Annotated in this window: 119 protein-coding genes, 5 tRNA genes, 1 rRNA gene, 1 other RNA gene and 1 pseudogene (2 of these 127 only partly in view); 56 read left to right on the top strand and 71 right to left on the bottom strand. The window is 41.8% G+C overall.

Annotation, left to right across the window (positions count from 1 at the left end; genetic code table 11):
• From GWK48_RS11435 to GWK48_RS04650, 3 genes are all read right to left on the bottom strand, one after another.
• Positions 1–377: the 5' portion of a zinc ribbon domain-containing protein gene (locus GWK48_RS11435; RefSeq protein ID WP_246263913.1), read on the bottom strand. Its footprint begins 70 nt before the window's first position; only the first 377 of its 447 coding nucleotides appear in the window; the start codon lies at positions 375–377; the stop codon falls past the left edge of the window.
• Between the two features lie 140 nt (positions 378–517).
• A complete protein-coding gene (locus GWK48_RS11430; RefSeq protein WP_246263912.1) occupies positions 518–991 on the bottom strand; it encodes a hypothetical protein in 474 nt (157 codons plus the stop codon).
• Positions 992–1400: 409 nt separating this feature from the next.
• Entirely contained in the window at positions 1401–2522 is a 1122-nt protein-coding gene (locus GWK48_RS04650; RefSeq protein WP_174630063.1) for an MFS transporter, read from the bottom strand.
• Positions 2523–2604: 82 nt separating this feature from the next.
• Here GWK48_RS04650 and GWK48_RS11815 point away from each other — a divergent pair.
• Positions 2605–2691: pseudogene (locus GWK48_RS11815) on the top strand (putative integrase); the annotation flags it as partial.
• A gap of 96 nt (positions 2692–2787) precedes the next feature.
• Positions 2788–2919, top strand: coding sequence for a hypothetical protein (locus GWK48_RS11665; RefSeq protein WP_281360000.1), 132 nt, complete (start codon positions 2788–2790; stop codon positions 2917–2919).
• A 778-nt stretch (positions 2920–3697) separates the two neighbouring features.
• Here the strand turns inward: GWK48_RS11665 and GWK48_RS04640 are convergent.
• The 4 genes from GWK48_RS04640 to GWK48_RS04620 all read right to left on the bottom strand — a co-directional run bounded on the left by GWK48_RS04640 (position 3698) and on the right by GWK48_RS04620 (position 7676).
• Entirely contained in the window at positions 3698–4816 is a 1119-nt protein-coding gene (locus GWK48_RS04640) for an MFS transporter (protein ID WP_174630061.1), read from the bottom strand.
• Positions 4800–5366: an SPASM domain-containing protein gene (locus tag GWK48_RS04635; RefSeq protein ID WP_246263911.1), complete on the bottom strand. Its 567-nt coding sequence runs from the start codon at positions 5364–5366 to the stop codon at positions 4800–4802. Before GWK48_RS04635 ends, GWK48_RS04640 begins: the two co-directional genes overlap by 17 nt.
• Positions 5367–5850: 484 nt before the next feature.
• Positions 5851–5926, bottom strand: a tRNA-Gly gene (locus tag GWK48_RS04625).
• Between the two features lie 430 nt (positions 5927–6356).
• Positions 6357–7676, bottom strand: coding sequence for an MFS transporter (locus GWK48_RS04620; protein WP_174630057.1), 1320 nt, complete (start codon positions 7674–7676; stop codon positions 6357–6359).
• A gap of 248 nt (positions 7677–7924) precedes the next feature.
• Here GWK48_RS04620 and alaXM point away from each other — a divergent pair, with 248 nt between their 5' ends.
• On the top strand, positions 7925–8629 hold the full coding sequence (alaXM, locus tag GWK48_RS04615) for an alanyl-tRNA editing protein AlaXM (protein WP_174630055.1): 705 nt from the start codon (positions 7925–7927) through the stop codon (positions 8627–8629).
• Between the two features lie 6 nt (positions 8630–8635).
• On the opposite strand, the gene GWK48_RS04610 is transcribed toward alaXM, so the two are convergent.
• The 5 genes from GWK48_RS04610 to GWK48_RS04590 form a co-directional block, all read right to left on the bottom strand.
• Positions 8636–9595, bottom strand: a complete 960-nt coding sequence (locus tag GWK48_RS04610) for an aminotransferase class I/II-fold pyridoxal phosphate-dependent enzyme (protein WP_174632545.1) — start codon at positions 9593–9595, stop codon at positions 8636–8638.
• Complete coding sequence (locus GWK48_RS04605; protein WP_174630053.1) at positions 9592–10173, bottom strand: helix-turn-helix domain-containing protein; 582 nt, start codon at positions 10171–10173, stop codon at positions 9592–9594. The genes GWK48_RS04610 and GWK48_RS04605 overlap by 4 nt, the downstream gene beginning before the upstream one ends.
• Positions 10174–10420: 247 nt before the next feature.
• Positions 10421–11035, bottom strand: a complete 615-nt coding sequence (locus GWK48_RS04600) for a protein-L-isoaspartate O-methyltransferase family protein (RefSeq protein WP_246263910.1) — start codon at positions 11033–11035, stop codon at positions 10421–10423.
• Positions 11001–12752: an ATP-binding protein gene (locus GWK48_RS04595; protein WP_174630050.1), complete on the bottom strand. Its 1752-nt coding sequence runs from the start codon at positions 12750–12752 to the stop codon at positions 11001–11003. The genes GWK48_RS04600 and GWK48_RS04595 overlap by 35 nt, the downstream gene beginning before the upstream one ends.
• Complete coding sequence (locus GWK48_RS04590; RefSeq protein ID WP_174630048.1) at positions 12734–13471, bottom strand: DNA double-strand break repair nuclease NurA; 738 nt, start codon at positions 13469–13471, stop codon at positions 12734–12736. The genes GWK48_RS04595 and GWK48_RS04590 overlap by 19 nt, the downstream gene beginning before the upstream one ends.
• Here GWK48_RS04590 and GWK48_RS04585 point away from each other — a divergent pair.
• The gene (locus GWK48_RS04585; RefSeq protein WP_174630046.1) at positions 13437–14345 is read left to right on the top strand and encodes a thiamine-phosphate synthase family protein; all 909 of its coding nucleotides are present in this window, start codon (positions 13437–13439) and stop codon (positions 14343–14345) included. The two genes, GWK48_RS04590 and GWK48_RS04585, sit on opposite strands and share 35 nt — an antisense overlap.
• Here the strand turns inward: GWK48_RS04585 and GWK48_RS04580 are convergent.
• A complete protein-coding gene (locus tag GWK48_RS04580) occupies positions 14326–16788 on the bottom strand; it encodes an MMPL family transporter (protein WP_174630044.1) in 2463 nt (820 codons plus the stop codon). The two genes, GWK48_RS04585 and GWK48_RS04580, sit on opposite strands and share 20 nt — an antisense overlap.
• A 95-nt stretch (positions 16789–16883) precedes the next feature.
• Between GWK48_RS04580 and GWK48_RS04575 the strand changes: the two genes are divergently transcribed.
• The 6 genes from GWK48_RS04575 (at position 16884) to GWK48_RS04550 (ending at position 20485) form a co-directional block, all read left to right on the top strand.
• Entirely contained in the window at positions 16884–17045 is a 162-nt protein-coding gene (locus GWK48_RS04575) for a hypothetical protein (protein ID WP_174630042.1), read from the top strand.
• A 17-nt stretch (positions 17046–17062) separates the two neighbouring features.
• Positions 17063–17659, top strand: a complete 597-nt coding sequence (locus tag GWK48_RS04570) for a hypothetical protein (RefSeq protein ID WP_174630040.1) — start codon at positions 17063–17065, stop codon at positions 17657–17659.
• A 24-nt stretch (positions 17660–17683) separates the two neighbouring features.
• A complete protein-coding gene (locus GWK48_RS04565) occupies positions 17684–18283 on the top strand; it encodes a zinc metalloprotease (RefSeq protein ID WP_174630038.1) in 600 nt (199 codons plus the stop codon).
• A gap of 28 nt (positions 18284–18311) precedes the next feature.
• Entirely contained in the window at positions 18312–18848 is a 537-nt protein-coding gene (locus GWK48_RS04560; protein ID WP_174630036.1) for a rhomboid family intramembrane serine protease, read from the top strand.
• 154 nt (positions 18849–19002) lie between these two features.
• A complete protein-coding gene (locus tag GWK48_RS04555) occupies positions 19003–19548 on the top strand; it encodes an adenylate kinase family protein (protein ID WP_174630028.1) in 546 nt (181 codons plus the stop codon).
• A gap of 25 nt (positions 19549–19573) precedes the next feature.
• The gene (locus GWK48_RS04550; RefSeq protein ID WP_174630026.1) at positions 19574–20485 is read left to right on the top strand and encodes an Mrp/NBP35 family ATP-binding protein; all 912 of its coding nucleotides are present in this window, start codon (positions 19574–19576) and stop codon (positions 20483–20485) included.
• On the opposite strand, the gene GWK48_RS04545 is transcribed toward GWK48_RS04550, so the two are convergent.
• Positions 20455–20667 (bottom strand): hypothetical protein, encoded by a 213-nt coding sequence (locus GWK48_RS04545; RefSeq protein ID WP_174630024.1) that lies wholly within the window; start codon positions 20665–20667, stop codon positions 20455–20457. The two genes, GWK48_RS04550 and GWK48_RS04545, sit on opposite strands and share 31 nt — an antisense overlap.
• 159 nt (positions 20668–20826) lie before the next feature.
• Here GWK48_RS04545 and GWK48_RS04540 point away from each other — a divergent pair, with 159 nt between their 5' ends.
• Positions 20827–21126: a helix-turn-helix domain-containing protein gene (locus GWK48_RS04540; protein ID WP_425487494.1), complete on the top strand. Its 300-nt coding sequence runs from the start codon at positions 20827–20829 to the stop codon at positions 21124–21126.
• On the opposite strand, the gene GWK48_RS04535 is transcribed toward GWK48_RS04540, so the two are convergent.
• A complete protein-coding gene (locus tag GWK48_RS04535) occupies positions 21110–21679 on the bottom strand; it encodes a LysE family transporter (protein ID WP_174630020.1) in 570 nt (189 codons plus the stop codon). The genes GWK48_RS04540 and GWK48_RS04535 overlap by 17 nt on opposite strands.
• Positions 21680–21991: 312 nt before the next feature.
• Between GWK48_RS04535 and cbp1 the strand changes: the two genes are divergently transcribed.
• Positions 21992–22411 carry a CRISPR DNA repeat-binding protein Cbp1 gene (gene cbp1, locus GWK48_RS04530; protein WP_246263909.1) on the top strand — a complete coding sequence of 140 codons (420 nt, stop codon included), beginning with the start codon at positions 21992–21994 and terminating at the stop codon, positions 22409–22411.
• Here cbp1 and GWK48_RS04525 read toward each other — a convergent pair whose 3' ends face one another.
• From GWK48_RS04525 to GWK48_RS04515, 3 genes are all read right to left on the bottom strand, one after another.
• Positions 22412–23560, bottom strand: a complete 1149-nt coding sequence (locus GWK48_RS04525; protein ID WP_174630018.1) for a tryptophan--tRNA ligase — start codon at positions 23558–23560, stop codon at positions 22412–22414.
• Positions 23561–23608: 48 nt separating this feature from the next.
• On the bottom strand, positions 23609–24244 hold the full coding sequence (gene cdvB1/B2, locus GWK48_RS04520; protein WP_174630016.1) for a cell division protein CdvB1/B2: 636 nt from the start codon (positions 24242–24244) through the stop codon (positions 23609–23611).
• A 255-nt stretch (positions 24245–24499) separates the two neighbouring features.
• Positions 24500–24632 (bottom strand) — tRNA-Trp (locus GWK48_RS04515).
• A gap of 144 nt (positions 24633–24776) precedes the next feature.
• On the opposite strand from GWK48_RS04515, the gene ffs reads away from it, so the two are divergent.
• Both ffs and lysS read left to right on the top strand, forming a co-directional pair.
• An RNA gene (gene ffs, locus GWK48_RS04510) (signal recognition particle sRNA) lies at positions 24777–25082 on the top strand.
• A 62-nt stretch (positions 25083–25144) separates the two neighbouring features.
• Complete coding sequence (gene lysS, locus GWK48_RS04505; protein ID WP_174630014.1) at positions 25145–26626, top strand: lysine--tRNA ligase; 1482 nt, start codon at positions 25145–25147, stop codon at positions 26624–26626.
• Here lysS and GWK48_RS04500 read toward each other — a convergent pair.
• A complete protein-coding gene (locus tag GWK48_RS04500; protein ID WP_174630012.1) occupies positions 26613–27674 on the bottom strand; it encodes a site-2 protease family protein in 1062 nt (353 codons plus the stop codon). The genes lysS and GWK48_RS04500 overlap by 14 nt on opposite strands.
• Positions 27675–27711: 37 nt before the next feature.
• Between GWK48_RS04500 and GWK48_RS04495 the strand changes: the two genes are divergently transcribed.
• From GWK48_RS04495 to GWK48_RS04485, 3 genes are all read left to right on the top strand, one after another.
• Positions 27712–28371, top strand: a complete 660-nt coding sequence (locus tag GWK48_RS04495; RefSeq protein ID WP_174630010.1) for a nucleotidyltransferase domain-containing protein — start codon at positions 27712–27714, stop codon at positions 28369–28371.
• Positions 28358–28882: a DUF1122 family protein gene (locus tag GWK48_RS04490; RefSeq protein WP_174630008.1), complete on the top strand. Its 525-nt coding sequence runs from the start codon at positions 28358–28360 to the stop codon at positions 28880–28882. The genes GWK48_RS04495 and GWK48_RS04490 overlap by 14 nt, the downstream gene beginning before the upstream one ends.
• 67 nt (positions 28883–28949) lie before the next feature.
• On the top strand, positions 28950–29894 hold the full coding sequence (locus GWK48_RS04485) for a radical SAM protein (RefSeq protein WP_174630006.1): 945 nt from the start codon (positions 28950–28952) through the stop codon (positions 29892–29894).
• On the opposite strand, the gene GWK48_RS04480 is transcribed toward GWK48_RS04485, so the two are convergent.
• Entirely contained in the window at positions 29862–30890 is a 1029-nt protein-coding gene (locus GWK48_RS04480; protein WP_174630004.1) for an mRNA surveillance protein pelota, read from the bottom strand. The genes GWK48_RS04485 and GWK48_RS04480 overlap by 33 nt on opposite strands.
• Before the next feature lie 19 nt (positions 30891–30909).
• Here GWK48_RS04480 and rimI point away from each other — a divergent pair, with 19 nt between their 5' ends.
• Both rimI and GWK48_RS04470 read left to right on the top strand, forming a co-directional pair.
• The gene (gene rimI / locus GWK48_RS04475) at positions 30910–31374 is read left to right on the top strand and encodes a ribosomal protein S18-alanine N-acetyltransferase (protein WP_174629996.1); all 465 of its coding nucleotides are present in this window, start codon (positions 30910–30912) and stop codon (positions 31372–31374) included.
• Between the two features lie 37 nt (positions 31375–31411).
• Positions 31412–33760 (top strand): DNA-directed DNA polymerase, encoded by a 2349-nt coding sequence (locus GWK48_RS04470; RefSeq protein ID WP_174629994.1) that lies wholly within the window; start codon positions 31412–31414, stop codon positions 33758–33760.
• On the opposite strand, the gene dnaG is transcribed toward GWK48_RS04470, so the two are convergent.
• The 4 genes from dnaG to GWK48_RS04450 are packed head-to-tail and all read right to left on the bottom strand — an operon-like array spanning position 33747 to position 36852.
• Positions 33747–34973: a DNA primase DnaG gene (dnaG, locus tag GWK48_RS04465; RefSeq protein WP_174629993.1), complete on the bottom strand. Its 1227-nt coding sequence runs from the start codon at positions 34971–34973 to the stop codon at positions 33747–33749. The two genes, GWK48_RS04470 and dnaG, sit on opposite strands and share 14 nt — an antisense overlap.
• A gap of 5 nt (positions 34974–34978) precedes the next feature.
• Positions 34979–36055, bottom strand: coding sequence for a tyrosine--tRNA ligase (locus tag GWK48_RS04460; RefSeq protein ID WP_174629991.1), 1077 nt, complete (start codon positions 36053–36055; stop codon positions 34979–34981).
• 35 nt (positions 36056–36090) lie between these two features.
• Positions 36091–36417 (bottom strand): hypothetical protein, encoded by a 327-nt coding sequence (locus GWK48_RS04455; RefSeq protein WP_246263908.1) that lies wholly within the window; start codon positions 36415–36417, stop codon positions 36091–36093.
• A gap of 30 nt (positions 36418–36447) precedes the next feature.
• Complete coding sequence (locus GWK48_RS04450) at positions 36448–36852, bottom strand: secondary thiamine-phosphate synthase enzyme YjbQ (protein WP_174629989.1); 405 nt, start codon at positions 36850–36852, stop codon at positions 36448–36450.
• A gap of 42 nt (positions 36853–36894) precedes the next feature.
• On the opposite strand from GWK48_RS04450, the gene GWK48_RS04445 reads away from it, so the two are divergent.
• From GWK48_RS04445 to GWK48_RS04370, 16 genes are read left to right on the top strand one after another with little or no spacing between them, the layout of a single operon-like run.
• Positions 36895–38175 carry an AIR synthase-related protein gene (locus tag GWK48_RS04445; protein ID WP_174629987.1) on the top strand — a complete coding sequence of 427 codons (1281 nt, stop codon included), beginning with the start codon at positions 36895–36897 and terminating at the stop codon, positions 38173–38175.
• A 17-nt stretch (positions 38176–38192) separates the two neighbouring features.
• Positions 38193–38681, top strand: a complete 489-nt coding sequence (locus GWK48_RS04440) for a 30S ribosomal protein S13 (protein ID WP_174629985.1) — start codon at positions 38193–38195, stop codon at positions 38679–38681.
• A gap of 9 nt (positions 38682–38690) precedes the next feature.
• Positions 38691–39233, top strand: coding sequence for a 30S ribosomal protein S4 (locus tag GWK48_RS04435; protein ID WP_174629983.1), 543 nt, complete (start codon positions 38691–38693; stop codon positions 39231–39233).
• Entirely contained in the window at positions 39211–39609 is a 399-nt protein-coding gene (locus tag GWK48_RS04430; protein ID WP_174629981.1) for a 30S ribosomal protein S11, read from the top strand. The genes GWK48_RS04435 and GWK48_RS04430 overlap by 23 nt, the downstream gene beginning before the upstream one ends.
• Position 39610: 1 nt before the next feature.
• Entirely contained in the window at positions 39611–40399 is a 789-nt protein-coding gene (locus tag GWK48_RS04425) for a DNA-directed RNA polymerase subunit D (RefSeq protein ID WP_174629979.1), read from the top strand.
• Positions 40396–40749 (top strand): 50S ribosomal protein L18e, encoded by a 354-nt coding sequence (locus GWK48_RS04420; protein ID WP_174629977.1) that lies wholly within the window; start codon positions 40396–40398, stop codon positions 40747–40749. Before GWK48_RS04425 ends, GWK48_RS04420 begins: the two co-directional genes overlap by 4 nt.
• Positions 40746–41189, top strand: coding sequence for a 50S ribosomal protein L13 (locus tag GWK48_RS04415; protein WP_174629975.1), 444 nt, complete (start codon positions 40746–40748; stop codon positions 41187–41189). Before GWK48_RS04420 ends, GWK48_RS04415 begins: the two co-directional genes overlap by 4 nt.
• Positions 41179–41592, top strand: a complete 414-nt coding sequence (locus tag GWK48_RS04410) for a 30S ribosomal protein S9 (RefSeq protein ID WP_174629973.1) — start codon at positions 41179–41181, stop codon at positions 41590–41592. The genes GWK48_RS04415 and GWK48_RS04410 overlap by 11 nt, the downstream gene beginning before the upstream one ends.
• Before the next feature lie 10 nt (positions 41593–41602).
• Positions 41603–41803, top strand: a complete 201-nt coding sequence (locus GWK48_RS04405) for a DNA-directed RNA polymerase subunit N (protein WP_174629971.1) — start codon at positions 41603–41605, stop codon at positions 41801–41803.
• Positions 41804–41812: 9 nt separating this feature from the next.
• Complete coding sequence (gene rpsB, locus GWK48_RS04400) at positions 41813–42490, top strand: 30S ribosomal protein S2 (RefSeq protein WP_174629969.1); 678 nt, start codon at positions 41813–41815, stop codon at positions 42488–42490.
• Positions 42487–43335 carry an AmmeMemoRadiSam system protein B gene (amrB, locus tag GWK48_RS04395; RefSeq protein WP_174629967.1) on the top strand — a complete coding sequence of 283 codons (849 nt, stop codon included), beginning with the start codon at positions 42487–42489 and terminating at the stop codon, positions 43333–43335. The genes rpsB and amrB overlap by 4 nt, the downstream gene beginning before the upstream one ends.
• Complete coding sequence (locus tag GWK48_RS04390) at positions 43313–43966, top strand: hypothetical protein (protein WP_174629965.1); 654 nt, start codon at positions 43313–43315, stop codon at positions 43964–43966. The genes amrB and GWK48_RS04390 overlap by 23 nt, the downstream gene beginning before the upstream one ends.
• Positions 43918–44610 carry an isopentenyl phosphate kinase gene (locus GWK48_RS04385; RefSeq protein WP_246263907.1) on the top strand — a complete coding sequence of 231 codons (693 nt, stop codon included), beginning with the start codon at positions 43918–43920 and terminating at the stop codon, positions 44608–44610. Before GWK48_RS04390 ends, GWK48_RS04385 begins: the two co-directional genes overlap by 49 nt.
• Positions 44607–45707, top strand: coding sequence for a type 2 isopentenyl-diphosphate Delta-isomerase (gene fni / locus GWK48_RS04380; protein WP_174629963.1), 1101 nt, complete (start codon positions 44607–44609; stop codon positions 45705–45707). The genes GWK48_RS04385 and fni overlap by 4 nt, the downstream gene beginning before the upstream one ends.
• On the top strand, positions 45707–46690 hold the full coding sequence (gds, locus tag GWK48_RS04375) for a geranylgeranyl diphosphate synthase (RefSeq protein ID WP_174629961.1): 984 nt from the start codon (positions 45707–45709) through the stop codon (positions 46688–46690). The genes fni and gds overlap by 1 nt, the downstream gene beginning before the upstream one ends.
• A 3-nt stretch (positions 46691–46693) precedes the next feature.
• Entirely contained in the window at positions 46694–47653 is a 960-nt protein-coding gene (locus tag GWK48_RS04370) for an MraY family glycosyltransferase (protein WP_174632537.1), read from the top strand.
• Positions 47654–48130: 477 nt separating this feature from the next.
• On the opposite strand, the gene GWK48_RS04365 is transcribed toward GWK48_RS04370, so the two are convergent.
• Positions 48131–48216 (bottom strand) — tRNA-Asn (locus tag GWK48_RS04365).
• Between the two features lie 299 nt (positions 48217–48515).
• Positions 48516–48591 (bottom strand) — tRNA-Pro (locus tag GWK48_RS04360).
• Between the two features lie 212 nt (positions 48592–48803).
• On the opposite strand from GWK48_RS04360, the gene GWK48_RS04355 reads away from it, so the two are divergent.
• Positions 48804–48890, top strand: a tRNA-Arg gene (locus tag GWK48_RS04355).
• A 151-nt stretch (positions 48891–49041) separates the two neighbouring features.
• On the opposite strand, the gene rpl7ae is transcribed toward GWK48_RS04355, so the two are convergent.
• From rpl7ae to map, 7 genes are all read right to left on the bottom strand, one after another.
• Positions 49042–49419 carry a 50S ribosomal protein L7Ae gene (rpl7ae, locus tag GWK48_RS04350; protein WP_174629960.1) on the bottom strand — a complete coding sequence of 126 codons (378 nt, stop codon included), beginning with the start codon at positions 49417–49419 and terminating at the stop codon, positions 49042–49044.
• 61 nt (positions 49420–49480) lie between these two features.
• Positions 49481–51196, bottom strand: a complete 1716-nt coding sequence (locus tag GWK48_RS04345) for a glutamate--tRNA ligase (RefSeq protein ID WP_425487486.1) — start codon at positions 51194–51196, stop codon at positions 49481–49483.
• Positions 51197–51865: a phosphoglycolate phosphatase gene (locus tag GWK48_RS04340; protein ID WP_174629956.1), complete on the bottom strand. Its 669-nt coding sequence runs from the start codon at positions 51863–51865 to the stop codon at positions 51197–51199.
• Positions 51862–53025 carry an HD domain-containing protein gene (locus GWK48_RS04335; RefSeq protein ID WP_174629954.1) on the bottom strand — a complete coding sequence of 388 codons (1164 nt, stop codon included), beginning with the start codon at positions 53023–53025 and terminating at the stop codon, positions 51862–51864. The genes GWK48_RS04340 and GWK48_RS04335 overlap by 4 nt, the downstream gene beginning before the upstream one ends.
• A 37-nt stretch (positions 53026–53062) precedes the next feature.
• Positions 53063–53170: ribosomal RNA gene (gene rrf, locus GWK48_RS04330) — 5S ribosomal RNA — on the bottom strand.
• Between the two features lie 238 nt (positions 53171–53408).
• A complete protein-coding gene (locus tag GWK48_RS04325; RefSeq protein ID WP_174629952.1) occupies positions 53409–54554 on the bottom strand; it encodes a DUF1512 domain-containing protein in 1146 nt (381 codons plus the stop codon).
• Between the two features lie 59 nt (positions 54555–54613).
• Positions 54614–55507, bottom strand: coding sequence for a type II methionyl aminopeptidase (gene map / locus GWK48_RS04320; protein ID WP_174629950.1), 894 nt, complete (start codon positions 55505–55507; stop codon positions 54614–54616).
• A gap of 53 nt (positions 55508–55560) precedes the next feature.
• Between map and GWK48_RS04315 the strand changes: the two genes are divergently transcribed.
• The 4 genes from GWK48_RS04315 to GWK48_RS04300 are packed head-to-tail and all read left to right on the top strand — an operon-like array spanning position 55561 to position 60031.
• The gene (locus tag GWK48_RS04315; RefSeq protein WP_174629949.1) at positions 55561–56241 is read left to right on the top strand and encodes a metal-dependent hydrolase; all 681 of its coding nucleotides are present in this window, start codon (positions 55561–55563) and stop codon (positions 56239–56241) included.
• A 4-nt stretch (positions 56242–56245) separates the two neighbouring features.
• The gene (gene pheS, locus GWK48_RS04310) at positions 56246–57643 is read left to right on the top strand and encodes a phenylalanine--tRNA ligase subunit alpha (RefSeq protein WP_174629947.1); all 1398 of its coding nucleotides are present in this window, start codon (positions 56246–56248) and stop codon (positions 57641–57643) included.
• A complete protein-coding gene (pheT, locus tag GWK48_RS04305) occupies positions 57643–59271 on the top strand; it encodes a phenylalanine--tRNA ligase subunit beta (RefSeq protein WP_174629945.1) in 1629 nt (542 codons plus the stop codon). Before pheS ends, pheT begins: the two co-directional genes overlap by 1 nt.
• A 1-nt stretch (position 59272) precedes the next feature.
• Positions 59273–60031 carry an alpha/beta fold hydrolase gene (locus GWK48_RS04300; RefSeq protein ID WP_174629943.1) on the top strand — a complete coding sequence of 253 codons (759 nt, stop codon included), beginning with the start codon at positions 59273–59275 and terminating at the stop codon, positions 60029–60031.
• 15 nt (positions 60032–60046) lie between these two features.
• Here the strand turns inward: GWK48_RS04300 and GWK48_RS04295 are convergent, their stop codons facing one another.
• The gene (locus GWK48_RS04295) at positions 60047–60826 is read right to left on the bottom strand and encodes a nicotinamide mononucleotide deamidase-related protein (RefSeq protein WP_425487493.1); all 780 of its coding nucleotides are present in this window, start codon (positions 60824–60826) and stop codon (positions 60047–60049) included.
• Between the two features lie 41 nt (positions 60827–60867).
• Here GWK48_RS04295 and GWK48_RS04290 point away from each other — a divergent pair, with 41 nt between their 5' ends.
• Complete coding sequence (locus tag GWK48_RS04290; protein WP_174629940.1) at positions 60868–62073, top strand: aminotransferase-like domain-containing protein; 1206 nt, start codon at positions 60868–60870, stop codon at positions 62071–62073.
• 3 nt (positions 62074–62076) lie between these two features.
• Here GWK48_RS04290 and GWK48_RS04285 read toward each other — a convergent pair whose 3' ends face one another.
• Positions 62077–62955: an MDR/zinc-dependent alcohol dehydrogenase-like family protein gene (locus tag GWK48_RS04285; RefSeq protein ID WP_174629938.1), complete on the bottom strand. Its 879-nt coding sequence runs from the start codon at positions 62953–62955 to the stop codon at positions 62077–62079.
• A 53-nt stretch (positions 62956–63008) separates the two neighbouring features.
• Here GWK48_RS04285 and GWK48_RS04280 point away from each other — a divergent pair, with 53 nt between their 5' ends.
• Positions 63009–63371, top strand: a complete 363-nt coding sequence (locus GWK48_RS04280; protein ID WP_174629936.1) for a hypothetical protein — start codon at positions 63009–63011, stop codon at positions 63369–63371.
• Here GWK48_RS04280 and GWK48_RS04275 read toward each other — a convergent pair.
• Positions 63342–63734, bottom strand: a complete 393-nt coding sequence (locus GWK48_RS04275; RefSeq protein WP_174629934.1) for a hypothetical protein — start codon at positions 63732–63734, stop codon at positions 63342–63344. The genes GWK48_RS04280 and GWK48_RS04275 overlap by 30 nt on opposite strands.
• 63 nt (positions 63735–63797) lie before the next feature.
• Here GWK48_RS04275 and GWK48_RS04270 point away from each other — a divergent pair, with 63 nt between their 5' ends.
• Positions 63798–64499 carry a DUF2192 domain-containing protein gene (locus tag GWK48_RS04270; protein WP_174632535.1) on the top strand — a complete coding sequence of 234 codons (702 nt, stop codon included), beginning with the start codon at positions 63798–63800 and terminating at the stop codon, positions 64497–64499.
• A 34-nt stretch (positions 64500–64533) separates the two neighbouring features.
• The gene (locus GWK48_RS04265; protein WP_174629932.1) at positions 64534–65436 is read left to right on the top strand and encodes a CBS domain-containing protein; all 903 of its coding nucleotides are present in this window, start codon (positions 64534–64536) and stop codon (positions 65434–65436) included.
• Between the two features lie 233 nt (positions 65437–65669).
• Here the strand turns inward: GWK48_RS04265 and GWK48_RS04260 are convergent, their stop codons facing one another.
• The 4 genes from GWK48_RS04260 to GWK48_RS04245 are packed head-to-tail and all read right to left on the bottom strand — an operon-like array spanning position 65670 to position 70936.
• Complete coding sequence (locus GWK48_RS04260) at positions 65670–68291, bottom strand: ATP-dependent helicase (RefSeq protein ID WP_425487492.1); 2622 nt, start codon at positions 68289–68291, stop codon at positions 65670–65672.
• A gap of 41 nt (positions 68292–68332) precedes the next feature.
• Positions 68333–69718, bottom strand: a complete 1386-nt coding sequence (locus GWK48_RS04255) for a glycosyltransferase family 2 protein (protein ID WP_174629922.1) — start codon at positions 69716–69718, stop codon at positions 68333–68335.
• Positions 69715–70221, bottom strand: coding sequence for a ParB N-terminal domain-containing protein (locus GWK48_RS04250; RefSeq protein WP_246263905.1), 507 nt, complete (start codon positions 70219–70221; stop codon positions 69715–69717). The genes GWK48_RS04255 and GWK48_RS04250 overlap by 4 nt, the downstream gene beginning before the upstream one ends.
• A 19-nt stretch (positions 70222–70240) precedes the next feature.
• Positions 70241–70936, bottom strand: a complete 696-nt coding sequence (locus GWK48_RS04245; protein WP_174629918.1) for an endonuclease III domain-containing protein — start codon at positions 70934–70936, stop codon at positions 70241–70243.
• A gap of 68 nt (positions 70937–71004) precedes the next feature.
• On the opposite strand from GWK48_RS04245, the gene GWK48_RS04240 reads away from it, so the two are divergent.
• Positions 71005–71268: an SSO5209 family protein gene (locus GWK48_RS04240; protein WP_174629917.1), complete on the top strand. Its 264-nt coding sequence runs from the start codon at positions 71005–71007 to the stop codon at positions 71266–71268.
• 116 nt (positions 71269–71384) lie between these two features.
• Here GWK48_RS04240 and GWK48_RS04235 read toward each other — a convergent pair whose 3' ends face one another.
• From GWK48_RS04235 to GWK48_RS04185, 11 genes are all read right to left on the bottom strand, one after another.
• Positions 71385–71936 carry a methyltransferase domain-containing protein gene (locus tag GWK48_RS04235; RefSeq protein ID WP_174629915.1) on the bottom strand — a complete coding sequence of 184 codons (552 nt, stop codon included), beginning with the start codon at positions 71934–71936 and terminating at the stop codon, positions 71385–71387.
• 2 nt (positions 71937–71938) lie between these two features.
• Complete coding sequence (upsB, locus tag GWK48_RS04230; protein ID WP_174629913.1) at positions 71939–72334, bottom strand: pilin subunit UpsB; 396 nt, start codon at positions 72332–72334, stop codon at positions 71939–71941.
• A gap of 2 nt (positions 72335–72336) precedes the next feature.
• Entirely contained in the window at positions 72337–72783 is a 447-nt protein-coding gene (upsA, locus tag GWK48_RS04225) for a pilin subunit UpsA (RefSeq protein WP_246263904.1), read from the bottom strand.
• The gene (gene upsF / locus GWK48_RS04220; RefSeq protein ID WP_174629911.1) at positions 72780–74351 is read right to left on the bottom strand and encodes a membrane pilin protein UpsF; all 1572 of its coding nucleotides are present in this window, start codon (positions 74349–74351) and stop codon (positions 72780–72782) included. The genes upsA and upsF overlap by 4 nt, the downstream gene beginning before the upstream one ends.
• Complete coding sequence (locus GWK48_RS04215; RefSeq protein ID WP_174629910.1) at positions 74332–75759, bottom strand: type II/IV secretion system ATPase subunit; 1428 nt, start codon at positions 75757–75759, stop codon at positions 74332–74334. Before GWK48_RS04215 ends, upsF begins: the two co-directional genes overlap by 20 nt.
• A gap of 27 nt (positions 75760–75786) precedes the next feature.
• Complete coding sequence (locus GWK48_RS04210) at positions 75787–77769, bottom strand: hypothetical protein (protein ID WP_174629908.1); 1983 nt, start codon at positions 77767–77769, stop codon at positions 75787–75789.
• Between the two features lie 17 nt (positions 77770–77786).
• Positions 77787–78428, bottom strand: coding sequence for an SAM-dependent methyltransferase (locus GWK48_RS04205; RefSeq protein ID WP_246263903.1), 642 nt, complete (start codon positions 78426–78428; stop codon positions 77787–77789).
• Positions 78394–79551, bottom strand: a complete 1158-nt coding sequence (gene cbiD, locus GWK48_RS04200; protein WP_246263902.1) for a cobalt-precorrin-5B (C(1))-methyltransferase CbiD — start codon at positions 79549–79551, stop codon at positions 78394–78396. Before cbiD ends, GWK48_RS04205 begins: the two co-directional genes overlap by 35 nt.
• Positions 79544–80593, bottom strand: coding sequence for an RsmB/NOP family class I SAM-dependent RNA methyltransferase (locus GWK48_RS04195; protein ID WP_246263901.1), 1050 nt, complete (start codon positions 80591–80593; stop codon positions 79544–79546). The genes cbiD and GWK48_RS04195 overlap by 8 nt, the downstream gene beginning before the upstream one ends.
• 31 nt (positions 80594–80624) lie before the next feature.
• Positions 80625–81152, bottom strand: coding sequence for a precorrin-8X methylmutase (locus GWK48_RS04190; RefSeq protein WP_246263900.1), 528 nt, complete (start codon positions 81150–81152; stop codon positions 80625–80627).
• Between the two features lie 240 nt (positions 81153–81392).
• Complete coding sequence (locus GWK48_RS04185) at positions 81393–82028, bottom strand: hypothetical protein (protein ID WP_174629898.1); 636 nt, start codon at positions 82026–82028, stop codon at positions 81393–81395.
• 38 nt (positions 82029–82066) lie between these two features.
• On the opposite strand from GWK48_RS04185, the gene GWK48_RS04180 reads away from it, so the two are divergent.
• Positions 82067–82957, top strand: a complete 891-nt coding sequence (locus tag GWK48_RS04180; protein ID WP_174629896.1) for an NAD(P)/FAD-dependent oxidoreductase — start codon at positions 82067–82069, stop codon at positions 82955–82957.
• A gap of 306 nt (positions 82958–83263) precedes the next feature.
• Here GWK48_RS04180 and GWK48_RS04175 read toward each other — a convergent pair whose 3' ends face one another.
• A complete protein-coding gene (locus tag GWK48_RS04175) occupies positions 83264–84169 on the bottom strand; it encodes a 4-hydroxybenzoate octaprenyltransferase (RefSeq protein WP_174629894.1) in 906 nt (301 codons plus the stop codon).
• Positions 84170–84174: 5 nt separating this feature from the next.
• Positions 84175–85743: a citramalate synthase gene (gene cimA / locus GWK48_RS04170; protein WP_174629892.1), complete on the bottom strand. Its 1569-nt coding sequence runs from the start codon at positions 85741–85743 to the stop codon at positions 84175–84177.
• 59 nt (positions 85744–85802) lie between these two features.
• Between cimA and GWK48_RS04165 the strand changes: the two genes are divergently transcribed.
• Entirely contained in the window at positions 85803–86315 is a 513-nt protein-coding gene (locus GWK48_RS04165; protein WP_174629890.1) for a hypothetical protein, read from the top strand.
• Here the strand turns inward: GWK48_RS04165 and GWK48_RS04160 are convergent.
• The 4 genes from GWK48_RS04160 to GWK48_RS04145 form a co-directional block, all read right to left on the bottom strand.
• Positions 86260–87075: an ABC transporter substrate-binding protein gene (locus GWK48_RS04160; RefSeq protein WP_246263899.1), complete on the bottom strand. Its 816-nt coding sequence runs from the start codon at positions 87073–87075 to the stop codon at positions 86260–86262. The genes GWK48_RS04165 and GWK48_RS04160 overlap by 56 nt on opposite strands.
• Before the next feature lie 32 nt (positions 87076–87107).
• Positions 87108–87758: an SAM-dependent methyltransferase gene (locus GWK48_RS04155; RefSeq protein ID WP_246263898.1), complete on the bottom strand. Its 651-nt coding sequence runs from the start codon at positions 87756–87758 to the stop codon at positions 87108–87110.
• Positions 87740–88663, bottom strand: a complete 924-nt coding sequence (locus GWK48_RS04150) for a cobalamin biosynthesis protein (RefSeq protein WP_174629886.1) — start codon at positions 88661–88663, stop codon at positions 87740–87742. The genes GWK48_RS04155 and GWK48_RS04150 overlap by 19 nt, the downstream gene beginning before the upstream one ends.
• Before the next feature lie 157 nt (positions 88664–88820).
• Positions 88821–89492, bottom strand: coding sequence for an A24 family peptidase C-terminal domain-containing protein (locus GWK48_RS04145; protein WP_174629884.1), 672 nt, complete (start codon positions 89490–89492; stop codon positions 88821–88823).
• A gap of 171 nt (positions 89493–89663) precedes the next feature.
• Between GWK48_RS04145 and GWK48_RS04140 the strand changes: the two genes are divergently transcribed.
• From GWK48_RS04140 to GWK48_RS04130, 3 genes are read left to right on the top strand one after another with little or no spacing between them, the layout of a single operon-like run.
• Positions 89664–93122 carry a cobaltochelatase subunit CobN gene (locus GWK48_RS04140; RefSeq protein WP_174632532.1) on the top strand — a complete coding sequence of 1153 codons (3459 nt, stop codon included), beginning with the start codon at positions 89664–89666 and terminating at the stop codon, positions 93120–93122.
• Positions 93119–94957, top strand: coding sequence for a VWA domain-containing protein (locus GWK48_RS04135; protein ID WP_246263897.1), 1839 nt, complete (start codon positions 93119–93121; stop codon positions 94955–94957). Before GWK48_RS04140 ends, GWK48_RS04135 begins: the two co-directional genes overlap by 4 nt.
• 44 nt (positions 94958–95001) lie before the next feature.
• On the top strand, positions 95002–96138 hold the full coding sequence (locus GWK48_RS04130) for an acyl-CoA dehydrogenase family protein (protein WP_174629882.1): 1137 nt from the start codon (positions 95002–95004) through the stop codon (positions 96136–96138).
• Here GWK48_RS04130 and GWK48_RS04125 read toward each other — a convergent pair.
• On the bottom strand, positions 96121–97338 hold the full coding sequence (locus GWK48_RS04125; RefSeq protein ID WP_174629880.1) for an ArsB/NhaD family transporter: 1218 nt from the start codon (positions 97336–97338) through the stop codon (positions 96121–96123). The two genes, GWK48_RS04130 and GWK48_RS04125, sit on opposite strands and share 18 nt — an antisense overlap.
• Positions 97339–97396: 58 nt before the next feature.
• Here GWK48_RS04125 and GWK48_RS04120 point away from each other — a divergent pair, with 58 nt between their 5' ends.
• Positions 97397–98509 (top strand): MFS transporter, encoded by a 1113-nt coding sequence (locus GWK48_RS04120; protein WP_174629878.1) that lies wholly within the window; start codon positions 97397–97399, stop codon positions 98507–98509.
• On the opposite strand, the gene GWK48_RS04115 is transcribed toward GWK48_RS04120, so the two are convergent.
• The 5 genes from GWK48_RS04115 to GWK48_RS04095 are packed head-to-tail and all read right to left on the bottom strand — an operon-like array spanning position 98477 to position 104057.
• Positions 98477–99424, bottom strand: a complete 948-nt coding sequence (locus GWK48_RS04115) for an acyl-CoA thioesterase (protein ID WP_246263896.1) — start codon at positions 99422–99424, stop codon at positions 98477–98479. The two genes, GWK48_RS04120 and GWK48_RS04115, sit on opposite strands and share 33 nt — an antisense overlap.
• Positions 99408–99806, bottom strand: coding sequence for a hypothetical protein (locus GWK48_RS04110; RefSeq protein ID WP_174629877.1), 399 nt, complete (start codon positions 99804–99806; stop codon positions 99408–99410). Before GWK48_RS04110 ends, GWK48_RS04115 begins: the two co-directional genes overlap by 17 nt.
• Before the next feature lie 9 nt (positions 99807–99815).
• The gene (locus tag GWK48_RS04105; protein WP_174629875.1) at positions 99816–101618 is read right to left on the bottom strand and encodes an ATP-binding protein; all 1803 of its coding nucleotides are present in this window, start codon (positions 101616–101618) and stop codon (positions 99816–99818) included.
• Positions 101615–102709 (bottom strand): DNA double-strand break repair nuclease NurA, encoded by a 1095-nt coding sequence (locus tag GWK48_RS04100; protein ID WP_174629873.1) that lies wholly within the window; start codon positions 102707–102709, stop codon positions 101615–101617. The genes GWK48_RS04105 and GWK48_RS04100 overlap by 4 nt, the downstream gene beginning before the upstream one ends.
• Before the next feature lie 46 nt (positions 102710–102755).
• A complete protein-coding gene (locus tag GWK48_RS04095; RefSeq protein WP_174629871.1) occupies positions 102756–104057 on the bottom strand; it encodes an FAD-dependent oxidoreductase in 1302 nt (433 codons plus the stop codon).
• A gap of 52 nt (positions 104058–104109) precedes the next feature.
• Here GWK48_RS04095 and GWK48_RS04090 point away from each other — a divergent pair, with 52 nt between their 5' ends.
• Together GWK48_RS04090 and cysS are read left to right on the top strand one after the other, a co-directional pair.
• A complete protein-coding gene (locus tag GWK48_RS04090; protein WP_174629869.1) occupies positions 104110–104547 on the top strand; it encodes a hypothetical protein in 438 nt (145 codons plus the stop codon).
• 100 nt (positions 104548–104647) lie between these two features.
• Positions 104648–106048, top strand: a complete 1401-nt coding sequence (gene cysS / locus GWK48_RS04085) for a cysteine--tRNA ligase (RefSeq protein ID WP_174632529.1) — start codon at positions 104648–104650, stop codon at positions 106046–106048.
• Here the strand turns inward: cysS and GWK48_RS04080 are convergent.
• Positions 106029–106454, bottom strand: coding sequence for an NUDIX hydrolase (locus tag GWK48_RS04080; RefSeq protein ID WP_174629867.1), 426 nt, complete (start codon positions 106452–106454; stop codon positions 106029–106031). The two genes, cysS and GWK48_RS04080, sit on opposite strands and share 20 nt — an antisense overlap.
• 58 nt (positions 106455–106512) lie before the next feature.
• Here GWK48_RS04080 and GWK48_RS04075 point away from each other — a divergent pair, with 58 nt between their 5' ends.
• Both GWK48_RS04075 and GWK48_RS04070 read left to right on the top strand, forming a co-directional pair.
• Positions 106513–107772, top strand: a complete 1260-nt coding sequence (locus GWK48_RS04075) for a hypothetical protein (RefSeq protein ID WP_174629865.1) — start codon at positions 106513–106515, stop codon at positions 107770–107772.
• A 70-nt stretch (positions 107773–107842) separates the two neighbouring features.
• Positions 107843–109108: a Glu/Leu/Phe/Val family dehydrogenase gene (locus GWK48_RS04070; protein WP_174629863.1), complete on the top strand. Its 1266-nt coding sequence runs from the start codon at positions 107843–107845 to the stop codon at positions 109106–109108.
• Here GWK48_RS04070 and GWK48_RS04065 read toward each other — a convergent pair.
• From GWK48_RS04065 to GWK48_RS04040, 6 genes are all read right to left on the bottom strand, one after another.
• Positions 109101–109373, bottom strand: coding sequence for a TIGR00304 family membrane protein (locus GWK48_RS04065; protein WP_174629861.1), 273 nt, complete (start codon positions 109371–109373; stop codon positions 109101–109103). The two genes, GWK48_RS04070 and GWK48_RS04065, sit on opposite strands and share 8 nt — an antisense overlap.
• Before the next feature lie 6 nt (positions 109374–109379).
• Positions 109380–110864 carry an ATP-dependent nuclease gene (locus GWK48_RS04060; RefSeq protein ID WP_174632528.1) on the bottom strand — a complete coding sequence of 495 codons (1485 nt, stop codon included), beginning with the start codon at positions 110862–110864 and terminating at the stop codon, positions 109380–109382.
• Between the two features lie 108 nt (positions 110865–110972).
• Entirely contained in the window at positions 110973–111752 is a 780-nt protein-coding gene (locus tag GWK48_RS04055; protein WP_174629860.1) for an SDR family oxidoreductase, read from the bottom strand.
• Positions 111730–112362 carry a type-4 uracil-DNA glycosylase gene (udg, locus tag GWK48_RS04050; protein ID WP_174629858.1) on the bottom strand — a complete coding sequence of 211 codons (633 nt, stop codon included), beginning with the start codon at positions 112360–112362 and terminating at the stop codon, positions 111730–111732. Before udg ends, GWK48_RS04055 begins: the two co-directional genes overlap by 23 nt.
• Positions 112340–113845 carry an MFS transporter gene (locus tag GWK48_RS04045; RefSeq protein ID WP_174629856.1) on the bottom strand — a complete coding sequence of 502 codons (1506 nt, stop codon included), beginning with the start codon at positions 113843–113845 and terminating at the stop codon, positions 112340–112342. Before GWK48_RS04045 ends, udg begins: the two co-directional genes overlap by 23 nt.
• 91 nt (positions 113846–113936) lie before the next feature.
• Positions 113937–114470: a Sec62 family protein translocation protein gene (locus GWK48_RS04040; RefSeq protein ID WP_174629854.1), complete on the bottom strand. Its 534-nt coding sequence runs from the start codon at positions 114468–114470 to the stop codon at positions 113937–113939.
• Positions 114471–114541: 71 nt separating this feature from the next.
• On the opposite strand from GWK48_RS04040, the gene GWK48_RS04035 reads away from it, so the two are divergent.
• Positions 114542–114853 (top strand): hypothetical protein, encoded by a 312-nt coding sequence (locus tag GWK48_RS04035; protein WP_174629853.1) that lies wholly within the window; start codon positions 114542–114544, stop codon positions 114851–114853.
• On the opposite strand, the gene GWK48_RS04030 is transcribed toward GWK48_RS04035, so the two are convergent.
• A protein-coding gene (locus GWK48_RS04030) for a sulfite exporter TauE/SafE family protein (protein WP_174629851.1) crosses the window boundary here: on the bottom strand, positions 114843–115343 show its 3' portion. 372 nt of this gene lie beyond the right edge of the window; 501 of the gene's 873 nt are visible here — the last part of the coding sequence; its start codon lies beyond the right edge, outside the window — the gene reads right to left on this strand; it ends in the stop codon at positions 114843–114845. The genes GWK48_RS04035 and GWK48_RS04030 overlap by 11 nt on opposite strands.

The following is a 115343-nucleotide window of genomic DNA, read 5'->3' as shown; positions in this document are numbered from 1 at the left end:
ATAATGTTGAGGGCACCGTTGAGGTCACTGTAGAGCCTGTGACCTAAAGGGCAGTTAACAACTCCCCTAAGACGTCTCCTCACTCCGACGTCGTGGAAATCACAGAGACGTGAAGTGTTATACTCAACAACGAGGAATACCTTTTTACCATACTCGTAGAGTTTGCCCCTGATTGCTTCAATTAACTTACGGTAAGACCAGATGTTTGTAGTGAAGTTGATACCCTTGTCCTGAGAGATGAAGTAAGGGTAACGGAGGTAGACTGTTGAGACCCCTAACCCCCACAGCGTCTTAGCGAGGTGAGAGGATAAAGTCCTGTAATAATGGAGGAGCCTGCGGCAGAGCATGGTGAAGACCCTTTCCCTTTCTCTTAGCACCTCTTCCCTAGCCTCAGTCTCTTGGACTTCCTCTGTCTAAGCCTTTAACTTGTCTAGTCCTGCTATCTTCTTTTAGAAGTAGAAGTACTCCCTCTTAACGAGGGAGCTACGGTAGAACAGCACGGTACCGTCGTCTATAGTTACTGAAGCCAACGTGTTAATGCCCAGTCTATTGGAGCTACCTTATCACCTCTCGGTGAAGCTAGCTGTACCTTATCCCTCTCGTCATGGACGATGGGAGAGTCCTTGATCGGTCTTTTGCTCTCCCTTGCGTTAACTCTACCTACGTTGACAGGGATGTGGGCGTAGAACCTGTTGCCGTGGATGTGTACCTCTAGCCTACCTTGAGTACCAGACCACTTAAGTCTTCCTGAGAAGGGTACCTCCATCTTCCAGTCCTTGAGGACTAGCACGTGCCTTTCCTCGTCGACTTCGTAGCGGTCTTGCCTAATGACAAGGGTTAACTTCCTCTTCCCCTTGTCTTTCCAGTACCCCGGTAGCAAGGTGTACTGGACGAAGAAAGGTAGGCTGTCTTTGTCCTTCAGTGACGAGAAAAAGGAAGACCACGCCTCATTGTTCTTCTGTAGTACTGCCTGTGAATTAACCCTAAGCACCTCCTTGTACTTCTCGTAGTACTTGTCCTAAGTCCCCTTGAAGTCTACTCTCTTGTCCTTGAAGAACTGTAGCCTCCTCTCGCAGTTGACCTCGTTGTATAGGCTCGCTTCTGTTGCGCTCCATTAGGGAAAAGTCTAACAGTGACAGTACGGACGCTCCCCTCCGGTATTGCGGGAGAAATCGGCCCCCGTTCCTCATTGTCTTTAAGTTGACCAGAAGGGAGCTCCATAGGAAAAGATGAGGAAAAGGAGTGTAAAAAACGTCCCCCCAAAGGACGAGGTTTGCCGTTATTTTTATCAGACGCCTCTTGGTCTTCTAGTTGCATATATTCATGTAAAACGCAGATTTAAACAAGCGATATTTTAAACGTTAATAATCTAGTTTTAACAGATATTATATAATATTTAATTAATTTTTTATTTTCAAAGAAATATAACCAATTGCTGAACCTATGACCAGGAGAGCTGAAAAAAGCCAAAGGACAAAGTAGTTAGAGTATCCCAAGATTATTGAAGCTAGCACAGGAGAGGAGATTCCACTACTCTGCCAAAACAAGTTGACGGTCCCGGCTACTGAGCCAGACTTATTTCCTCCCACCAAGGAGACAGCAGTTGAGTTGGCAGGAGTTATTACAAACCTGATAAACCCCATTAGGGAAGCTATGACAAATACTACTAAAGGCTCGTGTAAGAACGCTATTCCCACAATTAAGATACCATAAGCTAATTCAAAGACCATGAGTGTCCTTTTAACCCCAAGTCTGTTTATGAACCGACCCGAGATCAGGGTGGAAGGAATTCCGGTCAACGCTAGGAGGGAGTATGAAATACCAGCAAGATAAGGGTTATTGAAAATAAGCAAGAAATACTTGTATGAATACAGCGTTATTATCCAGTATGAAGAGAAAAATAGAAATCCTGAGAAGCTCAGGATAGTCACGTCTCTGTTAAACTTAATGATAAACCCGGATTTCCCTTTAAGGTTATTACTAGGGTAACTCACTGTCAGTGTTCCTATAGCCCCTACAATCCCCAAAGCTGCTAAGATATAGTATGGCCACCGCCACCCTAGGTTTATAGTCAAGTAGGGAATAGCTAATCCGGCTATCGTGATGGAAAGGGGCCACGCCAGGCTGTAGTAGCCCATGGCTATCGCGAGCTCCCTTCCCTTATAGGTCTCAGAGATGACTTTAAGTGTGGCTGGGTATATCCAACCGGCTGAAAGTCCCATAATCAGGCTAGCTATGTACTCTAGTTCAATGTTATTTGCCATACCAGATAGAAAGAGGGAGAGGGAGAGTGGAAGCAGAACTAAAGAAGTTATCAGCTTAGCTGACTTCATATCAGCAAGAATCCCAGCAGGTATTTGTACAATTACATAACCTAAGAAGAACAAAGTGAAAATTAAACTATCCTCCGCAACTGTAGGTCTTAGTGAGGAGTAGGGTGATGTTACGCTCCACGTTATCCTAGCCAGGTAACCCATGAAAAACGCTAGAGCCGAGAAAATTATGTTTCTACGTAATTTCATGGTGAAACAGAAGGAGATTTCTAAGTTAATAGTCTTCCACAAGAGTCCTTAATCAGTAGCAAAGAGTCTTACTGTATGCGGAAAGGTAAGGGAATCCTACGTTGAATCCTTTGTTAACGTGGTCGAGACTTACGTGAAATTAAGAAATAGAAGTGAGGGTGTAAGGTAGTTATTTTTATGTCAGGACATGCTATTCTAAGGTTCTATATTTACGCTCGATTTTCTGCATTTTTTATACAAGATAGACAATAAACTATACCAGCAAATGATTGATAAGATCAATAAGGTGAAGGAAAAGCTAGGAGACTTAGTAAAGCAAATGAAAAATGTGGACTTGTCAGAAATTATGAGAAAGTTTTCCGAAAAGAAGAAGGTTGACTACTTAATAGAGTACTAGGCACTCTTCTTTACAGGTTTAGGTTTTAAACCGTTGACTCCCGTAGAAAGCAACAGGCTAGACTACGGCCGCAGGCAGATATATTATATAATAATTTTTCTTATTTAGATAAGCGTATAGAAATGAAGTATCTAGTAATATCATTTCCACTCCGTTATTGCTTCAGCGAGTGAGTTCTCTTTTCTAGGTAGACAAGGGTACTTAATACTAAACTTTTCCCTTTCAACTTCTATTAAAGAACCAATAATATGCCCTATGGTTAACCCTATCGCACTGCCTAAAACTGTTTTAGCAAGTTCAGAGAGGATAGAAATAGCCTGTTGGGCCGGTTGTTGGTTTAGTTGCTGGACTTCATATGTACGTGACGTCAGTGGGACTAAATAATATCTTCGACTCCCAGATACTATAGCAAGGCACATATAAATTTGCTGGCTTCCTCTATGCCGACTAGTCTTATTACTTCTTCATCTATTCTGTTTGGTCTTCTTCAAAAATCCATACTCTCTAACCTATGTAAAAGGTTAGCTTCCTATACGTCCCCTATAAGCACTGATTATCCGGTTCCTTATAATTGAGTATCTAATGTAGTCAGAGTAGCTCCTGTAAACATGAATCAGGGTTCACTGACTACACACTGATACGTTTGAAGGCTAACGAGTTAACTGATAAGTTTCAAGAATAAGCGAAAAAATATTTTTACAAAAATTTTGTAAAATAGCTTTGATACAGAAATGGAGGAGAATAAACTAAGCGCATCTCCCTCAATTTTAAGGAAACGTTAGGAGCCTTTGTATAACGCAATTATGTACGCTAGCAACGAGAAGAGGATCAACAATACGTACGAGTAGAATAACAAGGTCGAACTAATCTGGTATAAGTAACCTGAAAATGCCAAGGTAATAGCTGTAGATGAACTTGATATGCCAGACAAAATCCCAAACTTTACTCCCCTTCCTCCAATTTTAGCCACTTCCCCAAAAAACGACACCTCCCAAGCTATTGCTGAAAACACCAAGAGGGTCATAGTCATAAAGCCAACATCTGTTGACCCCGTCACTGTGAGTAAGTAAAAAGAAATCCCCTCGAGAATATACGCTAATACCAAGATTTTCCGTGAAGCGATCCTCCCTATCAATGGAGGTACGACTGTATATAATAAGGTTTGGACTGAATAGAATATGCCTAATGTCGTTTTACCAAAGCCTAAGTGGTCAACGCTGTAGATTATCAGTATGTAACTGTCAGGTGAGGCTATAAGGGAAAACAGACCCAAGGAGATGGATAAAATCATTAATCTTTTTTGTTTAAGCTGCATGAGTGCCGAGATTATTCCGCGTTGGTCAATACTATTTCCTTTCACTTCAGAGACCTTTAACCTCAATGCCGCACTAACGACATTAATAAAAGAGGAGATAAGAAGGGACAAGCCATTACTGATCAGAAAAGAGCCTAGGAATGGTCCTATAATGCTTGGCGTTGAGGCTATAGATAAGAATAACCCATATGCCTGGGCTGGTCTCTTGGACTCAGCCAGTATTACTTTAGATGCTACCGAAATGAAAGGAGGGATTAAACCCAAATATAGGATTACACAAGCTAGTAAAAAATCCCTTAAATTGTAAGTTATTCCGAAGTACAAAATAAGGTTTAACAAGGAAGCTAAGGTGGTGAAGGAAAAGAGAACTAGCCTGGCGGAGTACTTGTCCACCAATATTCCTGAGACTGGAGACAAGATAATCCCCAGTATCGTTGCGATTGAGTATATGATTCCTTGCAGTGTCACGTCTACACCAATTTTCAGGAAGATTAATGGTAGATAGAAAATCCATAGAGAATTACCAAAGGTTGATAATGAAGTGGATATTGATAAGTAGAAGAAATTATCTTTTTTGATCAACCTTGTTCAACCTAGGGCATCCAGGTATAACTTCAAACAAATCTCTAGTTAACAGATACGTAATAAACCTTGACCCTCCCCTATATAATGTTGTTAGCTCACAAGTGGAGCGCTTTGCAGGATATTTAAACTCCCTAATCTTTCTTAATAAATCACTATTCTCCCAAATTTCTCTTAGTGTTGCTTTCTTTATATTACCTAGACTTAGCTCTAGAAAGAAAGAAGCCTCCTCTTCCACAAATACGTCCCCATTTGGCTCTACTATTAAACTATGCCCCCAAGTATTAGGAAAAGGTCTAAGTCCTTTCGCAATTTCATGATTAAAGTCAAATAAAATCTCTCCTTTGTATATATCACTTAATCTTTGTTTTATTCTTAACACCCTGTCTATGTCTTTTTCATCTGAAATATTTATAAGTTCATGATTAAAATATGCGTGATCCACTTTAAGTAATTGATGAATCTCCACAAACTCGAACCCTAGGTCTAATGCCTTTCTAACGATTTCCTCTACATAGTCTAAATGTGGTCTTATTATTAATTTCAGCAAGAATAAAATCACTTCTTTTTATATCTGTCCATACATGAGATGTTAGACTAATTCTAGCTATTTGTAAGCCACTTTCCCTAAGCTTTTTCGCTCTGACACTATCAATGGGAGTACCACTGGTTAATATATAAGGATAAAGTGGTTAATATATAAGGATAAAGATCCTGCTTAACAGCATAAGATAAGAGGTCTTCCAAATCCCTTCTGAGTAGTGGTTCTCCGCCTGTAAATCCAAAAAGATTGGGTTCGATATCTTTAACTTGTCTTATGGCATTATTCCATTCTTCGGTTTTAAGCTCATTTAAATATCTCTCACTTGTTTTGCGTATAAAAATATTATTATATATGTAAGGAATTTTAGTTACAGGGTTATGTCAATATAGACACGAGAAATTACATCTATACGTTAATTCTAAAAAAAGGTAGTATGGCTTATCGTAATTCATTTATGTTACCCTAGGGGGTGTGGGGATGTCCCCCACTATGCGACCGCCGGGATTTGAACCCGGGACCTCCTGCGTGGCAGGCAGGCGTCCTAATCCAGGCTAGACTACGGCCGCATGACTACCATAGACCTCATTTTTTAAAAGCCTTTCGGAGTTAACAACTATGTCTATTCAACGGTTTAGCCAATAGCACTTGGTCTATGGAACTTTCTGAGCCTCGAACCAAAACCATTTCCCTTTTTTATTTTATAGATAATTTAAATCTTGACTAAAAATTCTAGTATAAGCTTTCCAGTATAAGCTGATGAAACGTTCTTTATCTCTTAAAATTTTAGTCTCTCATATAGCCTAACATACTACATTTAGCTAAGGTGATGATAACAGTAGGGCAGATGAGTGAAGAGGGTCTTGAGTCCTGAATTCCCTTGTGCCACGGAGTGTCTGTTTCCATCTTGAAAAGTTAGTCCAAGCGAGAAGAATTAGCTTCGCTGCCTGGAGTCGTAAAAAGGAACCCACTTAGTTACCCATGCTTATCTATTACTGTTTATACATTTACGTCCCTTACTAGATCTAGATTCTTGGTCTCTTTCAGAGGTATAGTTGAGACTAGGGAAATTAGACCCCAGGCTCCTAGGAAAGTTGCAACTTCCCAAGATTTAATCAAGTATTCCGATGGGTTTCCAAGGAGGGCTATTAATAAAATTGGCATTAGACCACCCTCCAGGGCTGCAGCTAACTGTAGGCCGTAGCTGGATCCGGAATATCTAAATTTTACAGGGAAAATCTCAGGGTAAAACGCGGCCATGGAGGCGTATGGGGCATAGGCTGAAAAGCCTATAAGAAATTGACCTATAAGAAATTGAGCTAGTAACATCTCATTCAAGTTGCCTGAGAGGAACATGTACACGTAGGGTACTGACGTAATGGCAATTAGCAAGTTACCTAAGATCAGGGACTTCTTCCTTCCAACTCTGTCAGCTATCATTGCAAATAGTGGCATTGATACTATCCCTCCAATAGAATAAACGTAGATCAGTAAAGACCTCAGTGGTACAGCAGCCCCTAAAAGGGTTATTAACGATGGTATATGAGTCTCTTTCTGTACCTGGGTAAGGTAAAGGCTCGGCATAACAGTAGCAGGTATGTAGACACCTATGAACACTCCCCCCACAGCTAGTGTTAAGAGCAGTATCTCCTTCCAAAAGTTCTTGAACACCTCTACGGACGGAATCTTTGCTATTTCTCCCTTGGTCTTAATTTCGTTGAAAGGTAGGCTCTCAGTTGCTAGGTACCTAAGGAGCGCACCTAGAAGAGCCGCAATACCTCCGGCAATGAAGCCTACTCTCCACCCTATGGAAGAAAAGTTAGACGGAAAAATAAGAAGAACAGTTGCCGCTCCAATAAATCCCAAAGGAGACGCTATTTGGATGACGCTTGTAAACGTGGCTCTCCTTTTACTCAAGTGCTCGCTTACCCACGTGGAAACTCCTCCCCATTCCCCGCCGACTCCAAGCCCCTGTACGAATCTAATCGCAAATACCAGTAAAGGGGCAATAATCCCCAATACGGAGTAACCGGGGAGAACCCCAACAAAGATCATTGCTAGGCCTACTAAAATTAAGTCGAAGCTGAGAGCGTGCCTTCTTCCTATTCTGTCACCTAGGTGACCGAAAATTGCAGCTCCTAAAGGTCTTGCAAAGAACGCTATAGCATACGACGAAACCGAAGCCAGTAACGATATTAAGTACTCTTTCGAAGGAAAGAAAATCGACGGGAATGCCAAGAGTGCTGCATAAATAAACAAATAATAATCATACCACTCTATGGTAGTACCTATTAGTCCTAGGGCAATTACGCGCCTCATATACTGTGAAAAGTTAAAGTAATATATAAGTTATCAATGAGGAACTGTAATTTGAAAATATACCAGATCATGAATTCGTTTTAAGTAAATTATCTCCTCACTGATATTAAATTTAAAAATTCAATTGGAACTTCATGATAGAGCCAATAGGTGATGGTTAAACACAAGGGTCTCGTACCAAGGGTTTAGGAAATGATAGACATAGTTTTACATTTTTAAGTTGACAAATTATAATCTATGTTATGACTATGACCGATGAGATTTACGCTAAGGACGCCTATGTTAAGACCTTTAAGGGGAAGGTAACTTCGCTGGAAGGTAACGGTATAATTTTGGACAAGACGGCTTTTCATCCTAGGGGTGGAGGTCTCGAATCTGACACAGGCGAAATTATTTCTGAAGGGAATCATTATAGGGTTCTAGAAGTCAAGAGAGTTGACGGTAAAATTATCCACGTTCTGGACAGGATTGAAGGGTTAGCTATAAACGCTGAGGTAGAGGGGGTTATTGACTGGGAAAGAAGGTACAGGATGATGAGACTACACACGGCATCGCATATTATAGCCTCTATTGCCTATACAAAATACAACGCTTTGATCACAGGCGGAAACATAACTCCAGAGTATGCTAAGGACGATTTTGACCTGGAGAACAAGGATCTACTTCCAAAAATAGTTGAGGAGGCTAACCAGATAGCCAATAAGTCCATTCCAGTGAAGGTTTACTTCTTATCCAGGAGCGAGGCTATGAAAATTCCAGGAGTGGTAAAGCTAGCTGAGAAGATGCCACCCGATGTACAGGTCTGGAGGATAGTGGAGATAGAGGGAGTGGACTTACAAGCAGACGGAGGTCCTCACGTCGCAAACACAAAGGAAATTGGGACAATTGAAATAATTAAGGTAGAGAATAGGGGTAAAGGAAAGAAAAGGCTCTACTATACAGTAAAACCATGACTTAATTCAACCCACAAGTATTTCCTCAATTTGTTTTAGAAGCTCAATGAAATTGTTAGAGAGCGAAAATCTGAAGTGATTTGATCTTAAACCTACAAAATTAGAGCAGTCCCTTACATAATACCCCCTTCGTAGGAGTTCCCTGTTTAGATTCGCTGTAGGTATTGTTGCTTCGGCAAGAACAAATGGAGCATAGGATCGATAAAATTTCAATCTAGTTCCATATCTACTGATTTTATCCAGGTTTTCCTTGGTCTTCTCCTTGCTGTAATTGAAGAACCTCCTAACCTCCTTTGGATCTACGTTGGCAAAAATGTAGTACGCAATACTATTGACTCTCCAAGGTGGGGACGCCCTTTCAAGGAGCTTGCTCTTCTTACCAATCGTAAACCCTATCCTTAAGCCAGGGATGGAGAAACTCTTCGTAAATGAAGACACTACTAATAAACTGGGGAAGTCCCTGACTAATGGGATGAAGGAATCTACGGGGCTTATGTCAGCAAATGACTGATCTACTATTAGTTCCTTACCGGCCTCAAGGAAATTGACCACTTCCTCCTTACGTAAAGGAGAACCGGTGGGATTGTTCGGATGGCTCGCTATCACTGAACTTCCTTGTAATGGAAAGTAAAACTCCTCCGATCCCTCTGAGGCTAAGTAAATTGATCCCCTCGGGTACTCCTGATAATTTGGCTCTGGGACTGAGAGCGCTCTATCTAATCTAGAGATGGCCTCGCTAGCTCCATTGAACACGCCTACGAGGTCGTAATCTACGTCATAAATCTCTGCAATATTTCTCTTAAGAGTGAGATAGTCGTCTGGATAATAGAGATATACTTTCCTTCTCATGGATTCTTCTAATATCTCCTCCAAGAACTTGGGAACCCCTACAGGGTTTAAGTTGACGCTGAAGTCCTTGATTGGGGACGGTTTTCCGTTCCCCCAGCTCAGTCCTCCGTGCATTATAACCCCTTTTCGTTGAAGTAGTTAACAATAACGTTCTTTTCAGCCCTTCTTATTATCTCTGAGAGAGACGAAACGCTGAGTTCTAGCTTTTCAGCGAGGGCCCTTATGGTTATCCTCCTTGGGAATTCATAGTATCCAGCTTCCAGGGCAATCCTTAAGATTTGTTCTTGCCTAGCCGTTAGAATGTCCTCAGATTTGTATTTTGTCACCTTGATCACCTTTACGTCCACTAAAGCTTCGTGGAGCTCCTTGAGAAGTTTCTTTAATTCTTGATACCCGTTCAATATGACTGTCCACAATGTTGAGCTCTCGCTAACGACGCCGTTAACTATAAGATATTTTGAAAGTATGTTCTCCACGACCCCACTAACCTTGAGCGTCCCAAGATACTTTAGCTTTGAGACCTTTGTAAAATTTCCATGTAATTGTTGAATTAAGTTTTCGTCACCTTTAAATTCCACAAGCAGTCGTTGAACTTCTCCCTCTGCCTTTATGTCTAGAATAGTCAGCGTGTTATTGCTTAGTTTAAGCTCTATGGAAGGGTTAGTCTTTGTGATGAAGGTTACCCTAAGTATCACGTATAGATGTGGTAAGCCTCGATATTTAGCTTTTAAGTGATATGGGCCTAAAACTCCTAAATGGTTGATGTCTCCTCTTGTGTTAGATCGATTTGAGAGTGGAGTTTAATCCCTTCATTCATTATTAGTACTAGTGTCTTACTGTACCCTTCTCAAAGGTCAGCCTATTTTATCAAGGGTGAGTTTTCATGATCTTGAACGATTTTCAATTATCTAGTATGAGGAATAGCCTGTCTTTCTTGTGTACTCAGTCGTAGAACCCGCATAGACCTTGTGCCCGCATAAAAATTACGGTCTCCAATCTCTCCATTCTAGCCTGGTCTCCCTTAGTTATCCTGTAGAGGTTTTGGACCTTTTGGGTTCCTATAGGGACTATTAGAATACCTTCCCTTTCCAACTGTTCGTAAACTAGGCATGGCATAGTGGGCATGGCTGCCCAGATTATGGCCCTTTGGTAAGGCGCCTTTTTCGGAAAACCAATTGTGCCATCAGTAGTTTCGACTTTTATATTGTATTTACTGAGCCTCACCGAGGCGAAATTTGAAACCCAAGGGTCTACCTCTACGGTTGTAACATTTTCGCTACCAACCACCTCCGCAATAATTGCTGTGTAGTATCCGCTCCCAGTGCCCACTTCAAGAACCCTTTCCCCCCTTTTCAGGTTTAGATAGTCCAACATCTTGATTCCTAAAGATAGCGCCGTCATGTTTACTCTATCGTTGAGCGGTATGGGCTTGTCGATCCACTCAGGGTCGTAGGCAAACCTAGCGTTTTTTTCCGGCAGGAAATCTTCCCTATTAACGCTCATGTAGGCGCGCTTTAGTTCCTCATTTTGTATCATGGGGAGGATTAGTTGATCCACTTTTCTCAAGTTCGTTCCTTAATTCAGTTAAGTTATTCGGGGCATTAAAGAATACTGGAACATCGTGAGGTAATGATGCCTTGAAACTTACGAGCAACCATTGTCCCACTTCTAGATCTAGCGTTCTGTCCAGTAAGGTATCGTTGATTCCGAAGGTCTCTGAGATCAACTGTCTATCGTATGGTCTCGGTAGCACACTTATAAAGTATGTATGAAGTTGTTGAAGGGCATTGGTGTTCAAGTAGGCTAACCTCTGCGTGCTGATTAGTCCGTGAAGGTGATATTTTCTCCCGTGGCGTAACAGCTTCTCTACTGCGTTGCTTGAGAGCTCGCTCTTATCCTTTTGTCTAGTGTCAAAGGGTATGAACTCCTGAGCCTCATCTAGGACGAACAGTATGGGAGTGTTACTGAAAGACCTTTTTCTCCTATTCATTACCTCATCTATTAGGTAGGCAACTAGTTCTCTGGCCTCTTCTAGATTTGACATTTCAAGGATGAATAGCCTAGGAGAACTCTCCTCTCTATCAAGGATATCTATTGCCAATTTCTCCACATCATATTCCTCAGTCTCGACAGTTTCAGAGTTAACGTAAGACCTTAAGGTCGAGAGAAACGAAAATATGACAGCGTTGTCTTTCAAACCTGCAGTTTTTCCTTCACTTTCGATCTCCTCTATAATGGGAATAACATCGGCGTCAAGAAGGGCTTCCTTGCTTACTTTGTTTTCCCTCATAAACGCGTCAAGCTTTTTCAGCATCAGGCTAAATAGTGGCTTTTGCGAGAACGCGGTGTATTTATCCTCAATCTGATCCTTTACAAGTTTCAGAAGGTCACCATAGGTCATATTTATCACTCCCTGAGGAGGTACGTACAAAGTCTGAACTTTTCCCTCGCGGAGAAGCTCTTCGAAGGACTTAGTTAAGTCTTTTCTGATCTCTTCTAGGTCTTCAGGAATTACATGAGTTCTCATGAACTTCCTTGTTGAGAGGGATAGGTCTGGAGGATACTTGTCAGTGGTAAGTATCTTGGAATTTCGGGTCAATAGTTGGTCTAGGAGTAACACTGAGTACTCCATCGATACATCGAAGATTACAACTTTCGCGTTAGTGTAGCGTAATATTCTCCTTATGAGTGCAGCTGTCAAGTTGGACTTACCAGACCCGGTAAAGGCGAAAATCCCAATGTGGTATATGAGGGCTTTATTTAGGTTTATTGTGAGTGGAACGCCTTGTCCTATTACGGTCCCTATATCAACTCCATCCTTTGCGCAGACGAAGTTTTTAAAAGATTCTTTGTTCAAGATCCTAACCATTGAGCCTGGAAGTGGAGGAACGTATCCTTTCCTGAACCCTTCTGGGGTGGCTAGGTATCCTATTGGGTACGTGAAAACGTCTATCCACATCTCTGGATTTTCTTTCCTCTGCCAACTCCTCTCGACCTCTTCCATGACTTGGTCCCTGATTTCCTTGGGTATTGAGCCGTCCATGTTAATCATGCCGTAGTGAACAGGCACGTAGTCAGCTACCTCTAGGATAAGGTAAGTATCTGGTCTCATGGTCTCCACAGCTAGAAGAGACCCGATGCTAAGGTTCAACTCCTTTGTGAAAGGCATCTCTACAACGAAATTCCTGAAGGAGATGGAGCTTCTGCCATCTGCGGTAGGTCTGGTGATGACCCTGACTTCCCTTAGTCTTCCGGTTACTGGTTCGAACTCCATGAGTTTCTCCTTCCTTCAACTAAACTTCTAAAGCTTCTATATCTAATCAACTGCTTATTGGACAGGAAATCTAAGGCTCTCTTAGCCCGATCCCTATAAAATTTAGCCATTTTATCAACTAAATACAGGGGGTAGTTGTAGCCTAAAGCTTCTGGTATAGGCTCTCTAGATAGCAGGTAAAGTAGCGCAAGAATTTTCTCCTTGTCCCAACGGACGTTTGTCTCGAGCCTAAATACCCATCCTCCTTCCTTTAATTTTACATAGCCTTGTCTAATTTCTCCTTCATCGAGAATAAGCCAAGGCGCTTTAGGAATGTTGGTTAGTTTTCTTCTCTCAAGCTGATCGAAGTCCTTCACAATTGCAATTACAGAGTCTGGAACTTTCAACCCGAGCGAAACGTCCATGGTTAGTTTCCTATCCATAAATATTACTGAAGTATCAGAAATAGAGTTTGCCTCCTCATACTCGATTCTTCTCATGGCTTCCTCTCCCTTTCCGTTAACTATCATCTCCCTGACCTTAGAGCCCAGGTATCGAATTAGATTTCCCTTTAAATCAAAGAAAACCACGCAAGCGTTAACGTAGGAGCTGAGGCCCTCCTCAGTATAAAACTCGTGCAGGCTCCCATCAACAGCAGCTACTTTGTCAAAAATGTAATTATTCTCGTTTTCTAATCTCACTACTGTGTTAGATACTCCACTTTCGCTGATCACGGACATTCTTCTACCTAACGTTAGAGGTTTAGTGGCTAAAAGGCTTAGAGCTCAGGGAATGAGCCAAAACAAGATCTCCTATTTGGTAGGAGTGACCCAGCCAGCAGTTAAGCAATATCTTGACGAGGACGAGGAACAATACATCGACAAGATCGTGGAATTGGGACTAAAAAAGGATGAGATAGATTCACTTGTTAGTACCCTCGTTAGTCTGGTTTTGAATGGCAGAGGAGAAGAGGTGTCCTTGTATATTACCACGTTAGGTCTTCTCCTATTGAGCGAACTGAGGTTTTGTAATTTCCATAGATCGTTAAACTCATCGATACCACTAGACTGTAAGATATGTCAGGGTCTATATAAGGAGGAAGAGGAAAGTGAGCTTGGGTTAGCCATAACCGTACTCAAGAGCAAGGAGGTCTCAAAGCTAATTCCAGAAGTTCTTAGTAACATTGCCTTCTCCAAGAAGGATCCTAAAGACGTGTTAGACGTAATCGCAGTTCCTGGAAGGATTACGGTAATAGGGGATCTCCCTACTCCAGCTTCTAAGCCGATGTGGGGAGGTAGCAAACATCTGGCAACAGTTCTGCTCAAAATAAAGGATCGATGTAAGAAATGGCGATCCGTGATGAATGTAAAGTATGACGATAAAATAGAGAATATCCTAATTAACGAGGGATTTACCTATAAAAAAGTGGGTCCCTCAGACAGAAGAGATGACGACGCCATTGCCCAAATGATTGCCAAGGAGATGGGGGATTGTCCCGAGGTTGTCGTTCATTTGGGAGGGAATGGATTAGAGCCCAATGCCTACGTTTTCGGTCAAAACCCACTGGAGGTAGCAACTAAGGTTACAAGGATAGCTAGGCTCTATTCTTCCTAATTCCGGGCCACCAATTATACTTCCCTAAAATCGACATTATGGCCGGTACTATCAAAGGTCTCACAATGAAAGTGTCGAAGAGAATGGAAAATCCGACAGAGAACCCTATCTCCCTCAAGAACATCATATTAACAGCTACCAAAGAGAAGAAGGCTCCACTAAGGATAAGGCCCGCTGCAGTCACAACTAGTCCTGTTTTCTCTACCCCTTTTCTTACTCTCTCATCTTCCACCCCTGTTTCTTCCTTTATTCTAAGCACAATGAACATATCGTAATCTATACCTAGACTGAAAAGGAGGGCGAATACTATAAGTGGAGAAAGCCAGTACGTATTCCCAAACACCAAGAACATGACAGCTACCCCAACTAGGGAACTGAAGAGTAATGAAAGGACTAGCCTAACTGGCAGAGCTATTGACCTTAGAAGAAGTCCAAGGTATACCAAGATTAGAATAATTGTCATGGGCAAAGTGAAACTATAGTAAACGTGAACAGTATTAGACACTATGTCCACTCTCTGAGCGTTACTTCCACCTACTAAGAGGTTGGTTGAAATTATCCACTTTGTAAAATTGATAGCTCCATTACTAAACACGGGATAAGGTATTAGAAACTCAATTAGTGTGTACCCGTCTCTGTAGAAATAGTTTCCGAGAACGCTTGGAGAGCTAAAAACTTTGTCTCCAAACGACGCTGGACCGTATACCAGTGCCCCTCTGTCAATAGCCTCCTTTGAAATATTGAGTATGTAACCATAGGAAGAGTTGGGGTTTCCCCTTAGAATCCCGTAATCAGTGCTATAATTGAACATCTTGGAAATCTCCTGAAGACCAACGATGCTCTCAGCATTGGAGGGAACTATCTCGTTAGCGTTGACGTTGGTCTGGTGGGTCATAAATACCGCGATTGACAGTACTGATAAAACTACCATTGCAAGGACTACTAAGTATTTCTTGCTTATGGATAGATTAACCATGAAGCTCAAGTATTTTGATCTGGAATCTGATGGGTTCGGAACGTTCTTCCTAGGGAAGGCGAGAGTCTTAGTGGACATACCTAAGAGGGCTGAGTACGTGAAAAGTACAGAGGGAAGTAGGGAGGAAATGGAGCTTACGGTGAGAGCAACTCCGATGTTTTTAAGCAATGGTGAGGATGATATCAGAAAAGACAGAAACGCAAGGGTTATGGAGAGACCGCTAAATATTGCCCCTCTACCTGCTGTCCTGAATGCTTTTTTCAGGGGGTCTTTGGTACCTTCCCTAAGCTCCTCGAAATACCTGTATATGAAGAGAAGTGAATAGTCAATTGCTATCCCGAACACAATGGGTGGTATGACTAGACCTGAAATGTAGTATATATGATACCCGAAATTTCCAAGAAAGATGAGAATAGCGTATGCGACCTCTATTCCCACCACTGCGCTTCCCACGAGTATGAGGATAGGTGCCAAGGATCTCAGTAGAAGTACCAATAATATCCCCACAAGGGTTACGGTGACAAAGTCAATTATCCTAAGGTTTTGATCTGTGTACATCTCCGACTGAGCGTATATGGGAAGGTGCCCTGTAACTATACCGTTGACCTTCCCCATAAAGAGGTTCACGGCATTAAGACTCTCATTGCTAGGTACCTGGACAATGAACAGCCAGGAGTCATTTCTATGGAACTCCTGGAGGGATAAGTTAGGAGGAGGTATCTGTTCTTCGATTAGACTAAGAGAAAAGTTCCCCGGATCCTCCAGGGCATCCGTTGGTAGTTTCTGTCCAGTTAAAAGATATATTAATAATGAATAATTGGAAAAATTTTTCAGAAAACTTATCGCCAGGCTCTTGTTGGTATAGTTGTTAAACCCAAAGAAAATAACGTAAGGGTCTTTGAACGTAAGGTATCCTGCCAATCTCGAGGCATTTATTGTAGATTGGTTATTCAAGGCTAATAGGTAATAGGTCTTATACTCTTCGATCACCTGAGGAGGCGCATTCACGTTTTTGCCTAAAGGGATACCATAGGTGACGTTCAATTGGTAAAGAAATGTTGAAATATTCTTTAGTAAATCAGATCTTAGTTGCGTGAGGTTCAGAAATATCATGTGTGCGTAAGTCAATTTAGATTCGGTCTCATTTAGCAGGGGTTGGATTTCTTCAAGATACTTTTCATTATACTGTTTCAATATTTCATATGGTGTTAATATTCTAGCTCCAGGTAAATACTTCGTCACGTTCTCCAATGAGTCTAGGGAGTGATTATAGGTTCCATTGATAATGACGTAGATGTCGCTTTCAGAACTTACGTTAAAATAGGTTTTTACAATGTTTTCAGCCACCACGCTTTTGTACTGTGAGGACAAGAAAGGGGAATCGCTGTAAACGAAATAGTTTTGTGCTTGAAGTGCAATTGGAGCTAGCAACAGCATCAGCAGGATCCATGGTATAACGTATTTCATGTCTAATGACTATGGTATACCATGGTAAATATGGTTTGGGAAATACCAATTTTACGAATGTAACCTATTTATTCAATGCTAAGTTATCATTAAGCATGCAGTCTCTAAAAGACGCACTAGCTCTCTTGGAACAGGTGGAGAAGATATTGAACAACTATACACCAAAGAGCGAGGAGGATAGGAAACTACTCAACATGTTAATATCCAAAAACATGAAAATAGAAGCTGAAGCGTATGCAAAGTATATAAGGGTTTAGTCAAAATAATATTTTTCGTGGTATTTGAAGTCAGTGTAGATATGTTGTGTGAAGGTAGGAAGGGAGTGACCGCAGGAGGTCACTTCTTTTGTATATCTACCTTTTTGCACAAGGAGCTGGAGCAACTTAAAGTTCCAGACTCTGTCTTGGTTGAGGCTATCGTAGATTTCATGAACGATAACTCTGTAAGTTACTCTGTTTATTGGGGTTCCTCAGTATCGCCTGGCCACTCTAGGGTATTGGAGGTTTGGGTGAACACCTCCGAGAAAACCAGAAGAGTCTTCTTAGTCATCTCCAATTTAGATGGAATAAATGAAATAAGAGTCCTGGAACCTTTCTATTTCTCCGAAGTTGCTGAAAGAATCCTAAATTATGGTAAGAGACTAGATAGTTATAGAATGACCATGCCTTTCCTGTACAAATTTGTAGTTTTCGAATCGTTCAATGTATTCAGAAAATTGTCAAATATAGAATTCCAGGGAATAATTTCCAAGAATAATGAAAAATATATGGTTGCCATGGAAAATGAGAAGGCTCTCCTTTGGAAAGTAGAATCCACAGGAGTGGATCTCGTAAAGAAGGACAGTATTATGCTCATGCATTTAAACTCTTAGGTTACTCTCTAAACCGGATGAGTTTTGTCGTGGTTGAGAGAGTGGGAATGGAGGTTCAGCAGACTAGGCGAGGTTGAATCCTTCGCGCTCGCTATACTTTCCATAGCCGTTAAGGGTATTACCCTCTATCACGCTGGACTAGGAATAGCTATTGCAGTCTTAGCAGCTACCATAGCCATAGTACCACATGAATTGGCCCATAGGCAAACAGCTAGGCAATATGGGTGCTACTCAAGGTTTACCTTAAATTTTACAGGATTCCTATTCACGACTATTATCAACTTATTACCTTTCTTCGGTCTTGTATTTTTCTCCGGATATACCTTAATTTCATGCAGGTTCTTCTCAGCTGATAAAAGAATTGATGGAATTACAGCTGCAGCCGGTCCCATAACCAACTTGGTAATTTCTGCCCTATTCCTAGCTTTGGCTGCATTCACGCCTAACTTCCTGCTGTCATTTATCTTTCAAACTATTGCCGGCTTCAACGCTGTAGTTGGCTTCTTCAACCTGTTGCCATTCTGGATTTTAGACGGATTAAAAGTATTTAGGTGGAACGTGGTAGTATGGGTAATATTAATAGCAATGTCTCTAGTAATGATGTTCCTCACAGGGGAGATCTAAAATAAAGTTTAATGCCACACTTGTTCTGATGATATTCATTCTTATAGGATTTTTAATTGGTATAATAACTTATACATATTCTCCCTATTTGTTCTCACTGCTCATTCAAATAAACTACCTGGTTTTGAGAGGCAACTACACCGCGTTAGTTACGTCAATATTTGTCACAAACAGTTTCACTGATTTTATTTTTAATTTTTTCTCAATGGGAGTAATATACTATCTTTTTGGTTCCAAGGCTGGAAAGTATGAGTATCTGGTCTTCGTAATATCTGGAGTTGTGGGGAACATCTTGACCCTAGCGTTTTTCTCCCCATTTGTGGCGTCTGCTGGAGCTTCAGGTGGGATTTTTGGAATACTTTCGTTTTATATCGCCGATGACATGTTAGAGTTTAACAGGATAGATAGGAACGGTATTATTTTACTTATAATCGTTTTTGTCCTGAGCGATATCATACCCAACGTGAATTATGTAGCTCACATAGGTGGAATATTAGCTGGTGTGTTACTGGCTATTACGAGGAGACGCCTTTTATCTATTTTCAGGGAAAATAGGAATATATGAATACTATAGAGTTGATTATGTTAATTATTGGAACCTTAATGTTCCCCTATGGTGTATACGAGATACTGAAGTCTGACGGCACTGTTAAAGTTAAACTAACCTTAGTCGGAATATCAGTAACGTTATTTAGTTTGGAAACCCTCCTTGTTTTTAGATGATAGTTGTTATTTCAGGTTCTCCAGGTACTGGAAAGACGGCAGTAAGTTTGGCTCTCTCCAAACTAACCGGAATGGATTACCTTCACGTATCCAGTTTCGTTTTAGAAAAAGGACTTTACGTGAAATACGATGAAGCTAGATCCTCTTACGAGATAGATGACGAAACAGTTGCCCAGGAGCTGGAAAAGTTCCTAAAGGACAGGAAGAACATCGTTATCGAGACGGTCTATCCGTCCCTAATTAACAACGCCGATAGAGTCGTAGTCCTACGAAGGGATCCAAGAAGACTGTTTGAGGAATTAAGTCAAAGAGGATGGAGTAAACTTAAGATAGTTGAGAACGTAGAGGCAGAAATTTTGGGTTATGTGTCCACGGAGGCTAAAGAATGGTTCGGTAAGGTATGCGAGATAGATACTACTAATCTCTCAGTGGATCAGGTTGTGGGAAAAATAATGAATGAGACATGCGATCACGACATAGATTGGCTAGATAGGCAGGATATCCAAGAGTTGCTTTTCTACTTAGATAAGATTATTAATTAATCGCTAACATATGTTAATTGAGAATATGAGTTCCAATCCATTCAGATTGCAATCTCCTCAACCGGCTAAACAGCCTAGAGATTTAAGAAAGGCCCCAGCAGCTCCTCAGGTGCAGGGTGCTGACCTAAAGGTCCAATCCAGAATGAAGAACGTGAAATATAAGATTGCCATACTTAGCGGTAAGGGTGGTGTAGGGAAGTCATTCGTCTCGTCGAATCTAGCAATGGCCCTGGCAGCGGCAGGCAAAGGGGTAGGGATTATAGATGTAGATTTCCACGGTCCTTCAGTTCCTAAGATGCTGGGAGTAAGGGGTCAGATGCTTACCGCCGACGATAACGGTATAAACCCGGTAAATGGTCCCTTCGGGATAAAGGTTGTCTCAATTGACTTCCTGTTACCAAGAGATGACACTCCAGTAATATGGAGAGGATCCATAAAACACTCTGCAATAAGGCAATTTCTTGGGGACGTTAACTGGGGTCAATTGGATTACCTTCTAATTGACATGCCCCCTGGAACAGGGGATGAGGCTCTGTCCGTGGCTCAGCTAGTCCCCAACATAACTGGTTTCATCATTGTAACAATTCCATCAGAAGTGTCTACACTAGCTGTAAGGAGGTCCATTAACTTCGCTAAGACAGTCAACACCAAAATCCTAGGTGTTGTGGAGAACATGAGCTACTTCGTGTGCCCGTCGGAGTCTAAGAACTACTACATCTTTGGGCAAGACAAGGGTAAGAAAATGGCTGAGGAGTTGGGAGTCCCCCTACTAGGTCAAGTACCGTTGGATCCAAGGATAGCTGAGTCCAACGATTTAGGAGAACCGTTCTTCCTGAAATACCTCGATTCACCCGCATCTAAGGAGTTCCTTAGTATAGCTGACAAAGTAATAGAAATGGTAGAGAATCAGAAACTACCAGACCTCAACTTGAAGTAAAATTTCCTCCTTTCGTAATCAGGGGTTTTCTCTACTGTACCATCCCTAACCATTGAAGCTAAGGTCTCCCTGAATTCCAACGGGGAAAAACGAACCCCCTTTTCCATTAATTTGTCTCTAAGCTCCTCCGAGATCATGGGTCTATTTTTTAATAAATTGATTATCTCTTCCCTTAGGTTCATTATCTATCCTGCAAATAATTATATGGGAGCTTTGGGATTAAAAATTTAAGGCTTGAAAGTAGATAAAACTTTAAAAACAATAAAAACTAAATGTCAAACGGTGCAATTTAATTGATAAATGAGGTAGCTGAAAGAAATATCCTCCTAAAGCGTTTCCTAATGGTGGGTTACGGTCTGTCAGAGGCTGATGTAGAGGCTTTCGTTAAAATAATAAGAAGCAACAATGGTAAGGATGTTGACTCCATAGCGGAAGAGTTGGGAATCAGTAAGAGCAGGGCGAGCCTAATATTGAAAAGGTTGTCTGACGCTGGGTTAGTATCTAAGCAAAAAAGTTCTGGATCTAAAGGGGGAAGACCAAAGTATATCTACAATGTAGATAAGAGTGAAGTTATTGAGAAGATGAAGATAAGAGCCTCAGAGCTATGCTCAGACCTGTCTGGGATTATAAGTGGGCTATGAGAACTATGCCCTCTATGAGGACGTAAGAGCCGAAAGCCAATAAAATTAGGAATGATACTATTTTTATAAGATGCGAAATTCCTTTTCCATATCTATGCACAAATATTGGAAACACTGTGATCCAGATTACTATGCCTCCAAAGAAACCGGGGATAGCTAGAATCCCAATCTCTTGAACCATAAAGAGACCACTGGTAAGCCACCAAGCTATTTGAAATGGGTTGGTAAGTCCCATGAGGAGCCCCGTGATATAGTTCCCTCTGGTGGTCCTTGAGGACATGGAAGACTTTAGAACTTGAATGGAGAGCCATATCATGAAAATGCCTCCGACAATGTAGAAGACGTATCTAACCTCTATTGGAATGAAGTTTCCGAAAAAGAAAGTAAGGAGGAAAAAGGTAAAATCCGCTGTCATAGCCCCTAAACCCACGCTCATTCCGTGGAGCTTCGACCGTAAGGACTCGGAAGCAATAACTGAATTAACAGGTCCTGGAGGTGCAGCTAGAGACAAACCCAAAATAAGACCAGTAAGGGGTACTAGGAAACCTTCCACAACTCAATAAACCCTATACGGTTTAAGAGTTTTCATCTTCTTTCCATCAAAGAGGTTAAATCATGGAACTATGTAACTATTAAAAATCTAAACCAATTCCAGAAAGCTACGCTCATTCTTAAAGTTCTAAAAGTGTGTAGATATCGTCATAGGATCTGCTTTCAATAATTTCAGGAAATATTTTTATTGTACCAAAATATTAGAACGGCTATAATAAACGAAAAAGAACAACTCTCTACCTCTAAAAGTTATAAGTAGATTAAAAAAGATTTTGGGAAAAAATATAAAAAGATACACCCACTCCTTTCTATTATGCAAGAGGACATTACTGAAAAAGTAAAGGAAATGTACAATAGAGGGAGGTCAATAAGGGAGATCGCTAAGGAGCTCAGCATGAGCTACTCAAGAACTAGGAAAATACTCAAAGATAGTGGGGTTCAGTTCCGTGGAAAGACTCCCCCTCAACTAATTCAACAGGTGATTGAGTACGGAAAGCAGGGGTATAGCGCTAATAAAATTAGCAAACTTCTCAATATGAATTCCAACACTGTATTGAGAATACTCAAGAAGCACAACCTTGTAAAGACAAAGAGAAAACTAACTCAAGATAAAGTGCAGAGAATTGCTGAGATGTATAAAAGTGGAGCGTCCATTTATAAAATTGCCAAGGAACTTGACATATCCACAAACCTAGTAGTGTATTATCTAAAGAAGTTACATCTTAAAAATTAGTTATTCGTGAATTTTCTCCCACATGCTTCGTGCTAGCTTTCCTTCATATTTGAAGTCTTTGACCATTTCTTTGGCCTTCTCCCTCCTTTCCCTATGTTTTTCAAGGAATTGATTTAATTTTTCAGCAAGTATTTGCTTAATTTCCCCTGTCAACATTTTGCCCGTTCTGTAATCCTCCTCTATCTTCTTAATCCTCTCATCATCTTCCTCGAAAAAGTAGTATAGCCATTGGAACGGCACGTCTATGTCAATGTTTGCGCCAAGTTTTCTTTGTAATTCAATAGTGGGTTGACCCCCAGAAAAAGCATACTTCATGATCTTTCTTTCAACAGTCCTTGGATCATCTACAAGGTAAATTGCAGATTCAGGATTGGATGAGCTCATTTTTCCCTCAGGACCTGTAAGAGGAGGTAAGAATTTGCTGTGTATTTGAGCCGCTTTGTAATACCCAAGGCTCTCCGCAATATCCCTCTGAAGCCTCCAGTAGGGGTCTTGGTCTATCCCTGCAGGGATCAAACAGCGCTTTTTTTCGAACATAGTTGGGACTATCTGAAGGGCTGGATAGAAGATAATTCCAATATTGGAGGAAACGTCAAGGCCAAAAGTAGCTCTAACCTCTGAGAAAGTTAACTTCTTGGCTACCTTGATGGCCAGAGTATACATGTTCTTTATGTACTCCGTGTCCTGGAATATGAAAGTCTTATCTGGATCAAAACCTGCTGCTATTATATCCAGGATATTGTCGTAAGCCCACTGTCTAGTTTGTTCAAGCGTATAGTCTTGGTTCCGCATGAATTTCTCGTCATCTGTTATCTCTATGTAAACGTTAACTCCAAACTCACGTTGAAGCCAAGCTGTAAACAGGAAGGGTATCATATGTCCTATGTGCATTCCTAAGGATGGTGCCCTGCCTGTGTAAAGGAAGAACCCCTTTCCACTCTTGTAGTCGTTGAGGACCAGGTCTAGATCTCTATGGGAGAAAAACACATTCCTCCTCAACATCACGTGTAGTTTGTCGTTTATGGCAGACTCGATGCTCTTCCTAAGCTCGTCAGTTATCTTCTGGGTTCCAAATTGGACAATTAATTTGTCATAATCGACCTTTCCCTTAACTTCCCATGGGGTTACGGTAAAGTTATCCTCGGCCACAAGAAGAAGTGAAAACGGTAAATAAAATATCTTAAGTCCAGAGAGCCTTTACGCTCTCTGGGCCAGGGCGTTGACCGGCAAATCTGGGAACTTTTCCTTCATTCTCTGCTCTGCGATAGCGGAGGCCTCGTCCAATATCCTCCTTGCCTCTGGTGAGGCTGCACCGGTGTATGAGTACCCTCCAGTGAAGTCGCCAGCCTCGATTACTACACCTTGTAGGTCTTCTGCCAATCCAGAGAGCTCAATTGATATCTCGGGCATAACTCCTTTGAGCACTGATCTCAATTCGCTGATGACTCCAACGACTGGTATCAGATTTACAAATACTTCACCAAGCTCTCCGACGGTCTCCAATCTCAATTGGACTTGCTCAAGCGCTATTTGGGTAGTGATTAGTTGTTTGCTCATTTTCCTTATCTCAGCTACTTCGTTAGCGTACATCGCAGCCCTGTTAGTGTCCTTGGCCATTTGGGCACTGACTACTCTTTCGAAGAGTGTTCTGTCCCTCTCTTGGAGACGAGATATATAAACGTCAAGTCTGTTTATCATTGAACCTAATCTGTACCTGGCTTGAACGATCTTGTACTTTAAAGGTTCCTTACTCTTGAATGCACCTTTTAGTCCACCAAATGTATCCCTATCTTCAGATCCAGCCCAATACTTTTGGAAGTCTTTGCCAAGCATGTTATTATATATCTTCCTTGGGTATCCTTATAAGGTGGAACATATAGTATTATTTACTTCCTTAGTCATTTTTAATATTTCAGTACTATTAGAGAATATAATCGAAAATTAGTCTAACACTAAAACTTCTCTAATACTCTTCTGACAAAATTTCAGGGAAATCGAGAATACTGTTGTGGTTTATCTAACAAACTAAAGACAGAACATACAACATCCTCAATAAATGGAGTAAAGAGGTAACACATACAAATTTAATGGGCCCACGGGGATTCGGACCCCGGACCACTGGGTCTCTCCATTCCAGATATATTTCATCCCCTTTCGGGTCGACAGACCCAATGTTTCGTATCTGGAGCCCAGCACTCTAACCTGGCTGAGCTATGGGCCCATTACCGATCACGTAATTATCATTACGTCTATTAGGTAATTAAACTTGACTCTCGAAGAGAGTTTTTAGAAGACTATCCACATCATCCGGATGTAGCGAGATGACAATGGATAAACTAAAATAATTACTCTTGTTAAATAAGAATGGTCGGGTAGGGTGTAGGTCTCGCCAGCCTATACACCCGCGTGGCGTAATGCGGGCACCAGTAACCATTATGCGGTTCATATGCAGGTGAGGAAGTCCAGAGATTACGATGAAGACCGCCTAGCAGGGCTGGCGGATGTGGTCCTTTCCTTCGGAGGAAGGAGAGGAACCACATTAGCTGGGAGAATCGACGAGGCCCGGAAGGGAGCAGTCGTACCCGGACGTCGGCGCTTGCTAGTCTCCGGTCCGAGGAGGCTTTGGGTATAACTTCCCCATCTGTATAGGACCGCATAATGGAGCCGACCGTTAAGTGACTGGGACTGAACGATCAGCTTAAGTTTATATTTTGTAAACTGATGTGGTTCCTTATGAAGTGGGACGAAAGAAGGCTTAACCTCCTAAATGAAATGAAAAGTGAGGGAATTAACCCTTATCCTCAGAAGTACGATTTAACCCATACAATTACTCAGCTTAGAGAGATTGGAAAATCCAGGGAGGACAGACCAAAGGAGCCTTTCCTTACTGGAGTAAAAACGGCAGGCAGGGTAGCTAATGTAAGGAGACACGGTAAAGCGTCATTTGTAGATTTATTTGATGATGGTGAAAAATTGCAAATTTACCTGAGGATCAATGAACTTGGGGAAAAATATGAGAAGTTTTTCAAGTACGTGGATAGGGGAGACATTGTAGGAGTAACCGGAGATCTCTTCTTCACAGCTAAGGGAGAGCTCACCCTCCTTGTGAAGGATTTTGTCATGCTCTCTAAGTCATTGATAGAGCCGCCAGACTGGTCTGTGATGAGCCCAGAGTTTAGGTACTCCCACAGATATGTGGATTTTCTGTACAACGATAAGGCAAGGAAAAACATGGAAATTAGATTTAAAATTCTCAAAGAGATAAGAAATTTTCTAAATAGCGAGGGTTTCATGGAGGTCGAGACACCAATATTGCAACCTGTGTACGGTGGGGCGTTAGCTAGGCCCTTTAAGTCTCACATAAACTACCTTAACGAAGACTGGTACCTACGGATTTCTCTTGAACTTTACCTGAAAAGATTCATTGTCGGTGGATTTAACAAAATATTTGAGATAGGAAAGGTGTTCAGGAATGAGGACATTGACGTTACCCATAATCCTGAGTTCACTCTAATGGAGCTCTATTGGGCTTACGCAGACTACATCGACATCATGAATTTAACAGAAAGGCTGTTCAAACATCTAGCCGACAAGGTTCTCTCTGGGACTAAAATTTCGTATAAAATTGGGGAAAAGACCCACGAAATCGACCTGTCAAACTTTAGAAGGGTAAGCATGTACGACTCGCTCTCAGATCTACTTGGGAGGAATGTCGAGACTATATCTGATGAGGAATTGAAAGCTTATCTGGACAAATATGGGCTAACTCCTCGAGGATCCCTTTACGTGAGGGGCTTAATGATAGAGAAGCTCTTCGATAAGTTAGTTTCCCCCAACTTGATACAACCAACCTTCGTTATGGATTACCCGTTGGAGACCACCCCCCTTTGCAAACCGCATAGAACTAAGCCAGGTCTAGTTGAGAGGTTCGAGCTCTACATAGCCGGTGTTGAGTTTGCCAACGCTTACACGGAGCTAAACGACCCAATCATGCAGGACAAGTTGTTCAGGGAGGAGCAAGAGATGATGAAGAGAGGCGACCAGGAAGCGCATCCTTACGACAAGGACTTTATTACCGCATTAAGTTACGGTATGCCTCCAACAGGAGGTCTAGGGATAGGGATAGATCGGCTTGTGATGCTCTTCACGGATAATCAGAGCATAAAAGAGGTCATACCTTTCCCCATGATTAGCTCTAAGCTTACTGAGGAATAAATGAAAAGGATATAGCAATTATTAGTAAAAGGACAAGTAGCCCCTGGATTGCCATTGAAATGTTTTCATTTATATGTATTTTCTTAAGAATTTCAGTAAATATTTTACCACCATCTGTAATTATAAGTGGAGCGCCGTTTAAAAGAGCTAAGCTAAAGTTTACAATAAACATCCACACGAAGAAAGTGACGAATGGAGATACGTAAGAAGGAAGATAGTAAGTTATGTACACTCCCAAAAAGTGAGAGGGTGAAGTGAGGTTAAGATTTACTACACCGTTTGGAGTTAGGAGTTTCAGGTGATATTGGGTAGTACTATCCAATACGTTCTTAAGCTGGGTAGGCGTCGTGACCTTAATGCCATTAACCGACTCTATTACGTATCCAGGATGTATAGAGGAGTTGTAGGCTACCGTGTTGGGAACAGTTCCCTCTATTAAAATACCTTGAGATAGGATAGGCGGTAGGTATATCGCTAAAGGAAGGAAAATTCCTGCCAACACAAGGTTAATGGCTATCCCTGCTGAGATAACTTTCAATTTAGATGAAAGAGGGGACTCCTTAAATTGAGATTCCTCTGGCTCCACGAACGCTCCAGGAAAGAAGAACAGAAGAATGAACCCCCCACTTCTAACAGGAATTTTATTTGAGGTAGAAGATATGGCGTGCATTAGCTCGTGGAGCACCACAGAAATTCCAATGCTCAACAGAATATATGGGGCTTGGTCTATGTTAACTGTAACTCCTGGGATAATCGGCTCCAGCTTTACAGCTGAGGGCTTCGATGGAGTTAAAATTGACGTCAGCGCGGTCATGATGAGATATATCCCCCCAAACATTGAAACTATTGCCAATACTATTGCTAGAACCTCGAAAATTTTGAACGTTCTGGAATTGGCTACCCTTGGAAACCAGCTTGTTCTAGTTTCTTTTCTCCACATGAGAAGCAAAGGATACACTGTGAACCCCTTTTTGGCAAGGTAACTCCTGAATAGCAGCACGAGTGCCCAGAATACTAATAATCCCACAAAGAACTCTATAGCTGACATCGACTCGCTTAAATTGTACTGCGTTTAAAAAAATCTTGTGCAAATAGTCTACGATGAGGTTCGCTGGAAAACCTTAGGAAAATTAAGAGAGCGGGCAATAGGAATACTAAAGAGGTTAAATGAGCTCTCAATGGTAGGTTACGTTTACGGATCTGTAGCTAGGGGAGACGTAAATCCTACTAGCGATATTGACATCGTTGTACTGAATCCAAACGTGGTTTTGTTGGATCTAATCCACGTGGATCACAAATTCATAATCCAGGCAACTCCCACATCAACGCCTAAAGTTTATCTTGCTTTAGACAGAGATGAGAAAGAGGTCATTTCCTTCCCTTTGGTGAAGCTAAGGGGAATGGAGGAGGAATTTTACAAATTTGGGGGGATGATAGGAATGGAAGACTTAGAGAGAGGCTTAAGGGTTGTTGGCGTAAATAAAAACTTGGACCTTATAGTTCCCAATAAGGAGGGGCACGACCAAATACCCTTGAAGGGCAACGAGGACATAGCCATTAAGTACCTCAAAATATCACCCATGACTTTAGATCAGAGGGAAAAGTTACTGACAAGGAGGAGAGAACAGGGAAGGACAGGCACGTTTTTGAGGTATGAACTCTCCTCTGAGGAGAGCGTCCAAACAGCAGTAAGAGATTTGATGAAGGAGAACAAATTCTTCAAGAGGTCTATTGATAGAGGGTAATATAAGGGGTAAACGAATTCGCTCGGATAATATCAGTTCTACTCACATCAAGGAGCTCAAGGTTTTCGATCTCAAGCTAGATGATAGGCTTGTAGGTAAGTGTCACTACTTTACTGGAAGGGATTATTACCCGCCTTGGATAGAGCTTGACTATAACCCATGGCCTAGGGAAGAGGGTCTTGAAATAGATCTGTTTAGGGTAATTTATGAGAGACTGCCAGATGGAGGAAGGTTCTTCGTAACCTATTATAGAGACGAAGATACTTTAAGAGGTATAATGAACGGTCTGTCGGTAGCTGATACGCCCCTAGGCGTTTCGCTTTTGACCTCTGGCTTTACATGGTTTAAGAACTGGTACTTTCCGGAAGGTGGGAATGAGGGAGGAATGAAAGTTCAGGCAAATAAGACACTCTCTAGATCAGAAAGGCTGAGACAACTTGAAGAATTACTAGCAGAAGTTAAAACCCCCAATGGGAAGAAGATTGTAACTGATTTGATTGCTCAAGGGTAATCCAGACATAGGGCTGTATAATAGGGCTCTACCTAAGGGATGCGAGCTGTGTCGTTTGGGAGGTAAAATGGTAGTATTTGTTTCGGGAGAGTGCGGGGACTCTTGTTACTACTGTCCAGTGAGCGAGGGAAGGTTTGGTAAGGATAATCTATACGCCAACGAGTTCAAGGTCGAGAACCTATATGACTTCATCTATGAGTCCTATAGAATGAACGCAATGGGAGCGGGCATTACGGGAGGGGATCCAATTCTGCACTTGGACAGGGTCGTGGAATTAATACATCTTCTAAAGAAAGAATTTGGGAGCACATATCACATACACCTATACACCTCTGGACGATATGCGACTAGAGATTCCTTAACGGAGCTGATGAAGGCTGGACTGGATGAGATTAGATTTCATCCGGTGAAGACTGAATATCTCTCTGCAGTGGAATTAGCCGTGAAGTTAGGCATGAACGTCGGAATAGAGGTTCCGGCAATACCCGGCGAGGAAAGTTGGCTTTCCTCACTAATTAAGTGGGCTAAAGATAAGGGAGTGAATTTCGTCAACATAAACGAACTCGAGCTCACAGAAAGGAACTCTTTCAACCTTAACTCCAAAGGGTTCCGTGTTTCCCACGGCTTAGCTGGGGTTAAGGGTAGCTTTGATACGTCTTTAAGGGTTCTAAAGGAATTTTCAGAAACGGAAATCTCACTACATTACTGTAGCTCAGTTTATAAGGACTTGGTGGAGACCAGAACAAGGTTTATAAGAACCATGAGGGCTAGTGGAAAGCCCTTTGATGAGGTTACAGGCGAAGGTACTTTAGTGAGGGCTGTTGTTAAAACGTCTGAGGATCTAACCGACTACGGGGAGAGGAAGGGAGACATTTATCTTGTATCCCCTTCAATGGTAAATGAACTCCTGGGCATGAAGAGCATAGATGAAGTTTGGGTTATTGAAGAGTTACCCTACGGACAGAAAATTGCAGAAAATCTAGTTTATTCTAAACCTAAGAATGGCCAATAAGCCCGTGAGGTTCTGAAGTTGGTGAAATATGGGGGAGTCTTTGGGTACTATCATCACTTTCCCTCCTTTATTTTCAACCTCCTCCATTATCATCTCTATCTTTTTCCTTCTCTCTTCATCCTGCACCGAAAGCATTTCATCTGTAACCAAAAGAGTTTCGACAGCGCCAAAACTAGCCGCTTTTTCAACTTCTTCCTGCCCATATATTACTAGGGAGGAATTTTGGGCAAGCAAACCAAGAGCTTTTTCTAATTCCCTCGTGGCCAATGATATTTCGTAGTCCCTGATCACCTGGTCTATAATGTCCCTCTTCATTATTTCGGCTAGCCCTGATCTAGAAGCGGAGGAAACGCTGTCCAAATATATTTTAGATTTTGTCTTTAATTTACCCTTTAAAATCTCTTTGAAAGGACCTGGACCAGCAATGATAATCGCTTCTACGGGATATTGACTTAGGTATAACTCTATTTCTTTCGCTACTACACTAGCTAAATCCTCAAAGGAGCCGTCCTCCTTCGAAACTCCTGGAAGGTTCCTTTCTGCTAAAACCTTGATTCCTTGCTCCATGGGTAAGGCCACTAGAAATTCGTCCTGATCCGCCAGGACAATCATAACTTTCCTATTCTTTTCAGTATGTTTTTTAATTCTCTCCAAAATTGCCTTGGGCCAACTGGGCTTTATAATAACTATCTCATCCCCCAAATTGAGGTTAATTGTATGATGGGATCCCTTTATTCCGTATTTTTCTGGAGCGTCCCTTACAATTCCGTGTATTCGTAAGCGACTGGTGAACGGTTGAAATTCTGTGAACTCTACCTCTAGTTCGATTACCATAGGCACTCTCCTACTTTCATTACCCATGCTTACATCTCTAGTAGTTCTAGCCACTACCCTATCTCCCTTGGCTATTATCATATGTATTAACCATAGATCATCTTCGTTCTCTACATAAAGTTTAAGGGCACTAGTCCGCTCGTCATATTCTAATATCTTCATTATTCCTTACTTAAGTGTCATGTCATCAATAATTATTTCTGACGCAACGGCCCAGGATCTTCAACAAATATATGAAATTGAAGAGGAATCCTTTGAAAATCCTTACCCATTATCCCTACTAAGGGCCTACTTGTTCCTGGCGGACGGGTTATATCTTGTAGCTAGGGAGGATCAACACATCTTAGGCTATACCATTGGCATGAGGCAATTTCAAACCAGAGGCCACGTGGTGTCCATAGCTACCAGGGGTACGCAGAGAAGGCGAGGTGTAGGCTCCTCACTCTTGAAAATTTTAGAGAGTAGATTTGAGAAAATAGGATGCAAGTATGTCTATCTGGAAGTGAATGTAAAAAACCGCGATGCCATAAATTTTTACTTGAAACATGGGTACAGCATTGTAAGGACTAGAAAAAATTATTACGGCAGAGATAAACACGCGTTCGTTATGCTAAAACCTTTCTCGTCATCTACTTCCTTCGAATGATCAAAATAATAACAGGTTTTGACATATACAATAGACAATGATTGTGGACGTTTACGTTTTAGATCTGTCCTATGATGTAGATGAAAGTAGCCCAGAGATATACATTTGGGGAATAGACCGGGACGGAAGGAGAGTCGCTATCATTGAAAATAATTTTAGGCCATATTTCTATGTATTACCATCAGATGAAAATTATAGTGATCTAGCTGAGCAGATAAAGGCGTTAAGTAAACAAGAATCCCCAATAACTTCTGTTGAAATTAAAGAAATGAAATACTTCGGAAATCCAGTCAAGGTACTTCGCGTGGAGACCGTTATACCAGCCTATGTGAAAATATACAGAGAACAAATTGCTAAACTGAAAAAAGTAAAGGAGGTACTTGAGGCCGACATAAGGTTCTACATGAGGTATTCCATAGACACAGGGATAAGTCCTTTCCGGTGGATTAGGGCTGAGGTTGAACCCCTAGACGCAGGGAATTTGAGGGTTAAGCAACTCTATGAGTTGAAGAAAATAGAAAATATTTATCAAGACAACCCACCGAAACTCAAGTTTGTAGCCTTTGATATAGAAGTCCTAAATAAGTACGGTTCTCCGAATCCTAGAAGAGATCAGATCATCGTAATAGGAGTATGGACAGATGATGGACCTAAGCAGTTCGTGAACACCGAAGGTGACGATCTAAAAATAATCAGGGAATTTTCTAAGTTCATGGTGGAATATGATCCAGACGTTATATTAGGGTATAACTCCAATGGTTTCGATTGGCCCTACCTTTTGGAAAGAGCTTCAGCTAGGAACTATAAATTGGATGTTGGCAGGAAGGCCAATTCCGTGCCCAATCAAGGAACTTACGGGCATTACTCCGTTATAGGTAGGTTGAACGTGGATCTTTACGGTTTCGCCCAGAGTGTAGAAGAGGTCAAGGTAAAGAGCCTAGATAACATAGCCGATTATCTAGGAGTTCTACCAAAGAACAAAAGGGTCAACCTGGAGTGGTATCAGATAGCGGAATTTTGGAGTAATCCAGAAAAAAGAGACTTAGTGCTCAAGTATAATCTAGACGATGTGAAAACTACTTACCTGCTAAAGGACGTATTTTTCCCATTTGGTGAACAACTAACAGAGATATCTGGCCTCCCTCTAGATCAACTGTCCATGGCAAGCGTAGGTTATAGGGTCGAGTGGCTCCTGATGAGGGAATCAAAGAAGTATAACGAGTTGATACCGAACAGGGTTAACAAGGAATACGAAAGTTACAAGGGAGGATTAGTCATAGAGCCAAAACCTGGGATTCACGAGAACGTGGCCGTGTTGGACTTCTCTTCAATGTACCCTTCAATAATGATAAAGTATAACATAGGCCCGGACACCCTGGTCAAAGGAGACTGTAGCGACTGCTGGGTAGCTCCAGAGGTCGGTTTTAAGTTCAGAAAGGACGTAGACGGATTCTATAAGACAATATTGAAGACCCTTTTGGAAGAAAGGGCTAAGGTAAAGGAACAGCTTAAGATGGCTAAGGATGAATATGAAAGAAGAAGACTAGAAGAGAGGCAGAAAGCTCTTAAAGTCATGGCCAATGCCATGTATGGATATATGGGCTGGCTGAATGCCAGATGGTACAGCAAGGAGGGAGCAGAAGCGGTAACTTCATGGGGAAGACAGACAATAACTGAGGCTGCTAATATAGCTTCCAGACTCGGTTTCGATGTGATTTATGGGGACACAGACTCCATTTTTGTGAGAGGAGATCGTAGTTTGTTAAACACGTTGGTCGAAAGAATAACGAAGGAACTTGGTTTAGAAATAAAAATCGATAAGAAATATAAAAAAGTGTTCTTTACTGAAAATAAGAAAAGATATGCGGGGCTAACAGAGGATGGAAAAATTGACATAGTTGGGTTTGAGGCAATAAGAGGGGATTGGTGCGAACTCGCTAAGGATACCCAAAGACTAGTTATAGAGAAAATACTGCTATTCAATCTGGACGAGGCAATTCGTGCAGTGAAGGAGGTAATAATGAAGGTAAAGAGAAGGGAATTCAGAATTGAGGATTTTGTGATTTGGAAATCCTTGGATAAGAGCTTGGAGGAATATGAGGTTGACGCTCCTCACGTATCCGCAGCAAAAAAAGCCTTGAGTGCCGGATTTACCATCTTTAAGGGCGGTAAAATAGGATATGTAATAGTGAAGGGACAAGGAAAAATATCGGACAGAGCCGAGCCATACTTTAATATCAAGGATAAGAACAGATTAGACATTGATTACTACGTCGATAGACAGATCATTCCAGCAGTAATGAGGATATTAGAACCATTTGGGGTAAAAGAAAACAGTTTGAGGACTGGAGGAATAGATATAATGAGCTACTTTAGGGACCAATAACGTCTGCTAGGGTTAGTATTTTAACGTTCTCTGGTTTCTTATTTATCCCTCCAATCCTCACACCTACAACTAACTTCACGTTTTTTGATGCAGCTAGCTCTAGGAGCCTTTGGGTGATTACGCCGTCGAAAATTATGAAGGAGGCATTTCCGTTGGTTATAGTCTCCAGCTTTGAAATAATATCCCGTACTTGAACTCTTTCCACTGGATTCCACGTTTCGTCAAATATTATCCCTTCAAGGGTTCCAGGCAACTTCTTTATCTCCTCCATGACAGTGCTCGGTATTTTAATCTCAATTTCCTTCCTTGGTTGTTCTATAACTTGAACAGCCTGCTGCTCCTTTGCTTCAGTTATTACACTTTCAACACGTGGTTGGACTGAGATTGTAGACTCTTGCTGTTTTTTAAGATATTGTGAGAAGGGAACCATGTTTGATAACGATTTAGCTATCTCCTTCCCTGTGAGCTCTTCCACTTCCCTCCCTACAGGAGCCCGAGCAACGAAATCGATCTTGACGTTAGCATTTATCAAATCCTTGAGTATCATATCACCGCCGTGATCTCCATCGAGGAATGCTATGACGGTCTTTTTACTCTTTGAGAGCTCTACCACTGAATGTGGGATTTTCCCGCTGGCTCCCTCCACAGCCACCGTGTTCTTATAACCATATCTTAGCAAGTTTATTATGTCAGCTCTTCCCTCTACTATAATTAGGTTAGGATCACTATATACATCGGGCCCAGCAGGAAGTCTCTCGGGTCCAAACTCTATTATTTCACCAGTTTTTACAGCACCGCTTATTTCATTGATTACCTCTTTAATATCAAGGTTCTTCTCCTTAGTCCAGGTTGTAAGTATCTCCTTTGCCCTATCTATAATCTTCTTTAACTTTTCAGCTCTTACGTCTTCTATCTCCTTAAGTTCGAACTTGGCGTTATAAGGCCCTACTTTCTCTACACTCTCTACCATGGATGCAATCAAAACCGTTTCTACTCTGTCTAGGTTCGATGGGATTTCTATGTAACCTTCTATCTTACCTCCTTTGTTCTTAATGTCTACAATTATCCTCCCTAATCTTCCTTTATCTTGTAACTCCCTCAGGTCGAACTCTTGACCGAAGAGGTTCTCAGTTTGCCCGAATATAGCTCCTATTACATCGGGCTTATCAACCGAGCCATCTACCTCAAAGTTTAGCTTTACAATATATTTCAACGTTGTCACCTACTGACGCTTTTCGTTATTTCTTTTACTAGTTTATCATATTCGGGTTTAGACTTAATAGCATTTCTCAAAGGTTCAATTACCCTATTGAGCTTCCTTGCCGTGGCCGCCTTCAGATCCTTTGGGTGCAACTTACCCTCAGCGAAAGCCTTCTCAAGTTCATCGTAGGTCTGGAATTGGATGTCCCCGCCGAACTTCGCCTCTCTCTCAACTTTTAGCCCTGAATTGTCTGAGGGAAACAGTATGAATTTATTTATTTGTAATATAGGGTTATTTTCAATTACGCCTCTGGGGCAATAGGCCATCATTATTTTGGCGTCAACCTCCTCTGCCTCATCATTTATGAATATTGCAGTCTCAGGTTTAGACTTACTCATCTTTATGTCCGCCATTATCTCGTCCTCGTCTGCCCCAACGTTCATCCTTTGCCCCCCTTGAAGCCCAACCAAAAGCGGAGTGTGGATAGCTACGACTTTCTTTTTACCCAATTTATCCGCGACGTCTCTTGCTAACATATGTGCCTTTCTCTGGTCAGTCCCACCAAGTGCTATGTCCAAGTCCATGTAAAAGATGTCGCTCACTTGCATTGCTGGATAGATGAGCTTGGAAGAATCCAATTCTGCCTCGTCAGATTTCCTCCCCATTATAGTTAAGGCCCTCTTCATTCTGGCAAGACTGGTGTTCTTGGCCACCTTGATGACAAGGGACCAATAATCCTTATCCTTTACCATTTCTTCCGCATCGACAACGTTTATGGCGCTTCTGCTAATCCCGAAAGCTTCTAGAACGCTTATAGCGTACTCTCCAGCAAGTTTTATCTTGTCTAGGTCTCCTCCCAACTTGTCGTTTATCCATGCGTGCCAGGTAGCCACAAGGATGTTCATCTCAACACCTGCTTGTAGAAGATCCTTCACTTTCTGAGCCCAAATCAGCCAACCTATATGGAAAAGACCGCTAGGCTCAAAGCCGAGGTAACCTTTCAACTTAGTCCCCTCATCCAGTTTTTGTTTTAATTCCTCGTAAGTTACAACTTCAGCTGTATTTCTGGTTATCAGCGAGAGCTTACTCTCCATGTAATTATCCCCTGCATAAAAAGGAGAAATGAAGACTAAAAAGTCCATTCGTTCATAAATTGCTTTAAGAAAAGAACTACAGGATGGTTGTTGCCGAGTCTACTTTTAAGATCCTCAATAATGATGGATGGATCAATTTCAGCTTCTGAAATTCTATGCAGTAGGGCTTCCGTGAACAGGTAAGAGTTTGCCACCATCTTTTCATCCGTTGCCATGTATTCCTCTCTGAATAGTGAAAAATTTCCTCTGCCCGAAGCGAAAAGTTTTAGATATTCATCAACCACTTTCTGGATACACTCCCTTGTGTCGCAGTAACTTAATTTTTCTAGTGGAGAAAGAGTGATTGGAGGCAATATAATCAAGTTAATAACGACATACTAGAATAAAAGTTATTATTCACCGATTACCTTCACCTGAACTTTTCTAACTCTGGGTCCGTCAAACTCCAGCAGTATTACTCTCTGCCAAGTTCCGAGGTCTAGCTTTCCCCCAGCAACTGGAATAACCCTAGAATTACCTATGAGCATGGCAGATATGTGAGCATGACCATTATTGTCAATAATGTTATGCTTAAATTCACCATCAGGCGGTACGATTTTTCTCATCCAGTTCAAGTAGTCTTCCATGAGTCCGCTTTCGGGCTCATTAACGATTATGGAACAAGTGGTATGCTTTACGAATATGTATGCTACCCCCTCTTTGACTGAACCTATCTCAGCTTCAACTAAATCTGTTATATCCATACTCTGAAACTTTGATGTCGTTCTGACTTCTATCTCTTTGGTGACAACTTTCATGACTGGTCTAATCTTATCAGTTGGCTCACCATATTTAGGATTATGGATCTTGAGGGTTTAGCTAGAAAAATGTTGGAGAAAGGTATAGAACGTAATATTGTGAGACAAAGGTTAATCGAGTGGCTGGAGTTCTATAAGGGGAAGAGGAATCTCAACTCGTCGGTAGCAGAGCACGTGATAAAGGAAGTAGAGAACTCCATGATGTTCTCAAATTTGGGGTTCTCCAAGGTTGGACTAAGTGCCGGGGATGGAGGCTTGGGCTCTAGAGGGCTGGGAGATAATATCATTCATCTGAAGCTGTTCGAACTCAGCAAAAGGGCAATTGAAAGTTTTGATGACGCCGGTGTTTCCGGAGACATTATAGTGTCGGTTGATGGTATTCATTCTCGGCTGTCTTTTTTCCCTTATTTAGCCGGTTTTCATGCCACTAAGGCCACTTTGAGAGATATTATGGTTAAGGGAGCCGATCCCATTGGTCTAATGGTCGACATTCACCTTTCTGATGATAGTGACATATCTATGCTCTTTGATTTCGAGGCAGGTGTTTCCACCGTGGCGGAAGCTATAGGTGTACCAATCTTGGCTGGGAGTACTCTCAGGATCGGTGGGGACCTTGTTCTTGGTGAAAGAATAAGTGGGGGAATAGCGTCGGTTGGAAAACTTCGGGGTCAGGTTCTCTCTAGGTCTAGGATAAGTAAAGGGAACAAGATAATAATGACCGAGGGAAATGGAGGTGGTACCATATCAGCTATGGGAATTTTCCATGGAATTGACGGGATAGTGGAGGAAACTCTCAAGATCAAGGATCTTGAAGCCTGCATGGCTGTGAAGGATTTAGAAAAGTATATCGTATCGATGACAGACGTGACCAACGGTGGAATAAGGGCTGATGCCCTAGAGATAGCCGAGGTAACCAATTTGAGCCTAGTTATAGATGAGGAGGCCTTTCTTAGCTTAATTAACCCTAAGGTTAGGTCTGCTCTGGAAGAACTGGGCTTGGATCCTTTTGGTTTATCTGTGGACTCAATTTTGATATTCACGAATGAACCGGACAAGATTTTAGAAGCCTTGAAAAACCATGGAATAAAGGCTGATGTTATAGGAGAAGTTCAATCTGGGAAGAGTTATCCTATTGTCACTAAAGCCGGTAAGGAGATGAGACCTTCCTTTAGGGAAAGCCCATATACTCCAGTTAAATCTATTATAGGTAACACGTCCCCATTCTCCCTAGATCAAATAAGGGAGAAGGTACAGGAAGCCTTCCTACAGGCCCAAAAAAAGAAAGAGAAGGTATTGAAAAACTTAAAAACGGGGACTGGTTAGTGCATTAGACGATATTAATGTCTGAATATCAGTTCAGGTACATAGTTAGGCTGTTCGGGCAAGATGTAGATGGTACCATGAAAGCCCCTTATGGACTCGCCATGGTAAAGGGAATAGGTTACAACACAGCGAGGCTCATATTGATGAGGTTAGGCATAGATAAGGACAGGAGGTTAGGTGAGTTGACAGACAGTGAGCTGAAGAAGGTGGAGGAGATGCTTTCCAATAAGTCAATAGAGTCTCTCCCCACATGGGTTTATAATAGGAGGAAAGATGTGGAGAGCGGATTGGACTTGCACTATGTAACATCAGATTTGGTCTTTGCAGTGAGAAACGATATTGAAAGGGAAAAGAAGCTTAAGAGTTGGCGTGGAGTTAGACACTCTTTGGGTCTAAAAGTTAGAGGTCAGAGAACTAGAACCACCGGAAGAACCGGGACTACAATAGGTGTTAAGAGATCAAAGGGTGCTCAACCTGCTGGAGGTCAGCAGGCTCAGAAGAAGTGAGGTGATTAAATGGGAGATCCTAAGAAAAGCAGGAGGAAATGGGAAGGTCCAGGAATGCCATGGCTTTCCCCAACCCTCAAGTCTGAACAGGAAATTATAGGGAGATACGGTCTTAGAAACAAGAGGGAGATCTGGCTAGCTAGAACAATTGTAACGGGCTATAGACATATGGCTAGGTCTCTTTTAGCCCTACCTCCAGCCGAGAGGGCCCTTAGGGAGAAGCAGTTATTGAGCAAGTTATACAGGATTGGGCTTCTCAAATCAGAGCAATCCTCAGTAGATGATATTCTAGGGCTGAAGGAAGAGGACTTGCTTGAAAGAAGGCTACAAACTATAGTTCACAGGAAAGGTCTGGCCAGAACGATATATCAAGCTAGGCAACTAATTGTTCATGGACACATTGCGATAGGTGGTAAGAGAGTTACGTCCCCTGGTTATATTGTAAGAAGAGATGAGGAGGATTCAATAGACTTTTATCCCATATCGCCATTTAAGACTCATCCTCCAACAAATGTTGAAGGTGAAATGAATGTCGAGCAAAAGGGAAATTAGATGGGGTCTTGCTAGGATCTACGCCTCCCAGAATAACACTATAATCACTATTACTGATATTACTGGGGCTGAAATAATATCCAGGGCATCTGGTGGAATGATGGTGAAGGCCGATAGGGAGAAACCATCTCCTTATGCGGCCATGTTAGCTGCCGGAAAGGCAGCCGGAGAGGCTTTAGATAAGGGTCTCATGGCCATTCACATAAAAGTTAGAGCACCTGGTGGAGCCGGACCGAAGACCCCAGGTCCGGGTGCTCAGCCTGCAATCAGATCTTTAGCTAGATCCGGCTTCATTATAGGAAGAATTGAGGATGTAACGCCTATACCTCACGATACTATACGAAGGCCTGGTGGAAGGAGAGGAAGGAGAGTTTGAAATGTCCATAGAAGTTATAAATAAGACAGACAATTTTATCTCTATATTAACAAAAAATTATCCCTTGGATTTCGTTAACGCAGTCAGGAGAGCATCGATGCTTTATGTCCCCGTTATGGCTGTTGATGAGATTTACGTCGTTGAAAATAATAGTCCCCTTTATGATGAAGTTTTAGCCCATAGGCTAGGAATGATTCCCTTTGATAGCAGGGATGCCCTAGATTATTACAGACGTCCTGAAGAGTGTATTAATTGTGTAGATAACTGTGATAGATGTTTCAGTAAAGCTTACATTGACGTTAGTTCTGAGGAGGCCCAGAAAATGGTGTATTCCAGGGAAATTAGGACAGAAGACCCTCACGTAGTACCAATTAGTAAAGATATTCCCATAGTGCTTCTCGGGAAGAATCAACGGGTCTCACTAGAGATGAAAATGAGGCTAGGTTACGGTAAGGAACACTCTAAATTTAACCCTGTTTCCACTTCAGTGGTTAGGTACAAGCCTAAAGTTGAGGTTAGGGAGGATTGCGCCAAAGCAGTTGAAGTTTGCCCTGAGCATGTTTTTAGCTTTGAAGGTAACAAATTAAAGGTCATTAATGAACTAGCTTGTACCCTATGTGAGGAGTGTATGAAGCACTGCGAGGGGGTAAAGGTAAGCCCTGTAGAGAATGAGTACATACTGGAATTAGAGTCTGTAGGTACTCTCGACACGAGGAGAATTTTAATAGAGGCAACTAAAAGTATACTCAGCAAGTTTGAGGAGTTGAGAGAGAAGGTGAAGTCTCTGTGAAGAGGACCGGAAGTACTAACGTGGAAGTGAGGAAGTTAATTAGGGCCTTGCATAAGCAAGGGAGACCAATATGGAGAGCAGTTGCGGAGGAGCTAGAAGCTCCGTCGAGGAAAAGGAGTTACATCAACTTATATAAAATAAATAAGTATACGAAGGAAGGCGACTTTGTGGTAGTGCCAGGTAAGGTGCTGGGTATTGGTAACATCAATCACAAAGTCACAGTTGTCGCATTAGATTTTTCGCAATCAGCTTTAAAGAAAATCCTCAATAGTGGGGGTAAAGCTCTTTCTCTTGTTGAAGGACTCAAGGAGTTGGAAGGCAAGAAAAATGTGAGGTTGATGAAAGGATGAGTGAAGTTGTAATCATTGACGGGGAAAATCAGATACTAGGTCGTCTTGCTTCCAAAGTGGTCAGATATATAAAGGAGGGAAAGAAGGTGGTCATAATTAATGGGGAAAAGATTGTAATAAGTGGGCCTAAGGCAAGAGTGGTGCAGGGTTATAGCTTACTTTTTGGCATTGGCACTCTTTTCAATCCTTACAAGTTAGGAATGAGGAGGCCAAGAAGCCCTATAAATATAGTCAAGAGAACCATAAGGGGCATGCTTCCTAAGAGTAATAAGGGTAGGACTATGCTTAAGGCGGTTAAAGTTTACGTTGGTGTTCCAGATGAGTTTAAGGGTAAGCAAGCTATAAAGTTCCACGATGCAAGCGTGGAAAGGTTAAACGGGAAATACGTAACAGTGGGTGAGTTATCCAAAGTTCTGGGGTGGAAAGGAAATGTCAAGTGAGAGCAAGGTTATAATTTCAGTTGCAAGAAGAAAAATGGCTAGAGCCAAATGTTATCTATATCCTGGCAAGGGAAGAATATTTGTAAATAATGTGCCTGTGGAGCTTATTCCTATAGAGGTAGTTAGGATGAAGATTATGGAGCCATTAATACTAGCAGGTGATGGAGTCCTATCAAAAATAGATGCTAAGGTTTTCACTTCAGGTGGAGGAATTTTAGGTCAGGCAGACGCAGCAAGAATGGCTTTGGCTAGGGCCTTGGTAAGGTTCACGGGTAGTGTGGAGTTAAAGGAATTGTACAAACATTATGACAGGACTATGATTGCAGGGGATCCAAGACAAACAGAGGCTGAGAAGTGGATGAGATACAGCGCTAGGAGATGGAGACAGAAATCGTACAGATGAGGTGGAGTTAATGATTATCCCTGTTAGGTGTTTCACTTGTGGTTCTCTTATAGCAGATAAGTGGGAAATATTCAGCACGAGAGTAAATGCAGGAGAAGATCCAGGAAAGGTTTTGGATGACCTGAATGTTAGGAAACTGTGTTGCAGAAGAAGCTTACTTACACACGTAGACATTATAAAGGAAGTAGTTAACTATACTAGACCGATTTAGGTGGTTTTGATGAGCGAGAACGAAAGGGGTACTCAATTAACCGAGGAAGAAAAAGAAGAGATGCAGAGAGGTGAAAGAGGAGCAACAATAGAGCTTCTTGTCCATTTAGATAACTATCTCTCTGCAGGTGTCCACATAGGGACCCATACTTGTACAAGGTATATGGAGAGGTTCATCTACAGAGTAAGGCCAGAAGGTCTTTATGTCTTGGACGTAAGGAAAATAGACGAGCGATTAAGGGTCGCTGCGAAGTTTTTGGCAAGGTTCCAGCCTCAGTCAATACTCGCAGTAGCGTCCCGTCCTTATGCCTTTACTCCAGTCCAGAAATTCGCCGAGGTAATAGGCGGAAGATCTGTAGTAGGTAGGATGGTTCCTGGTATGCTTACGAATCCCTATCTAGAAGACTATATTGAACCTGAGGTTCTGTTAGTTTCGGATCCCAGAACCGACCTTCAGGCGATAAAGGAGGCAGCAGATGTGGGAATACCGGTAGTGGCGTTTTCAGATACTGATGCTAAAATAGACTACGTTGATCTGGTAATACCATCCAATAACAAGGGTAGGAAATCTCTAGCTCTGTTATACTGGATATTGGCTAGGCAAATACTTAGGGAGAGGAAGGAGATCCCATTAGATGGAGACATACCTGTAAAGGTTGAAGAATTCGAGGTGAAATTATCTCAGTGATTAGGAGGCCTGCTGTCGCTGGATCTTTTTATGAAGACGATCCCCTAAAGCTGAGAGAGAGAATAAAATGGTCCTTTTTGCATCCTGTGGGTCCAGGAAAGATCCCACAACTAGGCTCCAGATCCGGTCCTAGAGAGAACCCGATATTTATCGTACCTCACGCAGGCTACATTTATAGTGGACCCGTGGCAGCTCATTCTTACTACTACCTTGTCTCTGAGGGAAAGCCAGACCTTGTTATAATATTAGGTCCAAACCATACGGGTTACGGTTCTGAGGTTTCAATATGGCCTGAAGGAGATTGGGAAACTCCTCTGGGCTCAGCCAGGGTACAACGGTCTTTAGTCAAGGAATTGGTCTCCCTTTCGGAAGTAGTGGATATTGACGAGAAAGCTCACCTTTATGAACACTCCATAGAAGTCCAGCTACCGTTTATGCAATATTTCTTTGACTTGAATATCCTTCCAATTACCATCCTGATGCAAACTCCTGAGATAGCTAGTTTCGTAGCAGAAGGCATATGGAGATTTATCAAAGCACATCCTGATATGGATATAGTAGTGTTGGCGAGTTCGGATTTAAATCATTACGACCCTCACGAGCAGACCTTAGAGAAGGACCAGTTGGTGATAAATCAGATCGTTGACCTGAACTACAAGGAGCTCTATAGGGTTGTGGAAGAGGACGATGTTACTGTCTGCGGGTACGCTCCCATAATGGCATCTTTAATTCTATCCAAGAAGATGGGAAAGAAACCTCATATCCTAAAGCACGCGACTTCTGGGGATACTTCTGGTGATAAGTCCTCTGTGGTAGGTTATCTTGCGGTCAGATTTGGAGATTGAAGCGCCACTTCTTCTTTCAGGGTTAGGTATACAGGGTATAAATAACCCTTTCCTGATTGTGAAATCAAAATTCATTTCAGAAAGAGTGGAGAAACCTAGTTGGTGGGAAAGGTTCAGAGACACGTTTAAGGAGGCTACGGGTTTCTCCCCGCTTGAGGTAAAGCTCCCCCAGATTCCCATGCTCTCCCAATATGTTTACGGATCCCTCATTGCAATGGAAGACCTAGCCAACAAGATCTCATTGGCTAAGAACGAGATCTGGGATGTCCTTGACTTGATCGACCAGGCATTATTTGACTTGGGCGTCCTGAGAGGAATGAGAAAAGTGCAGAGAGAATCGACGTCAATTTTATACAGAGAGGGTGAGGATCCCATCGAAGTAAGGATTAAACTCCCCCGCGTTAAGTTCTTGTTCAAGTACCCATTACCCGAGGCACTCTCCTTAGATAACGCTCTCACTCACTTTGCGGGCTTGATCACAGTGAAAATGAGTGAGGGGTTGAGTGATGATCTGATCAGATCAGAGAACGGCTTATGGCACGTAATTTATGGTCTACCTACCCCATACTTTGGAAAATGGAAATGGATATGGGATTCTATATGGGCGTGCCTCGTAGAGTTCTTAAGTTAGGAGGAAGCGTTTTAACGTGTAAATCTGTTCCATACTGCTTAGATGTTGCTGTGACGAGGCAGTGTCTAAGTGAGCTAAGGGACTTCTCACAAGGTCTAGTTTTAGTTCACGGCGGAGGTAGTTTCGGTCACTATGAAGCGTCTAAGAGAGCCCCAACTAGGATACAGCTTACTGCAGTCTCGATGCAAGAACTTAACGCATACATCATGAGGGAAATCTCGGTTCTAGGGATAAGAGCTTTCCCAATACCTGGTAGATATTTTAACATGGAACACTTGGAGCGAGTGATTGAACTGGGGTACATGCCAGTCATTTACGGCGATGTCAGGGAAAACGGGGAAATAGTTTCAGGGGACGACCTAACCATAGCTATTGCAAAAAAGTACTCCTTGACAGCCCTCTTCGCTACCGACGTTGACGGTGTAATTGTAAACGGGAAAGTCGTGTATGAGCTTGATAGGTTGGAGGACTTTGTAGGCTTAGAACACGACTCCTACGACGTTACAGGAGGGATGGCAGAAAAATTGAGGAAGATATTTACCGCTAACGTGAATTCCTTAGTATTTAACGGAAAGAGGAAGGGAAATATTTTTAACGCATTGAAGGGAGAGAGGATAGGCACACTTATCAAGGTGAGGGAATGAGCTTAATAAATAGGAAACTAGAGCACGTTGAGATATGTCTTTATGAGGACGTCGAGGAAATTGTTTCAACTCTTCTGGAAGACGTCGTCTTAATTCATCAAGCTATCCCAGGGATAAGCGTAAAGGATATCGACACGAGAACGAGCTTTCTGAAAAAGCAAATCTCAATGCCTTTGATGGTCACAGGGATGACTGGGGGACACCAGGAGTTGGGTAAAATAAACTCCACAATAGCAGAGGTAGTTGAGGAAATGGGATTAGCTATGGGAGTAGGGAGCCAGAGGGTAGGGATAGAAAAACCAGAGACTGCAGAGAGCTTCAGAGTTACCAGGAAAATGGCGCCAACTGCCCCGCTGGTAGCCAATCTAGGACTTCCCCAGGTTGTCAAAGGGTACGGTATAAAGCATTTTAAGGATGCGGTCCAGATGATCGAAGCAGATGCCATTGCAGTACACCTTAACCCGGCTCAAGAGCTGTTTCAACCTGAGGGAGAACCGGATTACCCAGTATCAGCCCTAGGTACCTTAAGGGATATTTCCAAGGAGTTGGGGGTCCCTGTCATAATTAAGGAATCTGGGACCGGAATCTCGATGGAAACAGCTAAGATTCTTTTCGATTATGGCTTCTCCATAATAGATGTATCCGGTCAAGGTGGCACGAGCTGGATCGCAGTGGAAGCTGTCAGAAATAGAAGGAAAGGAAACTGGAAGTATAACAGCTCCAAACTCTTCTCGGGTTGGGGAATACCCACAGGTGCATCCTTAATTGAAACTCGCTATGCAGTTCCAGATGCCTTCTTGATAGCTAGTGGTGGAATTAGGACCGGGTTGGACGTAGCTAAGTCCATAGCTTTAGGGGCAAATATAGCTGGGATGGCAAACCCAGTACTCCATAGGGCAACTCAAGGCAAGGCCCAACTAAGAAAGTTCTTTGAAGAGGTTCATTTTGAACTCAAGTCAGCAATGTTTCTCACAGGGTCTAAAGATATTTCAGCCTTGCGGCGAGCCCCCTTAGTCATATGGGGAAGGCTAAGGGAATGGGTTGAGAGCAGAGGATTAACCTTATCTACATATGAAAATATAAGAAAGAGAGCGTAATGGGATTAAAGGAATATTTTGAGGACATAGCGACAAAAGTTAATAGTGTAATGTTATCTTTTCTGCAAGGGAATATCCAAGAGCTTTATGGGGCCTCCAGGTATCTAATCGAAGCTGGAGGGAAAAGGCTTAGGCCTATAATGGTAGTTCTAGCAGCCGACATCTTAGGGGGCGACCAGACCAGAGCCCTGCTAGCAGGTGCAGCGGTGGAAGTTTTACATAACTTCACCCTGATTCACGATGATATTATGGACCAGGACGCCCTAAGGAGAGGCTTGCCCACCGTTCACGTGAAGTGGGGTGTACCCACAGCCATATTAGCTGGAGACCTCCTCCACGCTAAGGCCTTTGAGATTTTAACTGAGTCCGTAAAGGGACTGGATTCGGACAGAATCTACAAAGCTTTCAGCTGTTTCTCGAAATCAGTAATAATAGTTTCGGAGGGGCAAGCTATGGACATGGATTTTGAAAAGAGGTGGGACGTCAAGGAGGAGGAATACATAGAGATGATAAGGAAGAAGACAGCACAACTTTTCGCATGTTCAGCCTATCTGGGAGGGCTGGTGGCAGGTGGATCTGAGGAGAACTTGAGGAATTTATATGAGTATGGAGAAAATATAGGTATAGCATTTCAAATTGTCGATGATATTTTAGGCCTGACTGCTGACGAAAAGGAGCTTGGGAAACCAGTGTTCAGTGATATAAGGGAAGGTAAGAAAACGATCTTAGTTATAAGGGCACTGGAAGTAGCTAACAAGAAGGAGAGGGAGGTAATACTAGAAGGACTCGGTTCCAACGATCCAGTAAAGATAAAGGAGACAGCACAGGTACTTTCATCCATATCCTTAACCTATGCTCAATCTCTAGCTTCTCACTATTATAATAAGGCTTTGAGTGCACTAAATAGTGTAGAAGCTAAGAACACGAAGGCTCTGGAAGGTCTAAAGGAGATAGCAGACTTGGTAATAAAAAGGCGAAAATAATTGATGGATGTAATAATACCAGTCGTAGTGGCAATAGTGGTCACCTTTTTATCAACCAAGTGGGTAATCAAGGCCTCTGCAAATAGAGGATTAGTAGGTAAGGACGTAAACAAACCGGATAAACCGGAAGTCCCGATTCTGGGCGGAGTGGGTATTCTATCTGGCTTCATTGCAGGTAACTTCGCGCTTTTAGTGTTGGATCAAGAGTTCGCAGGAATAATAACTTCAGTTCTGTTGTCGTCTCTCATAATAGGATTTTTAGGTCTATTAGATGACATCCTTAACCTTAAGCAGTCAGCCCGTGCGGTAATGCCGATTTTCGCTTCAGTTCCCTTGGCAATATATAGCGTAGGACACTCAGTCATTTCCATTCCTTTTGTTGGATTAGTGAATTTTGGTCTTCTCTACTACGTTCTAATAATTCCCATGTCTCTTACTATCTCATCTAACGCATTTAACATGTTGGAAGGACTTAACGGTCTAGGTACAGGAATGGGTCTCATAATGGCTTCTACACTGGCTGTAATAGGTTTAACTAGAGCAGGTGTAACAGCAGAAGCTGGCGAGATCGCGCTTATATTAGCAGTTGTACTAGCGGTATTCCTTTACTTTAACAAGTATCCTGCTAAGGCATTTTTAGGGAATATTGGTACTTATCTTATAGGGGCCGCTATTGGCTCTATTGGAATATCGGGCTACATGTATACAGCCTTAGCTGTGCTATATCTTCCGTACGTCGCTGAGTTTATATTAAAGGCCAGGACGAAATTTAAGGGCGTATCATTCGGTAAGGTAGGGAGTGACGGAGCACTATATTGGGACACTATCCCAAACTCTTTGACTCATGTTGTAATGAAAATGGGGAAATTTAGGGAGTACCAAATAGTTGTAGTTCTATGGAGCGTCGAGATAATCTTTGCCGTATTAGCTTACGTATTACAGACAGTAGTTATTAGGATCTGAGTCACTTTATTTGTTTTATTAAGTTATTGGATGATTTCAAGACTTTTTCTAATTTATCACCCTTTACGTTAGTCTCACACATTGCTCAAGAAGTACCTCACCGGTAATACCGTTAAATCCTATACACCCCTCAGTAGTCCCATGGATGCTGAAGTGTTTTAGTTGAACCATCATACCTTACATTGAATTTAGGAGTAACTATTCATCAACCTCCTCATGATACCTTGTGGTTATGGTTCAGTCTTCCATGGTAGTAGCCCTTTTCCTCTCTTGATTTTCCCTTCTCGAAATGTAACTGACCTCCTCCCCGCCCTAAAGGGAGAGGCTTGTCGTTCTCCTTATCGAGGATATAAAAACACTTTTACTGAAATCTTTTGGAACGCAGTTAAACCGTAGCTTTCAATGTTTTATAAAAATTAAAAGGTCTATGAACTTGACGTTAAAACGTTGCATTAAAAATGTGGGGAAACCCCACAACGCCGCGGGACGGACTCGAACCGTCGACCGCCCGGTGTCTGCATTTAGTTAACAGCCGGGCGCTCTGCCGACTGAGCTACCGCGGCATAGGCAATTATCATAACTACAAATCCCATTTAAAACTTTCCCCACAGATGCGAGAAATCTGACCATCTCGAGAAGCATCTAAGTTGATCACACCCTAAAAATCAATCCTACCTTTTCTTTAAATTTTGGGCTAGAAGGCAATTTATATTGTATTAATAACTTTAATTAGAAACATAACTCATTAATCATATGTCTTAAAAGATCATAAGTGCTCTTGAATATTGATAGGAATTCATGGAATATCAATTCCTGATTCGATAATAAGGACGTTCTTCCCTTTCCATGGAGCTCCTAAGAATGGGGCCGAGGGGATTTGAACCCCCGATTACCAGGGCCCAAGCCTGGCGTCCTGGCCCAGACTAGACGACGGCCCCTTATTGTAAGACTACATAGCCTCTCGCATTATAAACTTATTCCCTTGAAAATGGAGGAGTCCAAGTACAGAGATTAGGTCAATCCTTTTCCCTGAGTACATCTAAGGGTCGCGTCAAGGGGCAAGCAATCAAGTTATATTTAGATTCCCGCGTTGGGCTATAGCCAAAATAAAAGAGTAAATCTTTTTTGATAGACCCGTAGTTATATGCATGGACCCGTAGCTCAGCCAGGATAGAGCGCCGGCCTTCTATGGGCCGAAGTGAGCCGAGGGTCGGGGGTCCGAATCCCCCCGGGTCCGCATAATATGTATCCGATCCGACTTCTGGTCTTAAGTATTATAGTCTAGTAAATTTTATGTTATTGTAATTTTCTAGCTAAAGAAGACGATTCAACTATAAAAAATTATACAGTGCCTTAGAATTCTAGAGGAGTTATAATATTCTAAAAAATCAAGATTTTCCTACTATTTCTGAAACTCTTCTTAGTACTTCATCCAATACATCCTTTCCTTGCCCGGGATCAACTATGGCGGCTGCTGAGGCTCCAACCTGGAGTCCGCAGGCTTCACCAATTCCCTTCTTGGAGGGGACGTAGATGTATGGTATTTTCTTTTCCTCGCACAGAGGGGGTAGATGTGCTACTATCTCCTCCGGTTGAACGTCTTCGGCTATCAGTACTAGTTTAGCTTGCCCCCTTTCTATTGCTTTGGTAGCTTCGTTAGTTCCTTTCCTAATTTTCCCGGTTTCCTTTGCCTTTTTCAACGCTTCAAGCGCTTTCTCCGCCAACTCGGGCGGTACCTCAAATTTTACATAAGATGGTTTGGACATTGCGTTCATCCTCCTTCTTGTGTCGTCACGCTAGGTGGATTAATAGTATGGAGTTAAAAAGTTACTCATGTGAGAATATCATCTCATACTTATCTTGATCAGCTTTGTCAACCCGAGCGAAGCCGTATCTAATTAGTTGTACTATATCCCCATCTTTAAGCCTCCTGAAATAACCCTCACCGTATCCTTCCTTAACTTCAGTATTGGAATTAGGCTCAGCTCTCAAAAGTCTGACTTTGACACTCTCGCTTACCTTAACCCATTGCACAATATTGGCTCCCAACTTCTTGGCCGAGTCTAAGTCTTGGCTGACGTATTCCAATGAGTTACCCATTATTTTGACATTACACAAATCCATCAATCTGACAATCTTTCCTTCTCCTTCTTTGAGATCCCTCTCATCTAAGTAAATTTCATCTCCAGGATTTACAGTAATCTCTCTGACTTCCTGTTTTGATGGGGTTAACGGTATAACTGCCCTCATGGGTTGGGGTATGTTCAATTTAAGTGAGTTAGACGGAACTACAAACATCACCCTCTTGGCAACTGGGTCTAAAAGCTTCCTGTTTAGGGAGGCAACATTCATGAAGCTAATCGTTGCGTCTGTAACCTTAAGCCCCACTTGAATAATCAGTTCTCTGATCGTCTCAGGAATGATGCCCCTTCTTCTAAGTCCCGCAATGGTAGGAAGTCTTGGATCGTCCCTCTGGCTTCCAGTCTCCATCATACCCCTTATCTTCGACTTGCTCATCATAAATCCCTCTAGCTTCAATCTGCCGAACTGGAGGATCTCTGGGACGTTCCATCCCAAGTATTTATAGACCCACTTCTGTTTCTCGGTATTTGACATGTGCTCTTTCGCCCTCAATATGTGGGAAATCTCGTAATCATGATCGTCCACTGCTGTTGCGAAATTGTAAGTTGGCCACACTACATATTTATCTCCAGTTATGGGATGTGGGTTCTTCTTTGTGTTTATCACTCGAAGCATAACCCAATCTATTTGTGAGGGATCTGGATCATTGGGATCGGTCTTTATTCTTACTACAGCTTCCCCTTCCTGGAAGGCCCCTTTCAGCATCTTCTCCCATAATTCCAAGTTCTCCTCTACAGAGTTATTTCTAGGCTTGTATGGGTCCCCTTTTTTCGCCAAATTATCTCTCCACTTCTTAAAGTCCTTGTCACTTCCAGTGTCAATGTAGGCGTGACCTTTCTCAATTAGCATCTTAGCTACTTCATAGTATCTATCCATTCTACTGGAGGCAGAGAACTTGTAATCCCACTTTATTCCCAACCATGCAAGATCCTCCTCTATCCAGTTGTAGGCTTCCTTTAATGGTTTCTTTATTTTAGGGTCGGTGTCATCGAACCTCAATATGAATTTGCCCTTATACATTTTAGCATATTCGAAGGAGAGGACTGCAGCCCTTGCGTTCCCTAAGTGAATTGGGCCATCAGGATTTGGGGCAAACCTAGTAACGACCGTCCCCTTAACGTTGGGAAGTTCTGGAAGGGTCTTTTTCTCCTCGACTCTTCTCTCCTCCAAAAGTTCAGGATATTTCTTTTCTAGCTCCCTTCTTTGGTCCTCAGGAACCATGGAGTTGACTTGTTGGACTATTTTGTTAGCAAGCTGAACAATTTCTTTCGCTCTCGACTTAAGCTCAGGATGCTCTGCAAAAACTTTGCTGACAACAGGTCCTACCTGGGCCTTCCCTTCATGTTTTACAGCATTGGCTAGAGCGTACTTATATATAGTTTCTTCTAGATCCATTTCCACTCATCCCAAAATCATTTCAATGAATTCCGTAAAGCCGGCCCCGCTTTTTAATTTGAGCTTTACGTTAGCTTCTTTAACAAGATCTGGATCAGCGTTGCCTACCGCAGCTTTTACTTTGGCATACGTAAACATCTCTATGTCGGTCCTTGAGTCCCCAATTGCACCAACTTTCTCACTTTGTACTCCTACTAACTCTAGGAGCCTTTTCACACCAGCTCCCTTTCCTCCAGGTTTTCCCGCTAAATGTAGGGCATACCCGCTACTTTGAACAACAAGGCCTCTCTCATCAGCCCAGGCCTTAATCTCCGGGGTTATTTGAGCTGGAGTGAAACCGAAGTCTGACTTCCTGAACTCGTTCTGCCAACTTTCCCTTAAATTGAATTTATTGCGAAAATCCTCCACTACACTCCTGGGAATTGTTTCGCACACCCTTTCAGTCTGAAAGTTATAATACACGAAACACCCATTCTCGGCTACTATCCCTCCTGTTATTCCTAAATAGTTGTAGAGCCCCCTTAGAACTGGGTATGAGTTTCCGCTTACCAATGCGACCCTTATTCCAGCTCTCTCAGCCCTTCTAAGGGCCTCAATCGCTCTCGTGTCCAACAAGTACGTGCCCCTATCCATGGTTAAGGTTCCGTCTAGATCTGTTAGAATTAGCTCTATCACATGAATTCCCTAGCTCTATCTACAAATCTTCTATCCACATAAATCCTTCTGATTACTAGCTTTTCTGGAATAGACTGCAAGAGAGTAGGGTATCTATCAACTGTCACCTCAACTTCCTTAGAGATAATTGAGATCCTACTCTTGTCAAAGATAGTTATTGACTCCTCATACGGATAAAGGAAATCCTCTGGAATTACTCTGTTTAGTGTTTCTGTAGCCTCCCTAAATTTACTGTCATCCTTTTCGTTATAGGATATTTCATCGAATACTACTTTTGGGCCCCTCCTGTCTAAGAAGTCCTTTATCCTCTCTGCGAAATCGCTGTTGGGGTTCTCTCTATAGCATTTGTAAAGTGATCCAAAGACCCATTCGTCATCCCAATAGGGAAACGTCTGATTGGAAATGGTTTCTCTCACGTCTTTGACTTCTATGCTTTCGCACTCCTCCAACAACCTAGAGTAGAGGTTCGTCAGAAATAATTCGTAACCAAGTATAGTTTTATGATAATAAACGGCTTGGTACATATGTAACCTTGACAGGTAAAAATTTTCAAGACTTATTATCCCTTTATCTCTCACCGAGATCCCTTTTTCCTTATACATGATGGTGAAAATCAGTCTGTCTAGATCTATCCTTCCCAGCTGTATTCCTGTGTGAGTGGAATCTCTAACTAAATAATCCATTCTATCGACGTCTACGTCTCCATCTATGATGGATGTCAATAAACTCGATCCGGAAAAAATGTCAGATATTTCTCTTGGATCAAATCCATAATTTGAAAGTGAGTCACCAAACGACCCACGTAGTAGCAGGTCCCTAACTTCCTTATTTCCCAAACCTTGCTTCAAGTAGTAGGCCTCTATGGCATGACTAAAGGGAAACTGACCTATATCGTGGATTAGGGAGGCAACTTTCACTACGTTTAATTCGTCCTGGTTTATTATCCCCTCATGCACTAGTCTTTGTCCTATTTTGTTGGTTAAATAATAGGTCCCCAAAGAGTGGCTAAATCGGGTGTGAGTAGCCCCAGGGTATACTATATAAGCAAGGCTAGTCTGCCTTATTCTTCTCAGTCTCTGGAACTCTGGCAAATCTATTAGGTTTACCGAGGCATCGTCAAGCTCAATAGTTCCATAAACCTCATCAAAAATCCTTTTCATGTACCGAAAATCTAAACACAAAATAATAAGTCCATCCCAGTTTGGAGTAGCTACGGGCCCTTTCGGATCCCACAGCACCTCCAACGCGGAGGACTTAACTTCCGGGTTCGAGATGAGACCGGGTGTTGCTCCCCCGCTATGACCGGGTGGACAATTATATATTGGGCTACCTTCTTAAAAAATTATTTCTTAGGTGTTACGGACTCAGCATATATTCCTGCTATGTACAACGGTCCATTATCCTTGGGGCAATTCCCAACCAGTTTTAACACAAAGTCCCCTACCTGAAACTCCCTTTCTTGAGTATAGTCGCACTGAGTACACTTTATCACTGTTTTTACCTTGAGGGTTTGTTTGGAATCAACACTAATTGCCATAAAATATCACTGGGCTATCCCGGCAGTATTTCCAACGCCGACCAACACTACTGTGCTACCTGGTTTGGTTCTCTCAAGTATTATCCTCTTTACGAACTCTATTGCTTTGTCCGCTGCCTGGTAAACTTCTTTCCTCATTTCAGTGATTGCCTCTTCCATACTCATCTTGACTATAACTGCATCTATAGGTATTCCGTACTTTACTGCTACTCTCTCTATGGCTATCTTTTCGGGTCCAGGGTCGCCCATCGCAACACCCATACCCTCCGCAACGCTTCCCGTCTCCTCCCCTTCTAATTTTAGTGCAGCGTCCACTGTGATAATCCTCGATATCCTGCCATTCTCCCTCTCAATGACGTTCTGAACACCCTCCCCGGGCGTTCCAACGGTAGCCATAGGTCCCTCGGCTTTAACTATGATTAACTTTCTTCCCTCGAATTCTAGGGTTCCAGCAACTGTGTCTTTGCTTACTGTAAACTTTTGATCAGCCTTCATCAAAAATCTAGAAGCCACTAGTGGACCTAAGCCGTCTCCTATAGGTATGCCTTGGAGGAATACCTTCTGTGCCTTAGCATATGCCTCGGCATACTTAACGTAAATTGGGGCAACCATCTGTAACTGATACATTATCATTATACTGTTTAGCTTCTTAGCCATTATTAGATAATGCCTTATGACTTTGTAAATTAAGTTTAGAGCGTTCACAACTTCAGCCGAGATCTCAATCTGACTTCTCGTCATTGGATCGATATTAGGGGAAACTGTAGTTATCATCTCTCTAACAGCGTCCTCGTTACTTCTCATTAGAAGTTTCATTCGATTTATTATGTCAGTTGGCTCCACGCTTACTGGGTCTATAACAAATCTATCTATAACTCTATCAATGAAAGCCTTAGGATCTGAAAATCCTTTATCCTTCAATAACTTCTCTGTTAAACCCCTCGAATCCTTAAGGAAACCCTCTATCATTTGTAGCTTTTGTTCCACATCTCTGCTCAAAAACATTATTTGAGTCTTCTGCTGTACTCCAGGGAAGAAAGATATTGCTAATAAAGCAATGAAAAATATGTAGAATATGTATGAGAACGCCAAGGCAGCGCCGCTCTGGCCTTGACTGCTAGTTTGCGCGAGAGCAATTATCAGACTGTTCATAATCTTCGTATAGAGTCGCGATTGTGAGAAATTAAACTTTTATCAAAGTATCCAAAAGCTCATGTTAAAACCGTGGTTTCCTTTTCGCTAACGTAGACAGTATGCTCAAACTGAGATACCATTCCCTTTTTAACCTCCATTAGGACAGGATATGAATGAAGAACTCCTCTTTTGCTAAGTGTCTTAAGGGTTACTTCCACTTCCTCCTTGCTCCCTAGATCTTTTAGCCATCTTTCTGAGAAGGGAAGGGTTTTAAAACGTTTATCTATTTCTTCTATGAACTTTTTTTCGATCTCAGTAAGGCCTTTCGACGTCCTTGATCTGAGGGCATATATGGTAACATCTTTGCCTTCCACCACTTCTCCGCCACCGTCGGTTGCAAAAGGTTCAATGGCATAGGTGTAACCACTAGTTATTTTCCCAGGAATTCTTTCGTAAACGTTGGGGACGAAAATTCCCGCATGAAGCTCATATCTTCGGACCAAATGTCCACCCAGATTCCTTACAGGTTTGAATCCGTACATCTTTATCGTCTTTTCTATTACCTTACCTATCTCTGAGAGCTGTACCCCTGATCTGAAATTTGCAATAGCAGCAGTTAGAGCGTCCTTGGCCGCCATCGCTAGTTTTTCCATCTTTTCGTCTAAGTAAACCGTAACTGCAGTATCTGTAATGTAACCATCTATGTGAGCTCCTATATCAAGTTTCACAACGGCGTTCTCTGGGATGACCTTCTCGTCTCCTATAACTGGGCTATAATGTGCTGCCTCATTGTTAATGGATAGATTACAAGGGAACGCAGGTTTAGCTCCCTCATCAATGATGATTTTCTCTACGGTCTCACAGACATTTATGACCTTTTCAGAGGGTCTTATCATCTTGGCTCCAGCATCTCTTGCTTTAGCAGCTATCTGTCCGGCCCTTATTATCAGTTTAAGTTCTTCCTCAGTCATATGGAGAATATGATTGACGAAATTTTTATTTTTAGTCTCATTACATCTTAAACATGCCTCAATTAAGATGGCTAGGCCATGCGGCTGTGGAAATTACTTTAATGGGGAAAAGGATTGTGATAGATCCCCTCATTAAGAACAACCCGTTATCTCCAGTAAAGCTTGGTTATTTCCAAGGAGTTAATATCGTCGGTGTAACCCATGACCATTATGATCACCTAGGGGACACAGTGGAGATTCTTAACATGAACAAAAACGCTGTCTTATACACAACCTTTGACTTGGCAATGTATGTTGCAAACCAGTTTAAAATTCCAGAAAGTCAAATAATTCCAGCTAACATAGGTGGGTATGTAGAACACGAGGGTATACGCTTAGCTTTAACTAAGGCTGTACATTCAAGCGAGCATAGTGACCCATCAGGTATTATAGTTTCTGATGGAAATAGAACAATATATCACGCAGGAGATACAGGACTGTTTAAGGATATGGAGCTAATTGGGGAAACTTTCAGACCCGATTACGTACTTTTACCTATTGGAGGGAGGTTTACAATGGATCCTGTCCAGGCCATTAAATCTGTTGAGATGCTAAAGCCCAAGAAAGCGGCAATTCCCATTCACTTCAACACCTGGGATATGATAAAGGTAGATCCACAAATTTTCATAAAAGGAGTTAAAGAGAGGGGTTATGAGGCAATCCTTCTTCAACCAGGCCAGTCCATAGAGTTGTAGAGTAATGTTAAGCGATTCAGAGCTAAAGATTATTTCTTTCTTAAAGTCAAAAAAGGTCGCCACATCTGATGAAATATCTAAAGAGACTGGATTACCCCTAAGCACGGTTTTTAGTAATCTGGCACTACTGGAGTCCAAAGGCATTGTTAAAGTAATTTCTGATAAAAAAATACAGTATATATCCCTAACATCTGAGGGGGAGAGCAGGCTAAGGGACGGAATGCCTGAGGACAAATTGTTAAGGCTCTTGAACGGGAATGTGGGAAACTTACAAGAGTTAAGGTCTAAGATGGGTTCGGACTTCGAGATCGCTCTGGGCTGGGCTAAGAGAAAGGGGTTGGTTGAGCTTAACGGAGAAGAAATCAAGCCTCTTGTTAAGGATTATTCGTCGCCTGAGAATACGTTGCTCTTAAAACTCAGAAATGGAGACTCACTGAACGAAAATGAAATTCAAACGCTAATGAAAAGGAAATTAGTTGAACGCAAAGAGCGTCGACTAGTTGAGGTCGAGCTTACCCAAGATGCAGTATCGAAACCACAAGAGCTGTATCTTACCCATGAGATGCTTGTAAGTGGATCATGGAGAGGTAAGGAGTTTAAACCGTATAACGTTGAGGCATTGCCACCTTTCTATCCTATAGGAAAATCCCATTATTTTAGAGATTTTATTGAAAAAGTGAAAGATCTTATGATAAGTCTAGGATTTAAGGAAGTGGTCAGCGATTACGTGGAAATGGAGTTCTACAATTTTGACATGCTATTCCAGCCACAAGATCACCCAGCAAGGGAAATACATGACTCGTTTATTGTTAATGGACACGGAAGCCTTCCCAATGAAGAGTTAGTGAGGCGAGTCAAAGATACGCATGAAAAGTGGTGGAAATACTCTTGGAGTGAAGAGAATGCCAAGAGGTTGGTGCTAAGGAGTCAGACCACTGCAGTTACAGCTAGAGTTCTCTCTAAATCCCCAAAGAACGCGAGGGTATTCACAATCGGTAAGGTATTTAGGCCAGACTCTATTGACGCTACTCACCTGGTTGAGTTTCATCAGATGGATGGCCTAGTTATAGAAGATGAGTTTACCTTCAGGGACTTGCTTAGCACCTTACGTGATATTTTTTCAGGACTTGGAGTAAAGCAGATTAAGTTTAAGCCAGCTTACTTCCCATTCACAGAGCCCAGCGTAGAGGTATACGGTTTTGTAGACCCGTTGGGTTGGGTAGAAATGGCCGGAGCAGGTCTTCTTAGGGAAGAGGTGACCAATCCTTCAGGGGTCTATGCGCCAGCTGGTGCGTGGGGTATTGGAATAGACAGGTTAGCTATGCTTTTCCTTGGAGTTAAAGACATTAGGGATCTCTACTCGACAAATATTGAGTATCTGAGATCTAGGAGGGTAGTCTAATGCCAACTGTGAACCTCAATAAGTGGATCCTTCAGTCCATGACAGGATTGAGTAAAGAGGAAATATCCGATTATCTGTTTAAGCTTAAATCTGAGGTTAATGAGATAGACCAGGACACAATTTCTGTAGAAGTCAACGCAGATAGACTTGATATGTTAGGTCTAGGAGGGATAGTTAGGGCCCTGAAGGGAATAAGCGGAAAGGAGAAGGGAGAGAGAAAATACTCGGTAAATGAGACCGAATATGTATTAGAGGTCGGTGATGTACCTTCAAGACCCTTCGCTTTGGCTTGCGTGATCTATAACGTCAGACTTAACCCAGAATTTTATCTCAAAGAATTGATACAATTCCAAGAAAAGCTTCACGATACTATAGGTAGAAGAAGGAAAAAGGTTGCCATAGGTATACACGACTTGAAGAAAGTGAAGGGGAAAATTATAAAGTACATTAACCTTCCACTGTCATCCACTTTCGTACCGCTGAATCAGAGTAGAGAAATGAGTGTGGCTGAGGTTCTTAAAGAGACAGAACAAGGAAGGATATATGGGAATATCTCTGTGAGAAATGGAATGACACCGGCAATAGTTGACGTGGAGGGGGTACTAAGTATCCCTCCTGTTATAAATTCAGAAAGAACAAGGATCAGTGGAGAAACTACCTCACTACTGATTGACGTCACTGGAACCAATTTTGATGCGGTTTATCAAACCTTGGATCTTCTATCCACAAATCTTGCCGAATTGGGAGCGGAGATAGGATCAGTAGTGGTCAAGGGAACCAAGGAGTTTAAGTCTCCTTTATTAAATCACGTCAACGTGTCAGCAAATGTATCCAATATTAATCGCCGATTGGGTACTGACCTTGATGGAGGAGAAATTGTTAGGTTAATTCAGAAAATGAGGATGGACGCAAGTTTAGACGGAGACGAAATAAGAGTAATAGTTCCACCATACAGGGTCGATATTATGACTTATGCCGACTTGGCTGAGGACGTGGCAATGGCAGTAGGGTACGATAACTTTTCTCTTACCCAGGGTAGCAGTCAAGGGTTAGGGACGCTTTCGGAGAGAAGCTCATTCTACAGGAAATTGAGGTCGTTACTGATAGGTGCCCAATTTCAGGAGATCTACACCTTAGTTTTGATGAAATCCTCATATCAGCTTGCAGGGGACTACGTTAAAGTTGAGAATCCCATATCAGTGGATTATGATTCTGTTAGAAACTCCCTCATGTGGAATGTTCTGCTTTTCCTAGCTAATAATCAACACTCAAGGTTTCCAATTAGAGTGTTTGAGATTGGTGAGACGGTGAAGGCTAAGGCTGAGAGTGACACCTCTTATTTGAACGAACTTAGGGTTTCCTTAGGAATAATGGATAGTAAGGTTAGCTATGAAGGCTTACAAGCTCCTTTACATGAGGTTATCTCTAACCTTACTGGGAGAACTCCAAGTTATCAAGCAGTTGAAGATAAACTCTTTATAAAGGGTAGGTGTGCAAACATATACATGGAAGGTCAGCAAATTGGAATTCTAGGAGAGGTTAGCCCAGAGATCTTGTCGAATTATGGAGTTCTCTATCCCGTGGTTCTTGCCGAGCTTTACTTAGATAAAATAATGGGGATGGTCTAAATTGCCTATTCTAGAGCTTAAAGACGTAGACATTTACTATGAAGTTGAAGGGAGCGGGTCTCCTGTTGTACTTATCCACCATTTAGCTGGATCTACCAAGAGCTGGAAGTACGTTAAGCCTCTACTAGCCTCACGATATACTGTGATTTCCTTCGATCTGAGGGGGCACGGCAGGTCTTCTGTTCCAAACTATGGTTACACGATAGAGGATATTGCAGTTGACCTTGTGAGCTTACTTGAGTACCTCAATGTGAGGGATGAAACGCTAGTAGGGCATTCGTTGGGTTCCCTGGTAGCTCTTGAGACCAGCCTAAGAAGGGGATCGGATTCTCTAGTCCTCGTGGGCGCCCTTTACAAGGCACCCGACCCTATACCCTACCAGTCATATATGGATGTCGCGTTAAGATATGGTATGGAGGGATTGGCATATTACAGAAAGATTAGGGGAGAGTTTTCTGAGTTACTTTCGACCAACTACTATATGTGGAGAGATTTAGTCGAACTCTATAAGGAGACCAGCGTTTTAGGATACGTGAATGCAGTGAAAGGTCTATTATCGGCTAAAAATTACGAGTCCTTAATACCTCAGTTAGATAAGGTAACTCTCGTCTACGGAAGTGAGGACAGATTAAAGGGCAACAGTGAGGTTTTTTCTAAAGCAAAGAGGTATATATACAAAGAACTGGAAGGTATTGGTCACTTCGTAAACTTGGAGTCTCCGGTTGATCTAGCATCTATCATAAACCTTCAAGCCAAGTGAACCTCGAAACGTCTTTTAGACAACGACTCCTCCCATAGACTTTACCTTATTTTTAATTTCCTCTATCGCACTTTTGACCTTGTAAACTGCCTCGTCCTTTGTTTTTCCGTTTGCGCTCACTTGAATTTCCAAGCTAGGACTAAGTGTCTCGTGACCTTTGGGATGAGTTTTGATGTAAATGTTGGTTTCCTTAACTAACCTTTTGATAAAAGGGGCAAGTTCAGACTCCATTACCCCCTTAACTGTGAAGAACTCCTCGTAGTAATATATGTCGGGTTTGAATCTGAGATACTCCTTTAGGTATTTCTCCAAGATACTCTCCATTTCCCTAGGAACACCTGGAGTGAGTAGTATATCTGTGCCAGGTAAGGAGATCAAAACTCCAGGGGCTATTCCAACTTCATTTCTAATTGCAATAGCACCGACTGGTAACATTGCCATTTTTAACCTTTCTTCTGTCAACTGTAGTCCTCTACTCCTATACTTTTCCAAAATCTCTGAATAGGCTTCCTTATTCAGTTCTATTTTCAGGTTTAACGCGTTCGCAACACCTTCCACTGTCATATCGTCATATGTAGGGCCCAATCCTCCACTGGTAACTAGGAGCATTGGGTTCCTGCTTAAAATTTCCTTTACCGCGTCATGAATGTCCTTCAAGTTGTCTCCCACTGTGGTTATCCTCCTGACTGTGAATCCCAACAGTGTTAACTTAGATGCTATGTGGGTAGCATTAGTGTTGACTGTCCTTCCATTTAATAGCTCATTTCCTATTGTGAGGATCTCGGCGTTATACATCTTACACATAATAATAAAAACTAAGTTGTAATATAGCTATCATGGGTAAATGGGAAAGTTTCTTCTCAAAAGATACTCAGTTACTAAAGTCGTCGGAAATAAGGGATTTGCTTAAGCTCACTGAGGGAAGAAACGTAATAAGTTTTGCCGGAGGACTGCCAGATCCTTCCACTTTTCCTGTTGAAGATATAAAGAAAATAACCAACGAAATCCTTGAGTCAAAGTCCTCGCAAGCCCTTCAGTATACTGCGACGGCAGGAGTATCTGAACTCAGAGAACAACTAGTTTCCTTCTCAAATCTCCGAGGGATATCAAATATCACCCAGAATAACATTTTCGTTAGCGTAGGTAGCCAAGAGGCTCTTTATATTCTTTTCAATGTTCTTGTAAACCCAGGAGATCATGTCTTTGTAGAGAAACCCACATATTTGACTGCCCTTAACGTGCTCAGAACCAGGAGGCCTGAGTTCCATGGCGTTCCTATTAGCGAGAGGGGTCCAGATCTTCACGAAATGGAAAGGCAGTTGAAGAATCTTCAAAGTGAGGGTAAGAAAGTCAAGCTTCTGTACATAATTCCTACAGCTCAGAATCCCGCAGGTACAACAATGTATATGGAAGACCGAAAATATGTCATGGAATTGGCTTCCAAGTACGATTTTCTAGTGGTTGAGGATGACGCCTATGGATTTCTGGTTTTCGATGGTGATAATCCCCCACCACTTAAAGCTCTGGATAAGGAGGGTAGAGTGATATATCTGGGAACTTTTAGCAAGATACTCTCCCCAGGTCTAAGGTTGGGGTGGATCGTTGCAGATGAAGAGATAATCAGGGAGGTTGAACTGTTCAAACAGAACGTAGATCTTCATACACCATCCTTTAATCAATTCATAGCAGCCGAAGCCATTAGGAAGGGCGTAATACAAAACAATTTACCTAAAGTAAAGTCATTGTATAAGGAGAAAAGAAATCAGATGTTAAGTGCAATGGATGTATACTTCCCCTCCAATGTAAAAAGAACGAGACCAGTGGGAGGAATGTTCGTGTTTGTATGGCTTCCAGGTAACTTAAACACCACGCAATTACTCCAACAAGCAATGATGCAGGGTGTAGCCTACGTCCCTGGAAATAGCTTCTACTACGATTATTCTGGCACTAATACCATGAGAATAAACTACAGCTTCCCATCGAAAGAAGAAATAAACAAGGGAATAGAGATACTGGGCAATCTAATCAAATCTAAGATATAGAATTTATTCTATAATTGCAGAGATATTTATTTTATCCCATACCTTCTTTACATCCACGATTATTCCAGGCTTTGTGGTAGGAATCGATGACAGTGCGTCCTCCGAATACCCTAAGTAGGTCTTTATAACATGTTCTACTTCTTTGCTGTTGAGGTATTCTAGCAGTTCGCTTCTATACCTAGGTCTAACGAGGAACGACCTTTGCGGTATAAAAGATGGCCACGAATTTACGAACTTAGGAATAAATATATGTCCGCTGGGCTTCACTAATCTTTGAGCTAAATGCCTAGCCCAACCCCTCATGGTGGATATTACAATGTTATCCCATTGCTTATCGATGTTAACGACTTTGTTGTTATTGGATAATCTAAAACTCCCATCGTCATACATGATATTTATGTCCATATCTCTACCAAAAATATGTATAAGGACTGCAGTAAGACCTGATCCAATTATGAGAGTTGACCCATCACCTATTTTCTCCATTATATCCAAGGCTACTGATAAATGTGGGAGAATCAGGTACCTATCATCAATATTTTCTGAAAATGTAATTACTGAATCGACAGGAACCACCGCTCTCTCGCAAAGGAGACCATTAACTTCAGTTCCTATTCCACCTATGGCTTCAGATAATGGGAAGACCAAGGACCTCTTCCCTATCATTGATTGAGGTAAGTCGACCCCAACGTCCCTTATTTTCCCTATCCCTATAGATCCTAGTATTGTACCTGGCTTTACCCATAATAGACCTAAAAATATGGAGTTTTCAATTCCATCAACGAGGACTTTTTCAGGTAATATCTCGACACTTTTAGATCCTATGGGGGTCTCTGGCTGTTCAGAAACGATAATACCTTGGTTAAAAACTATCGACTTCATTTAGGATTAAAGTAGTAGAGAAGTTAATAGATTTTGGGTATATATTCTATATAATGAGGGCGGTACACAATCTCAGCAAAGAGAGTAGAGAAAAGATAGTTTTGACCCTTCTAGAAAGGAGAAACAAATCTGAGCTAGCTAGAGATCTAGGAGTATCCGCTGCCTCCATAGTGAAGTTCTATAAGGGGAAAACTCACCCAAGCGATGAAACCATAGTAAGGGCCATAAAAATAGCAGATGAGAAAGAAAAGGAGGAGATTGCGCAAATTATGGTAGAGGATCTTATTGACAGTTTATTAGAAATATTTGAGAACTATCCCAATATCGACACCAAGAAACTAGATTTGCTTAGAAAGGTCCTAGAAGAAAGGGATAAGAGAAAGATATTAACTTCTCTTGGCCTTAGCTTCGTATAGCGGACACGCGATACAGAAATTGGGAAACTTATCCACAATTACATGTTTTGAACTGTTACTATCCACTTCTATGACTTCGCTCGGCAATCCCAGTTTCTCGGGTTCATTCACGTTCCACGCGTTGCACTTCCCGTTATCTGAGTACCTACAAGTCTTCGATTTCCATATTCCCTGAACTTGAGCTATCTTCAGCCATTCCACAAAGTTCCAGAGCCTTTGCACGTCTTCCTTAAGTTTTAATATCTTGTCATCACTATCATTATGAATAATTTTCAGTTCTTCCTCTATTTTTTTAATATCAGACTCTATATCGGAAGGAGATATCAATAAAATGCTTGGTTTGAGGTTTTCTTCTACGCTCATGTTTCTTAGCTTATTGTGTATCCTTTTTAAGGCTGAATGCATATTAAATCTCCGTGGCATAGGATGGTTAAGGAGCTCTATAGAGAGAGAATGAAAGTGCTTACGGATCTCTGGGGAAAGGTTTTGGATATGTGGGAGAGCCTTGACAGAAACAGCTTACTTTCTATGGTTCAGCAAGCGTATGAGGAAAGGGAGATCAGACCGTTTAGAGGGTTTAAATCCACCAATCTCTACGAGAAGGAACTGATCAGTTTGTTCGTAGTTGGGAAGGAGGGACTTGGGTTATATGAAGAGCATAAGCAAGTATTTGATAAATTATTACCTCAAGAAGAAAAATTTCACGAGATAGCCTCCACAATAATAGAGAAAGGACCAGACGAGGCGTACAATTTATCTAATAACGACAAGGACATTTTAGCCAGGGCTTTACGTTTAATATTCACTGAGGTCGTCTTCTCGTTTTCATCGGAGTCTAAGCTTATTCAGGCTCTAAGAACATTGGAGAGCTCTCCCAACGACGCAGTAAAACATACAGCACGGAGCTTCTCCCGTTTCTACACTGCCTTTAAGCTGGCCGAAAGTCTAGCTGAAGGATTAATTAGGGATAAAATGAACTATATAGCGATGAAAAAAGCTATTTCTATTAGTATTGGAATAGAATATCCTTTGCCTAAATCCAGTTATGTAGCATTAATTTCAAAAGAAGTTTTCAACGTTAGTCCAAAGATTATACGAAAAGTCCTTGAGGTCTCAGTGCAACCATAGATATTTTTAAACACTGATTAAATGATAATTTAGTATGCAGAATTTATCATCTACACAAAGAGAGATCCTCCTAGCTCTCATAGAACTTTACAACAGAGAGAAGAAAATGATAAAGAGTAAAGAAGTAGCCGACATGATAAGTAAGGATGAAGGAACGGTAAGGAACATTATACTGAGCCTCAAGGTCTTAGGCTTAGTGGATTCAAAACCAGGACCTAATGGCGGATATCTACCGACATTGAAGGCTTACGAGTTCGTCAAGAATCCTACAATTCTCCCTTTACTTGATAAGTTGAGCCTTTATAGGGGAAACATAGAGACTGACGTGAAAGTTGAAAATATTGAACTTCTGGATATAACTAATCCCTCAGGTAATAGAGTAATCCTAAAAATTTCTGGTGATCCAAAGAAAATAAGGCCTGGAGACTCCGTAAGGCTAGGTCCGACTCCTTACAGCAGATTGGTAATAGAAGGCGTTGTTTTGAACACTGAGGAAGAAAGGCGGGAAATTATCATAGACGTCAAGAGGATGATAAGCATACCCAAGGAACGCGTTAAGAATATAATTAGTAAGAGACTTATATCGCTCAAAACTATCATGACAGTTAGGGAAGCTGCTAGAACTCTATATAAGGAGGGTATTAGGGGTGCACCGGTTCTGGATGATGCAGGAAATGTTGCTGGAATAATTACTACGGCTGATCTAATGAGGGCCTTTTATGAGGGCAACTTTGACGCTAAAGTAACTGAATATATGAAGAAGGAAGTGATCACTATAAGGGAGGACGACGATATAATGGAGGCAGTAAAGAAAATGGTTACCTATAACGTGGGAAGACTTTTAGTAATGGATCCAGTGAATAGGGTTAGCGGTATGGTAACCAGAACTGACATCCTGAAGTCGATAGCAGGTTTAGAGGGACTCTGGTCCACTTGAGGGAGAGATGCGCACTTATTGTTAACGGAGAGGTAGTGGAGATAACTAACATCGCAGAGGAAGATAGCGAGTTTGTAATGGAACCTGAAGAGTTATTGAAGTATATAGACGAAATTGAGGCAATAGTGCACACTCATGAGAGCACTTGCGCACCTAGTTATAAAGATGTACTTGGAATGAAAATTTGGAGAGTCCCTTGGATAATTCTTTCAGGAAATTGCATTAGAGGGTTTTCATTCGTTGACTCTCGTGTAACTGAGATCAAGATTGATCCCCTTCTCCTTAAGAAACTGAAGGACTTTTTCGTGCATCTTCATTAAGAACTCCCTTTTATCGCTAGCCAACACTATGTCGCTGTATTCTCTAGCCAGGAGTTGATGGGCAAACGGGCTGGGAACCTTAGTAGGTCCTATAACCGTAAGCTTAATCTTGTCCGTTCTGATATCCCTTAAGATTTCAGTTGCACTAAAGATATCCATGTAGTCTTCTAGGATTTCCCTAACTGTCTCCTTAAGGATAGGGAATCCTGGAATTTCTCTTATGACATTCATGAGAACTTCCGAGTTTAACTGCCTCCTATCGACGTTAGTTTCCCTTCCCTTGTATCTTTTCAGTAGCATAAATGATCTCTCCGCTGTATGTCTGAAGCGCCGCTTAACCATTTCAGTATGTAATATAATGTCGGAAAGGAGGGAATAGACTTCATCTGGGTCGATATCTTTTACGGCCCTTGTCACATCATAATTGACTGCGTTCTCCACCGTGAGGATAAATCCATTGTCACTTATTGAGGTTCTTACGTCCATGTTCAGATCTTTTCCTAATTTCCACGCTATTACTCTGGATAAGGCGTCAAGAGCCCTTCTTCCAAAAAGGGCGTGGAAAATGAAGTTTCTCCTTCCCTCTTCATCATCGTATATTTCAACTAGAATCTCTCTGTCACTTGGAACTAACCCGTCTGTAAAGTAGTATTGCTCTCTGATGTATTCAAAAAGGGATCTAGCTGCTGTCTTTGATATATCAAAGTATTCCTTTATGAAGTCCACAATTTCCTCAGCTTTATTACCTCTTCTAATCATCTCAGCTATTACACCTCTAAATTCAGATATTCTTCTAGCAGACTCTATGGATAACGGTAACATTTCTGAGAACCAGCTAGGAACGGTAGGCCTTTGACCCTCAGCTGGCCTAACTAAGATCCTATTCCCTCTTGATGTTAGGTATTCGAAGGTCTTCCCGCCTAGGATGAAAATATCCCCAGGCGATAGGATCTCCACGAACTCCTCCTCTAAGTTTCCAACATATTGATTACTCTCCGTAAATACAGGGATTAAAGGCTCGTCTGGTATAGTCCCACTGTTCATGTAAAATATCATTCGACTCCCTTTTTTTGGCTTCAGCCCTTTCTCACCTTCTCTTAACTTGGGATAGACATTGCGAGAATCAAGACCATATTTCCCCAGTAAATAATTGAGGACTGAATCGAAGTCCTCTCTCCTTAGGTTTGAGAAGGAATAAGATCTTCTAACGGTCTCATAAAGAAGGTCTGGTTGCGGCTCTCCCATAAGTGCCGAAGCTAAAATCAATTGAGTTAAAACGTCCAAAGGTGACTTCGGGATGTGAACGTTGTCTATCTTCCTATCCTTGGCTAACTTGGTAAGCATTGAACATTCCAGAAGATCGTCCCTATCAACAACAATGACCCTCCCTTTGCTTATCTGTCGTATGTGATGTCCTGCTCGCCCAATTCGTTGAAGCATTCTTGAGACACTCTTAGGACTGCTTAACAGGATTACAACGTCAATATAGCCTATGTCTATTCCCAGCTCTAGGCTAGTTGACGATACTACGACCTTTAACTCCCCATTTTTCAGTTTATTTTCAATTTCCAGTCTGACATCTCTACTCAGACTGCTGTGATGGGCCCCCACCAAATCCGCATCAAATAGTTTTTCTTGTTCTACAATTTTTCTGAGCTTGTATGAAACCCTTTCAGCTGCACTTCTAGTGTTGGTAAAGATGAGGGTAGTCCTATGCTTCTTTATTTCTTCTACGAGAGTCCTGTAAATCCCATTACTGACCTCGTCCTCGGTTGAGTGAATTAGATCCCTCACAGGAGATATAACCTTGAGATCTACACTTTTCATAAAACGAGCGTCGATTATTTTACAGTCTCTCTTCTCGCCCACTAGAAACTTAGCCACTTCGTCCAGTGGGGATATGGTAGCGCTTAGCCCAATTCTAACAGGACTTTTCTTTGAAAGGAATGAGTCGTACAGCTCTAGGAATCCAGACAGAAACGCTCCCCTTTTGCTTCCGGCTAATTCATGGATCTCGTCCACTACCAGCCATTCCACCTCCTTCAAGTTTTGGCTGAATTTGGGCGAAACTATCGAAATTGCAAAGGATTCAGGAGTTGTGATGAGGATATGTGGAGGGGTTTTCAGCATTTTCTGCTTTTCGTAAGAAGTTGTGTCGCTAGTTCTTATTCCTACACGTACTTCCTTTGGTAATTTAACCCTTGCCCTAATCTCCTCCAAAGGTAAAAACAGATTCTTGTACATATCGTTATTTAGCGCCCTCAAAGGAGAGATGTAAATGGCGTAAACCTTATCCTCAAGGTTTCCGGTCTCGGCGTAATGGAGAAGAGTGTCTAAAATACCTATGAATGCGGCCATAGTCTTTCCGCTTCCAGTGGGGCTAGAAATAAGGACATTATGACCATCCTTTATGGCAGGTATTGATGCACGTTGAGGGGGAGTGAACGAACCATATTTTTCCTTAAACCAATCTGCTACGTAAGGTCTTAAGAGCTCGTAGATCTCGTTGTCTGAAAATTGTTTGGCCTCTGTAATCATTGGAGATGAGTGAAATCCGCTTAAAAAAAGCTTGAGTTCTAAAGTTCTCTTTTGAATGTGAAGAACGTGAAGAGGAAACCCATAGAATAGTACAGGAGCCATAGGGATGTTATGTAGGAGTGGTGTAGGAAGTATATTAGTGAGGACGAGATAAAAGCTAAGCCAAAGAATAGAATAGGATATTGTATCCAGGTGGTAACCTTAACCCCCTTTGGAGTAACCACGTATTTCCTAGTTCTTCTTAACCCTGACAATAGGCCAATAAGGATAAATGGAGATATGGCAACGGTATAGGAGGATATCTTACCGAGAGCCCTGAAAGCTTCCACTGTTTTTAATCCCAAATCCTTTGCTTGTTTGATGAAATTGTAACCATACAGGCTAAGGGCTGTGATCCAGACCAATATTAAGGGAGATTCCAAGTAGTCATACCATTTTCCTATGACCAAAGGAGTGATGACTAATCCTGCCGCGGCCACGAATGTTAAGGCTATAGGTATATACTGTAAAAGGAAAAGAAGGATATCAATTTTCTGCCTTACGGAAAGATTTTTGCTCATTATTTCTTTAAAACGCCTTGTAAGAACCTCTATACTTCCCATAGCCCATCTAGTCTGTTGGACGTAGAACGCTACCAGGTTATCCGGCACTTCTACGTAAACAGACGACGAGGAAGAGCAAACCCTCTTACCTTTGCTCAAAAGTCTAGCCCCAATTTCTAAATCGTCCTGAATCATTCTTGGATCCCAGGGACCTACCTCCTCGATTGCCCTTCTGGAGAACATAGTTCCACAACCTACTGGAAATATTTTTAGTCCAATAGCGTCTCTACCCCTAAGTAACGACTTATCCGCTATCGACGTTGATATGGCTAGGCCCTTGGCTAGTGTCGAATGTTTATTGTTAGTGTATCCTACCCAATTCATTGTAACTGCGTCGCAGCCGAACGCCCTCATATGATTGTAGGCTTTTACCAAAGAATCCTTGTCTAGCCTAGCGTCAACGTCAAGGGTTATCACCAGTTCCCCCTTGGAAATAGAGAACGCGTGAGCTAAAGCTCCACTCTTATAACCTACGTTCCTCTCTCTTCTTACAATTTTCACGTTTAAGTTAGGAGGTATTTGAAGATTTTTAGTAATATAAAGGAACTGTTCTGGGGAATCATCTGAAACAATTACCACTTCTAATCTATCCTTATCCCATTGTACTGAGCTCAAGTTGTTCAGCAAACCCTGTATTACCTCTACTTTTTCTCCTCGTGTAGGGACTAATACTGAAAGAGTAGGAAGTTGGCTGTCGTAAATAGGAAAGAGGCTATCCTTCCTTCTGACCCCCTGTTTGAAAAGAACATATTGATACATCAAGACGGCGCTGGGTACTAGCAAAATGGCAATTTGAAAGAGTGCAGCGATAAACGAAATCATTGTAGTTTTACTCTTTCCTTAGGGATAATAAAATCATACGTATGTCTGCTCGTTTTGGGCGGCAGCCTTAGCCCCTTCTTTGCGATATCAAGTATTACATCCTTATCTAGATGAGGTGGCGAAAATCCCTCGCTCGGATTTCTTTCCATTGCCGACCCAAAGAGCTTCAATTTTTGTTCAAGCCATTGTAATTTCCAGTACGCTGAGTACACACTTTCAGAGCATATCTTGAATTCCGAAATCGAGAAACATATCTTTCCTTCACTTTTCAATGAGTTTAGGAATAAACGTGAAACAGGGTTAAGCTCAACTTTTCTATACCACACATCCACTGTAATGCTACTGTCTTGATAGTCAACAGCATAAACAGGTATCCTCTTGAACCCTAGCTGCATCATAGCTTCCCTTCGATGATGTCCATCTATAACCAATAAGGACTTCTCATCTATCAATATCGGGATGACTGATCTGGTCTCCTTTACTGCTATAAGCGTATTGTTCATTTTACGCCTCAATACATCCTCATGAGGAAGTAGATCCGACGGATCCATGTAATCTAGCGTAATATTTGCAGCATCCATTAATGACACATATGTTACAAAGCGGCTTATTGGCTTTACATGTTTTCCTCCCGTGAGTAATAAGGAGAAGATGGCTCAGCATGTTTTTCTTGTTTGAGACTTTTAGCCAGAACTTACTCACCTTGTCGTAATTACCTACAATACCAAGTCTTTCGGAGATCCTGAAGATATGGGTGTCTACAGGGAAAACCTCATAGTTCTTACAGGTCAATAAAACAACGTCAGCAGTTTTTTTCCCTATTCCGGGTACAGAGGTCAAAGATTTACGAGCTTCTTCCACACCTAGGTTCAAGATCTCTTCTATATTTCCACGGTATTTTTCTTGGATAAAGGAAGATATTGCCTTTATGGTTTTGGACTTGCTGTTATAAAGCCCTATTTCCTTCAAGCATTCTTTAATAGACTCTAAGGAGGCGCTGGACAGTTTAAGAGGTGTAACTCCTATGGTATTTTCCAATTTTTCATAGGCCCTCTTAGCTCCCTTGTCAGAAGTGTTCTGGGTCAGGATAGTAGCAATTAGAACCTTGAAGGGATCAGATGTCTTCAGCCACACCTCTAGAGACAGAAAGTCCTCAGGGACTACCTTGTAAGCTTGATCTAACTTCGATATTATATCTGAAGGATCACAAGATTCCATGCCTTTGTTGACCCTACTAGTCTAAGAGCCATGGGGCTTAAAAGCGCTTTAAATAAAATCTAAAACTGATGTACGAGCTAAAACTGGTTCTTGAGGCTATATCTGAAGGTGCGCTAAACCCAGGGGAGGTAGTGGTTAAGACACGATTGCCTAGATATGAGGTCTTAGCTATATTTCATGTTTTGGAAGGATTGGGTCTCGTGGAGACGATTTACTCAAAAGGATCTCACAAAGTATATAAACTGACGGAGAGAGGAAAGCAGGTTCTGGATGGACTCGAAAGGGGAGAGGTTCTGGAAGTAAGAACCAGAACCGAGCCTGTTACGGCTTAACGGATAATTCTAAAATTATCCTAAAACTTAGAAACTAGACTATTCAATTGCAGAATTAAAACAAAGGCTGTGACATGTCTGCTGAGTTTGCTCTTATTTTACAAGTTTGTTTTAAATTAAGTCTTTGTCGTATAGAAAATGAAAATTGGATTCCTCGCTATCATAAGGGTGCTATCTCCTCTTCTCTCTCCGACGGAAATTTGAACTTGCAACACGTTGTAACTTCCGAAATATTTTTGGATGACATGCCCTATATTTCCTATGCTTTCAATAGTAAATGCGTTTACTACAAGGCGCCCTTCTATAGTTAGTAGATCTCTAGAAAGTCTTACACTTTGCTCTAGATGCTTGGTTCCTCCAATGAATACAGAGTTGAACTGAGATTGCCTACAATTAAAATACTCGGATGAAGCCTGAATGTAATCAGAGTAAGATGTGATTCTTCTGCCTGGTGCTCGTTCTATGTAATCCTCTATATCGATACTTACAACGTAGCAACCTAATCTCTCAATCTCTGCAGTCAGGGAGCCCGTCCCAGTTCCGATCTCTAAAATTTTACATCCAGGGAATATCCTCATCTTGGACAACACGATGGCTCTAATTTCCTGTTTGGTTGGTCCAGGAATCTCATGGCTTTCGAAGATCCTATCATCTAGGAGAGGGAACATTTCTAACCAAGGTAGTATAGATTGTTTACCTTTAATATTATTGTACTATTAACTGTTATATTTCCAACGAAATTCGATAGCCTTACGATATTTCCTGGATATAATGGTCTGTCGACACTAAAGGTTTTATTTCCTATTATAATTTCTTGGATATTATCTTTCTGTTGTCCATAATTATAAAGAAAAATATAGAAAGAATTATTATTTATTTTAATCACCTTTATATCTATTTCTGTTAAAGCTAAATATGAGTTTACTTCGTAACTTACTGTCCCCCTTTGCTGAGTCTCTGTGCTATAAACGTAGTATAATAGGGGACCCGTGAGAGAGAGAACGATTAGGGTAACTAGGAGTGCAGAAAAAATTTCTGAAATGCCTTTTACATACCAACTCCTCATGATTAACTCGCCGCCAAAACTGAAGAGATGGTATCATAGATTTGCCCGTTTTGTAAAATAGCGTAAACAATCACTGTGTAGTAGTTACCTGAGACTAAAGTTCCTGGAATCCACGTAACGTTCTGAATCTGCTGGCCTGGCTGGAGAGTCTCATTTATATTGATCTTGTAAGGTTTGGGAAGATTTGAACCATTTAAAACAATATATTCCAGGTGAAGCGCTACATTACCATCATCTTTCAAAGAGTATAGCAAGTAACTTCCAGCTGGAGTCACCTGTAACTGGAAATTAGTTGTTAAGTCTTCATTGGTGCTTAGGTTACCGAAGAGACCCTTGCTGTAACCGTACAGTAATCCCCCCAGAGCTAGCGTTATTGAAATAATAAGAATTGTTCCCAGTATGGATGAAACCGCCTTTTTTGACCTCATTTTCCTCAAATAATATCTCAAAATATCAAGGAAGGGGGGACTATTGAAAGTATTAATGATAAGGCTATCACAACCATATATAGAATAGGGTTTAATAATGTGAATTTATATATCCTTGAATAAATAGTGGAAATAGCTAAACTATATCCTAAATTCACAAGGTTAAGATATTCACTATGAACCCCTGAAATTGAAGATATAGACGTTGTTGCAAACCAGAATAGTACAGGTGAAATTAGAGCTAAAACAGTAAACGTTCTTAGTTCACTGATCAGTTTTTGTCTGCTTGTTATAATATTATTTATTACAAGCGTAAGGTCATGAATTACATTAGCTCCCTCAACACCTTTCTTATCCAGTATGTTCAAAATTTCGAAAAATGAATTTAGCAGATTTAATCTAGCGATATTTGAAGGAATTTCTAGTCCGAGCTGTATAGAAACTCTGATCTTGTCGAATACTCTAATAGTTTGTTTATGTATTCCTATGCTATTAAAGTCAATTTTCTGAATGGCAGTCCTTACCCCGTAACCTAACTTACTATAATCAGCGATCTCGGATAAGACCTTAGGTATATCGTTCAATATGATCTCCTGATCTCTAATTTCTAAATAGGACGGGATGAGACAAGCTAGGCCCCATAAAAGTAGTATGGCTAGCTTCTCTTCCATGTTTATTGGGACAATCAGCAAAGGTAACGACGCTAAAATTCCTATTGCTTGGTACTTGCTCATATGTATCCGAATTCCCATATTAGGTTGAGATGTTGACACCCAGAGAATCATGAGTGGAGTTAGTAGCAAAGGGGCAATAAGAATGGAGTAGTTATTATTCTTCTCTAAAATCTGGAAGCTTATGGCTACCAAAGGGAACAAGAGGAAAATTGAAAAGGTCACCTCTACTATTTCAGAAGACTTATTAACAAAGTTTTGATATTCCTCTTTTATAGAGGACAGTATATTGTTAATTAACTCATGTGATCTCTGAGCTAGGGAAACCCCAAGGTACTGTGCAGAAATCGTGCCTGAATATACTTTGGCTAAAGGATGGTTCCCTAGGGATTTAAATCTCCCTTGAACGCCTTCCATGAAGCTATGTCCTTTGAAGATACCACTTCTTTGAATAATCTCGTACTCTTTTCTTATTTTATTGAAAAAATTACTATTTGCCACATCATCAAAAGCCTCTTTAAGCCCCCTTCCCAAAGTGGCGTTAAGGTACACTAGAATAGAGAAAGGCACATATTCGTTTTTTAACTCGTTAATATACTCTTGTTTTCTGAGCTCAGTAACAAAAAGTGGATAAAGATAGATGGCTACCGGTATTATGGCTAGAGACGAGAAGTACAAGTTTCTGATAGTTAGAAAAATTGCGAACGCTCCTGATATTATAAGGAAAATCCACATTCTTCTAGAGTAGTTTTCTAAATAGAGTGGATTTTCTCCTATGAATTCATGAACACTCTTTATTCTAGAGTAAAATAAAGAATAAGGAGAAATCTTTGTTAAAATAGCTAAACTACCAAATCTATCTAAAAATTTTAAAATTGAATGATATAGTTTACTATACCTAGATACTCGTTTGTACATGAATATCACCTTTCCTATAAAAATCTCCAATAAACTTTTGTATAGACTGATTATCTACGATATTATTTAGTAATAGATTTTTTAAAAAATTGACTCTTAATTCTAAATTATTTATTATATCTTTGATATCTATTTCATAAAGTTGCGATAAATATCTTATTTTTATAGAATTCTTAATGATAAAGGATATATCAACAGGTTCATATCTTTTCTGCCTATTAGACCACCATATGACTTTTTTGAATTTCGTTCTATTATCCACTCTTACAGTCTCATATATTGAACTCACAGCCTTCACTACCCTTCCACTATCGTCGACTCTTCTTCCGACCATGATAAAACCCCAGATGTTATTTAAGAACATTAGGGCTTGCTCCTTAGGTAAAAGGCTTATAATTCTGGTCACAACGTCTGAGGGCCTCCCACCATGGAAAGTACTCAAAGACGCATGGCCTGAAGCAGAGGCGTGAATTAAAGTTTCAATTTCCTTGCCTCTAACTTCTCCGATTATTAAGTAGTCTGGTCTATATCTTAGAGCCAACCTGGATAAATCATTTAGAGTGACGTCGTATGAATTAGTCCCTGTAGATCTCGTGAAAAACCTTATCCAATTTTTCCCAGCCAAGTTTAATTCTGGAGTGTCCTCTATACTTAAGATCTTTGAATCTGGGTTGGTAAAATTTAGTAATGCGTTTAAGAACGTGGTCTTGCCAGACCCAGTGGAGCCCACTACAAGAAAGAAAGGTCTATAATCCAACAAGAACCATAGATATGAGGCTGCTTCAACACTTATGGATCCTGACATGATTAATTTTACTAGGGATATGGGAGATAAGGGGAACTTCCTTATGTCGAAGGTTGAACCGGGGCTCGAGATTTCGTTGGATATGGTTGCCGCAACCCTGTGACCTTCAGGGAGGGAGAACTCCATGTAAGGTCTCGCAATGTTTACAGATTTATTACTTTTTATAGCTAATTTCTCAATAATTTTAATGATGTCCTCTTCTTTTCCTAATATAATGTTTGTATAAAGCCTTAGATATTTTGAGTGTTTCCGATGAATAACAGTAAGCGGAAAGTTCGGTCCAGTGCACTCTATTTCTTCGACGTCAGGATCGAGGAGGGGGATAGTAATTTGTTCAAAAAATAGTCTCTTTTTTAAAATATTTTCAATCTTTTCAGCTGTATCTTGATTAATATTTCGTTTCTTAATAATTTCGTGAAATTTGTTTTCTATATCTCCTGCAGCATTAGAAGATAGGAATACCTCATCTAGAACTCTGTTAATAATATCTCTTTCCTCATCTAGGACTTTAGGCTCTTCAATTATGTATAACCCTCTTCCATCATCGTCTATAATAGATACCTTGTTTCCCAGTATATAGTACTCTTCTACAACAGTTCTCATTAATTTGGATCCTAGTTATAAAAGATCTCAGAGTACGCCAACACTTTCGGTCACTTCCTTGATTTTCATTGAAGAGGCATTTGCGATAATGAAACCTAGATTTAAGGAGTCTATTCTGTACCTTTCTTCAATTTCGGTATTACCAACGAAAACCCTGATCACAATTAAATCGTATATTGGATCAAAAGGAAAGAGGACACGTATTGGTAGCCCGAAGTAAGCCGAAGTCCCATAAAATATTTGAACAGGAACGGATAAGGAAATGTTTGGGTCTACATTGAGATAATTTCCCTCTATCCATATTTTAGGATTTCTTATTAATTTATATAAAAACATCCTCATGACAACAGTATTATTGGAATATTTGTAATCGAATCTGACCCTGCTTTTCTTTGAATTATCTAGTACACTGTTAACTATTATTTCAACCGGTTGCTTATATTTTGGATGCACCTTTACCGTGTCAAAAATAAAGTTTTTATCCTCTGATCGTAAAATTTCAAGAAATATGTGACCCTTATCAATAAAGAGTTTTTTAGTTTCCTTTGGTTTTTCAATTTTGACAACTGGCACTAACGCTTGTAAACTGCTTATCTCCATATCATTGACAAATAGGCTAAAGCGTATCTCCTTATGGCTTTTCTCCCATGCAGGGACACGTAAACTCTCGTTGAATACAAATCTCTTGTCGGAAAACTTAGCCTTTATTTCTTTATGCAGTGAATCGAGAGAAATTCTTAAAACAGCCTCTGATCTTATGTTTCTGTTTATTAAAAGTTCCCCGCTAAGTATTGCGTTACCATTGTTGTCCTTAGTTCGTCCGAAACTATCTGCTACTAAAAGATTCCCCTTAAATCGTAAAATGATGGGCTCCTCGTTTAATGAGATAGGTATTTCAGAAGAAATGAATTCAGAAAGCAGGTTAAAACTCATTCGAGGGTAATTCCCTAAATATTCAAATTGTTCCACAACATATCCATTTACCTTACGACTGCTTACTTTAGGTAAAAATTTATCGGTCTCAATAACGTAGCCTTCAGGAACTCTTATTGAGATAATGTTCTCGGGTCGGTTTTCTTCTATCTTGACCTCTAACAGATCGCTGAGATCTATAATTGATACGGTCTTTTTCCTGTATATAACAACCTTTCTTCTCCCAACTCCTACCGTAGCGGGCTTAAGCTCATATAATAGTTTAAAGTTGTTGTCAAAAATTTCCGTTTTCCCTTCTGAGACTAGAGCCACGTAGTTTTCGCTACCGTCACTTTTTGTTGGATATATTCCAGTTCTGACTGATCTCCATCCATCCCAGAAATACTGCCGAACCAAATTCCCACAAGAGATTAAATACCAACCATGGCCTCCAGCTATAACATCTGCGTTCTCCTTGCAAGTGCCTATGGTTCGATCATTAATAACTAATTTATCCTCTGGATCCTTGAAGATAATATCATTAATATTATGATACAGAATAATTCCCTCTATCTTAAACTTTTGAACTGAATTGTCCCAGCCCAATAGCGTTGTTTCCCCCTCTCTTATCAACGATAAGCCAGCCCTTGAGGTGCCTATCAATTTTAGATCCTCGAAGTCAAATATCTTTCCATTTTTGAAAATAATCCCTTTCCCTTTATTCATGAGGCAGGTTGTACCGAAATATGAAATTAGGGTCTCATACTCGTCATTTTTGAAGACGTATTTATTGTTCAAAAAGTAGATCCGTTCAATCTCACTTCCAACTTTCACATAATGCACGCCCCAAGCCTTATTGCACTGATTTGTGTCACATTTAATTACCCTATGAGTATCGCCCTCAATTTCCATAAGGGAGCTTCCTATTTGAAAAAGCCAGTAATCTCCAATTACGTCAACCTTAGGATATACCCTTATTTTAGGTTGAATCAGGGCGGAAGTTAAAAGTTCAAAATGATCTGTAGTTTTCCTAAATGTAGCTTCGAGACCGTCTGGAATATCAATCTTTGAAGAATATTCTAATCTAGGGACTTTCACGTGATAAGGAGAACTGATTAAGACGGAGAGGGTTCCACGAAAATTACCTTTAGACCATTATCGTCAAGGTTCATGAAATCTTCGACAGAGCCAACGTAAACTCTCTCTGTATCCAAAGAGACGTCAATGCATATGTGAAGTCTCAGTTTGTATCCAACATTTGAGGCAATCTTTTTTACAACCTCTGAGACAGTAAGTTCAGGCTCTGGCAGAAGGTACACGTTCAATCCTAAAGCTATTAAATGCGAAATTTTACCATAGTTGTTCTTATATCTCGATGAAATAATAGCTGAGTCATTTATGGGCTTGTGAATCAATGAGGCGCATTTCTGTATTGAACTTATACCAGGCTCTATCTCTGACTCGGGAAAGAATTTTCCTAGACCTGAGACCATAGGATCCCCTGTAGATAAAACGTAAGTACGTTCCTTACTTTTGATAGTATTAAGGAACTCGTAAAGCTCTCCTCCCTTAGGCAGTTCTATCAGTTCTGCATCCGTAGCACTAATTTTCTTGATCTCTTGGAGAATTCTAGACGACGCCACTACCGTCTCTGCGTCCTTCAAACTACTTAAAAGGATCGTTGTAAAGTACTTGGAACTGCCCGGACCTGCACCCAGTACCTTAGGCCAGAAATTTCTTTGCACCTTCTGACTCACCAACAATTTCCCCCTCCATATTAATTAAAATACAATATATGTCGGATTTATTGCTTATTAATTCGCGAGAGTTTTTTACAATCCTATTAGCTATATCATTAAAAATTGAGAAATAGTCATATTTACTTAAAATTTGTATTGCATCGTCAGTAGTTTTAGCGCTGAATATTTTTTGCAGATCCTGAGGATCTATTCCATGCTTGGCAGCATATGCGGTGATGGTCTCTAATCTCCCGTCCCCATATTTATAATGGGTATTCCATATTCCAATCGCACTCTTTATGAGTTTTCCTACGTGACCATACAAAAGAATTTCCTTAAATCCTCTCTTAGCCGACGCCTTCAACATTCCACCAGTGAATATAGCCATTTGGACAATTGATCTCTTATCCACAGCTAGCTTTTTCCTTGCACTCGTCTCGCCTATATTTCCTGGAACCAAAACTACATAGTCAAGTCCGTAACTTTTCACGATATCTAGTTGTTCTACCATAGAGGCGTACCAGGAAACTAAGCTCATTGGCTTCACTATTCCGCTTGTCCCTAGGACTGAAACTCCTCCTTCAATTCCAAGTTTAGGGTTAAACGTTCTTTTGGAGATCTTTTCGCCTTCCGGTATAATGATCTCGAGCTCTGCACCGAACTCATTTCCTAAAACTTCCTTTAGATTATCTATTAATTGTTTTCTAGGAACTGGGTTAATGGCAGGTTCCCCTTTTGATACCGGGAGACCGTGATTGGTCGCAACCCCCATACCCTTCCCTGCTTTTAAAGTCAAGAAACCAATATCATTATTGAGCTTCATCCTAACAATGATCTCCATCCCATTCGTATCATCTGGATCGTCTCCTCCATACTTGGTAATTGACGCTTCACACCACTCTCCAATCCTCTTGACGTAATTCAAAGGTACTTCTATTCTCAATCCTATGGGTGTAGAGACAACCACAGAGCTAATAGTACCTCGCTTGAACGTGATGGCACAAGCTTTAGCAGCTGCTGCCACGGCAGTACCTGTAGTGAAGCCCATTTTCATTATTTTTCGGCGAGCCGATTTTGCGTTGGAGAGGGATGGGGAGGAGGGCTGGTAAGTCAAGGGAATTCTTACGCTCAACTCACTCATTTCCCTTTAGTTTTCCTATAAAAAAGTCTTCTGTCTTATGCACGAAATTAAAATATCTTACCCCCAATCTACCTGACTCAAAACTAGTGTACCCTTTGGATCCAGGTATGTCGGTGGGGAGAAGCATATCTTTAAGTTTATCCAAAAGCATTTCAGCTTCCTCAGGGAAAATAGAGCAAACGGAGTACACTGCCCTCTTAAATTTAATGGAGAACAAATCCTCTAAAAGTGATTGTTGAACTCTTGAATATTGTTTTACTTTCGACTTATTTCTAAGGGATAGCAAAATACTTGGGTCAATTGATATAACTCCTGAAGTTGAGCAAGGAGCATCGATCAATACAGCGTCAGCGTATCTTATGCTACCGTATCTTGAGTCCTGGTTAACGAAGTGAACGTTCTTAAAGTCGACACCAAATTTTTTCAAAAGGTCTACTTCTTTATCAAGTCTACGCCTGTCGATCTCCGCAAGGAACAGCTCTACTTTTCCTTCAGTCTTCTCGTATATTAACTGAGATTTGAGCCCAGGGGAGGATGCCATCTCATATATCTTCTCATACTCTTTCGGTTTTAACGCCTCTACGACGGCAACACTCGCTTTGTCCTGGATTATTATCTTAAAATTTTGAAATTCTTCTGTTTTACTTACATCTTTAGAAAGAGATCTGTATATATAAGGGAAATCTGGATCCCTCGCGAATTCTAGACCCTTCATCTCGAGACTCTTTAGGATCTTATCTTCGTCAGCTAAAATTCGATTTACCCGGAACCACTGCGCCTTTCCATTCACTAGACTCTTTTTATACTTCTCGATGTCGATCAGAGTATTAAGTTCCCTCTCCATCCATGCTGGAAGTCCAACGTTTACCCCATCCATGCTCAAAAATTCCTTCACCTTTTTCCTTCTAGTCTTTCCATTTAAACTAAAGTAGCTTAGAACCAGTTTCCTTGAGATTTCATACAGATCGTCATAATTAGATTTTACTCTCTTAGTAGACTTGGCTTTTGAGAACGCTACAGGGAGAGGATATCCATCTTCCACGTAAAACAATACCGTAGAAAGAAAATCAATCTCATTCAATTTCCATCAAAGCCTTTACTAAGCTTACTCCTAGGGAAACTCCGCCTTTAACGCTTATGTTTGTGATATACTCCACCGAATTATTTTTTGATAGCATATATTTTAATCTTAAAGCATTAACAAATCCCACAGGTACACCTATTACAAGTCCTGGCCGAAACCCCTCGTTGATCAGTTCTAGCAACTTCCCCAAAGCCAAAGGGCTAGTTCCAATCATTACCGCTTTTCCATTCATAACTTCCCTCCAAGACTCAACAATGTCTTGCGAGAAGTACTTATTAGTCCTGGTTCTAGGCTCTACATATATCCCAAGATTGCCTAAACCCGCTTTCGCCATTCGGGTATCAACAAGAACACCTTTCCTTACCAATTCCGGTCCTACAGTAAGGGCATTTTTTGAGAACCTAAGCGTACCAACGAGGTCAAGGTCTCCTATGCTCCTAATGACTCTCCTCATGACGTGAGCCTCTCTAGGGTTCAATAAACTTAGAAAATCTCCAAGTAGAAAGTCTATTTTCATATCTCCTTCTTTGCTGATATTATCTACGTCTCCCATGATGGGATCATATCCATCTTAATGACTGTCTACTATAAAACGTCATAAGTTAATAACATACAATGAAGGACGAGCTCGCCTTACTAGCATGTATGGGTTTTATTTTCCTTTTTAAGGGGTCTTCGTTAGTCGATTTGCTATATATTCCTTCGGTGTATTTTCTAATAAAAATTCTTAGAATTACTTTATCCTCTAGGAAGATCTCTAAAAAATGGAAAAGGAGTTTTTAGAGCATAGTTCAGCCTCTCGGCATTTAGTAATAAAACATTCCACAGCCTGTCTGCCTTTCAATCCTAGCTCTTTGGAAAGTTGGCTTGTATATCCGGTGTTAGCCACAATCGAGGCTGACTCCCTAATCGCAATTTTGATCTTAGGTATTACATCATCATTAACGTTTACAGCTATCATTTTTAGTACAACCGGTAAACTCCCGCATCTCTCATGCCAAGACTGGGTCAAGTCCACATTTACGTTATCAACCCCGACGGAGCACTCGCAGTTTTGTCCAATTGTAACTGAGTATTTTTGATTAAATATCTTCATATAATAGTACTCAGTGGAATTCGAGTTCTGTACGCAAACTTTAAGGCCACTACACTGCCCTACTAACCCTATCCTATCGGCTATTTTTGCCCCATTGGAGATGAACTTAACGTCTTTTATGTAATTCAGCAATGGTAATGGTAGGTAAACTAGATCGTACCTGTAGAACTCAAACTTGAGATTATCCTCCTTTATCCTTATGGGTTCAAGTACTATATCTCTGTCGACAGCTCCTTCCAACAAGGGTCTAAGAGGTACGAGATCCTTATCATCAGAATAGGCTAGAGTAAATTTCACGATTAGACATTTAACTAGCTCTGATCTATTAAGCTTAGATGGAGGATAGGTCAGTAGATACTCTCATTGTGGGTAGCGGCTACGCAGGGCTCAACGCGTTTTATTCACTTAAAGGAAAGGCGCTGCTAGTGTCAAATTCCAAGACTTTCAAATTTTGGACGGCTGAACTTCGAAAACTTGTGGATCCTAAACTTCGGAGCGAGACGGAATTGGGATTCGTGGAAACCAAATCTGTGAAGGATCTGGATTTCTCATCCTTAACTGTAAGGGTGGATAATGGCATAATCCGTGCAAAAAGTCTTGTCCTTTCGCCTGGGTGCGTAAGACCTAATCTGTTACGGGTACTGGAAAATGCAAGGAAGTCCTCTGATGTTTCCCTCGGGGCTCAAGATCAATATGACGAATATTTGATCTTGCAATTGTCATTTTATCTAAGGAAATTGGGAAAAAACGTTAAGGTTTATACGTCATACCTCAGTTGGTTAGGAGAGCCAGTCGAAAATGAGGTTAAGAGAATGCTCGATGAAGTTGGGATAGGATACACTGAAAATCCAGAGGATGTATTGGATTCATGCACACCTGAAAGTCCGTTTGAGTTCTATCAAGCCAATCAATTCCTTCAAACAAAGGATAACGTGTACGTTGCAGGAGACATCATAAGGGGCTGGCCCAAGCTCGGAGAGCTTGCTATGAGAAGCGGAAAATACGTAGGCGCCTCCATCAATGGGTTCAGTGGATCCTTTAAGCCTATTTTTATATATATTCTAGACAATGGAAAAAATATCGGGCTTCACATAAGGTCAAATATACCCTGGGGTGGTAGTTACGTGACGGTGAGGAGGTCTTGGGTGAGGTCGGTTTTCAAACGGTTCATTGAGAGGTATTACATCTGGAGAAAAGGTAACATGGGGTTCCTTCTAAAAGTTTAGGACACCCAGGGACCTGGGGGGCATTCTGGGGGAATCACCGCTCTCGATAGGTCCCTGAGAGTCCATATATAAAACTAATTAAAGGGGTTTATTTACTTACCGAAACCCTTACATTATTTGGGTAATATTCTGCAAACGTACTTTGTAAGGAAAAAGTTTTATCTAGTTCTGATTCCTCCTTGTCCTGAAGGGCATAGGTCTGAAATCTTTCTTATCGGTATCAAACAGGAAAAGGAGCTTTTACGGTTCGAGGTTCAATGGAATTTTCAAGTAACGAGCTAAGATTCTACGTTAACGATCTTGAATCTAAGTGAATGGTATTCCCAACAATATGTCTAGGTCAATTCCAAGCCCGAGCACTATGGAAGAGTAGATATTGTAATAGAAAGCTTTACCAAACATGTTTTTAGTGGCATAATAGAAGGCCACTGCCATGACAAGTCCGTGTAATATTGTAGATGCGTATGCTACGGGACCTAAGTTATAAACCGAGTCCGCTAAAAGGTCTAAAATTACTGAGAAGAGTTGGTTAAGACCTGCAAACAATAGGGCTTTACTACCTAATAGCACGGCAAAGCTATGAAGGCCGCTTTTTCTGTCGAATTCTGCATCTGGTATATGATTGTACAAATCAAATCCAACGGCCCAGAGGATTGTGGCAATCACAAATAGCCAAGGTACTGAAGTTATAACTTTGATTAGCGATACGTCACCTACCCCCGCGCTTGCAACTGCCCCACTAAACACAGCCAGCCCTTGAACTGTTGCAATCTGATAGTTAGCAAATGCGGTAAACCTCTTCATATAAGGGTAAGTCATGGTTACAAGGGCAACAATAGGGGAGAACAAGAAGGCCCATCTATTAACAAGGAATGCCGAAACGAAGAATCCTGTAAGCCCAACGATTATAAGGATTTTAGCCTCTCTACTGGAAATTGCGCCAGTCACAAGAGGTCTGGTTCTGGTTCTAGGATTAACAGCATCTATTTCCCTATCGGCTAAGTTATCGTTAGTCATCCCAGCAATTCGCAAGAAAAACAGGGCGAAGAATATAAGGATAAGGACGTAAGGGCTCGGAATTCCCCTTATTGCTATGAAAGCACCTAAATAGGCCATAGGAAGGCTGAAGAACGTCTGCTCCATCCTAAGGAATTTTAGGTAAATGTAAAGTTTACTCTGGCTTGAAGTTGCTCCTCCAGGATCCCAAGACACGAGTATCAGATAGTAAGCAGAGGTTTTAATTTCTTATTAATCTGGAGATAGTAGTCCAGACCATCCACAAGAGCCATAATTGAGGCTTCTATGACGCTCTGCGAAACTCCTTCGGTTCTCCAAGTGTTTTTACCATCAGTGAACTCTATGGTTACTCTGACCACGCTCTCAGTATTCTTTATCTCCCCTGGAAGGACAACTCTATAGTCCGTTAATTTAACGCTCTCCAACTCTGGAAAGTCCTTAACTAAACACCTTCTGAGAGCGTTATCCACTGCATTTACCGGTCCATCACCCTCCGCAGCCTCTATCCTGGAGTTAACCTTCACAACAGCTAAAGCTAGTCCGTTTTCGTTTATGACTTTCCAATACTTCATGTCTATTAACTTCTCGTAGTATCCAAGCTCTTTCAAAACAACTAACAGCGCAGATTCGGGAGCCAAATCAAAGCTATACCCCTTAGCCTCAAGTTCCTTGATGGTTTGTAGAGCCCTTTTTAGTTTCTCTTCTTTCTTCTCTAACTTTAACCCCAATCTGTCAAGGTAATTTACCAGATTCGCTGTACCTGATAGTTCGGAGATTACGATCTTTCTTTGATTTCCAATAATTGAAGGATCTATGTGTTCGTAAGCCCTTGTATTTTTCATTACTGCGTCCGCATGTACCCCTGCCTTATGTGTGAAGGCATTGTCACCAACGTATGGCTGGTATGGATTAGGATGGATACCAGCGAGTTCATAGAGAGCGGAGGACACTTCTTTCAACCGCTTTAGCCCATCTGGGTTCCTAAGAACTTTGAACCCCATTTTCAGCAACAGGCTTGGAATTATTTGAATCAGATCAGCATTTCCTGTTCTTTCTCCTATACCATTTATGGTGCCTTGAACATGCCTTGCTCCCGCTACCACTCCCATAAGCGAATTGGCCACTGCGTTACCTGTATCGTTATGCATATGAACACCCAGTTTAGCCTTTGTCCTTTCAGCGATGTATCTAGTTATTTCTAACACTTCATGCGGTAATGTTCCGCCGTTAGTATCTGCAAGAGCCACTACCTTTGCTCCAGCCTCGTAAGCTGTATTTACAACTTTCAGCGCATATTCCTTATCTTCCTTAAACCCCTGGTAAAAATGTTCAGCATCGAATATCACTTCTATGCCGTGATCCCTCAAGAACTGAACACTATCAGATATTATTTGAAGATTGTCTTCTAACGTAGTCCTAAGAACTTCCTTAACGTGTAGCGTCCAGGTCTTCCCGAAGAGAACCGCTACGCTGGTGTCAGCGTCAAGAATTGACTTAAGACTAACATCTTCCTCTGGTTTAATGCCTTTCCTCCTTGTGCTTCCAAAAGCTGCAATCTTCGCGTTCTTCAGTGAGTAGTTCTTAATCTCCTTAAAGAACTCATAATCTTTAGGATTTGAACCAGGCCATCCTCCTTCAATATAGTCAACCCCTAGTTCATCTAGGAGAATAGCAGTTTTTATCTTATCCCTCAAGGTGAATGAGATAGATGCCGCCTGAGAACCATCCCTGAGGGTAGTATCAAGTATTTCTATGGATTTCTTGACCACCGGCCATGATAACAAATGATTTGACAAATTATATAAGCTTGTCTATGAGTACCATCTCCGTGGTTTCTTACTTACTTTTAGCTGGTGTAATTTTATTAGTTGTTGGTTTGAGCTTATACGTTCTCATTCCTACCTATTTTTCAGGCTATCAGACAATTAATAACGTATTCAGAGCCAATCAGGGATACGTTAATTTACCTCCATTGGGAAGTCAGATAGTCAAGAATTTCACCGTGCATGCAAGCGGTCAAGCAATCATTTTCCTTGTTACCAAGGGGAACGCCAACGTCACTCTCTTGAACGATAGAGGTCAACCTATTCTTAATCAAGAAAAACAAGTATCAATTGCCTTAAATCAGTCTAGTTACTCTATAGAGATAATAAATCTCAACAACGCGACTCAAAACATAACATATACTTACGGTCTCTTTAACGCCGAAAGCATAAGCAACTTCTACTATTCTCTAGGTGTTCTAGAAACATTCTTAGATTTATTAATCGTAATTGGTCTAGGTCTTATCCTGTGGTATGTCCTGTCCCTGATTGTATCCAGGAGAAAACCAAGGAATTGAGCCATGGAATAGCCTCTGTGACGAAACTGGGACCTTGATGGGCTAAGAAATCTCCCCTAGAAACGTATATAGGAGAACTCAGCAGATGCCTCAGACCCCTCCTTTCAAGGGAGTCCCTAAACCTAGTTAGCTCCCAAGGCATGTATCTTTTAGGCTCATAAATAATCAAATCTGGCTTCAATTCCTTCAAGACCTCTACTGGCGGTTCAAAGTAAGCCTCAGGGTCTTTGTCGAATGCGTTCCTCCCGCCTGATATCCAAATCCCGTCGCTGATGTGTGAAGGGAAACCTGGAGTAATGGGGCCACCAAGATCTAGCTCAACGTAGAGTAATGGTCTCCTTTCAAATTTACGCAAACCGGCTAGGCTCGAGAGCAATTTAACTTGGAGCTCTCTCGCTTCATTTTGCAGACCAATTACGTTTCCGACCAAAAGAACATTATTCAAGATCTCCCCAACTGTAGTGGAGACCCTCATGGGATAAACGGGGAACTTAGAGTTCAGGAGCTTTCGCGTAAGTTCCTTCTGAGCCCCCAGAGTTGTGAAGATAACGTCAGGTTCAAGTTTTTCGAGGAGCTCAAGGTTAACATGGGTGTAACTTCCAAGTTTAGGTAACTTCTTGGCCTCCGCAGGCCTATAACTAAAGGCGTCGGTTCCCACTACTCTTTCACCAGCACCTAGGGTAAATATGGTTTCTGTCGAAGCAGGATCTAAGCTTACTATCCTCTTTGGAGGGTATTCTAAAACTACGAAATCATCCAACGTGTCATTAAAAATTTTCTTTCTCGTCGTAATCACCTTTTGAGGATCAATATGGAGTTCATAGTCATCCTTGTGATATCAAGACGTTCAACCGTACCAGTCTCCACGTGTTGACCCTCCTTCATGGCGTTGTGTATAATATAGTAGGTCCAACCTATAGCCTTCTCCCTTATTTTTCTTTCTATGGTGATAGCATCATTTTTGCGAGTGGAGGGATTTATATTGTAAATTCCTATGGTGAAGTTAGCTTCTATTGCCAATTCTATCCTTTTAAGTACCGAATCAAGTGGTATAGAGTATGTGCTCGCGCTAATTATGGCTGAGTCATCTAATGGAATTTTGGCCACACTCCCAGCTAGACTGAGAGCCGTAATTCCTGGGATAATCTCGTCTGCCTCCTTGTAGAGTTTCGAACCCATTCCGAATATCATTGGGTCACCGGAGCTTACTACGATAGTCCTTCTGTCCTTGTGGGACCTTGCCTGCTCAATCCTTACGTCTATTTCATCTACTTCGGTCTCCAATACAACCGCATCTTTTCTTATGAATTCCCTTATCATGTCAATATAACCGCGATAACCAATCACTATATCAGCCTCTTGAAGTTCCTTAAGAGCCCTAAGGGTAATAGTATCTCCGCCAGAACCTATTCCAACCACCTTGATCATTTTACTCCCAGACAAGATACTACACCATAAGCCCTTTTTGTTCTTTTAAGAACGACTTTAGTCCCTAAAACCTCTAGCGAGGGTTCGCAGACACCGTTGACCCCAAAGTGATCCATTGCCACCCTGGAGGTAGTGGATTGTCCTTTTCCCTTCAACTCCTTCATGGGTACGTATATTATGCTCGCTCCAACTTTCCTACCTACCTTTTGTAAATTCAAGTCATTTTGTTTAATTTCCGGGACTGCAATAAAATTTAATCGTCTTTCATAGATATTAATTGATTTCATCGTGTTTAGAATTGAAAATATCAGCACCTCTGGGGGTGTATTGGAAGTGTAGCCCAGCCCCACGACCACTTGCCGGGGCAAAAGAACGGGTTTGTCATGCGAATCCGGATTCTCTCCAATTAAAGCGTCGGCATCTTCAAGACTGTCGGAACTCTCAAATCCCTCCATCCACCTGATGGGAATTTTATCTATCTGATAAATTTTTATTTTTCCTGTTTTTACTAGTTTTACATTAAGTCTGTCAGCGTCCTGAGATTTAACCTCCAGTCCGTTAATCCACGCAAACTCCTCGACACTGTAAAGCCCCATTTGAGATGTCCTCGAAGTCAAAATAAGTTGGGAACCGAGCAAATCCGATATCAGCCCGCCAATGAATGACCCTCCCCTATGCTCTTTTATCACAGGGATCACGTAACTAGCGTCATCAGTAATACTGATTACCACAGGATCGGTCTCCTTTTCCTTCAAGAATGGAATAATTTTCCTTACAGTAATCCCCAAAGGGTAGAAGTACACTAAAACCTCCGGATCCTCTTGCACAATGAAGTATCCCAACTCCTCTAGACTCTTACTGAGACTTCTCGCCACTTCGTTCTGTGGATCTGCTATTATCCGTATTCTTGAAACATACAACTCAATTATCTTGAGACAAACGACCTTTATTAACCTGATCTTGCATTTTTTAATTTTATGATCTATAATTTGAAAACAAATCTCCTCAGGGTTTGAAATCAGCTTCTGACCTCCTCCCCGCCCTAAAGGGCATGGCTTGCCTTTCCTTTATCTACCTTTATCTATAAGGTATACCGACAAATAGACTTAGAACGTACCCAAGGAATATGAACGGTATAACGGGTACTCCCCAAGCCACCCATATATATCGGTCCGGTGAAACAATGCCCTTGGAGACCAGTTCTCTGTACCTTTCTCTCCAATCACTATCGTTCTCCTCTACCGAAAATCCAATTCTCACACTCTCGTTACCATTTTCGTCTATCACGGACAGAGGGAACAGAAACTTTGATTTTAGGAACTTATCCATTCTCACCCTTTTGGCAGTGAGCGAAAGAATTAATCGACTGTAAAGTCCCATCCCTGCAGTGTACTTAAAGGTGGTTAGAAAGTTCACGATACCTGAAGCCACAATAAGGGCTGATGAAAACAAAACCACGATCAACGGCTCCATACCTAGCTTGGAGAAATGCCCAAAAAATAGCGGACTAGTTTTAGCGTTAGCTAAGCTGAGGATCATAATCGCGAAAAGATCAGCACCTCCCATGAACCCTACTAGATAAAATGCAAAGAACACAGCCAGAACGGCGAAGAGCGAATAGAGGTAAATAAATAGATTCAGACTCTGGAGATTAAAAATGATAAAAAGGGACAATGGGGAATAATATAACCAGATCTTCGGATCCACTTCCCTGTACTTTAAGTCCAACACAGAAGTATGAAATAACATAATCGAACTTAGGGCCACTTGCAACAAATATATGAAGTTTAATGACACGGCAGGAAACCCTCTTCATTCCCTCCCTCTTCGGGGGCGTCTGGGGCTAGATACCCAAGATATGGTTATGAGACAAGATTTAAAGTTTTCCAAGACACATGGATAGGCTAACCAGGATTGGAAATGGTTGTCGGGAAGTTAGCCATTCTTATAGGATGGAACGGTTCAGTAATAAGGACTTTCGTTAGAGAGGCAAAGGAGCTGGGTATAGAGCTATCAATTAAGTACCCCAGATTGGATCCAATCGATCAAAAATTTATCTCCGATCTAGAGAAGGCAGACGTAGTTTTCATCCATCATTTCTCCAGCGAACAGCTATATCAGGAAATAATGGACAAGATATCCCCTATCCTTCAAAGAAAGGAAATAGTGGTTGTGATCGATCCGGCGTTGAGTAACTACAATAAAGCTCCAGCTAGGGCCTTAGAAAAAATTTCACTCTACTATTCCTATGGAGGAAATTACAATATAAGGCAACTGATGCTTTATCTTCTTTCGCTAAAGTTCAACGACATATCTTACAGAGACCCTCTTCCAATGCCCTTTTCAGGGATATATCATCCATCCCTGGATTCAGTGGAGACCGATGTAGAGAAGTATCTAAGTTTAGTCGGTGACACGGGAAGGAGGGTAGGTATACTTTTCTATAGGACAGCGTGGGCTGATAGAGATCTAGAACTTGTGGACTACGTCGTAAAGAGGCTTGAGGAAAAGGGTCTGACGCCTATCCCAGTCTTTGTTCAAGGATTCGGAAGTAAGGAAAGGGGAATGGAGAGCAACGAGGATGCCATTCAGAGATATTTCATGAAGAACGGTAAGAGCTTGGTAGATGCAGTAATAAGCCTGCTCTCGTTCTCCCTTATCAAGAACTGGGACAATCAGACTCTCGTCAAGCTCAACGTTCCAATTTTCCAAGGGCTGATTGATTATTATAGGACTGAGGAGGAGTGGAAAGGGTCGAAGGGACTTGACCCAATAGGTGTCATGATGAGTGTTATGATGCCTGAGCTCAATGGGACTATAGAGCCAATTATTGTAGGAACCATTAAGAAAGTCAAAGAAGGTGACTACACCTATAGAGTCCTGGTTCCCATTCGAAGCCAAGTGGACTACTTGGTAAGTAGAGTAAATTCATGGGTCAACCTGAGGTATAAACCCAATTCTGAGAAAAAGATCGCCATAATATTGCATAGTGCTTCAGCCTATAAGGACCTAGAAGCCAACATAGGCACTGCAACAGGGCTTGATACGTTACAGACAACAACAGAAATACTACACCTATTGAAGATGGACGGCTATAACGTTTCTAATGAACCGTTGAGCGGGGAGCATCTGATAAAGAAGATAATATCAAGGAGAGCCTTCCCTGAGACTAGATGGAACTCATTGGAGGACATATCTAGAGCTGGAGGTGTAACAGGTTACCTAAGTTACGAGAAATATATGGAGTTCTTCAAGTCCCTACCGGACGACGCGAGGGATAAGGTCCAGGAAACTTGGGGACTACCCACTCCTGGTCAGAGGGAGTACATGTTCGACGGGACAAAATTCGTAATACCAGGACTATTTTTTGGGAACGTTTTCGTCGGGGTTCAACCCAAGAGAGTTACATGGCAAGATGACGAGAACGCTATTAGGTTAATTCATAACTCGGATCTACCTGTACCCCACTATTGGCTAGCTTTCTATAGGTGGATTTCAAGCGAGTTTAAAGCTGATGCAATAATTCATGTGGGAACCCATGGTACACTGGAGTTTACTCCAGGAAAGGGCGTGGGGCTCTCCGCTTCCTGCTTCCCTCAGATTTCCGTTGCAGAGACGCCTCACTTCTACATTTACGCTATGAATGTGCCTGGTGAAGGGGTCACTGCCAAGAGACGTAGCTACGCGGTTCTCCTTGACCATTTATCTCCCCCTACTCTTTTCGATGAGATACCGGAGGAAGCTAGGAAACTAGAGGACATGATTGAGGAGTACGAGGAAGCCGAAAAAGCTGGGAATGATCAGCGTCAGAAACTCGTGCTAGCGAAGATAAAGGAAACGTCAGAGAAGATTGGCCTAACCATCGACTTTACCGAACCAGATAAGGCGACCCATGAAATAGAGCATAGGTTGAACTTATTCAAAGACTCCACAATTTCAAAGGGACTTCACGTATTCGGCGACGTCCCTTCAGAGGAGGATCTAGCAGAATACGTTCTAACTGCGACGCGCTTTGAGGAGGATTCCCTCGTAAAGAAGTTTGGAAGGGAGAAAGCGAAGGAAATAGTAATTAACGCTCTGAATGGGCAGTCCAAGTTACCTGAGAGAGAAAGCTACGTTCTTACCAAAGTGCTAGAATCTGTCCACATGGAAAAAGAGAGTCTTCTTGGGTCATTGAAGGGCAACTTCGTGGAACCTGGTCCCTCTGGATCGATCACGAGAGGGAGATATGACGTATTACCTACAGGTAGAAACTTTTACTCCGTTGATCTCTGGAAAATCCCTACTCAATCAGCGTGGCAGATAGGCTCCATCATGGCGGAGAAACTGATAGACAACTATTACAAGAAGAACAGGAGATACCCTAGGGCAATCGGATTCATTCTCTGGTCCACTGACGTCTTTAGATCGGACGGGGAGCTTGTGGCCCAGATCATGAGAACTGTTGGAGTGACTCCAGTTTGGCATCCGGTCACTAAAAAGGTCTTGGGGGTTAAGCCTATCCCTCTTGAAGAACTTCATAGACCGAGAATAGATGTCATAGTTAACGTCAGCGGTATAGTCAGGGACAATTTAATGAATATCGTAGAACTTCTGGATGACGGAATTAACCAAGTTGCTAAACTAAACGAAAGCGAAAGCTTAAACTACGTTCGTTCCAACTCCTTGGAACATCACGTGTTCTCCGCTAAGCCTGGGGCTTACGGATCGGGAGTGAGTCACGCAATTGAAGCCAGTACTTGGGAGAGAGAAGCTGACCTGGGAGAAATATATATTGATTGGGTAGGATACGCTTACGGGAAGGGTAAGTTTGGCCTAAGGTCTCCTGAGTCTCTTAGGAAAGCTGCTGAGAAACTGGACATCATCATCCATAAAAGAGAGATAGATGAAATAGATGTTTTAGACGATAGTTGCAACTACAGCTACGTGGGCGGTTTATATCTGGCGTGTAAAAAAATTGGTAGAGACCCTGCTCTAATGTATGAGGACACTTCTAATCCATCAAAACCACAGCTGAGACTGTTTAGGGAGGAAATAGAAAGGGTCAGCATAGGGAAGTTACTTAACGATACGTGGTTACATTCACAGATGAAATTCGGGTACAGAGGGGCTACTGAGATACTCAAAAAGGTAGAACACCTCTATGGTTGGGCTGCCACTACCAGGCTCGTAAACGATAGCATTTTCAATAATGTAGCTACTAAGATAGTCCTCAACAACGATATGAAGAGATGGTTCTCTGAGACCAATCCTTATGCCTTAGAGGAGATAATAAGGAGGTTAATAGAGGCACGGAAGCGAGGGATCTGGAATCCTCCAAAGGAGATAGAGGAGAAATTGATGGAGAGCTATTCAGAGATAGAGGGGGAGCTAGAATGACCCAGAGAAAAGTGATGCCGTTTAGCGCAATTGTAGGGCAAGAGAAGTTTAAGAAAGCACTCCTCATAGTTGCGGCGAACCCCACAGTGAACGGAGTCTTAATAAGAGGACCTAAGGGAGTGGCTAAATCGACAGCAGTGAGAGCTTTGGCTAACCTGTTGTCCGAAATCGAAGTCGTTGCTGATTGTCCGTTCTCATGTGACCCACACGATAGGTCTAAGATGTGCTCCTCATGCAAGGCACGTGTGGACTCAGGGGAAGTTTTACCTACTTTAAAAAGAAAAAAGAGAATTGTAGAATTACCAGTAAGTGCAACCCTAGATCGAGTTGTCGGTTCTCTAGATATAAAGAAAGTTCTAAAAGAGGGAGATAGAGCTCTTGAACCTGGAATACTAGCTGAGGCCAATCGGGGCATTCTTTACATAGATGAAGTTAACCTACTTCCCGATGAGATAGTAAACGCTATTCTGGACTCGGCGTCCTCTAAGGTCAATGTGGTGGAAAGAGAGGGAATATCTGTAACTCACCCTTCAGATTTCATTTTAATAGGTACAATGAATCCAGAGGAGGGAGAACTCCGCCCGCAACTTTTGGATAGATTTGCCATTTCTGTGGACGCAGAGTATCCTAAGGATTCTCACGAGCTTGTGGAGATAGTTAAGAAGGTTGAGCAGTTTGAAATGGATCCAGACAAGTTTATCAGAGAATATGATGGCCCAGAGATCAGGCTCAGGGAAACCATAGAAAGGGCAGCCAAGCTTCTACCACACGTGGAGATTGACGATGGCTTAATGAATTTCCTTGCGTCTACTATTCTGTCCCTATCTGTTAGTACGAGAGCTATGATCTCTGCTGTAAAGGTCGCCAAGACCCTCGCAGCCCTGGATGGAAGAACTAAAGTAAATCAAGACGACATTAAAGAGGCTTTAGATCTAGCTCTTCGACACAGGGTAAGCGACCCAAGCCAGATATTCAATGCCACTACCCCACAGACTGGAGATAGTAATCGTCAAGAGAATAATAATGACCAAGAATCAGGAAAAAGTCAACCAGGACCTCAGGATAACACCCTTCAGGGAAGAAATTCCAAGAGTTATAATGTTGAACCTATGGAAGTGGACTTGCCCAAATACAACAAGCCAGGAATGGGGTATGGAAGAATAGGGCTATTTGAAACAATCTTTGGCAGATTGGAAGGAAAGGGCAAGCAGCTTGACCTCTATAGTTCACTTGTAAATATGTGCATTCATGGAAATAGACGGTTGGATGTGGAAGACCTAGCACTGAAGAGCGCTTGGACAAAGGGGTCGTTACCAATCTTGATCCTATTGGATGCAAGTAAATCTATGGATTTCTCAAAAAGAATCGGAGTAGCCAAAGGCATCGTGAAAGGGTTACTGAAGAGAGCATATCAGGTTAGGAGCAAGGTCGGCTTAATTGTTTTTTCAGATAGACATGCAAAATATGTCGTTCCGTTCACTCGTAATTTTGCTAAGATAAATAGCCAAATTGATAATATAGCCCCTAAGGGGAAGACCCCCCTGTCAAGTGCCTTAGCCTTAGCAACGTCTATTATAAACAGAGAAAGGGGTTCAAGGAATTTCTTGATTCCAATCGTTTTCCTGATCTCGGACGGAAAGGCTAATGTCCCACTTAGGGGGAATTTAAGGGCAGAGTTATCAGAGCTGGCCCTTAAAATAGGTAAAATATCCAGTTTGATTGTAATTGATACAGGGCACCCTTATCAGCCTTCTTTTAACCAACTGATCAGTTCAGTGTCCAAGGGAATTTTCATCCATGTCAATAATTTTAACACGAACCTGGACCTGAAATAAGGTAAAGTTTAATATCATTTATATCTTACACTTGCCGATAAGCTATGTTTGAACTATCAAAGGAGCAAGTCGAATATAAGGAGAAGGTCAGGGATTACGTTCAGAAAGTGGTAAAGGATTACGCCAAGTTCATGGATGACAAAAACGAGGGCGGGGAAAAGATAGTAAAGGACTTTGGAGAGATGGGACTTCTAGGGATGAAGATCCCATCAAAGTATGGAGGCCTAGAATTAGGGGAAGTAGCCTTCGCCATAGCTACGGAGGAGTTGGGAACTGAAAGTGGTGGGGCCTCTCACAGCCTTCACACTCAACTCAACGCGTTACAATTACTTGTCTCAGTAGGAGGAGATTCAGCCCAGAGCTGGATTGAGGCCGGTGTAAAGGGTAAGGAAATCTACGCCGTCGCCTTAACGGAGCCTGGAGCGGGATCGGATCTAGGAGCCCTTCAAACCAACGCTAAGTTGGAGGGTAACGAAATGGTCCTCAACGGAGAAAAGATTTTCACAAGCGCCGGGTCGTTCTCAACCAAGATGGTTGTGCTAGCTAGAACCAGTGGTAATCCAGGGGATAGGCAAGGAATATCGATGCTACTAATTGATAGCAAGACGCCTGGAGTTGAGATCCACAAGTTGGATCTTATGGGGATAAGAGGAGCAGGGGTTTCGTATGTGAAGTTCAATAACGCCAGAATCCCAAAGGACTCCATAATAGGAAAAGAGGGGGACGCTTTCAGAGGTGCCATTAGGGCTCTCATGGTTAGCAGGAATGGTTACGCAGGTATAGCAGTAGGTATTGCAAGGGGAGCACTTGAAGACGCAGTGAATAGGGCTGCTAGCAGAAAGCAGTTTGGTAAATCTCTCCTAGAACAGGAATGGATATCCTTCAATCTAGCTGACGCACTAGTCAAGGTCGAGGCTTCAAGATTAATGACTTTGAGGGCAGCTTACATGTTGGACAAGGGTCAAGAGGCCTTAACTGAGGCCAGTATGGCTAAATACATGGCAGCAGTAACTGCTGCAGAGGTAAGTAGAACAGCACTACATATATTTGGCGGTCACGGGCTTAATAGAGGGTCTAAGGTAGAGAGGCTATACAGGGACTCTAAAATAATGGAGATTGCAGAGGGCACCAACGAAATGCAGCTTCTAGCAGTATCTAGAGCTTTACAGCCTAAGAAATAGATATAAGACCAAGAAATTTACAATTAGTACTGGAAGAGAATATTTTATAAACTCTATAAATCCAAATCCTTTTCCCCCTCTACTTTCCGATGACTCCGAGATGATCACGTTGCTCGCTGCACCTATTAAAGTAAAGTTTCCTGCTATTGTGCTTCCTGCCGCAAGAGCTAGCCAATCTGTGGGCGTTACAGATCCCATTGTTGTCATTATGGGTATGTAAATAGCTACGAGAGGAACATTACTAAGAAACTGGCTAAGAATAAGGCTAACTAACATAATCGCCAATATGGAAGAGGGTGAAGGTAAGAACTGCGTAATCAGGTTGAGTATACCTCCCTTAATTAAACCCTCGGTGAATATGAAGAGGCCTATAAAGAAAAGAATTGTACTCCAATCTACTCTCCTCAACACTTCCCTCCTCTTACTAGTAATAAGAAGAAGCAGGGCAGACGTTGCCAGCGAGCCTAACAGGATATCCTCTCCTAGAAAACTCAAGAGGAAGAATAACACTACCGTCACCGTAAGTAGCCCCAGAGCCAGATAGGCAAGTCTTGGATCCTCTAGCGACTCCCTTTCCTTGGGTGCAGGGTCACCTCCCTTTAGTTTCCCACTAAACATGAAAAGTATGATCGGAAATGACACCAGGAGATTGATAAGAGTGGGTATTGCGAGGACTCGAATGAAGAGAAGGAAAGGATTTCGTAGATTGGCGTCTAAGGCTATTAGCAAATTTTGGGGATTCCCGGTAGGCAACATCACGCTTCCTATGGTAACCCCAAAAGCTAAGGCGTATAGGAAAGGTCTTTCATCCAATCCGAGCTTTTTGCTGCTTTCGAGTATTACAGGAGTCCAGCTCGCTGAAATCCCATCATTCGTGACCAAATTTGACAGCAAACCCGAAAATAGTAGGACACCAAATAACGTTCTTGCAGGAGTTTTGAATTTGTTCACGATATAGAAACCTAGATATCTTAAGAAACCAGATACCTCTAGGGCTGAGGCGAAAGTGAATAATGTTATCAGGAAGAGTATCACATCAAGGTTTATGGACGAGAGGCCCTGTGAGGGCGTAATAACCCCAGCTACAATCATCGCTACTCCTCCGAAAAACATTGATGCCCAGGGGGGAATTTTTGATATTCCTCTAGTTGCAATCAACCCATAGGTTACCAACGCTATGACAATAGCTGCCAGGTTCATGAAATACCCAATGTGGTGATTGATTTATAGGACTTTTTATTATAATCGTTAACCTCTGATGAGGAAATTTCTCTCACAACCGCTGTTAGTGGCAACCACTACATATATAGGTATATGGTATCCCGTGACTCTCTACGCTCAAACGAAGTCGGTATTTCTCTTGGGTTTGGCTACTACACTGTATAACTTGGCCAACGGAGCAGGATCTTATTTCTGGGGGGACCTGTTGGACAGAACTTATAGGCGAGTAGAATTCGGGGTAACATTACCTTCCCTTCTACTTATTTCCTCTATTCTCCTTAATGGAAATCTGACGGAAAGCCTTTTGGGATACTCTCTAGCAGGATTCTCATCGTCGTTGAACTCTCCGCTCTATTCGCTTATACTTCTGGAAAATTATAGCTTTGAAGAGATTCCCAAAATGAACTCAAGGCTCTCCCAACTCACCTTAATTGGAAACGCTGCGGGAAGCATTTCAGCAATTTTCGAAAGCAGTTACACGTACCCGCTTGTTTTGTCCATTTTTTCATTACCTTTAACTCTATTCTCCATTAGCGGAGTAACGGGAAAACCTAATTTCGATAGGAGGCTAAGGACCAAAAACGTCAAAGAGTTGTCAGAGGCGCTGATCTCTTTTGCGTCATTTAACTTCGCTGCAGAGATATTCTTTACAGCTTACGTCCCTCTAAACTATGATCTGAAAAATCCTAAATATTTTATCTATTTAAGTTATTTTATATTATATCTTATTGATGAAGGAGTTTACTATATTTCAGCTAGAATAGTTAATGGCAAGGAGAGTTTCCTAATGTATGTATCATTAACAGGGAGGGCGCTAATAGTACTCTTAACTTCAGCTTTACTTAAACTAAGGATAGAGCCCAATACGTCGCAAATCCCTCTTTTCGTAACTTTTGGGTCTATATATCCTGTGTTCAGTATCTCGTTCTTTTCCTATATTTTCAGAGGGCTGAAGAAGAATAGGGGTTCGATTATAGGGATATTCAATGCGGTAGAAGACATGGCAAATATAGCAGGTAGTAGCGCGGTTAGCTTCTTTGGCAACGATCTCAACTTAGATTATCTAGTTTCTTTCTACTCCTTCTCACTATCAACCATAACCTTGTACGCTTTCATTTCAAGAAGATACAGCACCTCTTCTTCTAGCTGACTCTTTCCACAGCTCAACCTCGTATTCGTTTTCTGGGATGTAGATTGGAACTTCCTTTTTCCTACCTTCAGGATCAACTCTAACGTACGAAAAGTATGCTGTTGTAACGTGAGAACATTCTTGGTTTTCCATGTTTAACCTATTAACGTTAATTAAGATATCCATTGAGGTCTTACCCACGAAAGTTAACCCAGCGTTCATTTCAATGATGTCCCCTAGCCTGATTGGCGAGTAAAAGAAAATATCAGATACAGCTACAGTCACAACTCCATCTTGTTTAGGGGAGTAGTGATCTATCCCATTATATCTCAATGCCAAAGTTCCACCTAAGTCATCCATTGCCTTCAAAAGAGCTCCCGCTGATACCACGCTACCATCGTAAGTCATGGTAGGTCCAACGAAGGTTGTGTTGCTCAGCCTATGTCTCAAGAAGTTTGTTGGATCATTTGAACATATCCTCATTGTGTTCTTATTTTTCAACTTGTTGACCTTGACTTCTCTTCTTTTCATGGCTTTTGCCACAGCTTCTCTCTCTTCCTCCGTCTCTGGAACAACTATATCACCAACAGGAGCAGGTCTGAATTTGTTGTCTACTTTAACGTAAGTTCCGGTAGCGGTAACTATCGTTTCGGATCCCCTTCTGGCAATCATCTCAACTTCCATTGAGGTTTTACCTATATACAACACTCTCGCATCCACAGTGACTATGTCTCCCAGGTTGGCCCCTCTCTTGAACAACACTTCGTCAAGAGAGGCTAGAACTGCCAGACCTTTTCCAACCTTCATGGAGGCTAGCATTCCGGCGTCCGCCAAGAACTTGAGCATGTCACCTCCATGTAGTCTTCCCATGAAATTGGTTTGCTGATAGTGAACCAAATTAATTGTCCTAACCAAGGTGTCACTGACTCTTAACAATGTTTTCTACCTCTAAGGCGACGGCTTCATACTTTGGGTTGCGCCTTGAGTAGGTCTTGAGGACTTCCCTCAATTGAACTAGTACGTCCTGGAAGTTTTGAGCTACCTTCTTGGCTACATCATCTGGTAACTGATCAAAGGACAACCTTTTCTCGCTTGCTGAAAGAAAAGGAAGGTACTCATCCTGCGAGGTAGTTATTACTGAGAGACCGTTCCTATCAATCACGTATTCGTGGGTACCTTTCTTCCCTATTGATATTGCAATGTCGTCAGAAGGGGGTAACAGCTTAACGACCTCCTTTAACATTTCTATAACGTCCGGCTTACTCCTGCTATTTCTTAGATTATTTATTATTAATTTTAAATTGTCAGTTGGATCCAAACGCATCACCTATGTCCTGGAGAGGTCGTAATGTCCTAGTGGAGGAGGGACTGGAATCCTTATCTTTAATTTTCCTTGTCTTAACCATGGAGAAATCATATATGCTACACCATTCCTTTCCCAGCTTAATATTTTAGCATCAGTCTTAGTCAGCCCAAGGTTCTCTGAGATTTCCAGGGAGACCCTAAATACGAACTTTGTATTGGCTAGTTGCACTATTATGTCACTGAGGTCGTTCGGGTTGTGGGTGGAGAATAGAAAGCCTATTCTTCTCCTCCTCCCCAATCTCATTAGCGTAGAGATTTTTCCAGCCACACGCCTTACATAGTTGTTGTCCTCTTCTCCCCCTCTTGCGGAAGGGAAGAACCTATGTGCCTCATCTATAACCATCAGAAGTCTGTTGTTGGTCTCTCCTGACCTCATCTTCCTCTCTCTTAGCGAGAATATCCTATCCAGAAAATAGTACGTTAATATTTTCTGGGAGAAGTCGTCCAGCTCTTGGTTGTATAAATCTATAACTATAAATTTAGAACTTGAAAGGATATCATTTAATGAGGTTCTAGGAACTCTGATGTCAAAGAGCCCCGTCTCCCTGAGGAGATAGAGCCCTCTAAGAATGTTCTCCCTGGTGCTCTTGTGTACTTGTAATTTTTCAAATCTCTCCTCGTTAATTGTCTCAATAAACTCCTCCAGGTTAATTACGTCCTTAATCTCTGAGGTCATTATCTTCAGAAAGTGTGATGCCTGTTCACTGAAATATGGATTAAGTTTGTGTATAATTTTTACGTTTTCCTTAAAGGAAAGATAGAACGGGTTCACGTTAATCTTTGATTTCCATCCTTTAGTCTCCAGTGAAATAGTTCTCCCTGAGATCTGGATCTCTGTCTCAATACCTCTTTTTTTAATATGTTCCAGTAAAGGCCTCACGTACAGGTCGAAGTAGGTTTTGGTAATCTCCTCTTCGTTTCTCTCAGTTAGGTTTCGCCTTACCCATTGAACAGTCACTGGGAAAATTACATTCTCCTCTACTCCCTCCAGAGGGCCGTTGAGCTTTTGAAAGTCCTCTAGTCCTCTTCTTACAGTCTCAGAGGAGAAGTCTGGGGGAAGAAAGGAATGATAATAGTCCCCTGTCGCATCAAAGACAACAATTTGCTCGTCATCAACTGTCTTTAAGAGAGAGGCTATAACGTCCTTAATGAAGGATGTCTTGCCTGCACCCGTTGTTCCTATAACTAGGGCATGGAAGTTCAGTTCTTCAGGGGGAATTCCCACTTTTGCCTCGGAGTTGGATACCTCAAGGAATCCGAACTTAAGTCTCCCCCTATTTATGCTCATTGCCCGTTCAATCATTTCAGGGTATGGGATTATTACTGGGGATTGTGGTTCAGGGATAATATCAGCAGGCAGTGCCTCTCCCTTTGTTAGGGGATCTAACCTAGTTAGCATTTCGCACTTCAGTATGACGTTCCCAATTAGAGTCCCAGGATCCTCATCCTCCATCATCTTAGGAGTTAAATCGTTGGAGTTGAAAAGGGAGGAGGTGATGTCACTCCTCTCATATCCTACTACCTGAAGGAGAATGAACTGAAGAGTTCTTATGTCCACCGTCCCCAAAAGTATACCAATTCTTCCCAGATAGTCGAAAGAGTAGTAGGTATTGGGATCAACGACTACGTTTACGTAGAGGTTCTCTTGGTCTATTTTATTGGGAATATACTTAGATATCCTACCTATTGCACTTCCCAGGGTGACGGCCAACGCTCTGGCTCTTCCTGCCCTGTCCTTTACGCCGTTATAAAGCTCATCGATCAAAGTCCAAGACCCTCCAGCCTGCTGTAGAAACTGGCTTGCATTCCCATCTGTTGTAAATCCTGTATTAACAGGGAAAATACAGCTGACGATATCTCCTTAGCCAGCTTATCAGCCAATGCCAATGGTAAAGGAATCCCATCAAAGGACATAGGAATGGAAAGTAAAGTCTCTGGTAAGAAGGAGTTCGAGATTGATTCTATACGTAGTATTGAAAATTTCTCAACAAAAGGATGAAAAGGTACGACAACATAATGGGAAGTAATTTCCAGCTCCTCCTGTTTTCTAATTACTGGACCGACAATGAAAGGTCTGTTAGGAGTCCTTTGTATTTTCCTAGCTAGATGGGTTAACAGAGCCTCGTCGGAAGAGAAAGAGTGAGGATTGATCCCATACGTTGAGTAAAAATAGTTGTCATCTTTCCTCATGGCGTTGACCAATATTGAGGATCTGTTGACCCTCTTCACAATCCCGACTAGATTACGGTTCAGTGTACTTTTTCTTCTCTCTATCAGTTTTTGTGATATTTTTTTATTCAAATAGATAAATCTAGGAATAAGAGGGCCATCAATTAATACGAACTGTTTGTCCTTCAATCTCTCAATACATGCAGTCTCAAGGGAAAACCTTAGCTCTGTTTCGAGTGCGTTTTGGTCGTTAATATTCAGTTGTTGTGTGGAAAATTTCGAAACTGATGGAGGAAGGACAAAATCTTCTATCCTATCGACATTGGTGAAAGGTGTAGCTATTGATATGAAAGGAATATCTTGATCCAGTCCCTTCATTCCGCCAAATGACGGGAAAGTAAGCAACGCACCCCTAGTGTTAGAGAAAGCAACGACTGAGCTTACCGAAACTACTCCTTGGGAAAAGAAGAAACTCCTACTGCTACCGTCTATTGCCACTACTTCCTCGTTTAGCTGGGAAAGCTCATCAACAACCTTGATAAGTCCCTTAGGATCTTGCACAAATACTTCGTCATGTACATCATAGTCCCCTGCCTGCGTAACGAGAGGTGGGTTATTGAACTGGAAGACTATGTACTTGGCAACTGTCTCAGTAAATACTTTCGATAGCCCACCCCTCATGCTCATATTAAAATAATAACAATGATAGAAATATTTAAATATAGTGTATTACTCACGCTTTCAGCAGCTGTCGGGCTGCGACGGTAATTGGATCCCACACGACAGATATAGCAGGGAGGTAACCCATCTCCGCGAAGAACATCTCCTCGACTGTAACCCTCTTCATCAACGCGACTGATATGGCGTCTAGTCTGCCTAAGACCTCCTCACCACCCACTATCTGTCCTCCGAGGAGTCTTTTGCTTTCCTCGTCTGCTATTAACCTGACATATATGTCCTTTGCTCCTGGATAATACCTGGCTCTGGTTTTGCTCTTAATGGTAGCGGAGATCGGTTTAAAACCAGCCTTTTTTGCTTCAGCCTCGTTAAGCCCCACTTTACCTATGTAAATATCCCTGTACTTTGTAATCATGTTCCCCACTGTACCTGGAAATGTTGTCCTCTTGCCACCAACGTTGCTGCCAGCTACGAAACCCATCTTATTAGCCACTGGAGCGAAGGGCATCCACACTCTCTCAGCAGAGACTAGGTTGACCGTTTCTGCCACATCTCCTGCAGCGTAAACTCCTTTCATACTGGTCTCCATGTATTCGTTTGTCTCGATTGCACCTGACTTTCCCAGGTTCAATTTTCCTTTGAAGAGGGATACGTTGGGCGTAACGCCAAGGGCTAAAACTACTCCATCCACTTCGTATTTTCCCTTGTCGGTTTTTACACTTTTTTCTCCAATGTCTTCCACGTCTTCTCCTAGCCTAAGATCTACATCCTTACTCACAGCGTCCGTAACTACCTTCCCCAAGTCCTCATCCAGCATTCTATTTAACACGTAACGTCCCCTATGTATCAGCACTACCTTCTTACCTAAAGCTACCAGTGCTTCAGCCATCTCGACTCCCAGTATTCCTCCACCAATTACTGCTACCTTATTTAAGGACCAAAGATCCCTTCTCAGTTCCACAGCGTGAGCCGGATGATGCACGTAGAAAACCCTCTTGCCTTCAGCCTCAGGGATCCTTTTGGGAACTGCCCCTAAAGAGATTACGAGCCAATCATATTCAAGCCTCTTATTTCCAACATCAACAGTTCTAGATCCAATATCTACCTCTCTCACTGTAGTATTAGTAAACATCTCTATCTTCCTTTCCTTCTCAAAGAATAAGGGGGTGTAGGTCATGAATAGGTTTTCGTCGTCGAAAAGACCTTCCACAAAATAAGGTATTCCACAGGGGGCGTGGCTAACCATACTTGTCGCCTCAATCACCTTTATGTCAATATCAGGTCTTAGTCTTCTTGCCCTAGAAGCCGCGCTCATCCCTGCAGCTCCTCCCCCTAAAACCACTAAAGTTTCTGTCATAATGTTTCCTTCTCCCCAATGCTTTTATGCGAAGATGAACATAATCTATACTATGGAGTCCAAAGAAAAAGTTAAAGAACTTTTGAATAATTTGGATAAAATAGGAGGAATCGGTCTTAGCGTTGCCGAACAGGGAATAATAGCATTTTCTAAGATGCAGTTGAAGAAAATTCTGGAATCAGTTGAGAAATTTGAAAATAGCATTAAGGATAAAAACTGGGACCAGTCCATAGTCTCGCTCATTGGGACAGTGGAGAAGGTCAACATACTTTACGCTTACCTGATGCAACCTTCCGTTTTAAGTTCACTGATGTCAAGCAAGGTCGGAGAGATTGCTGAGAGTAGTCTGGACGTGCTGACTGACCTCATGGGGGAAGCCATTACCACTATGAAGAGGAACTTGAAGGAAATGGGACTTGAGACCTTGTCCGTGTCCATGAATTCATCACCACCAACGTTTAATATTTCCCTGTCTATTAAAAGTCAATAAATACATTTTAAAGGACATATTTTTACATAGAGATAGTTATAATTCCTCGCTAACCTAAAACCTAATAGAGACTATACTAACTTAATTTCAAGTGGATTTTATGTTAAGGCTGTTCAATACTCTTGGGAGAAGGCTAGAGGAGTTCGTTCCTTATTACGAAGACACGGTGAGGATGTACGTTTGCGGTCCAACGGTATATGATGAAGTTCACATAGGCCACGGTAGGACGTTCGTAGCCTTTGACGCTATGACCAGATACTTGAGAAGGAAGGGGTATAACGTCATACGGATCCAGAATATAACAGATATTGACGATAAAATAATAAACAAGGCTAAGGAGACCGGAGTCACTTGGGAGGAAGTCTCTGAACTCTACTCCAAGAGTTACCTAGAGATGATGACTGACCTAAAGGTGAGGATAGACCTCCACCCTAAGGTATCAACTCATATCAAGGAGATAATAGAATTTATAGAAAAACTAATTGAAAAAGGTCACGCCTACCTTTCCAACGGAAGCGTTTACTTTGACGTGAATTCCTATCCTAAATACGGCGAACTATCCAACACAAGGATGGAGGCTTGGGGACAGGAAGAAGAGGCGGTAAAGGAGAAGAGAAACCCATATGACTTCGCCCTTTGGAAGGCTAATAAGCCGGGGGAACCTTTCTGGGAGTCCCCCTGGGGTAAAGGGAGACCAGGTTGGCACATTGAGTGCTCCACAATGTCAACGAGATACTTGGGGAGCAAGATCGATATCCACGGTGGAGGGATGGATCTAGTATTTCCTCATCACGAGAATGAAAGGGCCCAGACGGAGTCCTTAACTGGAGGTACCTGGGTAAAGTATTGGTTGCACGTAGCTTTCCTAACCATCAGGAAGGAGAAGATGTCTAAGTCCAAGGGAAACATAGTTCCACTAAAAGAGGCTCTCGGTAAGTATGGCCCTTCCGTGCTCCGTTACTGGTTCCTCTCCTCCCAATATAGAACCTCAGTTGAGTACAGCGAGGAGAATCTAGAGCAAAGCTCCAGAGCCCTCCAAAGACTCAAGGATTCCATTTCCATATTGAGGAAGATAATACAGGAAGGGCCGAAATATTATGCAAAGGACGAAGATATAAGGACTCAGAAACAGGTTGTTTCCTTGGTGTCAAAGTTCAATGAGTCCATGGATAACGACTTTGACACTGCCAATGCCTTATCTGCAATCCATGAGTTAGCATCTGTAACATTCTCCAAACTTCAATACAGCGAGGATCCTTTAGGTGCCCTAATAGCATTGGACGGATTTAGGCAATTTAACGAAGTATTTGGAGTCATGGATGAGGAGTTCTCTGCAGAGACGGAAAGGATAGAGAAAATATTGGACAGTGTAGTGGAAATAAGAAATATTCTGAGAAAAAGGCAAATGTACGATTTGTCTGACCAGATTAGAGATATCCTATTGAAAAACGGTGTCAAGCTCTTAGATTCCAAGGAGGGGTCTACTTGGAGATTTCAGTGATCATGAAAGGCATCCTCTCCCCCTGCCAGAATCTCTCTAACATCTCCCTTGTCGTGGAAGTCAAGTCCAGCTGATCTAACTCCTCCCTACTGTAGAACTTGACCTCCTTAGCGTCAGAGGAGGGTCTCAAGTTTCCTCCTATTTCTTCGCTGATGAAGTCTAAGATGACGTAATGGTAACCCTCCCTAAAGACTTCTATAATAGCCATGAGGACCCTAGGTTCAACCTCTAGTCCCGTCTCCTCCAAAGTTTCCCTCTTGACTGCTTCTCGCAACGTCTCCCCAAATTCCACCTTTCCACCGGGTATAGCCCATTTATCTGCGTTGGGAGGATGGGCCCTCCTGACCAGTAAGACTCTATCTTTCCTGAAAATCACAGACCCGACTGCAACTAACGGTCTACTCATCTCGGATGATGATCTAGTGATGATAAAAGTTATTAAATCATCCTATTGTTCTATACTGATGTCACAATTGAGGTTCGTCATAGCGCTCATATTGGCGTTCACGTTAGTACTAGCCTTTAGCAATACGCTTTCAGGTTTAGTATTTTATCCAACCGGGAATGAGGCCACAGGATACCACGTTCCAGTCAACATGAATTACTACCTGAACGTGTATAACGTTACTAAGGTAGGTAACTCAACTGTCAACAAACTGGTTGAAACGAGTGTAGTTAAGTATAACGTAGAGTCCATCAATGGTACGTGGGTCAGGGTGGACGTTATTAGCAATTACACAGCGGTCAATAACGTAACTGTGGTAAAACCTGGAATTTATAATGTGAACTATGCCTTAGACCCACTGAGTCTGGATTTCCCTTACATGTACCCACTTTTCATGTCAAATTCGACCAGCTACGGTATACAGACCAACCAAACTTCGTTGATACTCTCCTATGTGAACTCAACGAACTCAAGTGGAGGTACCATATTTATATATAGGGAAGTCTCCCCTTCGAGTTACACTTTCAACGTACTCCCTTCAGGAGTGATCCAGGGCATATCCACGACCAATTCGAACTTAAGATTCAATATGACCCTAATAAGTTACTCAAATTCCACTCAACTACAAGCTGTCAACTTCTCTACAAACCCAGGTTTCGTTTACGAGAACCTTACGTATTCCAACTACTCAGCGTCTTACGTCCCATCCGGATATATAGAGTACGTGTATCCTGCCCAACTACCGGGCAATGTTCTATTAATGGTAAAATATAACGTCCAAGGACTGGAGGGCTTCCCCCTAGGCGGTTTCACCTATCTTGAGGGAACCCCAGTGAACTTCATTATAAACGTGGGTAACTTGTCATCTTTGCCAACCAACTTCGTTCAGGAGGCAGGTCAAACGTTAGTCTGGAACTCCATAAACTTCAACCAGGTAGGAAGTGTAATTAAAACAATAAACGGTAACCAGTATAACGTGTCGGAATATCAAGGCAAAATAGTAAGGGCAAACGTAACTTTCGCTAAGATCGTCCTTTACGTTAGTAAGGGGATGATAGTTGAGGAGGATTACAACCAAACCTTCCCATCGCAGTCAAGTTATAAGTTAGTTTTCCTCAGTAACACGTACATAAACCCTAATGTGCACTACCCTATTGTAACCAGTTACTACAATCAGACCCTGCCTTATAAACCTGTGAACCCTTCCGAATCTCTGACCATAGCCATTGTCGTAACCTTAGTCGTTGTGGGAATACTTGTGATTCTACACAGGAGATAAGCGTCTCGTATAAAGAATTAAAGCAAAAGACTAGAAAAATTTTTTAATAATCGTTCATCACTAATTATTAATGACATCGGTCGAAGAAGTTTTAACTTCCAATTTGTATGTACAACAGACTAAAAAATTATATAAGATAGGGGAAATCCTAGGGCTACATGAAGATCAATTAACCGCTCTGTCTACTCCTGAGAGGGTTATACAAGTAAAGATTCAGATAAAGGGGAAAGACGGGCTAATAAAGACGTTTACTGGATGGCGTTCTCAACACAATAGCGCCCTAGGTCCATACAAGGGTGGGGTCAGGTTCCATCCCAACGTTACTCAGGATGAAGTGATAGCCCTTTCCATGATAATGACTTGGAAGAACTCCCTTCTTCAGTTACCCTACGGAGGAGGGAAGGCTGGTGTAAGGGTAGATCCCAAATCTCTATCGAGGGAGGAGCTAGAACAGTTGTCCAGGAACTTCATCGATGCTATCTATAAGTACATTGGAAGTGATATAGATGTGCCCGCTCCAGACGTCAACACGGATTCACAGATAATGTCATGGTTTTTAGACGAATACACTAAGATCTCAGGAAAGATAGATCCAGCGACTTTTACCGGAAAGCCTGTTGACTTGGGAGGTCTCTCAGTTAGGGAGTTCAGTACCGGTTTAGGTGTTGTACACACTGCAAAGTTAGCTGCAGACAAATTCCTAGGTGGACTAGAGGGTAGAAGGGTTATCATACAAGGTTTCGGTAATCTAGGTAGTTTTGCAGCAAAATTCTTCCAGGAAAACGGGGCGACAGTTATTGGTGTAAGCGATTCTAAGGGTGGAGTCATAAATCCAAACGGACTGGATTACAACAAGTTAGAAGAAGTAAAGAAGACCACAGGATCTGTGGTTAACTACCCTGAGGGAAAGAAGGTAACAAACGACGAGCTACTGGTTACTGAGACAGACATACTAGTTCCAGCAGCGTTAGAGAATGTTATACATAAGTACAATGCGCCCAAGATAAAGTCTAAATTGATAGTAGAAGGAGCAAACGGTCCTCTCACAGCAGACGCAGACTCAATACTGAAGGAAAGAGGCATACCGGTCGTTCCTGACATACTAGCTAACTCCGGTGGCGTTGTGGGAAGTTATGTCGAGTGGGCAAACAATAGGATGGGAGAAATAATTAATGAGGATGACGCTAAGAAGCTTATCCTAACTAGAATGGAGAAGGCCTTCGAGGAGATTTACAAGAAGTACAACAGCCTAGGAGATCAAGATCTTAGGACCGCCGCAATGGTAGTAGCTGTAGAGAGAGTAATAAGGGCTATGAGGGTTAGAGGTCTCATATAAATTGTATTAAGAAGAGGGCAACTAATATAACAGTTATGGCTAAGGCCACAATTATCATCCACTTTTCTATATTTTTTGACGTCCCGAAAATTATAGGTATAGGCCCAATGAAGATTATTCCCCCAGCCTCTCTTTTTTCCGTTTGCTTCTCCTCTTCAGTTTCCTCTCTTGATCTAACGGATCTGGCCATTGTCACAATTATGTCGAGGAAAATTAGAATGAAACCTACAAAGATTAAAAGGATGCCGATGCCAATTAGACTCATAATTTATTAAATGGGCTGTGCGGTTTTAATTTTATTCACAAGTATTTCCAACTCTTTGGGTATCTCTACGGAATCTATCCTTGAAATGATGTCCCCAATGGCAGACCTCATATTACCGTAATCTAAGCCCCTCCTCTTAAGCACGTTTGCTAACCACCTCACGTTGTCCTCCCTTGATAGGTCCTTCATTTCCTTATCATCAGGATAGATCCCAATTCTCTTTAGGGCCTCTAGCATGCCGCTTTTGCTATAAAACGATTCAACCTCCCTGTTAAGGGGAAGGCAATAATCCTTAAGTTCGTTATCGATCTTGTCGCATAGACCAAGGAAGAGCATGTCGAGCTTGAGCATCTTTCTTAACTTGAGCCAAGTCTGTAGCTCCAGCTCGTTCCTCACCGTATATATTACTAAGCCGTTGTACTCTGGGTACACGTTAAGTTTCTTCAACCAGTTTAGGATCACGCTAGGCTCCGCGAGCTCACTGGAGATGACTATCGTCTTGCTAAAAAGTATGTCGCCCACGTTTATTTTTAACACAGAGAATGCGGACTTGATCTCTTCATCGAGTTGGAAACCGATTGCATTGGACGCCACTTGTCCTCTTTTCAACACAATGAAGTTATCTACCTCTGAGGATACAATGAAGGGTGAATGGGTAGTCATAAAAACCTGCAGAACGTTGCTGTCCGTCCATGATTTCAGGAGTTTAGCAATTTTATATTGCATTATGGGGTGCATGTTCACTTCTGGCTCTTCCACTAAAAGCACTTTGTTACCACTAAGCCAAATTACAAATAACATTAGGATTATTCTCTGGAAACCGCTTGCAGCTAGATCTATATATATGGGCAAGTTATACACGTTCAGTACGAGCTTCTTTGAGTCCCAGATTTCTATACCCTTAACCTCCGGGATCGTGTTGCTCACTAAATTGGCGAAATCATACCAATATTTCCTTAGGTTAATGGGGGACCTGTTAAGCCCCACAATTCTATTCAAAACATCATCGAAGTAGTTCTGATCAAAAATGGGAACGTACTCAATCTGAGATGCGGAGTAGTCCAACAGTTTTCTGGCGCTCTCTATCTCGTCCTTGGAGGGCACTGAACCGTTTATCCTTATCAAGTCAAGGTCCCACTCTAAATATCCGTTAATGTATCTCAACTTGTTGACCAGGTCAATAACCACGTTCTGACTCTTACCCGTAACCTTCTCTACTTCCTTCTCGTTAAACTCAAGCCTGCCTCCTAATAGAATGGGTCTAGACGTATCGTAGCCATTCCACATTAACAGATACTCTTGGCTCTTATCTTCAATCGACCTTTTCTCAATCCCGGCTGAGAGGTTCTTGATAAAAAGAAAAATCGAGGTTAGTAGGTTCGTCTTCCCGTAACCGTTTGGTCCTACTATTACGTTAAATCCGCCCAAGTTCCTAAGTTCAACTGTCTCAAGACTCCTGAAGTTATTGGTATAGAACTCGCCGAGCCTCAATACTATCACTTAAGTGTATTACTATCTAAGTTCATATAACGCTATGGCTCTTAGAGAACGTTATTACTCTTCGTAGAGAAAAAAGGGGATATTATTAGCCAAATCGCTTTAAAGGGTTGACCTTATTAAACCTCCGTCTACTGGTATAAGGGATCCAGTGACGTAGGTGGAGAGGGTGGAACACAAGAACAATATTACGTTGGCAACTTCCTCTGGAGATCCTATTCTTCCAAGAGGGACGTCCTTAACTATCTCGGAGATTACTTGATCCTCTGTCTTTCCTTCCCTCCTAGCCCTGTCTCTAGCTAACTGACCGACTCTCTCTGTCATGGTCCAACCTGGCATAACCCCGTTCACAAGTATACCCTTAGAACCCAGTTCCCTAGAAGCAACTTTGATGAGTCCCGCTAAGGAGAGTCTCACCACGTTGGATAGGTCAAGGTTATCTATGGGTTGCTTCAGCGACATTGAGGTGGAAAGGACTATTCTACCCCCATCTTTCATTAGTCGAGCGCTCTCCCTGATTATAACAACTGCACTCATGAGGAGAAGGTTAAACGCGACCCCCCAGTCTTCATCGGTTAGCTCCATTAGGTTACCCGGCTTAGGGCTACCGGTAACGTAGACTACGATATCCAATCCCTTCATGAGGGAGTAGGACTCTTGGACAAGCATCTTAGCTTCATCTATTTTGCTTAAATCAGCTACAACTTCATGGACCTTTCCTATCCCTTTTAGTTTCTCGTAAGCTCGGTGTAAATTTTCCCTATCATGGGACGAGATTACTACCTCAGCTCCTTCCTCTAGAAACCTCTTTGCTGTGGCGAAGCCTATGCCCTTACTCGAAGCCGTCACGAGAACCTTTTTACCCTTTATTCCCAGATCCATTTTGATCTAGAAAACTTTCTATGGTGATAGTTTTTGAACTTGATCTATTCACGAGCTGAGACAACCTAATAAAATCCTCCTCCATAACCTTGCTTAAATTCGGATTGTATAGTGCCGCAGCAGGATGGTATGAAGGAAAAATTATAACTTTACCGTGTTCAAAGGCAATTTCGAAAGTTTTACCTCTGGCACGGGATATGGGTTCTTGACTTAACCCCGCAATTTTCTGAAAAAACGCTGTGGAGTGGCTTCCAAGAGTTACTATTATCCTAGGTTTTATTACATTTATTTCAGCAATAAGATAAGGTGAGCATGCATCTATCTCTTCCTTCTCTGGATCTCTATTATTAGGGGGTCTACATTTGACCAAATTGGTGATATATACCGATTCTCTAGATAAACCTGCTTTAGTCAGTAATTGGTTCAAAAATTTTCCCGCAGACCCTACAAACGGTCTACCCAGAGCGTCCTCTCTCGATCCTGGGGCTTCTCCAACTAACATCAACTCGCTTACTATCCCTTCTCCAGGAACAGCGCGTCTTCTGGTATTGGCTAGCTTGCACCTTTCGCAGCTTATTACTGAGTTCCTAATGTCCTGCAACTGCTCCATGGCTATTGTCCATTAGGTTACCGAGTTTAATATTCTTGGCCATCAGCGAGAGAAAAGTCATAACCACCGACAATATTGTAGCTACTACGAAAATTAAGGAGAACGCATAGTCAGAGGGTAGTTCTATGGGATAGAATATGGTGTTGCTATTAAACGGTATCATTTCCACTAAACTTGCTTGATAAGTCCCCATGATGGCACCAGCGACTGAGGGACCTATTGTCCCCCCTATCAATCTGAAAACTGTGTTGATTGAGGTTGCAGTTCCCATAACTTGTCTTTCCACAGAGAAGGTAAGCATATTTACCAGACTTACGTTGAGCAAGGTAGCTCCTAGCATTGCTAGGGTTCCCAGGAGGATTACAGGATCGATGTTCTGCCCACCATTAGTTACCAGAAGAGATAACGCTAGGTAAACCGGTATTAAGATCGTGGAACCGACTATCATTATGGATCTAGGTCCCTTTGAAGATATTAGCCTCCCCGCTATTGGTCCACTGACAAGTTGTATTAGGGCAGTGGGCAGAAGAGCTATCCCCGTTGCTTGGATGTCCAAGTTGAAGCCAATTGGATTAGGTTCCTCAAATAGGTAAGTTAGGGTCTGGGACCCCATGAACACTGCGAACCCGGCAACAACTGCAGCCATGTTGGCTATGAGCACGTTCCTCCTTTTTAGAAGCTTTACCGATATTAAAGGAAATGGATTCTTGCTCTGATAAAAGATGAAAAATGAAAAAGCAAATAGGGAGAACAAAAGATCACCTATAGTCAATGGAGAGTTCCATCCCCACGTGGGTGCTTCGCTAAACCCTAGTATGAGAGTGGCTAGAGATAAGGACAGTATCCCAGCCCCAATGAAGTCAATTCTACTGTTGGGATTTTTGTATCTGGATTCCCTTATCTGTGTAGAGGTCAGGACAGCCATGAGGACAACAAATGGTATCACAGAGTGGTAAGTGTACTGCCAGCCAAAGTTTTGGGAAATGTAGGCTCCAATGGGTAAGGCTATAGCTGAACCCGCTCCGAACATGGCGCTTACTATACCCTGGGCTGTAGGGACCAGCCTGGGAGGGAACTCTTCCCTTATAAGACTAAAAGCAAGTGGAAACATAGCTAATCCTAGCCCCTGAACTGCCCTTGCTAGTATCAGCAGGCTGAAGGTAGGTGCAAACCCGGTTAAGGTCACTCCTAGGGCATATATCCATATGATGATTGTCAAAACTCTCTTTTTGCCATACAGATCCCCAAGTTTCCCTGCTATAGGGTTCATCACTGAGCCAGTCAGAAGGTACACTGTTAAAACCCAGCTTACCTGGGCAGCGTTGACCCCAAAGTCGTCCTCTATCTTTACTAGGGAAGGAATTAACATGCCCTCAGTGTACATCACTACAATTGCCAGCGGAGCTAGCACCATTAAAGCCCTGTAGGCGTACTTCAAATCAAAGTCCTTTGAATCATCAGGCTTGGCCTTTGGAACTTCCATAAGTTTCTTCAAGATAAAATTTAGGTTTTAAAACTATGTGAACAGTCAGTTTATCGACCCTTACTTCACTTATCTGTTTATGTCGGCGTCATCACTGTACCCCGCCCGGCTGAGGACTTTCATCCGCCGGTTTTACCGATTCCAGCCCTGGTAAGGGGCGGGGTCTTCTAGCTCTCTTAATCATTCTGTAGATATAAATTATTAATACTATCTGACCTAGGTCCACCTGGAGTGAGTTGGAACCATTATAATGGATTAATAGCATAAACGGAAGCACAGTTATAACCGGGTGCCAAACAATGGAAATAATATAATAATTAAGATAATTTAAGAAAACGAAAGATAGGGCAGAGGAGTCTATGATCAGGTTTTTAAAAATGTTCTTCCCTCCCCAAAAAAGAATAGCAGATATGATAAATATCAATAAATTAATGAAAGCTACAAATGACACACCCACTGGGACGCCCAAATCGTAATATGCGTTTCCGTAGGCATAGACTTTAGGCTCGTCCAATGGTGCAACCGCTGAAAGTGGAAATGAGACTAATATCAATATGACAGCTCCCACAATTGAATACAAAATGTAAGTCAGAAAACTCGGGTCTTTTCCACTGTTCTGATCCATATGCTACTTCACCATTGAGTGACTTTATATTGAACTATGGCTTTTATTTAACCTCTATCCAAAGTTACATCATGTCTATTCCAAAGAAATTTTATGAGCTACAGGATATGATTTTACTGAGGACTTCACTGGAAAAAGTGAAAAGGCACGTAGAAGAACGAAAGGAAGCTACCCTGTTCAAGTGGGTGGACAGAGAACTAACGGAGTTTCACAGAAAAGGTGCGAAATTCGGTTGCGCAGAAGAAGAAAGGGAAATAGTTAATGCCATTAAAAATGAGGATTGGGGAGAATTACAGAAAAATATAGAAAAATGTTTGAATTCATTAAAGAAGGAAATAGAAAAAGTTTACAGTGACATGTCGAATTCCAACGTCAATGTATGAAAAGGAATATTCCCTTGTAATTCTGAACCATAATGTATATAGCAACGATGATTATGATTATGGCGAAAGCCTTTCTAAGAGTTCCTCTCGGCATTTTACTTGCAATCGAAGCCCCACCGTACCCTCCTGCTATCCCACCAAGGAGGTACAGTATGCTTATGACAGGTAAAACGTAACCGTACACTGAATAAATGAGGGCACTCGTTATTCCGAAAGTCCCCACTGCTATCAACGAAGTCCCTACAGCCTTTATCATGCAAATGCTAGTGCTGAACAGTAATCCTGGGACTATTAGGAATCCCCCACCAATTCCGAAATATCCAGACGCGAAGCCTACAATGAAACCAGTCGGGACAATTTTACCAATGGAAATTCTCATTAATCCCGGTCTCTCTTGTGTTACAACTTTCGCTCCGTCAGCTGACCTATTCCTCATCATCATGAGCGCTATTGCTATCATCAAGATTGCGAAAAAGAAAAGCAAGGATTG

Origin of the sequence: Metallosphaera tengchongensis, from assembly GCF_013343295.1 — an archaeon.
Taxonomy (GTDB): domain Archaea; phylum Thermoproteota; class Thermoprotei_A; order Sulfolobales; family Sulfolobaceae; genus Metallosphaera; species Metallosphaera tengchongensis.
The sequence above is the reverse complement of the archived record's forward strand: the minus strand, read 5'-3'. Positions and strand labels throughout refer to the sequence as shown.

What these genes read in the sequence shown, in the direction of transcription:
- GWK48_RS04650 (WP_174630063.1), bottom strand. Translation starts at nt 2,522, where the DNA reads ATGAAATTACGTAGAAACATAATTTTCTCGGCTCTAGCGTTTTTCATG.
- GWK48_RS11665 (WP_281360000.1), top strand. Translation starts at nt 2,788, where the DNA reads ATGATTGATAAGATCAATAAGGTGAAGGAAAAGCTAGGAGACTTAGTA.
- GWK48_RS04620 (WP_174630057.1), bottom strand. Translation starts at nt 7,676, where the DNA reads ATGAGGCGCGTAATTGCCCTAGGACTAATAGGTACTACCATAGAGTGG.
- alaXM (WP_174630055.1), top strand. Translation starts at nt 7,925, where the DNA reads ATGACCGATGAGATTTACGCTAAGGACGCCTATGTTAAGACCTTTAAG.
- GWK48_RS04595 (WP_174630050.1), bottom strand. Translation starts at nt 12,752, where the DNA reads ATGGAGTTCGAACCAGTAACCGGAAGACTAAGGGAAGTCAGGGTCATC.
- GWK48_RS04590 (WP_174630048.1), bottom strand. Translation starts at nt 13,471, where the DNA reads ATGTCCGTGATCAGCGAAAGTGGAGTATCTAACACAGTAGTGAGATTA.
- GWK48_RS04580 (WP_174630044.1), bottom strand. Translation starts at nt 16,788, where the DNA reads ATGAAATACGTTATACCATGGATCCTGCTGATGCTGTTGCTAGCTCCA.
- GWK48_RS04575 (WP_174630042.1), top strand. Translation starts at nt 16,884, where the DNA reads ATGCAGTCTCTAAAAGACGCACTAGCTCTCTTGGAACAGGTGGAGAAG.
- GWK48_RS04560 (WP_174630036.1), top strand. Translation starts at nt 18,312, where the DNA reads ATGATATTCATTCTTATAGGATTTTTAATTGGTATAATAACTTATACA.
- GWK48_RS04555 (WP_174630028.1), top strand. Translation starts at nt 19,003, where the DNA reads ATGATAGTTGTTATTTCAGGTTCTCCAGGTACTGGAAAGACGGCAGTA.
- GWK48_RS04550 (WP_174630026.1), top strand. Translation starts at nt 19,574, where the DNA reads ATGAGTTCCAATCCATTCAGATTGCAATCTCCTCAACCGGCTAAACAG.
- GWK48_RS04545 (WP_174630024.1), bottom strand. Translation starts at nt 20,667, where the DNA reads ATGAACCTAAGGGAAGAGATAATCAATTTATTAAAAAATAGACCCATG.
- GWK48_RS04540 (WP_425487494.1), top strand. Translation starts at nt 20,827, where the DNA reads ATGGTGGGTTACGGTCTGTCAGAGGCTGATGTAGAGGCTTTCGTTAAA.
- cbp1 (WP_246263909.1), top strand. Translation starts at nt 21,992, where the DNA reads ATGCAAGAGGACATTACTGAAAAAGTAAAGGAAATGTACAATAGAGGG.
- cdvB1/B2 (WP_174630016.1), bottom strand. Translation starts at nt 24,244, where the DNA reads ATGCTTGGCAAAGACTTCCAAAAGTATTGGGCTGGATCTGAAGATAGG.
- lysS (WP_174630014.1), top strand. Translation starts at nt 25,145, where the DNA reads ATGAAGTGGGACGAAAGAAGGCTTAACCTCCTAAATGAAATGAAAAGT.
- GWK48_RS04500 (WP_174630012.1), bottom strand. Translation starts at nt 27,674, where the DNA reads ATGTCAGCTATAGAGTTCTTTGTGGGATTATTAGTATTCTGGGCACTC.
- GWK48_RS04485 (WP_174630006.1), top strand. Translation starts at nt 28,950, where the DNA reads ATGGTAGTATTTGTTTCGGGAGAGTGCGGGGACTCTTGTTACTACTGT.
- GWK48_RS04480 (WP_174630004.1), bottom strand. Translation starts at nt 30,890, where the DNA reads ATGAAGATATTAGAATATGACGAGCGGACTAGTGCCCTTAAACTTTAT.
- rimI (WP_174629996.1), top strand. Translation starts at nt 30,910, where the DNA reads ATGTCATCAATAATTATTTCTGACGCAACGGCCCAGGATCTTCAACAA.
- GWK48_RS04470 (WP_174629994.1), top strand. Translation starts at nt 31,412, where the DNA reads ATGATTGTGGACGTTTACGTTTTAGATCTGTCCTATGATGTAGATGAA.
- GWK48_RS04460 (WP_174629991.1), bottom strand. Translation starts at nt 36,055, where the DNA reads ATGGAGAGTAAGCTCTCGCTGATAACCAGAAATACAGCTGAAGTTGTA.
- GWK48_RS04450 (WP_174629989.1), bottom strand. Translation starts at nt 36,852, where the DNA reads ATGAAAGTTGTCACCAAAGAGATAGAAGTCAGAACGACATCAAAGTTT.
- GWK48_RS04445 (WP_174629987.1), top strand. Translation starts at nt 36,895, where the DNA reads ATGGATCTTGAGGGTTTAGCTAGAAAAATGTTGGAGAAAGGTATAGAA.
- GWK48_RS04440 (WP_174629985.1), top strand. Translation starts at nt 38,193, where the DNA reads ATGTCTGAATATCAGTTCAGGTACATAGTTAGGCTGTTCGGGCAAGAT.
- GWK48_RS04435 (WP_174629983.1), top strand. Translation starts at nt 38,691, where the DNA reads ATGGGAGATCCTAAGAAAAGCAGGAGGAAATGGGAAGGTCCAGGAATG.
- GWK48_RS04430 (WP_174629981.1), top strand. Translation starts at nt 39,211, where the DNA reads ATGTCGAGCAAAAGGGAAATTAGATGGGGTCTTGCTAGGATCTACGCC.
- GWK48_RS04425 (WP_174629979.1), top strand. Translation starts at nt 39,611, where the DNA reads ATGTCCATAGAAGTTATAAATAAGACAGACAATTTTATCTCTATATTA.
- GWK48_RS04415 (WP_174629975.1), top strand. Translation starts at nt 40,746, where the DNA reads ATGAGTGAAGTTGTAATCATTGACGGGGAAAATCAGATACTAGGTCGT.
- GWK48_RS04410 (WP_174629973.1), top strand. Translation starts at nt 41,179, where the DNA reads ATGTCAAGTGAGAGCAAGGTTATAATTTCAGTTGCAAGAAGAAAAATG.
- GWK48_RS04405 (WP_174629971.1), top strand. Translation starts at nt 41,603, where the DNA reads ATGATTATCCCTGTTAGGTGTTTCACTTGTGGTTCTCTTATAGCAGAT.
- rpsB (WP_174629969.1), top strand. Translation starts at nt 41,813, where the DNA reads ATGAGCGAGAACGAAAGGGGTACTCAATTAACCGAGGAAGAAAAAGAA.
- GWK48_RS04385 (WP_246263907.1), top strand. Translation starts at nt 43,918, where the DNA reads ATGGATATGGGATTCTATATGGGCGTGCCTCGTAGAGTTCTTAAGTTA.
- fni (WP_174629963.1), top strand. Translation starts at nt 44,607, where the DNA reads ATGAGCTTAATAAATAGGAAACTAGAGCACGTTGAGATATGTCTTTAT.
- gds (WP_174629961.1), top strand. Translation starts at nt 45,707, where the DNA reads ATGGGATTAAAGGAATATTTTGAGGACATAGCGACAAAAGTTAATAGT.
- GWK48_RS04370 (WP_174632537.1), top strand. Translation starts at nt 46,694, where the DNA reads ATGGATGTAATAATACCAGTCGTAGTGGCAATAGTGGTCACCTTTTTA.
- rpl7ae (WP_174629960.1), bottom strand. Translation starts at nt 49,419, where the DNA reads ATGTCCAAACCATCTTATGTAAAATTTGAGGTACCGCCCGAGTTGGCG.
- GWK48_RS04335 (WP_174629954.1), bottom strand. Translation starts at nt 53,025, where the DNA reads ATGAAAAGGATTTTTGATGAGGTTTATGGAACTATTGAGCTTGACGAT.
- GWK48_RS04325 (WP_174629952.1), bottom strand. Translation starts at nt 54,554, where the DNA reads ATGAACAGTCTGATAATTGCTCTCGCGCAAACTAGCAGTCAAGGCCAG.
- map (WP_174629950.1), bottom strand. Translation starts at nt 55,507, where the DNA reads ATGACTGAGGAAGAACTTAAACTGATAATAAGGGCCGGACAGATAGCT.
- GWK48_RS04315 (WP_174629949.1), top strand. Translation starts at nt 55,561, where the DNA reads ATGCCTCAATTAAGATGGCTAGGCCATGCGGCTGTGGAAATTACTTTA.
- pheS (WP_174629947.1), top strand. Translation starts at nt 56,246, where the DNA reads ATGTTAAGCGATTCAGAGCTAAAGATTATTTCTTTCTTAAAGTCAAAA.
- pheT (WP_174629945.1), top strand. Translation starts at nt 57,643, where the DNA reads ATGCCAACTGTGAACCTCAATAAGTGGATCCTTCAGTCCATGACAGGA.
- GWK48_RS04295 (WP_425487493.1), bottom strand. Translation starts at nt 60,826, where the DNA reads ATGTATAACGCCGAGATCCTCACAATAGGAAATGAGCTATTAAATGGA.
- GWK48_RS04290 (WP_174629940.1), top strand. Translation starts at nt 60,868, where the DNA reads ATGGGTAAATGGGAAAGTTTCTTCTCAAAAGATACTCAGTTACTAAAG.
- GWK48_RS04285 (WP_174629938.1), bottom strand. Translation starts at nt 62,955, where the DNA reads ATGAAGTCGATAGTTTTTAACCAAGGTATTATCGTTTCTGAACAGCCA.
- GWK48_RS04280 (WP_174629936.1), top strand. Translation starts at nt 63,009, where the DNA reads ATGAGGGCGGTACACAATCTCAGCAAAGAGAGTAGAGAAAAGATAGTT.
- GWK48_RS04275 (WP_174629934.1), bottom strand. Translation starts at nt 63,734, where the DNA reads ATGAGCGTAGAAGAAAACCTCAAACCAAGCATTTTATTGATATCTCCT.
- GWK48_RS04270 (WP_174632535.1), top strand. Translation starts at nt 63,798, where the DNA reads ATGGTTAAGGAGCTCTATAGAGAGAGAATGAAAGTGCTTACGGATCTC.
- GWK48_RS04265 (WP_174629932.1), top strand. Translation starts at nt 64,534, where the DNA reads ATGCAGAATTTATCATCTACACAAAGAGAGATCCTCCTAGCTCTCATA.
- GWK48_RS04255 (WP_174629922.1), bottom strand. Translation starts at nt 69,718, where the DNA reads ATGATTTCGTTTATCGCTGCACTCTTTCAAATTGCCATTTTGCTAGTA.
- GWK48_RS04250 (WP_246263905.1), bottom strand. Translation starts at nt 70,221, where the DNA reads ATGAACAATACGCTTATAGCAGTAAAGGAGACCAGATCAGTCATCCCG.
- GWK48_RS04245 (WP_174629918.1), bottom strand. Translation starts at nt 70,936, where the DNA reads ATGGAATCTTGTGATCCTTCAGATATAATATCGAAGTTAGATCAAGCT.
- GWK48_RS04240 (WP_174629917.1), top strand. Translation starts at nt 71,005, where the DNA reads ATGTACGAGCTAAAACTGGTTCTTGAGGCTATATCTGAAGGTGCGCTA.
- GWK48_RS04235 (WP_174629915.1), bottom strand. Translation starts at nt 71,936, where the DNA reads ATGTTCCCTCTCCTAGATGATAGGATCTTCGAAAGCCATGAGATTCCT.
- upsB (WP_174629913.1), bottom strand. Translation starts at nt 72,334, where the DNA reads ATGAGGAGTTGGTATGTAAAAGGCATTTCAGAAATTTTTTCTGCACTC.
- upsF (WP_174629911.1), bottom strand. Translation starts at nt 74,351, where the DNA reads ATGTACAAACGAGTATCTAGGTATAGTAAACTATATCATTCAATTTTA.
- GWK48_RS04215 (WP_174629910.1), bottom strand. Translation starts at nt 75,759, where the DNA reads ATGAGAACTGTTGTAGAAGAGTACTATATACTGGGAAACAAGGTATCT.
- cbiD (WP_246263902.1), bottom strand. Translation starts at nt 79,551, where the DNA reads ATGAGTGAGTTGAGCGTAAGAATTCCCTTGACTTACCAGCCCTCCTCC.
- GWK48_RS04190 (WP_246263900.1), bottom strand. Translation starts at nt 81,152, where the DNA reads ATGAAAATAGACTTTCTACTTGGAGATTTTCTAAGTTTATTGAACCCT.
- GWK48_RS04180 (WP_174629896.1), top strand. Translation starts at nt 82,067, where the DNA reads ATGGAGGATAGGTCAGTAGATACTCTCATTGTGGGTAGCGGCTACGCA.
- GWK48_RS04145 (WP_174629884.1), bottom strand. Translation starts at nt 89,492, where the DNA reads ATGTTATTTCATACTTCTGTGTTGGACTTAAAGTACAGGGAAGTGGAT.
- GWK48_RS04140 (WP_174632532.1), top strand. Translation starts at nt 89,664, where the DNA reads ATGGTTGTCGGGAAGTTAGCCATTCTTATAGGATGGAACGGTTCAGTA.
- GWK48_RS04135 (WP_246263897.1), top strand. Translation starts at nt 93,119, where the DNA reads ATGACCCAGAGAAAAGTGATGCCGTTTAGCGCAATTGTAGGGCAAGAG.
- GWK48_RS04130 (WP_174629882.1), top strand. Translation starts at nt 95,002, where the DNA reads ATGTTTGAACTATCAAAGGAGCAAGTCGAATATAAGGAGAAGGTCAGG.
- GWK48_RS04125 (WP_174629880.1), bottom strand. Translation starts at nt 97,338, where the DNA reads ATGAACCTGGCAGCTATTGTCATAGCGTTGGTAACCTATGGGTTGATT.
- GWK48_RS04120 (WP_174629878.1), top strand. Translation starts at nt 97,397, where the DNA reads ATGAGGAAATTTCTCTCACAACCGCTGTTAGTGGCAACCACTACATAT.
- GWK48_RS04100 (WP_174629873.1), bottom strand. Translation starts at nt 102,709, where the DNA reads ATGAGCATGAGGGGTGGGCTATCGAAAGTATTTACTGAGACAGTTGCC.
- GWK48_RS04095 (WP_174629871.1), bottom strand. Translation starts at nt 104,057, where the DNA reads ATGACAGAAACTTTAGTGGTTTTAGGGGGAGGAGCTGCAGGGATGAGC.
- GWK48_RS04090 (WP_174629869.1), top strand. Translation starts at nt 104,110, where the DNA reads ATGGAGTCCAAAGAAAAAGTTAAAGAACTTTTGAATAATTTGGATAAA.
- cysS (WP_174632529.1), top strand. Translation starts at nt 104,648, where the DNA reads ATGTTAAGGCTGTTCAATACTCTTGGGAGAAGGCTAGAGGAGTTCGTT.
- GWK48_RS04080 (WP_174629867.1), bottom strand. Translation starts at nt 106,454, where the DNA reads ATGAGTAGACCGTTAGTTGCAGTCGGGTCTGTGATTTTCAGGAAAGAT.
- GWK48_RS04075 (WP_174629865.1), top strand. Translation starts at nt 106,513, where the DNA reads ATGTCACAATTGAGGTTCGTCATAGCGCTCATATTGGCGTTCACGTTA.
- GWK48_RS04070 (WP_174629863.1), top strand. Translation starts at nt 107,843, where the DNA reads ATGACATCGGTCGAAGAAGTTTTAACTTCCAATTTGTATGTACAACAG.
- GWK48_RS04065 (WP_174629861.1), bottom strand. Translation starts at nt 109,373, where the DNA reads ATGAGTCTAATTGGCATCGGCATCCTTTTAATCTTTGTAGGTTTCATT.
- GWK48_RS04055 (WP_174629860.1), bottom strand. Translation starts at nt 111,752, where the DNA reads ATGGATCTGGGAATAAAGGGTAAAAAGGTTCTCGTGACGGCTTCGAGT.
- udg (WP_174629858.1), bottom strand. Translation starts at nt 112,362, where the DNA reads ATGGAGCAGTTGCAGGACATTAGGAACTCAGTAATAAGCTGCGAAAGG.
- GWK48_RS04045 (WP_174629856.1), bottom strand. Translation starts at nt 113,845, where the DNA reads ATGGAAGTTCCAAAGGCCAAGCCTGATGATTCAAAGGACTTTGATTTG.
- GWK48_RS04040 (WP_174629854.1), bottom strand. Translation starts at nt 114,470, where the DNA reads ATGGATCAGAACAGTGGAAAAGACCCGAGTTTTCTGACTTACATTTTG.
- GWK48_RS04035 (WP_174629853.1), top strand. Translation starts at nt 114,542, where the DNA reads ATGTCTATTCCAAAGAAATTTTATGAGCTACAGGATATGATTTTACTG.